The organism is Niabella terrae (genome assembly GCF_054783135.1).
In genome coordinates this window covers 173014-267106 of record NZ_BAAGRD010000042.1, presented here as the reverse complement: position 1 = coordinate 267106, position 94093 = coordinate 173014, and the positions used below count along the sequence as shown (strand labels likewise).

At 48.7% G+C, this 94093-nt stretch carries 63 protein-coding genes, 1 tRNA gene, 1 pseudogene and 1 riboswitch (1 of these 66 cut by a window edge); of the genes and pseudogenes, 12 read left to right on the top strand and 53 right to left on the bottom strand.

Annotated elements, in window-relative coordinates; all coding sequences use genetic code 11:
* Positions 1–185: 185 nt before the first annotated feature.
* From ACYVI9_RS18920 to ACYVI9_RS18900, 5 genes are all read right to left on the bottom strand, one after another.
* The gene (locus ACYVI9_RS18920) at positions 186–1514 is read right to left on the bottom strand and encodes a hypothetical protein (protein WP_460768014.1); all 1329 of its coding nucleotides are present in this window, start codon (positions 1512–1514) and stop codon (positions 186–188) included.
* A gap of 148 nt (positions 1515–1662) precedes the next feature.
* Positions 1663–4260, bottom strand: coding sequence for a DNA gyrase subunit A (gene gyrA, locus ACYVI9_RS18915; RefSeq protein WP_460768011.1), 2598 nt, complete (start codon positions 4258–4260; stop codon positions 1663–1665).
* Between the two features lie 270 nt (positions 4261–4530).
* Complete coding sequence (gene metK / locus ACYVI9_RS18910) at positions 4531–5784, bottom strand: methionine adenosyltransferase (protein ID WP_460768008.1); 1254 nt, start codon at positions 5782–5784, stop codon at positions 4531–4533.
* Positions 5785–5910: 126 nt separating this feature from the next.
* Positions 5911–7428, bottom strand: a complete 1518-nt coding sequence (locus tag ACYVI9_RS18905) for a DUF4270 family protein (RefSeq protein WP_460768005.1) — start codon at positions 7426–7428, stop codon at positions 5911–5913.
* A 38-nt stretch (positions 7429–7466) separates the two neighbouring features.
* Complete coding sequence (locus ACYVI9_RS18900) at positions 7467–8279, bottom strand: glycogen/starch synthase (protein WP_460768003.1); 813 nt, start codon at positions 8277–8279, stop codon at positions 7467–7469.
* A gap of 84 nt (positions 8280–8363) precedes the next feature.
* On the opposite strand from ACYVI9_RS18900, the gene panC reads away from it, so the two are divergent.
* Positions 8364–9203 carry a pantoate--beta-alanine ligase gene (gene panC, locus ACYVI9_RS18895; protein ID WP_460768000.1) on the top strand — a complete coding sequence of 280 codons (840 nt, stop codon included), beginning with the start codon at positions 8364–8366 and terminating at the stop codon, positions 9201–9203.
* A 164-nt stretch (positions 9204–9367) separates the two neighbouring features.
* Positions 9368–10429, top strand: coding sequence for an NAD(P)-dependent alcohol dehydrogenase (locus ACYVI9_RS18890; protein ID WP_460767998.1), 1062 nt, complete (start codon positions 9368–9370; stop codon positions 10427–10429).
* A 238-nt stretch (positions 10430–10667) separates the two neighbouring features.
* Here ACYVI9_RS18890 and ACYVI9_RS18885 read toward each other — a convergent pair whose 3' ends face one another.
* Positions 10668–11015, bottom strand: a complete 348-nt coding sequence (locus ACYVI9_RS18885; protein WP_460767995.1) for a low molecular weight phosphatase family protein — start codon at positions 11013–11015, stop codon at positions 10668–10670.
* 473 nt (positions 11016–11488) lie between these two features.
* On the opposite strand from ACYVI9_RS18885, the gene ACYVI9_RS18880 reads away from it, so the two are divergent.
* Complete coding sequence (locus ACYVI9_RS18880; protein WP_460767993.1) at positions 11489–12835, top strand: phospholipase C; 1347 nt, start codon at positions 11489–11491, stop codon at positions 12833–12835.
* A gap of 77 nt (positions 12836–12912) precedes the next feature.
* Complete coding sequence (locus ACYVI9_RS18875; RefSeq protein ID WP_460767991.1) at positions 12913–14766, top strand: cytochrome-c peroxidase; 1854 nt, start codon at positions 12913–12915, stop codon at positions 14764–14766.
* Here ACYVI9_RS18875 and ACYVI9_RS18870 read toward each other — a convergent pair.
* From ACYVI9_RS18870 to ACYVI9_RS18825, 10 genes and pseudogenes are all read right to left on the bottom strand, one after another.
* Entirely contained in the window at positions 14763–16343 is a 1581-nt protein-coding gene (locus tag ACYVI9_RS18870) for a sodium:solute symporter family protein (protein ID WP_460767988.1), read from the bottom strand. The genes ACYVI9_RS18875 and ACYVI9_RS18870 overlap by 4 nt on opposite strands.
* 96 nt (positions 16344–16439) lie before the next feature.
* The gene (locus ACYVI9_RS18865) at positions 16440–17828 is read right to left on the bottom strand and encodes a glycoside hydrolase family 28 protein (RefSeq protein WP_460767985.1); all 1389 of its coding nucleotides are present in this window, start codon (positions 17826–17828) and stop codon (positions 16440–16442) included.
* Positions 17815–18630, bottom strand: coding sequence for a rhamnogalacturonan acetylesterase (locus tag ACYVI9_RS18860; RefSeq protein WP_460767982.1), 816 nt, complete (start codon positions 18628–18630; stop codon positions 17815–17817). The genes ACYVI9_RS18865 and ACYVI9_RS18860 overlap by 14 nt, the downstream gene beginning before the upstream one ends.
* Before the next feature lie 104 nt (positions 18631–18734).
* The gene (locus ACYVI9_RS18855; protein ID WP_460767979.1) at positions 18735–20138 is read right to left on the bottom strand and encodes a glycoside hydrolase family 88/105 protein; all 1404 of its coding nucleotides are present in this window, start codon (positions 20136–20138) and stop codon (positions 18735–18737) included.
* A 135-nt stretch (positions 20139–20273) separates the two neighbouring features.
* A complete protein-coding gene (locus tag ACYVI9_RS18850) occupies positions 20274–22250 on the bottom strand; it encodes a RagB/SusD family nutrient uptake outer membrane protein (RefSeq protein WP_460767976.1) in 1977 nt (658 codons plus the stop codon).
* Between the two features lie 30 nt (positions 22251–22280).
* On the bottom strand, positions 22281–25382 hold the full coding sequence (locus tag ACYVI9_RS18845) for a SusC/RagA family TonB-linked outer membrane protein (protein ID WP_460767973.1): 3102 nt from the start codon (positions 25380–25382) through the stop codon (positions 22281–22283).
* A 653-nt stretch (positions 25383–26035) separates the two neighbouring features.
* A tRNA-Cys gene (locus tag ACYVI9_RS18840) sits at positions 26036–26106 on the bottom strand.
* Positions 26107–26124: 18 nt separating this feature from the next.
* Positions 26125–26946 (bottom strand): SDR family NAD(P)-dependent oxidoreductase, encoded by an 822-nt coding sequence (locus ACYVI9_RS18835; RefSeq protein ID WP_460767970.1) that lies wholly within the window; start codon positions 26944–26946, stop codon positions 26125–26127.
* 51 nt (positions 26947–26997) lie between these two features.
* A complete protein-coding gene (locus ACYVI9_RS18830) occupies positions 26998–27867 on the bottom strand; it encodes a phytanoyl-CoA dioxygenase family protein (RefSeq protein ID WP_460767967.1) in 870 nt (289 codons plus the stop codon).
* A gap of 571 nt (positions 27868–28438) precedes the next feature.
* Positions 28439–29631 (bottom strand): annotated as a pseudogene (locus tag ACYVI9_RS18825) (trans-sulfuration enzyme family protein).
* Between the two features lie 141 nt (positions 29632–29772).
* Positions 29773–29885: riboswitch (SAM riboswitch) on the bottom strand.
* A gap of 873 nt (positions 29886–30758) precedes the next feature.
* Between ACYVI9_RS18825 and ACYVI9_RS18820 the strand changes: the two are divergent.
* The gene (locus ACYVI9_RS18820; RefSeq protein WP_460767964.1) at positions 30759–32000 is read left to right on the top strand and encodes a sterol desaturase family protein; all 1242 of its coding nucleotides are present in this window, start codon (positions 30759–30761) and stop codon (positions 31998–32000) included.
* Positions 32001–32050: 50 nt separating this feature from the next.
* Here the strand turns inward: ACYVI9_RS18820 and ACYVI9_RS18815 are convergent, their stop codons facing one another.
* The 11 genes from ACYVI9_RS18815 to ACYVI9_RS18765 all read right to left on the bottom strand — a co-directional run bounded on the left by ACYVI9_RS18815 (position 32051) and on the right by ACYVI9_RS18765 (position 55872).
* Positions 32051–34456 (bottom strand): glycoside hydrolase family 2 TIM barrel-domain containing protein, encoded by a 2406-nt coding sequence (locus ACYVI9_RS18815; protein WP_460767961.1) that lies wholly within the window; start codon positions 34454–34456, stop codon positions 32051–32053.
* A gap of 95 nt (positions 34457–34551) precedes the next feature.
* Positions 34552–35907: a glycoside hydrolase family 28 protein gene (locus ACYVI9_RS18810; protein WP_460767958.1), complete on the bottom strand. Its 1356-nt coding sequence runs from the start codon at positions 35905–35907 to the stop codon at positions 34552–34554.
* A 35-nt stretch (positions 35908–35942) separates the two neighbouring features.
* A complete protein-coding gene (locus tag ACYVI9_RS18805; protein ID WP_460767955.1) occupies positions 35943–37274 on the bottom strand; it encodes a rhamnogalacturonan acetylesterase in 1332 nt (443 codons plus the stop codon).
* Positions 37275–37387: 113 nt separating this feature from the next.
* Positions 37388–40372 carry a sugar-binding domain-containing protein gene (locus tag ACYVI9_RS18800; RefSeq protein WP_460767952.1) on the bottom strand — a complete coding sequence of 995 codons (2985 nt, stop codon included), beginning with the start codon at positions 40370–40372 and terminating at the stop codon, positions 37388–37390.
* Positions 40373–40419: 47 nt separating this feature from the next.
* Positions 40420–42264: a RagB/SusD family nutrient uptake outer membrane protein gene (locus tag ACYVI9_RS18795; protein WP_460767949.1), complete on the bottom strand. Its 1845-nt coding sequence runs from the start codon at positions 42262–42264 to the stop codon at positions 40420–40422.
* 76 nt (positions 42265–42340) lie between these two features.
* Entirely contained in the window at positions 42341–45526 is a 3186-nt protein-coding gene (locus ACYVI9_RS18790) for a SusC/RagA family TonB-linked outer membrane protein (RefSeq protein WP_460767946.1), read from the bottom strand.
* Positions 45527–45540: 14 nt separating this feature from the next.
* On the bottom strand, positions 45541–46962 hold the full coding sequence (locus ACYVI9_RS18785; RefSeq protein WP_460767943.1) for a fasciclin domain-containing protein: 1422 nt from the start codon (positions 46960–46962) through the stop codon (positions 45541–45543).
* A 73-nt stretch (positions 46963–47035) separates the two neighbouring features.
* On the bottom strand, positions 47036–48835 hold the full coding sequence (locus ACYVI9_RS18780) for a fasciclin domain-containing protein (RefSeq protein WP_460767940.1): 1800 nt from the start codon (positions 48833–48835) through the stop codon (positions 47036–47038).
* An 86-nt stretch (positions 48836–48921) separates the two neighbouring features.
* Positions 48922–50391, bottom strand: a complete 1470-nt coding sequence (locus tag ACYVI9_RS18775; protein ID WP_460767937.1) for a RagB/SusD family nutrient uptake outer membrane protein — start codon at positions 50389–50391, stop codon at positions 48922–48924.
* Between the two features lie 12 nt (positions 50392–50403).
* Positions 50404–53655, bottom strand: coding sequence for a SusC/RagA family TonB-linked outer membrane protein (locus tag ACYVI9_RS18770; protein ID WP_460767934.1), 3252 nt, complete (start codon positions 53653–53655; stop codon positions 50404–50406).
* Positions 53656–53667: 12 nt separating this feature from the next.
* Positions 53668–55872 carry a fasciclin domain-containing protein gene (locus ACYVI9_RS18765; RefSeq protein ID WP_460767931.1) on the bottom strand — a complete coding sequence of 735 codons (2205 nt, stop codon included), beginning with the start codon at positions 55870–55872 and terminating at the stop codon, positions 53668–53670.
* A 720-nt stretch (positions 55873–56592) separates the two neighbouring features.
* On the opposite strand from ACYVI9_RS18765, the gene ACYVI9_RS18760 reads away from it, so the two are divergent.
* Positions 56593–58473: a rhamnogalacturonan lyase gene (locus tag ACYVI9_RS18760; protein ID WP_460767928.1), complete on the top strand. Its 1881-nt coding sequence runs from the start codon at positions 56593–56595 to the stop codon at positions 58471–58473.
* Between the two features lie 108 nt (positions 58474–58581).
* Positions 58582–62235, top strand: a complete 3654-nt coding sequence (locus ACYVI9_RS18755; RefSeq protein WP_460767925.1) for a hybrid sensor histidine kinase/response regulator transcription factor — start codon at positions 58582–58584, stop codon at positions 62233–62235.
* Here ACYVI9_RS18755 and ACYVI9_RS18750 read toward each other — a convergent pair.
* The 6 genes from ACYVI9_RS18750 to ACYVI9_RS18725 all read right to left on the bottom strand — a co-directional run bounded on the left by ACYVI9_RS18750 (position 62226) and on the right by ACYVI9_RS18725 (position 67304).
* A complete protein-coding gene (locus ACYVI9_RS18750) occupies positions 62226–64241 on the bottom strand; it encodes a YWFCY domain-containing protein (RefSeq protein WP_460767922.1) in 2016 nt (671 codons plus the stop codon). The two genes, ACYVI9_RS18755 and ACYVI9_RS18750, sit on opposite strands and share 10 nt — an antisense overlap.
* Before the next feature lie 22 nt (positions 64242–64263).
* On the bottom strand, positions 64264–65463 hold the full coding sequence (locus ACYVI9_RS18745) for a relaxase/mobilization nuclease domain-containing protein (protein WP_460767919.1): 1200 nt from the start codon (positions 65461–65463) through the stop codon (positions 64264–64266).
* Positions 65430–65831 carry a hypothetical protein gene (locus ACYVI9_RS18740; RefSeq protein WP_460767917.1) on the bottom strand — a complete coding sequence of 134 codons (402 nt, stop codon included), beginning with the start codon at positions 65829–65831 and terminating at the stop codon, positions 65430–65432. The genes ACYVI9_RS18745 and ACYVI9_RS18740 overlap by 34 nt, the downstream gene beginning before the upstream one ends.
* A gap of 128 nt (positions 65832–65959) precedes the next feature.
* Positions 65960–66427, bottom strand: coding sequence for a JAB domain-containing protein (locus ACYVI9_RS18735; RefSeq protein ID WP_460767914.1), 468 nt, complete (start codon positions 66425–66427; stop codon positions 65960–65962).
* Positions 66428–66540: 113 nt separating this feature from the next.
* Positions 66541–66924 carry a single-stranded DNA-binding protein gene (locus tag ACYVI9_RS18730; protein WP_460767911.1) on the bottom strand — a complete coding sequence of 128 codons (384 nt, stop codon included), beginning with the start codon at positions 66922–66924 and terminating at the stop codon, positions 66541–66543.
* 38 nt (positions 66925–66962) lie between these two features.
* The gene (locus ACYVI9_RS18725; RefSeq protein ID WP_460767908.1) at positions 66963–67304 is read right to left on the bottom strand and encodes a single-stranded DNA-binding protein; all 342 of its coding nucleotides are present in this window, start codon (positions 67302–67304) and stop codon (positions 66963–66965) included.
* A gap of 162 nt (positions 67305–67466) precedes the next feature.
* Between ACYVI9_RS18725 and ACYVI9_RS18720 the strand changes: the two genes are divergently transcribed.
* Complete coding sequence (locus tag ACYVI9_RS18720; protein WP_460767905.1) at positions 67467–67814, top strand: hypothetical protein; 348 nt, start codon at positions 67467–67469, stop codon at positions 67812–67814.
* Positions 67815–67924: 110 nt separating this feature from the next.
* Here the strand turns inward: ACYVI9_RS18720 and ACYVI9_RS18715 are convergent, their stop codons facing one another.
* From ACYVI9_RS18715 to ACYVI9_RS18695, 5 genes are all read right to left on the bottom strand, one after another.
* On the bottom strand, positions 67925–69106 hold the full coding sequence (locus ACYVI9_RS18715) for an ATP-binding protein (RefSeq protein ID WP_460767902.1): 1182 nt from the start codon (positions 69104–69106) through the stop codon (positions 67925–67927).
* A gap of 724 nt (positions 69107–69830) precedes the next feature.
* On the bottom strand, positions 69831–72980 hold the full coding sequence (locus ACYVI9_RS18710; protein ID WP_460767899.1) for an error-prone DNA polymerase: 3150 nt from the start codon (positions 72978–72980) through the stop codon (positions 69831–69833).
* Positions 72981–72982: 2 nt separating this feature from the next.
* A complete protein-coding gene (locus tag ACYVI9_RS18705) occupies positions 72983–74482 on the bottom strand; it encodes a Y-family DNA polymerase (RefSeq protein ID WP_460767895.1) in 1500 nt (499 codons plus the stop codon).
* Position 74483: 1 nt separating this feature from the next.
* The gene (locus ACYVI9_RS18700; RefSeq protein WP_460767893.1) at positions 74484–75212 is read right to left on the bottom strand and encodes an ImuA family protein; all 729 of its coding nucleotides are present in this window, start codon (positions 75210–75212) and stop codon (positions 74484–74486) included.
* A gap of 90 nt (positions 75213–75302) precedes the next feature.
* On the bottom strand, positions 75303–75692 hold the full coding sequence (locus ACYVI9_RS18695) for a MauE/DoxX family redox-associated membrane protein (RefSeq protein WP_460767890.1): 390 nt from the start codon (positions 75690–75692) through the stop codon (positions 75303–75305).
* 389 nt (positions 75693–76081) lie between these two features.
* Here ACYVI9_RS18695 and ACYVI9_RS18690 point away from each other — a divergent pair, with 389 nt between their 5' ends.
* Both ACYVI9_RS18690 and ACYVI9_RS18685 read left to right on the top strand, forming a co-directional pair.
* Positions 76082–76735: an alpha/beta fold hydrolase gene (locus tag ACYVI9_RS18690; protein ID WP_460767887.1), complete on the top strand. Its 654-nt coding sequence runs from the start codon at positions 76082–76084 to the stop codon at positions 76733–76735.
* A 4-nt stretch (positions 76736–76739) separates the two neighbouring features.
* Positions 76740–77936 (top strand): IS256 family transposase, encoded by a 1197-nt coding sequence (locus ACYVI9_RS18685; protein ID WP_460767884.1) that lies wholly within the window; start codon positions 76740–76742, stop codon positions 77934–77936.
* Between the two features lie 695 nt (positions 77937–78631).
* On the opposite strand, the gene ACYVI9_RS18680 is transcribed toward ACYVI9_RS18685, so the two are convergent.
* Genes ACYVI9_RS18680 through ACYVI9_RS18665 form a run of 4 tightly spaced genes read right to left on the bottom strand, consistent with a single transcriptional unit; the run spans position 78632 to position 81588 of the window.
* A complete protein-coding gene (locus ACYVI9_RS18680) occupies positions 78632–79423 on the bottom strand; it encodes an SOS response-associated peptidase (protein WP_460767881.1) in 792 nt (263 codons plus the stop codon).
* A 1-nt stretch (position 79424) separates the two neighbouring features.
* Complete coding sequence (locus ACYVI9_RS18675; protein ID WP_460767878.1) at positions 79425–79931, bottom strand: hypothetical protein; 507 nt, start codon at positions 79929–79931, stop codon at positions 79425–79427.
* On the bottom strand, positions 79928–81190 hold the full coding sequence (locus ACYVI9_RS18670; RefSeq protein ID WP_460767875.1) for a Y-family DNA polymerase: 1263 nt from the start codon (positions 81188–81190) through the stop codon (positions 79928–79930). Before ACYVI9_RS18670 ends, ACYVI9_RS18675 begins: the two co-directional genes overlap by 4 nt.
* On the bottom strand, positions 81178–81588 hold the full coding sequence (locus ACYVI9_RS18665; RefSeq protein WP_460767872.1) for a LexA family protein: 411 nt from the start codon (positions 81586–81588) through the stop codon (positions 81178–81180). Before ACYVI9_RS18665 ends, ACYVI9_RS18670 begins: the two co-directional genes overlap by 13 nt.
* Positions 81589–81776: 188 nt before the next feature.
* Between ACYVI9_RS18665 and ACYVI9_RS18660 the strand changes: the two genes are divergently transcribed.
* On the top strand, positions 81777–82028 hold the full coding sequence (locus ACYVI9_RS18660) for a hypothetical protein (protein ID WP_460767869.1): 252 nt from the start codon (positions 81777–81779) through the stop codon (positions 82026–82028).
* Positions 82029–82043: 15 nt separating this feature from the next.
* On the opposite strand, the gene ACYVI9_RS18655 is transcribed toward ACYVI9_RS18660, so the two are convergent.
* The 5 genes from ACYVI9_RS18655 to ACYVI9_RS18635 all read right to left on the bottom strand — a co-directional run bounded on the left by ACYVI9_RS18655 (position 82044) and on the right by ACYVI9_RS18635 (position 86110).
* Complete coding sequence (locus ACYVI9_RS18655) at positions 82044–82976, bottom strand: sugar phosphate isomerase/epimerase family protein (protein ID WP_460767866.1); 933 nt, start codon at positions 82974–82976, stop codon at positions 82044–82046.
* A 285-nt stretch (positions 82977–83261) separates the two neighbouring features.
* On the bottom strand, positions 83262–84101 hold the full coding sequence (ygiD, locus tag ACYVI9_RS18650; protein WP_460767863.1) for a 4,5-DOPA-extradiol-dioxygenase: 840 nt from the start codon (positions 84099–84101) through the stop codon (positions 83262–83264).
* Positions 84102–84150: 49 nt separating this feature from the next.
* Positions 84151–84801, bottom strand: coding sequence for an NAD(P)-dependent oxidoreductase (locus ACYVI9_RS18645; protein ID WP_460767860.1), 651 nt, complete (start codon positions 84799–84801; stop codon positions 84151–84153).
* A 31-nt stretch (positions 84802–84832) separates the two neighbouring features.
* Positions 84833–85411, bottom strand: a complete 579-nt coding sequence (locus tag ACYVI9_RS18640) for a YceI family protein (RefSeq protein ID WP_460767857.1) — start codon at positions 85409–85411, stop codon at positions 84833–84835.
* A 129-nt stretch (positions 85412–85540) separates the two neighbouring features.
* Positions 85541–86110, bottom strand: a complete 570-nt coding sequence (locus tag ACYVI9_RS18635; RefSeq protein ID WP_460767854.1) for an NAD(P)-binding domain-containing protein — start codon at positions 86108–86110, stop codon at positions 85541–85543.
* 810 nt (positions 86111–86920) lie between these two features.
* Between ACYVI9_RS18635 and ACYVI9_RS18630 the strand changes: the two genes are divergently transcribed.
* Positions 86921–87286 carry a hypothetical protein gene (locus tag ACYVI9_RS18630; RefSeq protein ID WP_460767852.1) on the top strand — a complete coding sequence of 122 codons (366 nt, stop codon included), beginning with the start codon at positions 86921–86923 and terminating at the stop codon, positions 87284–87286.
* Between the two features lie 358 nt (positions 87287–87644).
* On the opposite strand, the gene ACYVI9_RS18625 is transcribed toward ACYVI9_RS18630, so the two are convergent.
* From ACYVI9_RS18625 to ACYVI9_RS18600, 6 genes are all read right to left on the bottom strand, one after another.
* Positions 87645–88223, bottom strand: coding sequence for a Crp/Fnr family transcriptional regulator (locus ACYVI9_RS18625; RefSeq protein WP_460767849.1), 579 nt, complete (start codon positions 88221–88223; stop codon positions 87645–87647).
* 146 nt (positions 88224–88369) lie between these two features.
* Positions 88370–89215: a phosphodiester glycosidase family protein gene (locus ACYVI9_RS18620; RefSeq protein WP_460767846.1), complete on the bottom strand. Its 846-nt coding sequence runs from the start codon at positions 89213–89215 to the stop codon at positions 88370–88372.
* A 25-nt stretch (positions 89216–89240) separates the two neighbouring features.
* Positions 89241–90068: an endonuclease/exonuclease/phosphatase family protein gene (locus ACYVI9_RS18615; RefSeq protein WP_460767844.1), complete on the bottom strand. Its 828-nt coding sequence runs from the start codon at positions 90066–90068 to the stop codon at positions 89241–89243.
* Between the two features lie 75 nt (positions 90069–90143).
* Positions 90144–90917, bottom strand: a complete 774-nt coding sequence (locus tag ACYVI9_RS18610; protein WP_460767841.1) for an endonuclease/exonuclease/phosphatase family protein — start codon at positions 90915–90917, stop codon at positions 90144–90146.
* A 62-nt stretch (positions 90918–90979) separates the two neighbouring features.
* Entirely contained in the window at positions 90980–92731 is a 1752-nt protein-coding gene (locus ACYVI9_RS18605; RefSeq protein WP_460767838.1) for a RagB/SusD family nutrient uptake outer membrane protein, read from the bottom strand.
* Between the two features lie 19 nt (positions 92732–92750).
* Positions 92751–94093: the 3' portion of a SusC/RagA family TonB-linked outer membrane protein gene (locus ACYVI9_RS18600; RefSeq protein ID WP_460767835.1), read on the bottom strand. 1900 nt of this gene lie beyond the right edge of the window; 1343 of the gene's 3243 nt are visible here — the last part of the coding sequence; its start codon lies off the right edge, out of view — the gene reads right to left on this strand; its stop codon occupies positions 92751–92753.

Here is a 94093-nt window from a genome sequence, read left to right as displayed (position 1 = left end):
TGCCGTAAGCTTCCTTCAGATTCCACCTCACGATGGACACCCTTGCTCTTAGCTAGTGGTTGGCGATTACAAACCCCCACAGAGGACTTTCACCTCCTAGTAACCCGACATGCACGGCACACAACAAGAAGCCCGCAAACGTTTAATTTGCGGGCTTCTTTATGTCGTGACTTGAAAGTCCTAGATTATCTTAACTGGGTAAATAAGGTATCCCATTTCTTTTCCAGGGCAGCGAATTTATCCCGATCCGCATTGGTTTTAGATTCCTGGATCTGATAAGAATAATACTCTGCCAGATTACCGGCAATGGTGCGGTAAGCACGTTTCTGGCTGGCATCCAGGCTCGAAATCTTGGCAAACATGGCGGCTGCTTTTTCAAAATTTTCTTTGGCCTTATCATATACCGCATTATACTTTGCCTTGGCATCGGTTAATTTCTGCTTGTCAGCAGCCGTAGCCTTGGAACCTTTCTTGGTCAATTCTGTTTCGATCGGCCGCAGATCATCGCCCAATCCCTGTGCTTTATTAGAATAATGATCACTTAACAATAAAATGGGCTGCAGTTCATCAGGTTTCAGGCTATGGGCTTTGTCCAGCGCAGCCAGCATTTTAGTCTCCAGTTCAGGGGCATTTTCGGGAAGTACTGCGCCCTCTTTACGGGAGTTCAGCGTATCGAATATCACTTCAGCATATGTCAGCTGGCTTTTGTAATCGTCGGGTTTGGCTGCCAGCAATTTTTCCAGACTGGCCAGTCTTTCATTGAAATCAGTGCTCGAACCGGCGGCAAAATCCAACAGGCTATAAGTAAAAAACTCGTCATCGGGATACAGTTGTTTACCCATGGCCTTGAACTTTTCAAAATTCTCGGTATCATTTTTAGCTGCATAATACCTAACCAGTCCTTTGTACACATCCTGATAACCCGTTCCCTGGAACTCTTTGATGTTCTTATCAGCAATACGGGTATAATATTTCAAAGCTTCTTCGGGATGCTTGGTTTGCTCCGCCAATACACCGGTATAATACACGGCTGCAGTATCGAAGGGCTTATCCAGGATCTTCTTTTCGATCAGCAAATCCGAATAGTTTACCGTCTTTTGGAATTTTTCAAAAGCCGGATCGTAGTTTTTCGCGTTAATATCGTTGATCGCAGAATTATAATAACCGGCATATAACTGGAAAGGGGTATTCTTGTAAATAGGATTTTCCAGCAATTTCATTTCCGGATCCAGCTCCTTGTATTTCAGAAAAGCAGCATCAGCTTCAGTCCTGTTCTGGTCAGCAGTTGCCGCTCTGCTGCTATCAATGGCCATCGCAGAAAATAAGGCCGCCTTAACCAGATATCCTTCCGGTTTTGAAAAGAATTTCTCATTGGAAGAATGCTTGTCAAAAGATTCCTTGGCTTTATCCAGTTGATTGAGGGTCAGCAGACCGGTGATCTCATCATATTTCTGTGCAAAACCCGTAATGGTGAATAAAACTGCAAAAGACGCTAGTAAAATACTTTTTTTCATCCTTTTTCTTTTTGATTTTTAGTGGCGTAAATACTTGATTTTATTATGCTCCGAACCCTGAAAGTTCCTGTGCAAGGATCTTATTCCCTGCCGGAAACATTCATTCGTAATAGCTGCCCAACGCATTGATCACTACTGTAAAGATCGTTTAATTTTCGGAAGTCGGGGGAAGTTCCGTGACTTCACCGGAAGCATCCGAAGCATCGCCGGTGGTTCCAGTTCCGTTATCTGCCTGCGGGTCAATTTCCGATTCTTCCTCCTGGATTTCCTGTTCGTCAACTTTGGTGATGGCGGCAATTTCATCGCCTTCATCTACCCGAATCAGTTTCACGCCCTGTGTCGCCCGACCCAACTCACTGATGCCGCTAACCGGCATCCGGATGATGATACCGCTTTTACAGGTAATCATCAGGTCCTCAGTTTCCCTTACATCCAGTAATCCAACCAGATTTCCGGTTTTATCCGTGATATTCAGGGTTTTAACCCCCTTTCCACCCCGGTTGGTGATCCGGTAATCATCTACAGCCGTCCTTTTACCATAGCCTTTTTCACTCACCACCAATACTGTAGATGCAGTATCCGTTGTACTTACACAAATCATGCCTATTACCTCGTCATGCTGGCCATCTACTTCAATTCCGGAGACGCCTATGGCACCCCGACCCGTGGCCCGGACTTTTGCTTCAGGGAAACGGATGGCGCGGCCACTTTTCACCGCCAGCATCACTTCGGAATTACCATCGGTAAGCTTCGCCTCCAGCAACTGATCACCTTCGACAATCGTAATGGCATTCACTCCGGTCTGACGTGGCCGGCTGAAATCTGCCAGATGGGTTTTCTTGATCACCCCTTTCTTGGTACAGAGCAGAATGCTGTGGTTCTCTACAAATTCCTGGTCCTTGAGGTCTTTGATATCAATGATGGCCCGGATCTTATCATCGGGCGGTAATTGCATCAGATTCTGGATGGCGCGTCCCTTGCCGGTTTTCTCTCCTTCGGGGATTTCATACACATTCAACCAGTAACACCGGCCTTTTTCCGTGAAGAACAGCAGGGTATGATGGGTCGAGGCCACGAAAAGATGTTCGATATAGTCCTCGTCCCTTGTCTTGCCGCCACGAACGCCACGACCGCCCCTTCTCTGGGCGCGGAATTCATCAGCCGGCGTGCGTTTGATATAGCCCAACTGAGAAATAGTAATCACAACGTCCTCATCCTTGATCAGATCCTTGATACTGACTTCATCATTCAGGTAGGTAATCTCTGTACGGCGGTCATTGCCGAATTTATCTTTGATCTCCGTCAGTTCGTCCTTGATAATACCATAGCGGAGTTCGGAATTATTTAATATCTCATTGAGGTGGGCAATCAGTTTGACCAGCTCATCATATTCTTCCTTAATCTTATCCCGTTCCATGCCGGTCAGGCGCTGTAATCTCAGCTCCAGAATGGCTTTGGCCTGCACTTCATCCAATCCCCAGCCAGCCTGTATCAGGTTTTCCTTGGCGATATCAGGCGTCGCGGAATTCCGGATCAAACGAATGACTTCATCCAGATGATCCAGTGCAATCAGATATCCCTGGAGGATATGGGCCCTTTTCTCGGCTTCTCTTAGTTCAAAACGGGTCCTTCGAACCACGACTTCATGACGGAATTCCACAAATTCGGCAATCATGTCTTTCAGGTTCAGGATTCTGGGCCTTCCCTTAACGATGGCGACATTGTTGATACCAAAAGAAGTCTGCAGATCGGTATGCTTGTACAGCTGGTTGATCACCACATTGGCAATGGCGTCTCGTTTCAGGTCGATAACTACCCGGGTGCCCTCCTTATTATTGGATTCGTTATTGACATGGGCAATGCCTTCAATCACACGGTTATTTACCAGTTCACCGATCCGATTGGTCAGCGCATCCCGGTTCACCTGATAAGGCACTTCCGAAATCACTATCTGCTCTCTCCCACTGGGCTTGGTATCTACCCGTACCCGGCCCCTGATAACAACCCGACCCCGGCCGGTATGCATGCCGGCCTTGATGCCTTCCATACCGTAGATGATCCCTCCGGTAGGGAAATCCGGTGCTTTTACAAACTCCATCAGTTCGTCCACCGTAATCTCGTTATTATCGATATAAGCGACACAGCCATCAATGACTTCACTCAGGTTATGCGGCATGATACTGGTGGCCATACCCACGGCGATACCGCTCGAGCCATTGACCAGCAGTTGAGGAATCCGGGTGGGCAGCACCACCGGCTCCTCTCTGGAATCGTCATAGTTGGGCTGAAAATCTACGGTGTCCTTCTCGATATCCAGTAAGGTATGTTCAGCGATCTGTTGCAACCGGACTTCGGTATACCTCATGGCAGCCGGTCCGTCTCCATCCTGATTACCAAAATTACCCTGCCCATCAACCAGCAGGTACCGCATGCTCCAGGGTTGCGCCATCCGCACCATCGCGTCGTATACCGAGCTGTCTCCATGTGGGTGATACTTACCCAACACTTCCCCGACGACCAGTGCCGATTTGCGGTAAGGACGATTGGCCCGCAGGCCCAAATCGTTCATTGCATACAGTATCCGCCGGTGTACCGGTTTAAGTCCGTCCCTGACATCAGGCAGGGCCCGCCCTACGATTACACTCATGGAGTAATCGATATAAGCGGTTTTCATTTGCTCTTCTATATTGACGGGAATGATCCTGTTATTATCCTGTGTTTCCTGTGGCTCCTGATTCTCTTCCATCTAAAAATTATCTGCTTAAATTATGGATTAAAACGATAGTATTGAACTCTGGCAAATTTAATCATTTCCCGCCTGAAAACCATGCACAAAAAGGCCTGTTTTTCACAGATTATACACCCCATACGGGCACCAAATTCAGGCGCGCAATAAGCGGCCTGCGGCCTTGATCAAAACAGCCTGCTGCGGGCGCCTGCGGACCGGTTGCTATAACAAAAAAACGCCCCGATCTGACAGAACGGCGACGTTTTACAAAAGATAAGGTATGGTCGATTATTTTAATCCGAACGCTTTCCTGACTTTGGTCACATAATCCAGTTTTTCCCAGGTGAAGAGTTCTACTGATTTGGTGACTTTTTTCCCGTCAGGAGAAACAAAGGTCTTTGATACTGTCTCGGGATTACGTCCCATATGACCGTAAGCCGCCGTTTCGCTGTAAATCGGGTTACGTAACTTGAGCCTTTTTTCAATAAAGTAAGGTCGCATATCAAAAATTTCCTCGACAATTTTGCTGATTTGACCATCGGTCAGATTGACTTTAGCCGTCCCAAAACTATTCACGTTGATACTGGTTGGTTTCGCCACACCGATAGCATAGGACACCTGTACCAGCACTTCATCCGCCAATCCGGCGGCTACCAGATTTTTGGCAATATGACGGGTTGCATAGGCGGCACTCCGATCCACTTTGCTGGGATCCTTACCACTAAATGCGCCACCGCCATGGGCTCCTTTACCGCCATAGGTATCGACAATAATCTTGCGTCCCGTCAGACCGGTATCGCCATGTGGGCCACCGATCACAAATTTTCCGGTGGGATTGATATGATATTTGATCTTATCATTAAACAGTTTGCGATACTGCGGATATTTCTTGATCACACGGGGAATCAAAATCTTCTTCACATCTTCACTGATCCTGGACAACATTTTGGGCTCGGTGTCAAAATCATCATGCTGGGTAGATATAACAATCGCATCGATACGGATCGGCTTGTTATTATCATCATATTCCAGGGTCACCTGACTTTTGGAATCCGGCCGCAGGTATTTAATCTTTTTATCCTCTCTTCTGAGTGCTGCCAGTTCGATGAGCAGGGTATGCGCCAGATCCAGTGCCAATGGCATATAATTTTCTGTCTCGTTGGTCGCATAGCCAAACATCATGCCCTGATCGCCCGCACCCTGGTCTTCCTTTTTCTTCCGGTCCACGCCCTGATTGATATCAGCGGACTGTTCATGGATAGCGGATAAAACGCCGCAGGAATTGGCTTCAAACATATAGGCGCTCTTCGTGTATCCAATTTTGGATATTACTTTTCTGGCGATATCCTGTACATCCAGATATGCATTGGATCTGACTTCACCGGCAAGCACCACCTGTCCCGTGGTCACCAGGGTTTCACAGGCGACTTTGGACTGAGGATCAAAAGCCAGGAAATTATCTATCAGTGCATCAGATATCTGATCGGCTACTTTATCAGGATGGCCTTCAGAGACACTCTCGGATGTAAACAGGTAAGGCATAGTTATACTTGATTTATTTGTAATATTAAAAACGGGTGCAAAGATAAGACCTGCACCCGTTGCTACGAAATTATTATAATAATGTAAAATCCATTGAATTAGAACGGCCGATCCAGGCCTTTTTTTCTACTGCAACCTGGAATACACGACCCTTAATTTCATTTTCTGCGTCGGATGGTTGCCGCCACCAATACGCACCCTGCCGACACCTGCTACACCGAAAAAGCTGTTCTGTGGTATGGACAGTCGGGAAGTATAATAAGGGTTAAGATCACCCAGTGGCAACAATACTGCCGCCGGCGCATAGAGTCGCATACCGTATACCGGCATGTCGTCAGAAACAATATGCTGGGTATACTTGGTGATATTAAAGCGCCATTGTTTCACCCGGTTCCCCAGCGGGTCATTCTTGAAATAATAGGTGTAGGGATAAGAGCTGTTCTGCACACTATAAAAAGCCTCGTAATTGGAAAGAATATAACTGGAAGATCCGGTGGTGACTCCAAAAGCATAAGGCACGAGTTTATAGGCGCCGGCAGTTGAGTCATACACATCCAGAAATACATTTCCGGGAACATAGAACGCCGAATCCGAGGGATCATAGATATTTTCCATCTGCAGTTCTGCCAGGTGTATAATACTATTGCTCAGACCACTGAGTCCCGGTATTTTAATATTGGCAAAAGTACCCGGTGTATTCTGCAGGTAAACCACTTCGTCCGGAATATTATCATCTGCGCCCAGCGTCACCTGCGTGCCATTATAATCACGGGCAATATAGTTGGCATTCGCATTGGCGCTATTCGCAAAATTAAACTCCGCTACTGCGGTATCAATATCGGAAGGAGTATCTGTATTATTATACCGGTAATATACAGCCAGTTTAGCACTGGCAGTGCTCGAAGTCAGGTACATACCCAGCAAACAATTACCACTGGTGGCCTTCAAAGCCAGCCCCTTAAATTTCAGGCGGAACAGGGAATCTGAACTATATGCATCATTGGCACCAATGGTATCATAGGCCAGCAGGCGGTCGCCGAAACTGTCATCCAGCCGGATTCGCAGCTGATTGGCCACTTTGCTTGTGTCTTCAACGGCGATTACTTCGATGGAATCGGCCAGGCTCCTGGGGATAAAAGTTTTCGATCCCAACAAAGTAGTCGTCGGTAGTAAACTTTGAAGTTTATAGGAACTATCATAAGTAAAATCAGCAGCGGGATCAATTTCTTCCACCTGTACCGTCATCGGGCTCAGGGTATCGCCATAATAGAAGCCACTGGCATGATCAATTACCAGCACCACCGAATCCAGATACAGGGAACCAGGCTTGTTTTTGAAAGGTGTCGTTCCACCAGGCGCTACCTGGAAAAAAATCCGGCTGTCCGTGGTGCCAAAAAGCGGGTCGTTGATATTGCCCAGAATATGGGCATAGGAATATGCGGTTCTGAAAGAATCAAGAGCGGCAGGAAATATGCCATTATAGGTCTCGACTTCCAGCGTAGTATCAAAAGTATTGATATTATCAATATCAGGAATCAAATCCTGACCCAGTTCCGTAGGCAGATTGATCTTGGTACAGGAAGAAAAATAAGTTACAGCAATGACCAGGCAGACGCCAAAACCTAATACAAAATATTTTTTCACAAATGAATGTTTGAGATACCGGTCAGGGTCCGGTTAAATTATTCTGCAAGATCGTTATACAGTTGTAAATACTCTGTTAAATCGGAATCTTCCTTGAATTGCAGGGTTTTCTTGCCTCGAACTTTAGAAAATTCAGTAGACAGTTTCTTGTCGATCTTCGAAGCGCCGAAAGTAATGGCATCTGCATAAGTAGCACCACCCCGCATCATCGCCACATTGGAACCATCTTTGAAAGGCTCCAGGTCTTTTTCCTTAAGGGAGTTATGGATTAATGCCTTTTGGATAAATCCTTTACCCAGCTTCTCTTTGAAAGTAGTTTCACCGATGGTAAATACGATTTTGCTATGGGCAAAAACCGGTTCTTTTTTATACACTGTCTTCAGGTAGGCAGGGATCAGACCGGTCATCCAGCCGCTGCAATGAATTACATCCGGACTCCAGCCAAATTTCTTTACGGTTTCCAGCGCTCCCTTGCAATAAAATACAGTTCTCAGATCATTATCTGGAAACCAGTTGTTGTCTTCGTCGTGAAACAGGGTTTTGCGCTTGAACAGTTCCTCATTTTCCAGAAAATATACCTGCAGGCGGGCACTGGGCAGCGAGGCCACCTTAATTTGCAGCGGCATATCATCGTTATCCACTGTAACATTGATGCCCGATAAACGGACCACTTCATGCAAACGGTGCCGGCGTTCGTTAATGACACCGAATCGGGGCATAATACAACGAACTTCAAAACCATTATCATTTGCCTTTATAGCCAGTTTATTTACAATCTCAGAAAATTCGGTCAACTCTAAATAAGGGGACATTTCATTGGCTATAAATAAAATTCTTTTCTTTGTTGACATGCGCGGCTGTTTTATAAAGGGTGCAAAATTACGAATTTATCAGCAAATGGCCGAATGCAATGCTAAATATTATAGTTTTAACGAATGAGACTCTTTAAAAAAACTGCAGATATTCAACGGTTTTTGACCGATCAGGCCGTAGAGAATGTCGGTTTTGTACCCACCATGGGGGCCCTGCATCAGGGGCATCTGGACCTGATCCGTAAGAGCCGGGAACAGTGCGCTTACACCGTGGCCAGCATCTTTGTGAACCCGACCCAGTTCAACAACCCTGCAGATCTGGAAAAATACCCCCGAACCATCGGCGCTGATATCCGGGCATTGGAAGCCAGCAGTACGGACCTGCTTTTTTTGCCGGAAGTCTCCGAAATCTACCCTGCTGGCTATCGGTCTCCCCACTATGAACTGGGATCCCTGGAATCCCTTTTCGAAGGCGCATTCCGGCCCGGCCATTTTCAGGGCGTTTGCCAGGTCGTGGACCGGCTTTTTGAAATCGTCCGGCCAAACAGGGTATTTTTCGGACAGAAAGACTACCAGCAATGCATGGTCATTGCAAAGCTGTTAACCGCCAGACCGGCGTTTCATTCCATACAAATGCAGATCATACCCACCCGTCGGGAAGCCGACGGCCTGGCCATGAGCAGCCGTAACTTGCGACTCAGCCCTGCTGAAAGACAGCAGGCTCCGGCAATTTACCAGACGCTGCAATGGATAAAAACCGAGATTCGGCCCGGTAATCTCCTGCCCCTGATGGAGGCGGCCGAACAACAACTGCGCTCCCGGGGTTTTCGACCGGAATACATTTCGATGGCCGATGCCCAAACCCTGGAACCGGTAAATCTCTGGGACGGACAGCAGCCCCTGGTGGCACTTGTTGCTGCATTTCTCGGCGAGATCCGGTTAATTGACAATCTGGTGCTCTAAGCTCCCGCAATACCAATCTGTTAGCAGTGATATAACCACTAAAATTCATTAAATTGCCGCCCCTGTCAGGTCCTGGGAACCGCTGCCGGCCAGAATACGGCGCTCCATTTCCCGATGTGACCGATAATAGTTTGAACTTATTTCAGCCATTAAAGAAAATCAATATGCAAACAATACAAGTAAATGCTTTTGGAACCGAAGGTCCGGAAGCCGACCTGCAGCCCATGCAAATCACACGTCGCGAGGTGCAGGAAAAAGACGTTGAAATAGAAATTCTGTATTGTGGCGTCTGTCATTCGGATCTTCATACTGCCCGCAATGAATGGCATGGCACCGTCTATCCGAATGTGCCCGGACATGAAATTGTTGGCCGGATTTCCAAAACCGGTTCCGGCGTATCAAAGTTCAAAGTTGGAGATCTGGCTGCTGTCGGTTGTATGGTGGATAGTTGTCGGGAATGTCCGTCCTGCAAGTCCGGTAATGAACAGTACTGTGAACAGGGCAGCACCCTCACCTATAACAGTCCGGACAAGCACTTGCCCCAACAGACTTTCGGAGGGTATTCGGAACGTGTTGTTGTCGATGAAGATTTTGTATTGAAAGTACCAAAAAACCTGGACCTGGCAGCCACTGCTCCCCTCCTATGTGCTGGCGTAACCACCTGGTCTCCCTTGCGACACTGGCAGATTGGCCCCGGCATGCGGGTCGGCATTGTGGGCATTGGTGGTCTGGGCCATATGGGCGTTAAATTTGCCAGGGCAATGGGCGCGGAAGTCATTGTATTAACGACTTCAGACTCCAAGATTGAAGATGCCAAAAGGCTGGGTGCCGATGAAGTCATTCTGTCCACTGACCCCGCTCAGATGAAGGCAGCAGCAAACAGCCTGCATTTTATACTGGACTGTGTATCGGCCAGTCATGATATCAATGCCTACCTGAAGCTCCTTAAAACAGATGGCACACTGGTGCTGGTAGGTGCACCTGAACATCCGCTACCTGTCGCAGCCTTCAGCCTGATACCTGCCCGTAAAAGTTTTGCAGGGTCCACAATAGGTAGTATTCAGGAAACCCAGGAAATGTTGGATTTTTGCGGGACGCATCAAATCACAGCTGATATCGAATTAATCCAGATCCAGGATATTAATACGGCCTATGAGCGCCTGTTAAATGGAGATGTGAAATACCGATTCGTGATCGATATGGCTTCCCTGAAATCGACCGATTAACTTAATCACAATTCAATAGGACAAAGTGCCCACTATGATGGTTCGGCGTTACATCTGCTTCATATAGCTTTGACCGGACCAGCGAGCCTGCATTTTTCACCTTGAAAAGAAGCCGGTATATCGATCAACCAGTAGTAAACCATTTTGAAAAATCAGTCCAGTTTATAGGGGGTTAAGACAAACACTTGCATAAAACTCAATGTTGACAGTAGTTTCTTGGTCATTCAAAATCGCCCTTCTAAAATTTGAAAATACTTTTTAATAAGTCATTGATTCTGTCCGTCAACAAATGCACAAGTTCTTCGTCCATGAATTCATATTGGTCTTTAATATGTAGGACTTCAATTTTGGGAAGGTTTAAATGCCTATAAGTTCCACGAATTCTTGCCCTGTGTCCAACTTCCATAACAAAAATTAAGTTCGCCCAATTCAAATCTTGTTCAGTAATTTTTCTTTCGCTTTTTGGACTTAGTCCCACAGAACGAATTTTAAACCGGCTATCGTTCTTAAAAAGATATTCAGCTGTCCTGCTACGTTTTTTATTACGTCCGCAAACCACAAGCAAATTTGGTCTATCTGTCATCATTTGAAGAGATTCGCTTTACATTTAATATGCAACTGGGCGCAGTTTCCAAAGCAGTGGGGCTTTTGGTAAATTTAATGTAAAAGTAAAAAAGTTCAGATTTTTGGGTTAAAAAAGGGAAAAGTCTATGTAAAAGCCTGCCCCTTATTGCTATCCGAGGCAGGTATATCGAATCAAGTATAGCTAACAGATCATAATATATGTTTCCATTATTCATTGTTTTTGCTGAACAATAGAAATAATTCTATTGGGCTTCTTGGCGGTTAAGGAAAGGAAGTTTGAACCGGGCTGCTTTCGCAGCCATCAGGTCATAACATTACGATTCTTACCGAAACAGTCTAACCCAGGACCAGATGGCGTTTTTAGCTGAAAATTCATAAAATTTCTGCCACTTTCGGCATCCTGGAAATGCTTTTCTATGATTTTGATTGATTTTTAAAGTTTTTTTAAACTAATTTTAAGCCCAAAAAACTTCTATGCGTTGGAATCAAATGGGCTTTTCCCTGTTGTTTCTGCTAGTAATCAGCAGTTGCGCTACCAGTAAAAAAGCCCAAAAACAGGAGCTGTCCTTCGAACAGGGCATTCATCAGATCAACCACCTGGTGGTGGTATATATGGAGAATCACAGTTTTGATAACTTGTACGGGGAATTCAAGGGAGCCGACGGAATTAAAAATGCCCAAAAGGGTCATTTTATCCAGATAGACGAGAACGGTAAGCCCTATACCTATTTGCCGGAAATCCCACGTAATAATTCCTTTCCGACCAACTTGCCCAACGCCTTATTCAATATCGACCAGTACGTACCATCGGATAAGAAAACGCCGGATGTCACCCATCGTTTCTACCACAATCAGGTACAGATCAACGGCGGTAAAATGGATCAGTTCGCGGCCTATAATGATTCCAAAGGTCTGGCCATGGGATACTATACCACGCAAAAGCTGCCGCTGTATACTTTTGCCAAAAAATATACCCTTTGCGATCAATTCTTCCAGAGTGTGTATGGCGGCTCCTACCTCAACCACATCTATATGATTTCGGCTGCCATACCAGTATGGCCCGATGCACCCAAAAAACTGATCGCCCGCCTGGACGCCAATGGAAAAATGAAAAAAGACGGCATCGTGTCTCCGGATGGATATGCAGTGAATCATGTGCTTTCCCGGAACAGCCCCTACCCGTCCAAATCTGATACCAGCAAGTTACTACCTTCCCAAAATATGCCGACGATTGGTGACAAGCTCACCGAAAAAGGTGTTTCCTGGGCCTGGTATTCTGAAGGCTGGGACAATGCGGTGGCCGGAAAGAAAAATAATTTTGCCTATAACCATGAACCATTTCTGTATTTCGACAATTATCAGGAAGGTAAGCCAGGCCGGGCTCATATGAAGGATCAGAACGATTTTTTACAGGCAGCCAGGGCGGGCAATCTGCCGGCAGTTTCTTTTGTCAAACCCGGAGGAGGAAATGACGAACACCCCGGAAGTTCAGATGTATATTCTTCGGAACAGCTGGCGGTCGAACTGATCAATGCTGTTCTGGAAGGACCCCAGGCAAAAGATGCATTGGTGATCCTTACCTATGACGAATTTGGGGGTTATTTCGATCATGTAAAACCACCGGTAATCGACCGATGGGGACCCGGCAGCCGGATTCCGGCAATTGTCATTGGCCCTTTTGCTAAAAAAGGTCATGTCGATCATAGCCAGTATGAAACGGTGAGTATCCTTTCCTTTATTGAACATCGCTGGGGCATTGAACCCCTGGCCGAAAGGGACCGGAAAGCCAATCCATTCAGAAATGCGCTGGTGTTTAAGTAAAAGCCCAGGTTATACAGTATCCGCAGGCAGCCGGACATCATTTATCTGGTGAAAACAGGATACTGCAGGGCGCTGCAATGATGCAAAGAAAAATTATCGTGCTGGCATGGGTATTGGCAGGAATGCTAATTGCCGGATTTACCACTTTCAGGTCAGATCCGTTGCAGGGAAATGATGCGGGGTTCAGAGAAAAAAAGATCCGCCAACAGGTCCTTCGGGATCTGCAGTCCTTTCATCGTTATGTCCAGGACAGTCTTGGAAAAACCGGCGAAGAAACCGCCAGCGATACGGTAGCCTTACGGAGGATGTTTCTGGAGGCCCGCTTGAAATTCAAAAAATTTGAATGGGCCGCAGCCTATTTCGCTGCCGATCTGACACAACGGCTAAATGGACCTCCTGTTGAAGAAATTGAAAACCAGGATCTGCTGGATCCTGTAATGGCGCGGGGCATTGACCCGACTGGGCTTCAGGTAATTGAAGCTTACCTCTATCCATCATTTGAAACAGAGAATGCTGCTTCCCTGAGAGAAGAAATCGGCCGTTTACAACAGAATACAGATTACCTCAGGGCTTATTTTACGGATCTTGAACTCGCTGACTGGCGGATTTTGGACGCCGCCAAGCTGGAAATTTTCAGAATCATCACCCTGGGGATTACAGGATTTGACAACCCGATGGCACGCAACAGTATGCAGGAAGCAGCCGTCGCCCTGGGCAGTCTGCGGGAGCTACTTGTCTATTATCTTCCCCACCGCTCCAGCGCCTCCTTATTACAAAAAATCGACGGGGCCATTGACTATCTGATGATGCACCGGAATTTTGATCTATTCGACAGAGCCGCCTTCATTACCCGATACGCAAACGAAATCAGTAGCAACATTGCGCAGCTGACAGAAATCTTGCCCGGGCCAAAGATCCGCTATAACAGGATGTTGCGTCAGGATGTCCGCACCCTTTTCGACGAGGACGCTTTTAACGTAAATGCTTTTACCCCCGGTCCGGCTTTTCATATGACGGCCGCCAAAGTATCATTGGGCAGAAAGCTTTTCTATGATCCTGCTCTTTCTGGAACCGGTACCCGAAGCTGTGCGTCCTGCCACCGACCGGAGCTCGCCTTTACCGATGGTCTGCTCACGCCCAGGGATCTCCTGGACAGCAGCCGCCACCTGACGAGAAATGCACCTACGCTCCTGAATGCTGCCCTGCAGTCGAATTATTTTTACGATTTGAGGGCACTGACATTGGAAGACCAGGCCTTGGATGTAATCTGTAATCCCGAAGAGATGAACGGCTCGATGGAAAATATCATCGACTATATAAACGGTAATCCCGGCTACCGAACCCTGGTAACCCGGGCATTTCCGGAGGACACACAACAGGGTTTCAGTTCCTCCCAACTCACCAATGCCCTGGCTTCTTATGTACGTAGCCTGACCCGGCTCGACAGCCGGTTTGACGATTATATGCGTGGTAGTACTGCATCTTTAACGCAACAGGAAATCCGGGGTTTCAATTTGTTCATGGGCAAGGCCAAATGTGCTACCTGTCATTTTATGCCGCTTTTCAATGGCGTGACACCTCCCAAATATGTAAGAAGTGAATCTGAAGTGCTTGGCGTCCCGGTCTCCCGCTCGGATTCTACGTTGGATCCGGACGCCGGATATTTTGATATCATCGGAATCGATTCCTATCAACATGCCTTCAAAATTCCTACAGTGCGCAATATCAGCAAAACAGCTCCCTATATGCACAATGGCGTGTATAATAATCTGGAACAAGTAATGGAATTCTACAATAATGCAGGAGCCGTGGGATTAAAAATTTTATTGCCCAATCAGACATTGCCTGCTGACCCTCTCCAACTCACGCCGGAAGAAATAACCGCTGTTATTGCTTTCCTTAAATCGTTGGACAGCGCTCCGGTGCGTTAAGCCGTTTCCTGACCTGCAGATGGAGGCAGCTGCGAAGATTTACGGGAAAACAGCAATCCAGCCAGAAATATGACCAATGTACCGACAACAATTATCATATTGGCATGTAGTGGATTTCTCAGGAAACTGTATTGATCAGGAATCAGATAGGAAAAACTCATCCAGAGTATCACCAGGATGCCCAGAATGGTACCCGTGATCGCTGCACTGTTGCCGGCTTTCCTGGAAATAATGCCCAGTAAAAACAGACCCAGCATCCCCCCCGCAAATATTCCGGATAATTGCCACCAGATATCCAGTACACTTTTGATACCAATCATTAAGACACCGGCAAACATCCCCAATAATCCAAAGACCACCGTTCCAATATGTAGCAGCCGTAGTCCGGCCTTATTACTCAAGTCGGTTCTGATATACCGCTTGTAGATATCCTCTGCAAAAACAGTTGCCGAAGCATTCATACCGGAGCTAATGGTACTCATTCCCGCAGACAGGATCGCAGAGATAATAAGCCCGAGTAATCCCGTAGGTATCATCGTGACCATAAAATGCGGCATTACCTTATCACCGAAGTCTTCCGGCCGGAGCGCGCCCGCCAGCTGACGGATCTGTGCCGCAGTGGCGCCGCTGCCCAATTGCTCGGCCGCTGCCTGTAATCTGACAGGCTCCAGCAAGACCGGATTCTGTTGATAATAGGCATACAGGCTGGAACCGATGATAAAAAAAAGAAAGGAGGCTGGAATATAAATCCAAACACATAACCAGATCGATTTCGCTGCCTGTCGGGGTGTACGGGCCGTATGGTACCGTTGCACATAATTCTGGTCCATCCCGAAATTATTCAGATTGATAAAAAAACCGTACAGCAATACGACCCAGAATGTCGAAGAAGTAAAATCAGGCTTCAGACTCCCCAGGCTGAATTTCTGATCTGCCTGGCCAATAGCCAGGATTCCGGAAAAACCGCCATCAATATGCCGGACCACCAGATAGAGGATCAGAATGGCACCCACGGTTTTGAGGATTCCCTGGACCACTTCCGTCCAGATAACGGCTTCAATACCTCCCATTACCGTATACAGTACGATGCAAATCCCGGTCACCAGCATGATCACCTGCATATCATAACCGGTAAGAGCCTGTAAGGTCAGTGACAGCCCAAAGAAAATCGATCCCATCCGCGCAATCTGGGTAAGAATAAAGCAAATCACGGCATAGGTTCTGGCCCAGGGACCGAAACGGCGCTCCAGATTGGTATACGCAGAGATTTCACCGGTTCGACGGTAAAACGGCACAAAATACCGGGCGGCAATAATGGCTGCCAGCGGCATGGACAAACTGAAAGCAAATGCGTTCCAGTTGCTGCCAAATGCTTTTCCAGGTACCCCCAGAAAAGTATTGCTGCTGAGAAAAGTGGCATATATCGACAGGCCGATCGCCCATCCGGGGATTTTACCCGATGCCTTGGTAAACTGTTCGGCATTCTTATTCCTGGAAGAAAAATAATACCCTACATATATCATGGCCCCCAGGTATACCAGAATAACACCTATATCTATAATCGGCAATCTCGTCATAGCACTTTATCATTTATCTTTTTACCAAACTTAGCCTGCTTCCTTAATTCCTAAGACAACCTGCGACCGCCAAAGATAGGGATTACCCCATCTGGTTTACATGCCGGTACCAGCAGGTATCAGCGAAAATCCTTTCAGGTACTGATGCTGATGCGGACTTGCCAGGGCGGTATCCAGTCCCGTATTCTTCAAACTGACATGCTCCACCCATTGATCGGGATTCCCTTTGATGCGGGAAACAAACTGCCCCGTTTCTGCTTGCACCTGCTCCAGATAGATATCGGATATGGGCGTCAGTTTTTTAATCCGGGTCGGCACCAGGTAGCGCCATTGATACAGTACATCCATATCGATGCCCAGAATACCCTCTTTCAGATGGCCCGCCTCCACATTTTTGAAAAATATATTTTTAACATAGCCCCCCATCCTTTCATTTGTTTTGATAAATAGCAGGTGCATCAGTTCCCGGTTGTCTCTGGCTACTTTACAATTTTCCACATAGACATTTTCGATACCACCCGACAATTCGCTGCCAATGGCTACCAGCTGATGACCGTTCTTTACAAAACAATTCCGGATAATAATATTCCGGGAAGGCGTCTTGAGCCGCCAGCCTTCCGGATTACGACCGGATTTGATGGCAATGGCGTCGTCGCCCTGATCAAACCTGCAGTCTTCAATCAGCACCTGTTGACTCATTTCAGGATCGATTCCGTCGTTATTATGACCATGTGCATAAATATTCAATCCACGGACAATAATATCACGGCTCAGGTACAGATGCACCGTCCAGAAGGGACTGTTCTCGATCTGAAAATTTTCCAGCCGGATCCTCGAAGAGCGGTTGAACTGGATCAGTTGCGGGCGTAAATGAGCCGTGTCGTTTACCATATATCGCTGATCTGCAGGTACCCTGTCCTGGGCCTGGTTGTACAACCATTTAATACTGTTCATATGCGCAGGCGGACGACTGAACCATTGTTTCCAGACATCCATTTTCGCCTGGATCTTTCCGGATCCTGTTATAGCAATGTCCTGGCATTCGTAGGCGTAAATCAGCGGTGCATAATTATAGCATTCCAGACCTTCCCAACTGGTATGTACGGCCGGGAGATAATCGGCCGGATTTTCAGAAAAAAGCAAAACCGATCCCTCCTGCAGTTCCAGATTGACCTGAGATGCGAGTCGGATGCCCTTGGTCAGCCAGGTGCCCCGGGGGATCACTACAATACCGCCCCCTTTTTCATGAGCAGCCTGGATGGCCTGCTGTATTGCCGCGGTAGTCTTTTCCTTGTCATTGGGACGGGCACCAAAATCACGGATATCAAAGCGCGGACAAGCTTCAAACACCGGTTTGCTGATGGTGACCGTTCCAAAGGGCGTGGACACCTGCACCTGTTCAATCGGAACGGCGCCCTTTAATGAATAAGTCAGCATTACGGTCGTCAAGAGGCATAGCAACCATCGAAAGTTATTCTGCTTCATTTCTTTTTACATTAGTTTGAAGATAAGACTTCAGGTCACAGGAGGACAGCGATACCAGTCCTTCAGCGACCTTTGCTGCATTCAGGGTGGCACCCTGAAGGTTGGTATGGGTATGGTCCTTGGGAAAAAATTCACTGACCTGCTGGGGTCCCATCTCATCATAGGCATCGGCAATCAGGCTGTTCAGATCGATAAAATAAGCCCCTGTTTGTTCAGCAACCTTGCGGGCCCAACCGCCGTAGTCGCCGGTGGCACGACGGGTCTTTCCGTCCTTAAAATTATTCCGGGGTACCGGTGAACAAATAATGGGAACCGCCCCTACCGACTGTACGTCCTTTATATAGCGGCGCATATAATGTCCATAACTGTACACTGTCTCCCTGACTTTGCAGATGGGATTATAAATAACTGCGGAATCTTCGCCAATTCCGCGAATGGTGCCCCGGGCTCTGGCGGTATCATCCAGCGGGCTACCGTCGTTATGCCCAAATTGCATGATCACATAATCACCTTTCCGGAGTTCCGCCATGATCCGATCCCAACGTCCGTCTGTAATAAAAGTCCGGCTGCTGCGGCCGCCAATTGCGTGGTTCTGTATTTCAATACGATTGGTGTCAAAGAATGCGGCGAAGCAACTGCCCCAGCCCCATAACTGATCAGCGCCCCGGCCACTACCGTTCTTTACAGTCGAATCACCAATAATGTAAAGTACGGGACGGGGTTCCGGCTTTAAGCTAAAGGCATAAAGCACACCCAGGAGCAATAATAAAGGAAACCATTTGAAAAATCTGTACCTGTTCATGTATGTAATTTGTTGTTTAAAAAATAAGTAACTTTTTCAGCATCTTCTTTTCATCGGGTTCTTTTTAAAGAAGGCTAGAATATTTCACAACTTAGATGTTTCTATTAATAGGTCTTACCATCTACACCGAAAATAGGTTTCGGGCTTTTTTGCTCCTGCAAATAGTACTGAATGGCACTGTCGTTCATCCGGGGGTAGAGCTGCTTGAGCAGCGCCATCATTTCCGCACCAGCAAGCAATACCGGCCCATAACCATGAGCGGCAAAATTATTTACCGGGCGATGATAATAATAGGCCGGATCAAATGCCATTCCGGTACCGACACAAGTGCCTTCGACCTGCCCCTGTTTATTGATTTTTGTGGACAGTGCAGACCAGCCCAATTGCGCAACCGGGCCATAGGAAATGGCATCCAGCCAGCCTTTATTGATACCACGGGCAATACAGTAGGTAAAAATTGCGGTGGCTGAAGTTTCCAGAAAACTGTCGTTCCGGTCCAGGAGCTGGTGCCAGAACCCCGATCCGGATTGTCGGGAAGCTATGCCGCTGACCTGTGCCTGGTAAAGCCCGAGCAGTTCCTTCCGCCCCTGATAGCCTTCGGGTAAAACATCCAATAATTCAGTTAGGGTCAGCAGGGCCCAGCCATTGGCCCGCGCCCAGAAAAAGGCAGGATGATCAGTGGCAGCTGCTACCCAGCCATGCCGGAACAGTCCTTTTTCCTTCACAAACATTTTTTCTGCAAAAAGATTCACCTGCTGAATTGCGGTGTCAAAATAGAAACTGGAATCCGTATAAAGGCCCATCTGGGCGATGGCCGGTATGGCCATATACATATCATCCAGCCAGACGGTATTGGCCTGGGGTCGCATCCGGGCAAATGTACCGTCAGAAAGCCGGTATTCCTGATGCAGGATAAATTCCATATAGTTACGTATACAGTTTTCTGCCTTCAGTGCTGGTATTGACTGGCTGGCTTTAATCATGGCTGCACAGACGGCACCTGCGTCGTCCAATGCAGCTGGCCGTATCAGTTGACGTATCGGCCCCTCCGGCTTGTGGCCCTGGCGGGACAGGCGGGTAAAATAGGGTGCGATATCGGTAAGCAGACCCAGACGCCGGCCCACGTAATCAAGGTAACGGCCATCGCCACTTACCCGGGCAGCCGCCAGCATTCCTGAATAAGTTACGCCCCATTCATAACTGGTAAGCCTGAAATCGCCCTGCGCCAATCGCGCGTCCTGGTTGATTTTCGTAAAATCGGTAATCGGTTGTCCGGAAGCCCCATCGATGAGGCGGTAAGGGGTAACCCTGTCCAGGTAGGCCAAAATCCGATCCATCAATTCCTTAATCTCGGTGGCCTGCCATTCTTTGTAAGGCACCGGGTAGTCCGGTGTTAATAAATGCAGCGGTGTATTGGCATCAGTGGTGACCCCTTTCTGTTGTGCCTGTACAGCAACTGAAGCAAACAGACAGAAAAGCAGGGTAATGGCAAATAAACGAATATTCATCAGCGAATCGATTGTTGCTCCATCCCGATTAGGATTTCGCAGATTCAAAAATTCCAAATTGAAAGTGATTTTTATGAAATGACACCCTGCGCTTGAAAAGATTCGAAGCGCAGGGTGTCAAATATATTACTACTATTAATAACCCGGGTTCTGCTGGGCCTGTTTTTGCTCCGGTGTCAAAGCGGCACCGTTCATCTGTATTCCATCCAGATAGGTTTGCGGAATGGCTCTCAACTGGTGGTATTCCTGAATATAGGAAGTCGCCTGTGGATTAAACGCCCGTACCCGCGGAATCAGGGTCTTGGTCCTGGACAGATCCTCCCAACGGCGGTACTCGCCTACCAGTTCCCTGGAACGTTCATCCAGCACCAGGGCCAGCATCCGGCTATAGTCACCGCTCAATCCCAGTTTGCTGATCACATACTCATCACCGGAAGGCAATGCATTGATATTGTTGATCGCCAGGCTGGCAGAAGCCGCAGTTGTCTCTCCGATATTATTGGACTCGTAATAGGAATTTTCGGGCATAAAAGAACGGATATTTTCAATACCGGTGGGGTTCGCCGCATAAGGAGCGGATACCTTATAGGAACCACCCCCATCATAATATAAGGACCGGTTTTCCCCACTTATATACTGGGCACGTTCCCTGACGGCATTGATATAAGGAAGTGCTCCGGCATAGGAACCGGTACCCAGTTTGGCCTGCCTGATCTTCGCTTCTGCAGCAATCAGGTAGGTCTCCGCTGACCGGGCCAGGGGCATGTCCCGCAGCCCACGGGTATCGTTCAGCCCCGCTGCACGGGAGCCATCCGTATGTTTGCTCAGTGAAGGAAAACGCACGCCGCCATCCAGTGCCCCATCGGTCGTTCTGCCGGCAGGATAGGCAATATAGGCACTGGGAATCGTTTTTCCGGTCGCGCTGTAGGTAACCACATCGTTAAGTACGGTTCCTGGGAATCTGTTGTCACCGGGTTGATTCACGATATAGATGATGCCCAGATCACCATTGGCATAATAACCGCCTGAAGCTTTGTTCAGCCGGTACTTGGTCCGGAAACTTTTCCAGAACCTGGAGTCGTTCACCAGATCAAAGATCCGGAACATATAGTAATTCGGACGCAGCCGGCTATAGGGCCGGTCACCGGTAAGATCCCTTTGCATAAAGGGTAAATCATCATAACGCCCGGCATAATACATATGCTGGCGGTTCGCACCATTGGTGGAAACATCAGCTGTAAACTGGGCGGACAGTATCAGTTCGGACAATTGCTCATTGGCACCATCAGGGGCGGTATAATTCCACAGACCTGAAAAATTTGCCGTCAACGGATGCTGCGCGATCACTTCGTCACAAAGGGGTGTAATCGCTGCCAGATCGGCCGCCTTGGTTTCCTGATTCCAGGAATCATTGATTTCACTGGCACGGAACAGATAAGTTTTAGCCAGAAAATGCGCTGCTGCGTAACGGGTAATTTTCGCAGGAGCCCCTGCTGTAGGCAGGAGTTCATAGGCCTTTTTAAAATCATCCACAATCTGCGCATACACTTCCTGTGGTGTTGCACGGGTAAACTCCAGTTCCACCGTACTGCTGGATTTTATTTTAAGCGGCACACCTCCATATTGAGATACCAGCTTCAGGTAGCAAAAGGCCCGGAAAAAATAGCCTTCGCCCAAAGCGGTCTTCTTCACTTCATCAGCGCTGGATGTGCTGGCAGTCGCATTTTCAATAATCAGGTTGGCATTACCGATACCTATATACAGGTAATTCCATTGCGCTTCTGCGCTGGTCGTATTGGAGTTCACCACGGTAACGATGGACTTCAGACTTCCGTCATAGTTGTTCCAGGCGCTGTTGGAAGCATCGCCTCCGACGCTGAATTCATCGACACCATAACTTTCGGTACAGAAAGCCTGTTCACCGCCAAATGGCACGCAAAATACCTGATAATAGTTGCCGGTAGACAGGGACATAATCCCTTCATCCGTCTTATAGTATTCCATACCTCTTTCTGTTTCCAGTGTTTCATCCAGAAAAGCTTTTTTGCAGGATGACTGCAACAGGAGCCCTCCAATAAGAAACAGGGAGCTAAATATTTTTATCGTATTCATCATGATAGATTTTTAATTAACAGTGGATGTTTAGAATGTCGCATTCAGGCCGATGGTTACGCCTCTGTTGAAGGGCGCACTGAGCAAATCCATGTCGATCCATTTGATTTTCGAAAACACCATACCCGGATTCAGCAATTGCGCATAAACTTTGATATTCTTAACTGCATCCGTTTTCAGTATCCTGTTATCCAGTGTGTATCCCAGGGAAATGGTTCGGATCTTAAGAAATGAACCGCTCTTATAACCCAGGGCGGTATAAAACGGATCACCTGTTCCTTCCGTATATATAGGTTTCTGGTATTCGGCACCCGTATTCACTTCCGTATAATAATCAATGGCGCGCTGGGTACCCCTTCCTGTCTGAGACTCTCCACCTGTATTATACAGGTATTTCAGTCTTCCATAAAGAAATACGGAAAGTTCAAGTCCTTTATAGGAAAATGTATTGGTCATACCTACAATCCAGCGCGGCCGGGTATAACCGAGAATCATCCTGTCGTTATTGGCATCAATAGCCGTATCGCCATTCAAATCATAAGGATGGACATTTCCGGCAGAAAAGCTGTTGCCATTTGCATTATACTGTTCATAGACTGCGGCGTCTGAGGCCTGCCAGAGTCCCAGGCTTTTATAGCCGTAAATCACACTGATCGGTTCCCCGATAAACCAGCCGTTATTGATATCATCGCTTCCCGCCGCCAGTTTCACGATGCGATCCTTCTGCCAGGAAACACTGGCCGTGGTCGTCCAGTTAAAATCGGGTGTACTGATATTATGGGTGGTCAGACTCAGATCCAGCCCCTTATTGGCAGTTTCACCCACATTGGCAAATGTGGTCGTATAGCCGGTTACGGTCGGAATCGACATTTCCATCAACAAATCCGTAGTGCGGCTTTTGTATACGTCCAGGCTACCTTCGACACGGCCCTTCCACAGGGAAAAATCCAAACCGATATTATACTGGGTGGTTTTCTCCCAGCCCAGCTCCTGGTTGGCCATAATAGTAGAAGGTATGGTACCTGCTCCCAGGGTACTGCTGTAAGGGTAGAACACCGAAGTAATCGCCCCCTGGGTCGCATATATATCAATCGCAGAATTACCGGTTACACCCAGACCCAGTCTCAGTTTCAAATCATTGATCCAGGTGGCATTCCGCATGAAATTCTCGCTGTTGATTTTCCAGGCAATTGCGGCCGAAGGGAACCAGGCATATTTGTGACCTGCTGCCAGTTGGGAAGCCCCGTCCCTACGTATGGATGCGGTCAGCAAATAGCGGTCATCAAATCCATAGTTCACACGGGCCATATAAGACTGGAGCTGGCTTTTTTCCCAATCTGAAGAATAGGAACTTAAATTTTCTGCCGGTATAAAATTCTTGGACAGTGCATTCCATTTCTGACTGGCAAAAGCCACGCCGTTCGCTGCAATGGCACTGCTTTCCCGGGAATACTGCGTCTGGCTGCTCAACAAAGTAAGACCGAGGTCATGTTTATCTATCGTTTTGTTATAGTAGACCAGATGGTCCAGGGTATAGGATACGGTCTGGTTCTTCGTCAGGGAGGCGTAATTGGTCCCCCCGCTCCTTACAGACTTCTCATCAATATAGTTGCCTCCGCGGTAACTGGCGATATCCGGACCAAAATTCAGTCGGTATTTAAGGCCGTCCAAAACACCCAGAATATTTCCAAAATCAACCTGACCGTAAATACTTCCAAATGCCCGCAGTGTCGTACGTTGGTCCTGATTGAATAACCACTCATCTGCTACATTCTTAATGCCGATATCCCCGCCGGGTGTTTCAATACGGTTTCCGTCTGCATCATAGGGCATCGCATATGGAAACTGTGTTCTGGCTTGTTCATAAATCGAGCCCTGACCTGAGAGCGGGTTGCCGCCTGCAGTGGACTGTCCATATTCCTGTACACTATAGGAAACCTGTAAATTACTACCCAGTGTAAACCATTTGGTCGCATCGACGCTTACATTGGCATTGGCAGAATAACGAATATACTCTTGGCCTTTCTGGGTACCCTTATTGTTCAGATAGCCGAATGATCCATAGGCTTTTACTTTATCCGATCCGCCTGTGACGCTCAGGTTCAGGTTCTGCGTCAGACCGGGTTGGGTCACCATACCGTACCAATCGGTAGTGGCTACTTTGGAGCCATCCCAGCTGCCCGAAGCCCAGCCTTTTTCTATATTGGACCAGGCGGTAGGATCCCCGGTTGCCAGAAAGATGGCTTTATCGTTTTCAATGGTTGGTTGGTCGCCCCGTGGATATAGTTCGGGATTTCTGTAATAATAGGCCCAGCGCCGGAAGTCGATATACTCGCCTGCATTGAACATGGTCCTTTGATCCTTCAGCTTCTCAAAAGTAGTCGCCATATTCAGGTTCAGGCTGACCCTTCCAGCCTTGCCGGATTTCGTAGTGACAATGACCACACCATTGGCACCTCTGGAACCATAGATAGCCGTAGCAGATGCATCCTTGAGTACATCGATCGCTTCGATATCATTGGGATTTATATATTCGATACCGCCGGTCATCAATGGAATTCCGTCTACCACATATAGCGGGGAATTAGATGCGGTCAGTGAGCGCACGCCACGAATGTTAATACTCGCTACGGTACCCGGCCGCTGGGTACTCGAGATATCCACCCCGGCTACTTTACCCTGCATGGCTTCCAGTGCATTCTGAACGGGCCGGGCCTGAATTTCCTTCACCCCGATGCCCGTTACCGCTCCGGTCAGGTCCTTTTTCTTCACGGTACCATAACCAATCACTACCACCTGATCCAGTTCACCGTCCTCCCGGATCAGAACGACATTTACACGGGCGGTGGATGCGGTTACTTCCTGTGTCGTATATCCAACATTTGACACCACCAGTACTGCGCCCAGGGCTGCCTTGATCTGAAAGCCCCCGTCCGGGCCGGTCGCTACCGTTTCCGTGCCATCTTTCAATTGTACAGACGCACCGGATAAAGCTGTCCCTTCTTCATCGGACACTTTACCTTCAATGGTAACGGTTTTGCCATCCTGAGCATACAATTGCCCCGGAATCTGAAAACAGAGTGCTGTCATCAATAGCAGCAGCACTTTTAATAAGCGGTTTTTCTTGCTCATAAAAACATGTCTGATTTATTTGTTAAAAAATGTTCCCCTTACGAAGGAGCCAATGTGTGAAACGGCCTTGTAGCTTAGAAGTAGATTCAGGATCTCAGAATATAGCAGGCAAATGAAGACAAGCAAATTATATGTAGGGCGCTCAATCAAGTGATGTAGCCCCTTATTGTTTACTGTTTAGAAAGTACTGATGGTTTCTGCCCTATTTAATTCCTTAATGAAGTATCTTACAAGCCCCGCACGCAATCATTGTTTTTCCCGACAGGACAAATGTAACCATGCCAACAGCGTATGACCATCCTGCGCCATCCTGAAATAAACGCAAAAAATACGCAAACGATTGCGTGAATCATTCAGGATTCCATCCAGTCTCGCTGTTCAGGTTTTACTGTCAGCAACCTGATCCATTTACAAAGCAGTATTTTGGCCGGTGGATAAAATGAAAAATAGTATTATAATAGTATGATTTACAATTATTAATACCACCCTGCCATGCGCCTTGGGCGACATCGGATTTTCATATGCCTTTGCAGACAAGTCTATACGACATAAGGAAGCATACAGGTAATATGCTTCCTTCAGGTGCCAGGTTTAAAAAATGGGGCGTATCCCTATTCATGCAGCAGCTGCTGGTTTCGGATGTCCGTTGGTAGACGCCACGGAAGGATTCGAACCTTCGTAGTAGGTTTTGCAGACCATAGCCTAACCCCTCGGCCACGTGGCTGTATCAGAAGCAAACTTATCAGGGTGAGAATGCGCCCATTTGGCGGATAACTGCTTTGTACCGACGAGGCGCATACAGAAAGGCAGCTATTCTGATGGCCCAGGGTGTAGGCATAATATTCGACAAGAGGCTTAATCCCTTATTATGCCAGCCTGGTATGATGGTAGTTTTATTTTTTCTGAGACCTGCGACAGCCGCCCGGGCGATAACATGAGGCGACATCGTAAATCTTTCGATCCATTTCCAGGAATGCTCACTGCGGTCCAACCCGACATCCAGCGCTGTATTCGTGGCGCCGGGGATAAGACAGCTCACGTGTATGGATCGGTCCCGCAGTTCATATTGCAAACTTCTGCTAAATGAATGTATGAACGAATTAGAAGCAGCATATACTGCCAGATAAGGCACAGGGAAAAAACTGGTTAACCCGGCCACATTTAATAGAAAAGACCTGGAGGATCTTTCCAGCACGGGAATGAATGCATGTGCTATCTCGACCTGGGCTTTAATATTTACATCTATAATTTGAAGCTGCCGGTCAATATCCAGGTCATCAAAGGAACAATTTAGACCATAACCCGCATTATTAATAACCGTATCGATATAACTGTGATACCATTTGGTGAGTTGAAATACCCTGCCTACCGCTTCAGGCTCGGCAAGATCCTGTACGATCCGGACCACATCCACAAAGAATTTTTTCTGTATATAATCACCCAGTTCCCTGAGGTTTCTTTCATCCTTGTCAACGAGTATCAATCCCTTCCTTTCTTTGGCAAATTCAATAGCAATGGCGGCTCCGATGCCCTTCGCTCCGCCGGTTATCAACACATAAGACATTTAAACAGGGTTTAAAAGGATTAAAAAATTCGGTCAGCTACATCCTGTTATCTACAAACTCGGGTGATAGCCCTGAAGAGGTGCGGGTGCTTCAATACGCCTGCGCGTAGCCGGTATCCAGCCAAGCAGTTTCTGCAAAAGATCATTGACGGATCTTGTTCGCACTGCCAGTTCTTCCGGTAAGGCCAACTGAAAATACAGCACTTGATGTCCCGGTTGCGCGGAGGCCGCTTTTGATGCAACCAGTTTGTGCCATAGTCTGGGATCATGTATGGTAAGATCTCCCGCCTGAGGTTTTAATTGCCGTATACCTCTTGGCGATCGACCATTCGAAAATTTTTTACGCAGCCACAGGCGAAACGGATGCTGCAGGTGGGAGCCGGTAAATACCTGTAGCTGATCTTCCTCTTTAGCCTCTTCCAGATGCAGTCCCAGGGTCAGGAGTGTCCGGTATCCCGTCTCCGTCTGGTAAGCGCCGGGGTGCTGCCGGTACCCTGTCTGCCGGCTGGAATCTTCGGCCGAATTATTCCAATGCAGGTAAATGCGTAATTGATCCTTTAGTAAATCATTATCCTCCGGCTGCCCAGGCCCCAGCAATCCTGCCAGCAACTGCACCCGCTCCGTAGAAAGAAATCGCTGAAGAATATCTGTGGTTGCCTGGGCTTCAGATGGTTCAGATACCGTCCCCGGTGATCCGATCTGGTTGTCAAATCCCAGGGGAATACCCTTAGCGCGCGTGATTCCAGCTCCGGTTAAATAGTCGCGCACCAATTGGGTTTCATACAAGAGCTGTTGCACCGTATGGGAACCTACGAACTGCTTGAAATGCAGCAGGCCATAGATATCGAAATAATATTTGTGTAAGGCGGTAATCTCATGATTGAAATTAAACTGTTGAATCGCGTTGTTCATTATTGCCATAACTTTCGGTTTAAACTTGAATAATCGTATACAGCCATGTATACATTGGGGCGGTTTTCATTCAGGAAAAACTGATGCTGTTCCGTTTCTGCTTTTGCACCTTAAAACTGATTCCCAGGTTTGTATTTGAAAAAGATTTACTGAGCTCACTGGTAATCTCAGCCAGCGAAAGGTTTGATTTCCGGTAATATTGTATCCGACTCGGGGACAAGGGAATCAGGCTCCCCTTTCCGTTATTTGAGAAGAACGAAGTCGCCGGCCTGTAAAAGCGCGATTGAAGTTCGTGGTGGAGTCGGTGAAAATCACTTCCTGCTGTAGCATTCAGTAAAACCTCTACGATAAATAGCGGCATAATTGTAAGATTAATGTAAGGTTCCGGTGTCCGGAAGGATAAATAAAATAGATGAAGTAAAAGGGAAAGTACAATGATGTTAGCAGCAACAACAACAATCAACCAGTCCGTAATCCACAAACAGTGTTTGAAGAAAAAGGTGATATGGAGATGTTTTCATCATTGTAATATCAAAAATAAATTAAGTCCATTAGTCTACCAAATAAATAGACTATAATTTTAAAATAAATTTTCTGCTGCTACCAGTTGCTGTTGCTCCTTACCGCCTTGGGTAATATCCAGGGCCTGTTCCAGGTCCGCTATCAGGTCAGCTGCATCTTCCAGCCCCGCTGAAAGCCTGATCAGGCTATCCGAAATTCCTGCCTGCCGTCGCAGTTCAGACGGAATCGATTTGTGGGTCATTGAAGCAGGATGGCTGATCAGACTTTTAGGACCACCCAGACTTTCGGCAAGTTTGAAATAATGGGTTCGGGTTACCAGTTCCGTAGCGGCGGCTTCAGTGTCTTCCCAAAGCGAAAATGTAACGATACCACCAAATCCGCTGGCTTGTCTGCAGGCCACATCGTGGTTCGGATGATCGGTAAGGCCGGGATAAAAGACCCGTTTCACCCGGGGGTGATAGTTAAGAAAGGTCGCGATGGCGGCCGCATTTTTGCCGTGTTGCGCGATCCTGAGATGTAAGGTTTCTATCCCCCGGATGACCAGCCAGCTGTCGAATGGCCCGAGTACAGCGCCACTCGCATTCTGAATAAACCGGATTTGGGAGCCCAGTTCCGGATCTTTCGCAACGACCAGTCCTGCGATCAGATCAGCGTGTCCGCCAAGATATTTTGTTGCAGAATGGACAACGATGTCGGCACCCAGCGCCACGGGCTGCTGCAGGGCCGGACTGGCAAAAGTATTATCGACACAAGCAGACAATTGTGGGTGGACGCCAGCGTAGCGATAGCTTTTATATCGGAAACTTTCAGTGTTGGATTGGTAGGCGATTCCAGCCAGATCAATTTAGTTTTTTGAGAAATGGCACTGGCAAATTCCTGTAAGTTCGAACTGTCTGCATAGCGTACATGAATGCCAAATTTTTGATAGACCTGACTGAACAACCGATAGGCGCCACCGTAGATATCGTCTACAGCCAGAATTTCATCGCCGGACTGCAGGAGTTTCACAACCGCATCAATAGCTGCCAATCCACTGGAGAATGCAGCGGCACTGACACCATTTTCCAATTGCGCGATAATGGATTCGAGGGCGGCCCGGGTGGGGTTATTGCTTCGTGAATAGTCAAATCCTGCATGAACGCCAGGTGCTTCCTGGACAAAAGTCGAAGTCTGATAAATGGGAACGGAAATAGCACCTGTTAAAGGGTCTGCGGGGATACTGTGGATTAATTTCGTGATGTCGCTGCTCATGTCTGTAAATTTTTAAGGATTAAAAAATGCTTCCTTATCAATAAAACACGGCCGGAACAGCTAAAAAAAAGCTCGTCCGAAAAATCAGACGAGCTTGAACGAGTTAATAACTATATATAAGGATACTGTTACAAGTGTGCTGACTTATCTGCCTCCCCTTTCAGGGAGATGGAATTGGCACCTTTTTCATTGTGGTCAATGAGAGGTTGCCAAGACTTCATCGGGCCATTACCCTCCGTCTTTCTTGATAAGCAAGGAAAAGAACTGCTACAAATATAGGCCCGGTTATTTACTCTACCAAATTAATAGAGTTTTAGTTTTAAAACTTTTTAATTATTTTTATTCTGGCTCCTAGGTAAATAACACACTCAATGATAATATTGGCCCCACGCTATGGCTACCCGGTCTGTGCGTCAGTAACCATCCCCTCCCGTACAGAATTGATCACGGCAGGATTTTGTACTATATGCGCCTAAGGAAAATAACTGGGCCAATACATAAACCAAAGTAACAGCAGTTATTTTGTAAAACTTGTTTTGCATTAAATAACAAAATTGAGGCTACCTGCGCGAGGCAGCATGATTAACTGTAAGTATTATTGCCGGTGGAAACAGTACCGACCAGCTGAAAAATGATGTAGTAAAGGCATTTCTACCCATGTAATAACCAACCACCGATTATTGCCATCGGGATTCGAAAATGCCTTTGACTAACATCAATACCGTAGCCGAATGGATGAAACCTGGTATCGGGGCAAAAAATAAATTAGATGACTGTACAACAACGGGAAAGAGAATTACCGCAAACCGGTAACCTAAAGAATTCCACCTGGTGCCTGGAGGCATATAACTGCAGGACACCTGCATTTTCTGTATGTCTCATTTTGATCGTATTAATCGTGTCGCCGGTGGTTGACAACACTAGTCTACTTAATTAGTAGACAAATATATATAACTTTATTTAAATTCCGCAAAATGAAAAAATATTTTTTTCCCGTCCATGATCGCCGCTATTGTGTTAATCTATACAAGCGTTATTGAACTAACTTAAAATTTTAAGAAACTATTTTTATTAAATCCTATAGTTTTGTTTATCCTACCCAATTACTAGACTTTAAACTTCTGAGTATGCATTATAACCTGCTGGCATTTGCCATACCCCTTTTTTTGATTTTCATGGCGGGAGAATATTTCTATTCCAAAAGTACGGGCAAGAATTTCTTTCATTTCGCCGAATCCACCGCTAATCTGAATGTTGGCATAGCGGAAAGATTACTGGATGTATTTGCCACCGGGCTCTTTTATTTCTTCTTCGACTATATTTATACCCACTATGCCCTCTTCTCCATACAAAGCAATGTCGCAACCTGGATCCTGCTTTTTTTGCTTACGGATCTGGTATGGTACTGGTACCACCGTCTGGCGCATGAAATCAATGCTTTCTGGGCAGCACATGTAGTACACCACCAAAGTGAGGATTTTAATTATACCGTTTCCGCCCGGATCACTGTCTTCCAGGCCATCATCCGAAGCGGATTTTGGGGCATCCTGCCTTTACTGGGTTTTCCACCACTGATGATCACCAGTTTGTTGCTGATTCACGGTATGTATCCTTTTTTCATTCATACGCAAACGCTTGGCAAATGGGGCTGGCTGGAGAAAATACTGGTAACGCCTACGCATCATGGCATACACCATGCGTCAAATCCGGAATATCTGGACAAAAACTATGGTGACGTGTTGATCATATGGGATAAAATATTTGGCAGTTTTGCTGCAGAAAATAAGGATATCAAAATCACTTACGGGCTGACAAAGCCCCTGGAAAGTCACAGCTTCCTATGGCAGCATTTCCATTTTGGACTGGAGATACTGATTAATTTTTATCATGCAAGGGGCTGGAAAGCCAAATGGCGGGTACTATTCGGAAAACCGGACGACCTGGATCCCCGATACCGGGCGCTGCTGGAAAGAAAGTTATTAAAACACAGAATGCCCAAATCACCACCGACGCGATTCATGAGGATCTATGTGACGATTCAGACCACCGTTTCCCTGGTGCTTTTGTTCCTGATCCTGTTATTCATTCATCATCTGCCGGTTACACAGGTTGTTCTCGGGTCCTGCTTTATACTTTTAAGTATCGTCAACAGCGGTGCGATTCTGGATCAGCGGCGGTGGATTACGTACCTGGAAATTGCAAGGGTATACATCCTTTTACTGGCGCTCTATCTCATTTTTCCTTCACGGCTGCTATTAGCGATTTCACTTTATTCCATTCCGTTCGTTCTGGTATTCTTTGGTGAAATAAAAATGATTTTCATCCGCAGGTTGTATGGGTTCCCGGGCAGACTAACCCCGGCGCACTAATGAGGCAGTCTGGCAGTCCCGGACAAAGCCGGAAGCGATTTCTGAACAAATTATTCCGTATGCAGGGTCAGCGACGCCGGTTTCAATCCGCTGGCGGATACCCGTAATGTCTGGGAACCCTTGCTGAGGCCTGAACGGAGAATGGCCATGGCAAAGCCGCGATGCAGTTTTCTACTGTTTCCATTGAACAGTGCATCACTGTAATGATCTGCATTGTCCACCGCAATCAGCTGCCCGGCTCCGGTCAACTCGAAGTGTACGTCTACTGAATCTGCTGTAAAGACCCTTCTACCCTTCCGGTCGACGGCATAAACCTTTACATAATTGAGGTCCAGGCCATCGGCCTTCCAATGCTTATTCTCTGCCTCCAGTTCTAAGGCAACCGCTTTTCCGGTAGTCTCCAATTGATGACGGGCAACTTCCCTACCCTTATTTCGGGCGATCGCTACGATCCGCCCTTCCTGATACGGAACATTGCGCCATAGTATCATATTGCGCGTTTTGATATCATCCACCGGATTCGACTGGATACCGAAGGATTTTCCGTTAATTAATAACTCCACTTCGTCGGCGTTCGTAAATGTATACAGGTTGTATTTCTTACCCGGCTCCCGGTTCCAGTGATCTGAAATATTCATGGTCCCGATGGTCTGGTCATTCCAGTCCTGCGACTCCGCGTCCCGGTCTATGATACCGATATGAACCAGCGGACTGTCACTAAAAATACTTTTGATCAGGTAGGCCTGAGGAAAAGGTTCCAGGGCATTATTAAAAAAGGAATAATTCCATCCCTTTTTCGGCCAGCCATTCGATTCGCCCCAATATTCAATGGCGCCCCAGTAAGCCAGACCCACCATCTTCTCGCGGTTCATGCCAAAATAAGGCTGTGCCAGCTCGTTGGTAGAAGCTTCACTCTGGTAGATATTCATATCCGGTGCATGCTTCAGATAGTCCGCATAATTGTACCAGCGATAGTTAAAACTGGCCACATCGGTCACGGTTGCCAGTTCGGGCGGAACGATAAACCTGTTAAAGTCCGGGTCATTCTTGCCCATGCCGCCGGCACGGGCGGGAAACATGGCCACCGTGGTCTTGCGGGTTGAATCGTACCGACGGGCCATAACCTGTAGGATCCGGTAAGTGGTCACACCCCAGTCCCCTGTCGGATAGCCGGCCAGATCTTCACGCATCTGTAATTCATTGCCAAAAGACCAGAGAATTACCGAGGGATGGTTGCGGTCTCTTTTGATCCAGTCTTTCAGATTCTGTGGCCAGCTTTCTGTCCATGGCTTACGGCCCACCCAGTAACTCTTATTGCTCCATTTGTCATAGAGTTCATCAACAATCAAAATACCTTTTTCATCAGCCAGCCGCAGGAAGGCTCTGGAATAGGGATTATGGGATGTTCGGATATGATTGTATCCGAAGGCTTTTAACTGATCCATTTGACGGGCAATGGAACGTTCATAAGCTGCAACACCTACGGCGCCCAGATCATGGTGATTGGAAATGCCCTTTAAAAATACTTTTTTGCCATTCAATTTAAAGCCAAAGGCTTTGGAAAATTCGATGCGGCGGATTCCGAATTTTTCATTTACCTGATCTACTACCCTGTCGTTCTTCCTTACGGTAACGATTGCCTGATACAATTCAGGGGATTCGCAGGACCATAAACGAGGGGCCTGCAGCTTCATCAGGGGCAGCAGCACTTCAGCCGTTCCGGTCCTGCTTCGCCGGGGCGCCAAGGTCCGGGTACCTGCTACCAGCTGTCCGTCGGGCGACTGAATGGCTACCAGAATCTCAACGGAGTCATTCTTGTTGCGAATGCCTTCCAGTTCGACCTGTACGGCCACATGGGCCAATTGATCTGTTATCTCGGGCGTGGTTATATAGACGCCGTCTCTGGCCACAGCCACTTCATTCTTAACGACCAGATGTACATCTCGAAATAAACCGCCGCCCGTATACCACCTGGAGTTACCATCGGTAGCGGCACGCACGGCCAGCACATTCTCGCCCTCATAGCGAAGCCATTTAGAAATATCAGCTTCAAAACCCAGATACCCGTAGTCGGTTCCTCCGATTTTATGGCCGTTCAGCCAGGCATCTCCATGCAGCATAATGCCTTCGAAATCGATCAGTACCCTACGGGATTGCCAGTTCTTGTCCGCATTAAAGGTCTTACGGTACCAGCCCACTTTATTTTCCTTAAACCCCCGGGCCCCGCCCGCTGATTTGACCCAGGGCAGGTTGATCTGATAGTCATGGGGCAGATCGACCGGCAACCACTGCCCATCATCAAATCCAGGTTGCTCCGCCTGCTGCGGATCGCCCAAATAAAACTTCCATCCAAAATTGAACAACTTACTGATCCGGCCGGCACTGTCGGTTTGTGCGCTAACGGCACCCGAAAATATTAATCCGAAGGTCAGTATGAAAACAATTTTTCTAACCATTTATTCCAGTTTTCCTTATTAAATATTTAATGATTCATTCAAATTTCCGATGGCTTCACCTATAGTGCTGCGCAGGATCAGCCTGAACCTTCCTTCTATTTTGTTCGAGTGACCTGTACATTGGTACGGGTAAAATTCTTAATAAAATCATAGGAGGCGGCGCTACTGTCCCTGGTCCTGATATTTAAATGCTCCAGGTGGATATCAGCCAATGCATATTGCGGGGAAGGATGGATACTCAGAAAATGTTCACAGTCGACGGCAGCATTTCGGATGCGGATATTCCGGACCGTAGAATGCGGCGCCGGCTGCCCCTTTAAATCGAAAAACTGTTTCCAGGGGCCGATCGATAGAAAATTTCTGGCCGTTCCCTTAATATCCTCGACCAGGATATAATTGTGTTGCTGCGGTGTATCGGGCCGCATTTTCAAGCGCAATACATAGGAAGTATTCCGGACCTGGCATCGCCGCATGATCACATTGTAAGTAAATACCGACTCACTGCCTAATGTAAGGGAAGGACAGTTCTCGAAAATATTGTCTTCAATTATAATATTCTTATTCGGTCCGTTGTTGGGATCCTTGTCTGCCAGGGGGCCTTTTCCACCTTTCAAACAGACGCCGTCATCATTGACCGAAATATAACATCCCCTGATCAGCACATTCTGACAGACATCCAGATCAATCCCATCAGAACTGGGCGCCTTCACGGCACTACCGTTATTGGAACCCGCCCGAATGGTAACGCCGAGTATCTTCAGATTCTGGCATTTATAATAGTGTGATGTCCAGAAAGGTGAATTCAGCAGCTGCACGCCGGAAACCAATACGTTTTTACTGTTGGAAATGAATAAGAGGCGCGGCCGCTGCTCGTCCATATTGGTGCATTTGGGATTCCACTGGCGCCGCAGCCAGAAGGCTTTCCAATACCGCAATCCATTGCCGTTGATGGTTCCTGAACCGGTAATCGTGAATCCATCCAGGCTGTCTGCATTAATCAGGGCGGCAAAATATTTAAGGGTCTGGCCCTCGATTCTGGTTTCCACCACTTTAAAATCCGAAATATCATCACTGCCTTTTAATACCGCGCCTTTCTCCAACTGCAAATGGGTACCGGGTTTGAAAAACAGTGATCCGCTAAGGTATACACCCGGGGGAACCACAATCACACCTCCACCGCGTTCGGCTGCCTGATCAATTACCGCCTGTATGCTTGCTGTCTGAACTTTATTGCTATCCTGGCGCACACCATGCTCCGTGATCCGGTATATTTTTCCCAGTTGGCCCGGATCCGGCAGGCTGGTATCTTTAAACCAGTCTGTAATGGGGCTGCCGTCAGGGAAGGTCTGCGCCTGCAAATTCCCGATACGGCCCGCAAATCCGATGGTCAATAATTGCAGTATCAAAAAGGTGATCAGATAAGAGTAGTGTATCGCTTTTTTTTCTTTCATATCAAATCCATGAAGTTTACAGATATTGGTAATGCTTACTGCCCGTCAGGCTTTGTGGCATCTTTACCAGGGCTTTCCGGCCAGTAAAAACCTTCGTAGGCATCCGGCTTTTCCGGATCAAAGATAGGTGCGTCCGGCTTAATGAATTGATTGAGCTCCAAATGTGTCCTGCGTAATCCGGTGAGCACCAATTGGGCGATTTCGTAAGCTCCGAATGGCCTGAAATGCGTATTATCGGCTATCGGCTGATCTTTTCCCGGAAAACTTCCGGCAGGAAAATGTGCGTATACCAGCAGGGAATTTTCAGGTCCCATGGCTTCCAGCATGGTTTTACTCAGCGCATTCAGATCAATGAGGGCCACTTTCAGGTCATGCGCTGCTTTTCTGACCGCCGCAGGATAATCCCCCAGGGATTCCTCAATCCTTCCCTGGTCGTCGAAGCGCCGCCGTTGCACCGAAGTCACCAGTACCGGGATACCTCCTTTCTTACGTACCACATCCACGAAATACTTCAGGTTTTTTGAAAAGGACGTAAAGGCGCCGATCCCCGGCCCGTGTTGTTTCTGGTCGTTATGCCCGAATTCGATAAAAGCATAGTCCCCCGGCCGCATCATCGTCAATAATTTTCTCAAACGCTTTGCATAGATAAAGCCACTTAATGTGAGGCCGGACTCGGCCAGGTTGACGATGGACACTTTTCCAGGCTGAAAAAAATAGGGAAACATCTGTCCCCAGGCAGAATAAGGCTCATAAGCGCCATCGACCACGGTGGAGTTACCCGCCAGAAAAACAGACACGGCTTCCCGGTTGGGCCGGATCCGGATCGCATTCACCTTGGGTGCCGGACCGTTAAATTCCAGTGTAAGCTTATGATCCCAGTGAAGATACTTATACTCCTTGTCCTTCAGGGCCACACTGGTCTTTCCGCCGTCCAGCAGGCTGTCCCGGATATTTACGGTAAAACTCAGCTGCTGATGCTGCCCGTCCCTGGTTTGCACCCGGTTGACAAACATCCTGCGACATTCTGCCCGCACGGATACATCACTGTTGCCATAATCATCTCCCACCCAGATATCCACATCATAATTACCCTGTGGCAGATCCACCGAAAAATAGAAGGGGCGGTTATTGGTTAAAAAGCCGTCGGTTACCGGCGCTGCACCCGTCAGGGTATTGGCGATCGCAAAACTGCCCAGATCAATACCATATCCCCTGTCCGGCTGATAAATGGTTTGGGGCAGCACTTTGACAAAACCTTCCGGGGCCTGCCCTTTGCCAAAGTCAAATTTGAGTTCCTGCGCCGCACAACTGCAGCCCCACATAAACAGGACCGTTAACAGCCATCGATTACACTGTGTCGTTTTCATCAGCATATTTATTTTCATCGGTGTCGGTGGATACCCAGGCGACAGTTGTTGTTCATTACACAATCTGCCCATCAACTTTATATACCCACCCTATTTTGTTATTTATCAATAATTTATAGCAAATAATAAAACTCGGCCTCGATGATGCTAAGCTGCCCCCTGGCATTGGGATCCCTGCGGGTAACCCCCTCAGCCAGTTGCTGACCATTCACTTCCCGTTCCCGGGAAGCGTTCCCCGAATGAGGGGCACCCGTTAGCTGAATGCGTAACCGTCGCCCCTTCCCGGGTTGACACGGAATGGTACAATAGCCGAGGCTGGTAGCAGTACTGCCCTCAAACAGCAGCCGGCCGTCCATCGTGATCCGCAGCGGATAAGACCGCGAACGGAAATTGTTCAGCTTCAATACGATTTCATCTACCTGGGTCTCCGCTCCGAATTCGTATTCCACCCAGGCAGTACGCAACTGCCCGTCATTGGCCCAGTCCGACAATTCGTTATCATCATAACTGGCTTTCACCTGCTCCTGATGGGCACCCGCCTTCGCCGATCTTACATGAATCGCCCTGCGGGTAGGCCGGAATGAAACGCTGTCGGGTGTCGGTCCACGATCGAGCTGTACCGGCAGCGACTGGCCAGGTAGCTGTAAAGCCAGTCCGTCCTGCACCGGAAAAGCTGTCGTTTCCAGTCGAATTGTCGCAGGTTGCAGACCGGGCGCCTTCGCCCGAACGGTAATGATACCTGGTTGCAGGCCGGATCGGATCATAAAACGATTGACACCGCCTTCCACCGGAAATCTTTTGGCGCCAATATAATTCTGCGGGCCCATTGCCATACCACCGCGCCATTCTCCCGGTCCCTCCAATTGGTAGTCGATCATATCCAAGGCTGTCGGGCAACGACGCCCCTGTGCATCTACTACTTCTATTTCGACCAGCGAAATATCATGACCGTCCGCCCGGAAGGGTTCCGGCCGGGGTACCTGCCGTAAGCGAAGGGCTACCGGCGCACCCACCGTTTCGATCTGATCCTGACAGATTTGCTTTCCATTTTTATCAAACCCGATGGCAGCTATTGTTCCCGCCTGCCAGGCAATATCCCTGAACCGGAATATAAAACCATCCGTTGGCCGGGCAGCGCCGGAAAACCGGCCGTTAACCTGCAGCACCACGCTATCTGCAGCGGCAATGACATAGATATCCTTTACGGTACCTGGCTGATAATTCCAGTGACCCAGGATATGGGCATGAAAGCGTTCGGGTACGACCCATCCATCCCACATCACTTTATGCGCATAATAGTTCTGTTTCTTAATTCTTAAAGCATCTACTTCACCGCTCCGCCGGTAGTTTTCCTCGCCCCGGTGATGGGTATTGGTTTCAGACCAGACAATATTTACGCCACCGCTACTGACCCGCTCACCAGTTCCCGGTCGTTCCCGCCAGAACTCATACCAGCGACGAACATTCTCGAGTGCATGGCTTTCCATATTACGGTTATAACTGGCAGCGCTCTGTCCCTTATGCAGGGGCCCATCCCCGTCTTTATGAAATGGGGGTGTCCATTCATCCCAGTATTTTCTGGACCCTTCATCCCGGGAATACTCCATGGCCCACATGGGAATATGTGCACTCTTGTTGGTATACAACATCTCGCCCCCGTATTCGGCTTCTTTGCTATCGAGCATCTCCCGGCTGCCGATCGCCCTGCCTCCTGAAGGATCATATTGATCCCGGATGGCCTTCATTTCACGCATATGTGCTTCACTGATACTTTCATTGCCGCATTCATAGAAAATAATACTGGGATTATTCCGGTTGTATATGATGGCAGCGCGCATCACTTTGACCCGCTGTTCCCAGCGCGTCCCTTCCACATCTTTTTCTGCATCTCCCGCAGGCATTGCCTGCATCAGGCCGACCCGGTCGCAGCTTTCCACATCCTGTTTGGAAGGCGTGATATGCATCCAGCGTACCAGGTTTCCACCGCTTTTCACCATCAGTCCATTACTGTAATCGCTCATCCAGGCGGGTACTGAAGTACCCAGGGCCGGCCATTCATTAGAACTGCGTTGGGCATAGCCATGAATCATGATGACCCGATCGTTTAACCAGATCATGCCTTTCTTAAATTCGGTTTTCCGGAATCCGGTTCTTGTGACCACCTGATCTACACAGACACCGTCCACCAGCAGTGATGTTTTTACATCGTATAAATAGCCGTATCCCCAGCTCCAGAATTGCAGCCCCTGTACCGGGTTATCCGCTTTGCAATAGGCCGTTTCACCTGGCCGGATCCATACCGGTTTTCCCTGAAAGGATTGCAGCAGCTTTCCGTCCGGTTGGACGATATCCACCTGGTAAGTTATTTGCTGTGGTTTTGTCGTTTCATTTCTGACCTCAGAACGGGCATGAATATGGGCGGTTCGGGCCGCGATATCGAAATGGTCCGCATAAATATAAACCCCTGTCGTCTGCAAGTCTGCATACAGTGGCAGGGTCTGGTATAAGCGGGGCAGTAGATGCAGGTACACATTTCTGATGATGCCCCCGTAATTCGCATTAAAATTCCGGTCTTCCCACTGGTATTTGGTTTGGGTCGCCCTTTCCCGGTAGTCCCAGCTATTGTCAATACGGGCAGCAATCACATTCTCCCGGCCATCATCATACAGATAGTCGGTAATATCAAAGCCGAATGCGGTAACACCATCTTCATGAAACCCTGCTTTATGACCATTCACATAAAAATCTCCGGCCTGACGGATCCCTTCGAATTCAATAATCACTTTCTTGCCCCGGGCGCCTGCCGGCAATTTGAAATGCTTACGATACCAGACGATCCCCGTTGAGAGATCAACAATATCCTTTAGAAAAGCTTCGTCTTCATTCCAGGCTGCAGGCAGTGTAACCGGCTTCCATTCGCTGTCTTTAAAATCAGGTTCTTGCGCCTCCGGTAGATCACCGGTATGCAGGAGCCATTGCTGATTAAAATTATACTTACGTTGCGCTGCAGGCGGCCTGGCGGACTGTACGGCGCTGAAGACCAATAACAGTCCCAGCATAAGTGGGAGGCTTTTCAGGTTTCGTAGATTAAGAAACATATTACATCGATCTTTAAAAATAACTGCAAACTTCAGCTTGCCGGTATTTATAAACTAAAGGGCAGGTACCAGTTGGCACGGTCCATCAGCTTCGCCCGCACGGCCCCGGCTTTGGGATTGCCCGCTTTTTGCAATTTATCGTAAATTTTATCCGCCAGAAATGCATTATCATTACGTCTTCGGGCGATCCGGGTCAGGTCACTCCAGCGTTCACCCTCAAAGGCCAGTTCCAATGCATCTTCCTCGATAATCTTATCTTCCAGCAGTACCGGATCCACATTAAATGCGGTCATCACCGAACCGTTCCCATTGGTTCCCGGTCCGTATTCTATACCCGGTAGTTCCAGCCGGGGCATCATGGCCCTGCCGCGGATGCCCGCATTCCGGTACCAGGGTCCGCGGGTCAGTTTATCATTGTTCTGGGCGTCAAAATAGTAGGTGGAGTTTTCGGGAAAGGTCTGACGGGACTCCCCAAACCCTTCATAAGTAATCATCGACTCCAATTCAAAGAAGTTAGCAGGCGTCATCGTACCTCCCGATGAAAATGAACCGTAATAATAAGTACTGATCAGCCCGTTATTCAGCAGTGCATAGGCCAGCCGGCCCTTGCCCGCCCTGTTTGCAGCTTCTGCAAAACGAAGATGGGCACCCGCCGCACGGTAAATATTCCACTGACCTCCTTTATTCAGCAGGTCCAGCGGGCCGGCAGCGTTGTCCGTTAATTTGGTAATGACAGGGTCGCCATCGGCCGCAATTTCATAAGACAGCTTGCCCCGGGCATCCCAGGGTACACCGTTGGTCAGCGTCTGGGCATTCCAAAGATCCATAATTCTCTGGGATGGGCGTATCTTGTAATAGCCAGCTTTGGAAATCAGTTCCACAAAAGGGTTCCCGGGTGCAAAGTTATTGCTGTAAGGTATGGACCAGTTCCATACATAGGACCAGGACATCGTGGTATTGGGCAGGGCAAAAATGCTCCGCCAGGAACTTTCATCATCTGTAAGTGAATTTATCAGCGAGCTTCCTTCCTGGGAACGTTCAAAACTCACCCTGAAATTAAAAGAGCTGATGCGGTTTTCATTCACCTGGTATTCAATCCTGGGGGCGCCTACATCCATACCGGAAAGCAGTTTCTTGTACCAATAGGCCGCCTGATTATAATCACCCTTCCACAAATACAGTTCGCCCAGTACCTGCTGTTTATTGATAAATATTCGCTGGGTATTACTGCCATCGACCGTAAAGACCAGCGAGCTTCCGGTAGGATAAGAAAGGTATTCTGTATAGGGCAGGTCTTTTACATCTGCGATCAGCTGATCAATCAGCCCGTCAAAATTCAGGCGGGGCAAATCATTCAGACGGGCGATATCCTTAACGGTCTCAACAGGATCGGTAATATAGGGTACGGCACCATAATGGATACCCAGTTGCAGGTAAAGCCAGGTCCTGAGTACGGCAATATCCGAGAATCGCTGCGCAAATTCTTCCTGGCTCAGTTTGCTCTCCTCCGCCATAAGCTGAAAATTCTTCAATGCGTCATTACAGTTCAGAATAATACGGTAAAATGGTGTCGGATCCGCATAGGGATTGTCCGCAGCCACTTCGTGATTGGACAGCTGCTGCAGCCATGGGTCGGCATTCACCGTAACATCAACCAGGTCGGCCCGGAGTTCGTTCAGCAGGATATAGCGGTCACCCAGTGCCGCAACCTGTCCATAGATCCCCAGTACCACCGCGTCTGCATCGGCCAGGGTATTATAAACCATCTGCTGATCGAGCTTGTCTTCGGGCAGTGTCTCCAGCACTTTCTTGCAGGAAATGGCACTGAACATCAGCCCCACCAGTCCGGCACTCAGTAAGAGATGTATTTTATTCAACATACTTGTTCTCATTTTTTCTTATTTACATCCGGGAGCTCCAGCTGGTCACTCCCTGTTAAAATTATTTCCTGAACCCCTGGCGACCGTTTTAAAGGCCGATACGAAGCCCGAGTTGATAAGATCTGAACACCGGCTCCAAAGTCACATCGGCACCCTGTTGGAACACATTATTGGAAACGGCAAACTCGGGATCATAACCCAGATAAGGGCTAATGGTTATGAGATTATTTGCCGTACCGTAAACCCGGATATACTTTACCAGCTTTCCGTTAATATCAAAATCATGTTCCAGGGCCAGCTGCCGCAGTCGCAGATAGGATCCATCTTCAATCCAGCGATCAGAAAAACGGGCATTCCCCATGGGGTCACCGTAACTTACCCTGGGCACCTGGGTGGTCTGGCCTTCTGCCCGCCAGCGACCCAGCAGTAGTTCCGTCTGATTATAAAAGTTCTTTCCGGATTCCAGCTGCGCCCTGGTGTAATTATAGATTTCATTACCCTGACTGAAGGTCAATAGGGCCGATAGTTTCCAACGCTTGTAGGTCAGAGAATGGTTCATACTACCGAAAAGATCCGGTTGCGGGCTTCCCAGGATAAACCGGTCGTTTTCGTCAATAATCTTATCGCCGTTGCGGTCGGCAAATTTAGCATCACCTGCAGCGAAAGCGATCCTGTTGCCTGCAATATCCCTGATGCCCAGACCTGCCGCATCCGCTTCGGCCTGGGTCTGGTATACGCCTTCAAACCGGTATCCATAGAAGGCATTGGCGACTTCACCTTTTCGGGTAATATAAGTAGCGTCAGCATAACTGGTATAAACCGTCTCGGGAATCGACAGCATCTCATTCTTAAATTTCCCTACGGTCAGACCGGCGTCCCATTTTACGGCGCCATTGATCAGGCGGCCGAAGACACTCAGATCGATACCCGTGTTCTTCATTGAGCCGTTATTGAATAAATAGCTGCTGATCCCTGACAGGGAACTTCCGCGGTTATAGACCAGCATGTTGCGGGTCGTATGCTGGTATAAATCGATGCTGAAATTCAATCGCTCCTGAAACAGCGCCAGGTCGATACCCGCATTCAGTTTGGCGACTGTTTCCCACTGCAGGTAAGGATTGGCGGCACCTTCCCGGACAAGTCCCTGAACCCCGAGCAGGTTCTGCGAGATATAGTTTTTACGGGCATTATAATTACCGATATCATCATTACCCACCAGCCCGTAACTGAGCCGGAGTTTTAGCAGATCAATCGTAGGATTCCCTTTCAGGAAAGGTTCATTGGACAGGACCCAGCCCAGTCCCAGGGCAGGAAAGACGCCGTAGGGATGGCCACCGAGATTAACCCCTCCATCCGCCTCTGTACCAAACCGGCTGGAACCGTCGATACCCAGTGAGGCATTAATCAGGTACCGGTTCCGGAGCGTCAGGTTGACCAGCCCATAGCCTGTCAGGTTGACCCATTTGCCGATCTGGCCACCATATACCCTTGATTCAGGCGTAGAATTTCCGATGCTGACCAGTTCATCCGTTGCCGCATTATAACCCAGTGCATAATCCTGTTCAGCGTCATTGTGCTGATAACGCAATCCGGCAATGGCTTCCAGCTGGTTTTCCTGCCCGAAATCCTTGCGGTACCGGAGGCGCAGGTCATTGGAAATCGCATAATACCGCGCTACCTGGGCGCCCAGTCGGCTGAAGACTTCCATATTGTTGATGGTATCCCTGGCTACCCCTTTCTTGGGAATAAAAAAGTCTTCCTGCGATTTATCATAGGTCACCGCCAGCAGGTTGCTGATATCGATATGACTATTGAGTTCATAGTTCAGCAATACGGAACCGAGAAAGCGATAGGCTTTCTTATTATTGATTCCGTTGTACAGCAACTGCGCCGGGTTGGAATACCCGAAATAATCGGCATCCGCATAATTCGGAGAGAGGGTACCATCCGCAGCCACTTCATGGGTATGCAGTAAGGGTGACTTGATCAGCCCCAGGAATACAGGGTTGGTCAATGCCGACAGTCCCTGGTCTTTCAGGTGCTGCTGGCCATACCCGATCGAAATATTGGTCTGGGCCGACATACGGCGGGAAAGTTGCATATCGCCGTTAAAACGGGCGGTATATTTGTCCAGACCGGAATTATCAATTATCCCTTTTTCACTATTATAGCCTACTGATAAGGCGTATTTGGCAATATTGTCCCCTCCGGTTACCCGCAGAAACATGTTCTTGTCTACCGAGGGTTTAAATACCTGCTGCTGCCAGTTGGTATTATTATGGTACTTGCCATACTGGGCCGATGAAGGGTTGTCATTGTTAAACGGCATGGCAGCAATTTCTTCACCGGTATAGGGACTGGTGGCCAGTACATCATTCAGGTAACTGCGGTAAGCATAGCCGTCCAGTAACGGCAGGCTTTGGGGCGGCTGATTGTATCCGGAGGACAGTTCCAGATCGATGCGTGTCGCCAGCTGCTGTGCATGATTGGTATTGATGACCACCACGCCGTTGGCAGCACGAGCCCCATAAATCGATGTAGCAACCGCATCTTTGAGAATGGTTATATCCTGAATATCACGGATATCAATATTTTGCAGCGGGTTGTTCTCATGTCCGCTGGTGATGGAAGGACTCAAAATCTCCGCATTGTACACCACACCGTCTACAATATACAGGGGTTGATTATTGGTGTACAGGGAATTAAAATTACGGATCTGTACATTGGCCCCGATGGCCGGGGTGCCGGATTTCCGGATCACAGCGACACCCGAAAACCGACCCTGCAGATAATTATCCAGGGTTTCAGAATTCTGCTCCCAGGCATCGATATCCTGCTTGACCACCGCACCGGTGGTATGTAAAACACCATTATCCCCGAATACCGTGGCAGTGGTTTCATAATGGGAGTGATAATCGGCCGGATACAGTCGTACTTTCAAAACCTTTCCGGGACTTACCGGCACCGTTTTAGTCGTATAACCCTCCAGTGAAACGTCGAGTACGGCATCCGCACCGGGAAGCTTCAGTGTAAAAAAGCCCGTGCTGTCCGTGATGCGGGCCACGAGGTTCCGGTAACTGACTCTTGCGCCATTTACAGGCCGCCCCGTCCTGCTGTCGAATACCCGGCCTTTTACCTCCAGGGCAAAGCCGCTGGCCGGATCATTGATCCGGGAACCGGAAGTATCTGACTGACCCCGGGCATCATTTTCAACGAAGAGCAGCAGGCTGCAGACCAGAGCGATAAACCAATAATTTTTATAGAACTTCATCATTATTATTCTGGGGATTAAGGAATTTGGGGAACAAAACGCAGATATTCTAATATGATCGGGCCGGTGCCATTGGCCATTACCAGCAATCGAAGCCGACCAAATTCATCCATATGCACCTGCCCCAGGAATACTTCATCATGATTCAGTGGCTGGACATCATAAGGCATGCGGGTCATACTGGCACCCGAAGAATCCGTTACCGGAAGATTGTACAGATCAGGTTCATTGGCGGCAATGGTAGCAGGATTAAAATAATGTACATACTGGGTAAAGGCAGTCGTCTGGGGATCGCCTGTCAGGCCCATGATCGCCCTGCCGTATACATTATAGGTAAGGGCATTCATGTTCTCAGCGTTGTACTTGACGTAGAAGGCTCTTACGCCGTGATCTCTTATTTCGATATCACTATACAGGTTGCCGAGGGTATCCCTTTTGTCCCTGAAATAAATATTGCCCCGCTTGTCATCCTGTTTATAACCCCGGGGCATGGTGCCCAGCACTTTAACCTCCTTGATTCTGCTGTTCAGGGGACAATCCAGTTTGCGGACCCGGTATACCATACCATTACTGGCTTTCTGGCGGGAAAGGATATCTTCCGCAGCCACCGAAAATACCGTCCCGGACACCGAAGTCAGCGTAGCGGTTCCTGAACCGAGCTGCAGATCTCCGGCTACGGCCATATCTTTCAATAGTGCTTTTCTCGTAAAATATTCGGTCGTACTATCCCGGGTACTTTCATCATAATGGGTGAAGAACAATGGGGACAGGAGCTCATATTCTGATTCAAAATAGGCATCATCCACGACAAAATAAGTATACCGGCTTCTTTCGGTTATCATCGGCCGGCGTACTTCACTGAGCCAGCTGCTGATGGTCGTTGTATCGTATTGAAGCAGGGTCTGCGCCTGCAGGGTTTCCGGGTAGCGGCTGGTCACCAATGCGTAAATATGCTGCAGCGGTGTCAGTGCCGTTTGTACCACATGATAGATCCCGTTTCCTGCCACCTGATTTTTCTGTACGGCGGGTATGCCGTCGAATTCACCATGGGTAAATTCCACATATTTGTTGCGCAGGTTCCTGGCCCAGATAGTATCAGCGCCTTCATTCACATTGTAAACGGAGTTGATAATATGATAGCCTACAAAACTGCGGAGCACGGCAGAGTCACTGAAATCAAACTGCGCTTTTGCAGCGGCGAGGGCTTCGTTGGTAGGCACAATCAGGGTAAAGTTTTTTGAAGACTGCAACGCATCCCCATACCCGGCCTTATCCACCATATCGGCAAAACTGCTGAATTCGCTATTCGCTGACAGTATCTCATATAAAGTCTTTTGCGCGCCAGCATCGGAAAGACCGATATGGTCGTCCCATTTCCGGGTACAGGCAGTCCCCCATAACAGGATAAAAAGCAATAAACAACTAACAGAGTTTCTCATTTACTAATTTTAATGACTTTTTGAAAAGATAGAAAACACAGACCCGCAGCTGCCGGCCTCACCCCTACCTGCCCTATTGCGGCCGGTAGAACAATTCACCCGGTATCTGGTGGAACCGCGGGTAAATCTGTTCCAGGTCATCGGCAGGTATAAACTGAATCATATCCAGGTACACGGAATTACTCTGGCATTTGACGTCCTTGACTGCCTGCAGCCGAATGGTATGGCGATCGGTGGTCTCCACATTGATAATACCTGCCAGTCTTCCCACATTCAGTCTTCCATTGCCGCTTTTTTCTAATATGCCGCCACTGACACCGTTGGCATTATAATCCCCTTCAGTAGCAAAATAGCGTTTGTATCCCCGGGCCAGCATCAGGTTATCCGCGCTCGGGTCTTCAAGATCCGAGACACCAGAGCCACTGAGTGTCTGATTGAAGAAAATCACATTGGGCAATACCTGCTCGTCTGCAGCGCCCGGATTGAAAATAGCCTGCATGGAAGGTGCGTTGCCGTTCTGGGCATAACAGATCCACACTTTATAGCGGCCCTTTACCAGGTAAGGTGTTTTCAGATCGATATACTTTACACGGTTCGCATTATTGGCACAGATGGACAGCGTCAGCAGGTCGCCATTGGCATAAGGCCTTTTGGTCGATAATCCGGAATAGTAGGCATACTTATTACTTTCAATGGTGATGACATCATTCTTCTCAAAGCCTATGGAGCTGGCAATCGGAGATCCGTTGGCCACCAGAGGTTTTTCTGCATTTCTGAAAGCCGCACCCAGCGACAGTTGCAGTTCAGGTGAAGTAGCCACATCGAAGTATACCGGTACCTGAACCCGTACCTTGATCCGGAAATTGTTCAGGCTTTCATGTAATACGCCATTGATCGCAGTCACATCACTGGTGGGCCGGTTCAATTCCGCACCCGGTTCATATACACCGTTGAACTCATCATCATTCAGTAATACCTTGCCGTCCACCAGTTTGGTGCTGATGATTTCCTTGGGTGCCAGGGTATAGATGGAAGATGCCGTACCGATATCCTGCAGGTAGCTGCCACCATTGCTGATATGATAGGCAATATAGAGCCAGAGGCTGTCGCTGTGATTTTGGGGATCCCCTGTCTGGGAATAACGTTGCTTCAGTGTAGTATAACTGTCGATTCCCGCCGCATGCAAAACGGAATCAGACTCCACGATTACCGTCTGAAACCTTTTCTGGGCATCGATCTCGGTACCCCGCTCGTAATACAGGGTATCGTAAAATCCGGTCTCCTGCAGTGCCTGGGCAAAAATTGAATACCGGCTGTTGCCCGCGATTAATTCTGCCAGACTTTTTGACGGCGGTATCAGCACCTGGTTGATTTCATGTACGATCCCGTTGCCACAAAGGATATTTGCCGCGGTGACCTCGGCGGACTTATTGATGCGGAAACTGCCGCTGCTTACATCGGTATACAGGTACTCCCCAAATAAGGTAGGTGTGATAATTTTACCGTCTGTAAACCGCAGGGTACCCACTGTATCCCTGATAATATGGTAGCGAACCAGGGTATTCAGTTCTTCGACCTGAAAATCACTGATGGCCGTTTTGCCGTTTTCCTGCATCCAGCGGGTCATGGCATCATTGGCCGGTGCGAACAGGGTATAGGTACCATAAGCGCCCAGAAAGCCGGAAGCCTGAACGCTTTGCAGGGCTTCCAGAAATAAGGAATAACGATCCGGGTGTTGTTCCAGGTACCCGGTAATATTGACTTCATCACTGGTCGTCTGTCTGTAGGTTTGTTTTTTGCAGGCAATGATGCTCCAGCAGATCAGTCCTGAAAAAATGGCAATCCCGATGGCTAAATGGTAATTCTTTTTCATCCGTTTTTAATTTATGGTTGGGTCAGATGACATGTTAACAGTTTAATTCCTGAACCGTTTCCTTTTATACCGTACCCGTTACATGATTACTGCAGGTAAAAGGGATTCTGGGTCAGTGAAGGATCTTTAAATATTTCTGTCTCCAGAATCGGCAGATAGTGACTATCCGGATCCTGGATCTTATTGATGGCTGATTGCTGAACGGTGACATCCGCCGTCTTGGAGACCAGGTCCGTCAAAACATCCAGGTTGGAATAATTTTCTTTCTTTGCCAGTCTGAGCAGGTCGAACCAGCGTTTTCCCTCAAAAGCCAGTTCCCGCGCCCTTTCCTCCATGATAAACTGGGTAATGCCTTCGCTGTCACCGGGGTCAAGCTCTTTATGGGTTGCCTGCAGCGCGCCCCGTTCCGTTCGCAGGGTATTCAGCAGGGCCAGTGCCTCCGCGCCCCGCCCCTGTTCATTGGCCGCCTCGGCTTTGATCAGCATGATGTCTGAAATGCGGTAGATCTGAAAATTATAATAACTGGGATTCTCGGTACCAAATTTTTCAATGCCGCCGCCGCTATTGAATAAATATCCCTCGCCCCGACTGTCCCGGGCTTCCAGATCGCCTTCCAGATTGGGTCTGAAAATGTCGGTATTGACAAACATATTATCCACCACAAATGCCTTCCGGGTATCAGCAGCCATTACAAAAAGGGGATTGACCGCCGAATTCTTATGACTGATTTCAAAGATGGTTTCGGAACTGCCGCCATTGAAAATATTAAGATCGGCCCGGCCGATCAGCCGGTAGCGTCCGGAGTTCAGAATCTTGTCGGCTTCCGCCGCTGCACGGTCGTATTGTTCATTCCAGAGATATACATCGGCCAGCAGGGCCGTTACCGCAGGACGCGTGATCCGACCCTTGTTGATGACAGACTCGGTTTCATTGGGTTGCTGCGGTGCTTCATGATAGTCGGGCACCATCTGCTGGGCAGCTGTCAGATCGGTAATCAGTTGCTGCAGTACCTGATCGGCGCCGGATTTGGGCGTGGGCTGAATATCGGTATCCCTGTAGGAGCCGGTAAGTTTTAACGGAACATCACGGAAGGTCCGGACCAGGTAAAAATAAAGCAGACTCCGGACCGTCAATGCTTCACCCATATACGCATTGTACAGTGAATCAGAAAAAGTCGGATCCTGTGATTTGGCATTGCCCGCAAAATCAAGGAGCAGGTTGCAATCATTGATGGTGCCATACAAATCACTCCAGTCTGCCATAATATTGGTGCTGAGAATATTCATATTCTTCACAAACCGGAAATCATCGTCTGCATAGGATGTCGGCAGGATCATATCACCCCGTAATTCACCCCAAAGGAAAATATGTTCTTCCACCCCACCGTTGTTCAGCGAAGAATAAATTCCCGTCAGGGCGGCTTTTACGTCTTCCTTGGTCTTCCAGAACTCCGCTTTGGTAATCCCGTCCTGGGGCTGCAGGTCCAGCCATTTATTGCAGGCCGCCAGACCCGGCAGCAGCGCAATAATCCATATATATCTGAAAATCCTTTTCATAATACATTGTTTTTAAAATCTGATCGAAAGTCCCAGCGTCACGGTCTTCAGCGGTGGCGTCATGGAATAATCTATGGTGGTTGAAAAAGCATCTTTGATCCGCACACTTACATCGGGATCCTGCCCGGTGTACCTGGTAAAAGTCAGCAGGTTTTCCACGGTCACATAGGTACTCAGGTCAGCGATGCCGATCCGTTGCACCAGGGATTTGCTGAAATCATATTTCAGGGTAAGGGTCCGTAATCTTAAAAAGGAGGCATCCTCAACATAGCGACTGGATCCCAGGGAATTGAAGCCGGATCCGTAAATCGCTCTCGGGATATCGGTCAGGTCGCCTTCGTTCCGCCACCTTCTCAAAACAGCCGTGCTCTGGTTGTTATAGCCGAGCATATCGGTCGTATTCATTTTGGTGCCGTTGATCACATCCAGTCCCTGACGGTAGTTAAAGAAAGTGCTTAATTTCAACCGGTTTTTATAACGTACGGAAAACCCGAAACCACCGGTCAGACTGGGGTTGCTGTTGCCCAGGTAGACGATATCCTTCTGATCAATGACCCCGTCATGGTTGATATCATCATAGATGGCATCCCCGGGCTGGAACACATAATCAACCGACGGATAATTGAATCGCATGTAGATGGTCTCCCCATCCGGGCCAATGATGGGTTGTCCCTGATCATCCCGGGCCACGGTAGCCGCCTTGTCGGAATAGACACCCATGTACCGGAACCCGTAGAAGGAACCAAAAGGATTGTCCTCCTGAAAATAGGTAAAGAAGGATTTGTTCTTAAGGGAACTCCGGGCATTCTCTCTGGGATACAGTGGTGAAATCTCCCGAATCAGGTTCTCATTATGGGCAATATTAAAATTGAACTGGACATTCCATTTCTTGGTTCTTATCGGGTTCACGCTGAGACTGGCCTCCCAGCCGTTATTATCCATGGTACCGACATTCATCGTCAGAGAGCTGAAGCCGTTATAACTCGCAATCTGGATGCCGCTCATCATCAAATCCGTCGTCCGGCGTTTATAGATCTCACCGCCAAAAATCAGCAGTCCCCGGAACAGTTCTACGTCCAGACCAAAGTTTTGCTGGGTGACCGTTTCCCATTTCAGATCCGAGAGCTCGATATTCGAAGCATAGACCCCGTTTTCTCCCAGGTAGGCATAGTCATAAGTCCGGTATATATTAATATAACTGTAATCGTTCCGGGGTGTATTACCGCTCCGGCCCCAGCTGGCCCGCAGTTTTATATCATCGATGGCTTCGATATCCCGCAGGAATTTTTCCTGACCCAGCCGCCAGGCGCCGGATATGGAAGGGAACATGCCATACCGGTTTTCCGGTCCGAAACGGGAACTGCCATCCGCTCTGAGACTGGCGGCAAATATGTATCGGTTCTTCAGCATATAGTTACCCTGAATCAGTGCGCCGACAGCACGGGACTGGGTCGTCGATGAACTGGCAGACCCTGTCAAGGTCCGGGCAGGCACACTGGGATCCTGCAGGTAGGAAGATGCGGTATTGGTAGCTACCAGCCCCTGAATGGTATACCGGGTTTCATCTGTCTGAAAGGACAGGTTTGCCGTAAACAAATGATCCGGCCCCAGTCGGGGTGTAAACAGCAGGTTGGTTTTGGTACTCATGGTAAAGCGGTCATAGTCCGCATCCGATGCCCTGTTTACCTGAGATTCCGTAAAGGGACGGCCCGTCGCAATCTGCGGGAGGAAGTTTTTGGTTTTATTATTATTGATATTGAGTGCCATATCGGATCGCAGCAACAGGACCCGGGGAATCAGGTTGTACCGCAGGCTGAACCGGCTGACCACGACGTCCCCCAATTGTTTATTGATGGCATTGGTGACCATCGATAGCGGGTTATAGGTACCCGAGTAAGTCCCCTGTGCCGTACTGACCGGCGTAAACAGGTTACCAGTCAGATTTCCGTATTCATCATATTCCCAGACCGCCTGGTTGGGCATTTTCCGGTAAGCCACATCGCGGACGCTCCGGGAATACAGCATGTCGTTGGCCACATGGGTATAGGACACATCGGATTGAAAACTGATCCGCTGCGAAACAATATAATCCAGATTGACCCTGGCAGACAGGCGGTCGGTACCGGTGCCCCGGGTAACCCCCTGCTGGTTAAAATATCCCAGTGAGGCCACATACCTTGCCTTCTCCCCACCACCGCGGATTTGAAGATTATGGTCCTGAAAATAACCGGTCTGGGTAATCGCTTCGATCCAGTCGGTATTATTGCTGAAATTATAATAGGTATAGGTATTATTCGAATCGTACTGGAACTGCTGGGCATTTTCTGAAGTAGAAAACAGTCTTCCGGCATTATAATATTCCTCCAGCAACAGGGTCGTGTACTGATTCCCGTTCAGCATCGGAATCGGCTTGGGCTGCCGGGACAGGGATCCCTTAAAATTATAACTTAAGGTGGGGCGGCTGACGGTACCGCGTTTGGTATTGATCACCAGTACCCCATTGGCCGCCCTGGAGCCCCAGACGGCCGTAGCAGCCGCATCTTTCAGCACCGTGATATCCTGAATATCGGAAGGCGCAATATTCAACAGCTGCCCATAGGCATTGTCATCAGAAGTGGCAAAGTTAAAATCATCGGGAATGGTGATATCATAGGGCATCCCATCCACCACAATCAACGGATCGGAAGCACCGTTTAAGGAAGAGGTACCACGAATACGAATGGACATGCCGGCACCAGGATCCCCTGATACCGTGCTGATATCTACCCCTGCCAGACGTCCCTGCAGGGCCTGGTCGATGGAGGCTGATTGCATTTCTTCCATTTCCTTCATACTGATGGAAGCGATCGCAGAAGTATTGCGTACCTTGGAAAGGCCCATTCCGGTACCGTCATCGATTCTTTTTTCACCTATCACGATCACTTCTTCCATTGTGTTCTGACTGGATTCAAGTGCCACATTGATCGTCGTCTGCGACCGCACCGGAATCGGTTTGATTTCCTTAAAACTGGTATGCGTCACCGTCAGCCGGAGCCCGCTACCGGTATAGCGCAGAATATAACTACCCTCGACATCGCTGACCGCAGAAGACAGGGTTCTGTCTTCGCTGTCGATAAGGGTAACGGTAGCGCCGGCAATCGGTTCCCTGGTCGCCTTATCTGTCACCCGTCCTCTCAATACGGTCGATTCCTGATCCTGCGCCTGAGCGGTCATGGCCATACAAACGGTTACCACCAAATTCAGTATTACTAATAAGTTTCTCATAATTGCGTCAGATTAAAGCCCGTTTTTTAAGTAACCGTTCATAGAATGCACCAAAACCCTTTGTGCCAGATGATTGCTGTTGGCAACATCCGCACTGATCGTATTGCCCAGATTGTCCTGCACCTGTAACTGATCCGTCGTATTTGCCACTACCGTTACCGGTTGTGCATTTCCATCGATATCCTTACACAGGGATTCAAATACCCCTGTTTTTTTTCCATCGACTGCAAAGGAATTTTTCAGGATATGGTAGAGGATAAACAATTTCACCTGGTCTTTTTCTCCCTGTCCTCCCGGACTGTCTGAAGCTGGCAGATCGCCGTTCGCAATGGCCTGCGCCATGGCGGCATTATTGGGCACCAGCATGGTATAATTGGCCCCCAGTTCCACACCATTGATTTTACCGTCAGATGCGGAATAGAGATCGGTGTGAATCAGGTACTGGTAGAAAAGATAAAAAGGTGAATCGGGCGATTCTGCACCTGCATTCTTAAAATAGTCTGCAATATTTATTTTGGAAGAAGTGAGTGCACCGCTGCTGTATGCCGCCATGCCATTCAGCGGACCCGACTGCGCATCACCGATACTAATTGAATCCACCTGTACATGCTGAACCAGGGAATCCATCGTACCGCTGGAATACAATTTATTGTGATCAAACCTGATATATTCGCCCGCATAGGATTCCAGTACGCCGGACCCGCTGAGATCCGGAAGGGCGTCGCTTCCCAGGGGTACAATATGATACAGCAGGATTTCCCGCATGGCAGGACTGCCATTGCCGCCCCGGAACCGGATCGGATCGGTGGTATTATAAGCATCATATTCAAATCCCATCCGGTTGAGTTCTGCATCTGATACCAGTACCAGCAGGTACCGCAGTGTCGGAATTTTAAGGGTCAGGTTCATGCCGATCCGCTGCAGGGCGATATCCATCAGCCGGTATTTCGGATCCAGGAGGACATTCCCGTATACCGACTGGAATACATCTGCATTCTGACAGGCATCTACGCCGTAGAATGCACCATTACTCAGCAGTTTTGTCTCGCGGATATTGGCTTTGGATATTTTGGTTTTTTCTCCCGAAATATTCTGTTCGTTTTCAAACCGGGAAGGCCAGAGCTGGGTATTGTAAAAATGGGCGTTCAGGAATTCTGAAAGAATATTGCTGTTACTGTAAAACAGGTCCCTCACCGTCGTTCCGGCAGGATAATATTGAAGGAGCACCCTTTTTACGTAGCTGTTGACGGCGGCGTTCTCGGGTATGGTGACGGAGAAATTATTTACCTGGGCATCATTGGCGTCTTCCTTGGTATAATTTTCATTATTCAGGGCGAGTGCAATACCCGTATAACCTTTCGTGAAAACACTGTCAGCCGTGCCGGATAGTACCTGATAGCGATGTGAGACATCTGCATTATAGGTATAGGTGGCAAACAGGTCCAGGATATCCTTAAAGGCGCTGTAAGCATTGGCCGTACCCAAATACTGATCTATACTCTTTGCAGGGAGCAATACCCGGTCCACCACATGGATATAACCGTTCTCTGCCACGATATTGCTTCTGGACGGGTCGATAGCGGCCGGCCCGATATTGAGCCCTGTATAAGTGGCATTGGGATAAAAGGCATTATAATCTGCAGCCCCCAGACTTCTGGGCTGCATATAGCTGTCGAAGAAATAACTGAGGTGCTTATTATTGTTCTCGGTGGCGACATAGTTCTGATCAGCGCCCCGGTTGGTACTGATAATCTTTCTTGTCCTGCCGGCATTGGTTTCAGTTTCCACAAAATCGTAGTACACGCTCCTTCTCCGGAAGGCAAATCCCTCAATCCATCCTTTGGAGGAAAAATTGTCGTTGAGTTTTTCCAGTCGTTCGCCATCATATACCATCGACGCCCTTACTATTTTTTCAGCCGTCTCCTTGTCAATATCTGCAATACCGGAAAGACCCTGCTCCTGAAAATATTGCGCAAAGGCAGCATCAGTAGGTGCAAATACGGTCCAGGAACTCGCGGATCCCAGGGTATTCTTATAACCAGACAGGTCGATACAGGCCAGAAAACCAGTAAAATCACCCATCGAATCCAGCTGCTGATAAATAGGCTGTGCCAGCCAGTCCGGCCTTGCATAATATTCGTCAAAGGATTTTTTGCTGCAACCGATGACCCAAAACGCCAGGATGACCGGCAAGCCAAATAGGATTTGTCGCTTCATGAATAAATATAGATTTACAGGTTCCATTACCGGCTGGCGAAAATTCCAATCGTTTCCCGGCAAATAGAGTTTAATATGATCCGGCTTAAGAAGCGGAAGGCGTACGGGCAGATCGCTTTGATTTCAGAAGTACAATTTCAACAAGCTACCGGTTGTTCCTTTTTCATTCCCACTTTCTTTTCAGCACGATGATGGTTTATAAATAGTCACAGGTATTCTCAGTTCCCGCTCCTATTTGGTTTATGTTCGCAATCGCTTCGGAAGACCTGGACGAAACTGACGATGCAGCCTCCAGAAGCACTACAAATCTCCCCCCGTATAATTTTTCAGGACCGGCAAATCGTACCAAAAAACCCGCTGATTGATTCAAAATCCGGTATTTCCGGTCTTAGCATACCCTTTCCGGGCCTTGGTGACGACTGAAAAGACCGCACCTACCTTCCCCGCCCTACCTCATTTTTTCAGACAGATTACCTGACATATCAGATTGATTTTCTGTGCAATAATGGTTAAATATATCGCATAGCGGGCCGCAGGTATGGCAATGGGCGCGCGGACCTGTTTCAGAAAAACACCTGGCCATATAAATTCATTTATAACTGAATATCAATTACTTAACTTTATGTTTCCAGGGGCATGTATCAAATTGTCAGATTTTTGGAACAGGGGAACCTCTGTATTGCGGGGGTCTTTACTAGATTTACGGCAAACGATGTTGTCATGTCAAAATACATTTTATTACTGATCGGCCTCCATATGGCGGTGGCCCTTACCGCCCAAAGATTTATGGAAAGACTGGACCGCGGTGTGGTGGCGGTACCGGATACCCGGGGTAATATCCTGGTGAGCTGGCGCCTCCTGGGTACCGAACCTGCCGGGAAAGCCTTCGACCTCTATAAAAAGGTCAGGGGCCAGGTTCGAAAACTCAATCAGGAACCCATCCGTTCAGCGACCTGTTTTCTGGACCGCCCTGCTGATACGACGGTCCTGCCCACCTATATCGTTACCGGCGCCGGAGAAAAACCGGAACAGACTGCCGCAAACAGCTATACCCTGCAACAGCAAAAGACGCCCTACCACCGCATCGCATTGCAAATACCGGAAGGTTATACCGCCAATGACGGGTCTGTCGGTGATCTGGACGGTGACGGCCAGTATGAAATCATCCTGCACGTGGCCGGCAAGGGACATGATAACAGCCATTCAGGATTTACCGATCCGCCCCTGATCCAGGCCTATAAGCTGGACGGCACCCTGCTATGGACCATCAATCTGGGTGAGAATATCCGGGAGGGCGCACATTATACCCAGTTTATCGTTTACGACCTGGACAGCGATGGCCGGGCAGAACTGGCCCTGAAAACGGCAGACGGTACCCGGGACGGCAACGGCAGGGTTATCGGCGACAGCAGCCGGCATTGGCGCAACCCCCTGGGTCATATTCTTGCCGGTCCCGAATACCTGACCATTTTTGACGGTCGCAGCGGCGCCGCCCTGCATACCGTAAATTATATACCGCCCCGCTCCACCAGCTCACTGGAACCCGACGCCGCCGAATTGAAAAAAATCTGGGGCGATGGCCGGGGCAACCGCTCTGACCGCTACCTGGCGGCAGTCGCCTATCTGGATGGTATCCACCCCAGTCTGATCATGTGCCGGGGATATTATACCCGTACGGTGATTGCAGCCTGGGATTTCAAAGGAAAAAAACTCCGGTCCCGGTGGGTTTTTGACAGTGACCAACCCGGCAATGCTGCTTACGCGGGGCAGGGCAACCACAACCTGAGCATCGCCGATGTGGATCAGGATGGCAGGGATGAGATCGTTTATGGTTCGATGTGTATCGACGATAATGGCCGGGGGCTTTACAGTACGGGACTGGGTCATGGAGACGCCATGCATGTCTCAGATCTGGATCCTTCGATCCCGGGACTGGAAGTATTTGCCATACAGGAACGTTTTGACGACGCCGGGGCCAGTTTTCGCAGTGCCGCAACCGGAAAAATCTACTGGAAAAAACCTTCCGTAAAGGCCGGGGCCGACGGTGAGGGGCCGGGTCGGGGCTTGTCACTCGATATCGATCCCCGGTACCCGGGAAATGAGAACTGGGTGGCCGGTGCCGGTATCACCGGTCTTTTTGATGCCAAAGGACATCAGATTGCCGACCGGACGCCCGCCTGTAATATGGGTATTTACTGGGATGGCGACCTGTTGCGTGAAGTCCTGAACGGCACCCGGGTGGATAAATGGGACTATCAGAACAGCCGCAGTACACCCCTGCTGAATACCGCGGCCTATGGCTGCCTGTCCAATAATGGCAGTAAGGCGAACCCGGTCCTGGCGGCCGATATCTGGGGTGACTGGCGGGAAGAACTGATTTACCGCAGCCGGGACAACCGGGAGCTTCGGATATTCACCAGTCCCCTGCCCGATACCCATAAAATATATACCCTGATGCATGACCCCCAGTATCGATTGGGTATCGTCTGGCAGAATGTGGCCTATAACCAGCCGGCACATACTAGTTTCTTTCTGGGAGCGGGTATAAAAACTTTGCCAGTGCCCCGGATCCGGTATCCGGATACCCGGCGGCAAAACTGATGACGGGTAAAATCCAGGCCGGCGCCTGCTGTTTCGGTTCGGTCGCTCAGAAAATCAGCCTATTCCTGACAGGAATTCTATATTTGTAAGAGATAAGTTTGCTTATACATGACTGTTTATCTGAGAATATGGTTTTTATTAATGGCGGGTCTTGCCGGGGTCTGTACCAGCGTCAGCGCGCAACAGGGTAATATTGAATACCTGACCACCAAAGACGGACTTTCTCAGAATACTGTAAGGGGGATCGTCAAGGATAAATACGGATTCATGTGGTTCGGTACCATGAACGGGCTCTGTCGTTATGACGGCTATAAATTTAAAGTCTATCGCAGTATACCCGGTGATACCACTTCCTTATCCAGCAGCCGGGTGCATCACTTGTTCAAAGATGAAAAAGGCATTATCTGGGTCACGACCTTCAATAAAATTGTCTGCCGTTACAATTATGAATCAGATAATTTCACCCGCTTTGCACTGGCCGAGCTCAGTCCGGCATTAAGGGATTCCGTGAACCGGGTCCGGGATTTTGAACAGATGCAGCATGCTTCCGGCCTGCTGCAATCCTTATTCGGCCCCTATCATCTTTCCTCCACCAAAGAACATTTTGTTTTTGGCAATACGGCCCTGCATAAGGGAGGCCTGAATGATATCAACATCAATTGTTTTTATCAGGACAATATGGGGATACTCTGGTTTGGCACCGGATTCGGCGGCGTCAATAAGCTGGATTTCAGCTCGGGGAAATTCAATTCCGTGCCCCTGCATTCCGCCCAGAAACCCGAAATGGCGATGGCCGTTATGTCTGTATGTACCGGTCCCAAAGGTATCTGGCTGGGCACGGAAGAAGACGGTCTGTTCTTCCGGGACCGCAGCACGGGCGACCAGCGGCTGGTCGCTTCGAAGGGAGAAAATATCAAAGCCCTTTTCAGGGACAGCCGGGGTAATATCTGGGTAGGAAAAAGATATGGGCTGGATAAATTCAATCCTGCGACCGGAGCCCTGCGATCTTACTATACCGCACAGAGCCCGGCCAATTATACCCGGTTCCATGCCATTGCCGAAGACCCGCTCACCGGCGAAATCTGGATTGCTTATTATAAGGGCATATTAAAATACCTGCCCTCCGAAGACCGGATGGAGGATCAGTACATTAAGCCTTATACGATTTCCGGCGCCGGTGACCTGTTTTTTGATTCCAGGAACAATCTCTGGCTGGGAACAGAATACTCCGGTCTCATTCAACTGAAAAGGGATCCGGTGGATCATCACTGGACGGATACTGTGGTCTATGCGGCCCTGGGTTCCAAATCCCAGACAGGAGATGAACGGATTTACTCCATTGCCGAAGATCATGAGGGTACCATCTGGGTAGGATCGGCCAATGGGCTGTACCGCATCAATCCGCGCACCGACAGTATTACCGTCTATACCATCAACGACGGACTGGCAGATCATTATATCACCAAAGTGTTGCCGGATTTCAGGGGCTGTATCTGGCTGGCCCATAAAAGCGGCCTGTCCAAACTGGATATCAAAACCGGGGCGATACAGAATTATTCTGTCGGCAGTTCGGATGAAGAATACGAATTTATCAATGGTTCGGGTTTTTACGACCCCTACGCCGCCACCATCTATCTGGGAACGACCAAGGGTTTTGTCAATTTCAAACCCCTTGAGATCGTCAATAATCCCTACCTGCCTAAAGTGGTATTCACTTCACTGCAGGTACTGAATAAATCGGTCAATATCGGAGATACGATTAACGGCCGGCGGATCCTCGAGCATCCGCTGTACATGACGCAATCGATCACCCTGACCCACCAGGACCGGAGTTTTTCCGTCGAGTTCGCGGCCCTGCATTTTTCAGATCCCCAGAAAAATCAATTCGCCTATATACTGGAAGGACAGGATAAGGACTGGACTTATACCAATGCCTCCAGACGTTTCGCCAGTTATTCCAACCTGCCTGCGGGAAAATACTATCTGAAAGTAAAGGCCTCGAACAGTAACGGCTCCTGGAATCCAAAACCCTCGATCCTGGAAATCAGGGTACTGCCACCCTGGTGGCTGACCTGGTGGGCCTACCTGATCTATATACTGACGGGCTTACTGCTGCTGGGGTTGATCATCCGGGCGGTGCATCTGAGACAACGTTATCACCGGCAGATACTGATCGAAAGACTGAAGGCCGAAAAAGCACTGGAAATGGATCAGCTGAAATCCAATTTCTTTACCAATATTTCACATGAATTCAGGACCCCGCTGACCCTGATCATTGATCCGCTCCGGTCCCTGTTGTCCATGAAGGGCAACAGCGAAAAACAACGGTTTCATTTTGATATCATGCACCGCAATGCCCAGCGGCTGCTGGCACTGATCAACCAGTTCCTGGACTTCCGGAAAATAGAAGCCGGAAAAATGCCGCTGCATCCCCAGCGACAGGACATTGCCGCCTTTATTAAAAATACGGCGGCGGCTTTTGATTTTAAAGCCACCCAGCAGCAGATTCAATTTAACGTTGAAACCAGTCCCGAGGAAATCCAGATGGACTTCGATGCGGACCTGGTGGGCAAAATCATGTACAACCTGGTTTCCAATGCCTTTAAATATACACGAAAAGACGGACGGATTACCATATCGGTTCAGGCCGATAGCGCCCTGCCGGATCAGGTAAGGATCACCGTGAGGGACAATGGGGTCGGCATTCCGCAAAAAGACCTGCCGCATATTTTTGATCCGTTTTTTCAGTCAGGGAAAAACCAGCAGGAACCCGGCACCGGCGTAGGCCTGTCCCTGACCCGGGAACTGGTGCAGTTGCACCAGGGCATCATTGAAGTGCAGAGTGTACCTGAGCAGGAAACCGTTTTCAGTTTCACCCTGAAAAACCTGGATCAGCCATCCGTCGGCGCGCAGCATCCGGTGACGGACTGCCCCCCGGTTCCTGAAGAAGCCCTGGCGCCTGCTGCGGTAAAAACGCGCCCGACCCAGCCCATCCTGCTGGTGATTGAGGACAATGATGATATCAGAACCTATATTCACCAACAGCTCAGCGCAACATATACCATCATAGAAGCCGTTAATGGCAGGCAGGGATGGGAACGGGCCGTCACCGAAATTCCGGACCTGATTGTCACCGATGTCATGATGCCGGAAATCAGCGGTCTCAAACTCTGTGAAATGCTGAAGACAGATGAAAAGACCAGTCATATTCCGGTGATCATCCTCACGGCCCGTCAATCGGAACAGTACGAACTGGAAGGTTATCAGACGGGTGCCGATGCTTATGTGAGCAAACCCTTCAGTATGACGGTCCTATCCGCGCGGATTCAGAGTATACTGGACAACCGCCGCAAACTCAGGGAATATTTCAGTCAGCATCCGCAATCCCTGAGCCATCCGGTGGGTCTGAATGCTGCCGACCAATCCTTTCTGCAGAAACTGACGGATCTGGTCAGTTCCCATATGGCGGAGACCGAAGTCAATGTTGAATGGCTGGCTTCCAAACTTTTCATGAGCAGAACCCAGCTCTACAGGAAATTAAAAGCGCTGACCGATCAGTCTGTACATGAATTCATTACCACCATCCGGTTGCATAAAGCGGCCGGCCTGCTGGCGGAGGGACAGCTTTCAGTCACCGAAATCGCTTATATGGTGGGATATGCCGATTCGACCAGCTTCAGCAGGATCTTCCAGAAGCAGTATGGCACTACCCCTAAAAAGTACAGCCTGCAGCAACAACGTCCCGGTATTATTCATTCCTGATCCGGACCGATGCCGGTTTCCGGAACCCGGCTCCTATCCGCCGCCTGGCCAATAATCCGGGCACCTGGCGTCTGGAGGATCAGCTGTAACTGTTCGTCGACCAATTGCCGCACTTCTGTTTTGATTTGCAGAAAGGTTTCCTGGATTTTCCGGCGGTCCACTTCCCGCACGGGCAGGGGCTGATAGGCCGCTTCCCGGGCTTTGATTTTCTTAAAATCGTGCAATAGTTGCCCATGAAACATTTTCCGTTCGATGGGCTGGTCGGGATTATCGGCCACTACGCCTACCACTTCACCGGCCGAAAGACTGGCAATCGCTGATTGCGGAATGGCATATTCCAGCTGACGGGAAGTACTCACGGAACTGTCGGAACTGTTGACCGTCAGGCTCCGGCGTTCCTGCAGTATCTTACCGAACCTTTCCGACAATTGACGGGCCGCATCGCCGGTTACCTGACCGGAAATAATATTACCAGCCATCGAAAGAATTACCCGGGCCTGTTTTTCCCCGTAGTGGAGGATCAACTGGCTGGCATCCTGTATGATCAGGGTAACATTGACCAGAAAACTCCGGCAGACGGATAAAAATTTATCTGCATTATGCCAGGAAATACTGGCAAACTCTTCCAACAGGATACCGCAGGGCTGCTCCTGCTGGGGTTGCAGCAATTGCTGCAGGGTATTTAAATACAAAGAGATCACAGGACTATAAATATGGGCGACCCTTGGATTGTTGGCAATACAGATAATTTTGGGTCGCCCGGTGTCATTGATGCGCAGGTCAAACTCATTACCGGAAAGCACATAATACAGATGCGCGCTGGCCAGGGTGCCCAGACTGATCGCTGCCCCTGAAATCTGTCCGATCAACTGCCGCGCGGCATCCTGTTCATAGGCCCGGACAAAGGGCATCACCAGTACTTCCAGGCTGGGCTCGGCAGCCAGCAGCGTAAAGAGCTTATCCAGCGATGTCTGCGCCAGTTCAATCACATGCGGCAGGCTGCAGTAACGTCCGTCCTGATACAGCCGCAGGTACCAGATCAGCGCCGTCGTAAAATTAATACTGCTCTCTACCCAGAAATCGCCCTGGCGGCGCATCCAGTCCTGGTTCAACCCCAACAGGATGGACCGGGCGGCAGCGGCCGCATCGGTAATGGAATGCAGCGTATCTGGTGCCAGCGGATTGGCCCGCTCCCCCATTTCTTCGAAATTGATGACATGAAATTCCACCTGTCCTTTGAAACGGTCCCGATACCGGCGCATTTCATTATAGGCCACCAGGGTCAGGTCCGGGTATTTGAAATCATGTATGAAGAGCCCATAGCCCCGGGCGATTTGCTGCCGCAGGATTTCTTTAGCGATCAGGGTTTTTCCACTGCCGGGCAGCCCCATCAACAGGATCCCGCCCCGGAACGCGTTGATGATATTGATCCAGCCCTTTCTGATCTGGTCCCGGAGCCGGTAACGGGTCGGCAGGTTGATGGAATAGGGATTGGTCAACAGCCGCTCTTCCTGTGGAAAGGTTTCATTATCCTTATTAAACAGATCACCGCTCAGCCGGTCTTTTATCATACGAAACAAGATCGTTATACCGCTCATCACCAGCAGATAGCCCGACAGCGTGCCGCCGGTATACAGCAGGCTCAGCTGCCTGTAGTCCAAAGGCAGTAACAGCAGGGCAGCACTGGCAAAATACAGGAGCAGTCCACTCGCCGTCAGACTGATACTGGTTCGGTAATTATAGTCCGGCCCCTTTCGGGCTTTCACACCCAGTACCGATAGTAACAGAAATACCAGGGCCAGAATTTTGGCCAGATGAAAGTTCCGGAACAGACCGGTCCGGTGCAATTGCGCGAGCAAACGATCGGTGGCACTCAGGCGCCACCCCTGCGCCTGGTAAAAAATATAGCAGCTGTCATAGAGATGCAGGACTAATAATGCGACGCTGATCCAGCGTGTCATATTTATAATATTCCGCAACGCGGCTTCATGCTCATTGGTGCTCATGCCTCCGGGGTTGTTGTAAAAACTAAGGTTCAGCTGCCAGCTGCATTTCATCCGGCCGCTCCCCCCTCAAGGTCAGCGCCTGCGCCTTATCTGGCAGGGGCACCCGCTGCAGCCCAGGCCTTCTATTTTGAGCCGGATTGATTTGGCGATCAGATTCTCTATCGCGCTGGTCGGAAAAACGTTCCAGGAGACAGGCAGACCGGTAGGATGCCTCCAGGTCCCGATCCATGAATACGGTTTTATGACGATGATCTATATAAGTGAAGCCGGCGATACCACCGTCCGCAGTTCGCTGCACCAGCAGGTCAATACCCTCTCTTTTCAAACTGGCGGCATAATCCGACAGCAGCCGGGGTTGGCGCTGGAGCGTCCATTGCAGTGTTGCCTGCAATTGCAGGCGGTCACCTGCCCTGAATTGCTGGTATTGCCGGATCTTCTCTTCTATATAGTTCAGTGTGGGTTTTGCTTTCAGCTTACTGGCTTTAACCGGCAGGGTTCGCCGCTCCCCTTTCTCATTCGTGATAAAATAAACCAGGCCTCGATATTGGTACATACGGCTGTTCTCCCTCCCCCGGCTGGCCAGTACATTGAAGCGTTTTAACACGGCATTCAGCTCTTCCAGATTACTGTATCTGTAGTGATCCAGGACCTGATCCAGGGCCCGGGAAATGCTTTGGGTGGTTCCGATCTGCGCCGATGGTACAATTTCCGCTTCCTTTCCTTCTGGTTGCCTGGGTCCAGGCTCCGGTTCATTATCTGTAGCCAGCTGATACCGCTGTACCAGGTCCCTGCATATCCGTTTGGTATCCCGCCCCTGTCCAAAATCGACGAAGAGCCTCATGCCATCCTGCAGGATCAGGGTGGACAGTATATGTATATGGGGATGAAGCGCGTCCCGGTGTTCATAGACGAGATAGGGTTGATCGCCAAATCCGATACGGAACATAAATTCATCCGCGAGATGGGTCAGGAAATATGGATGTAATTTTGGTTGGTCCCGGGGGTAAAAATTCAAGGATATATGGATCACCTGGTATTTTGCCGTATGATTCAATTGCATCAGCCTTTGAAAGGGTTCCATCTTATCCAACCTGTTCAATTGCTGCGGTAGCTGGCAGAAGCCATGCGCATGTATCAACTGCGCCACTCCCCGTCTGCATTTATTTTCATGGTAGTCCACCACCGGAATCAGCCGGAGGGGGAATCGTATATTAGCAAGCATGCTGCTCGGATTTGATGTAATTGTTGACTTAGTTCATGCAGGCTGTCCTTTCCCTGTCCGGTGGCCAGTGCCACTTCCTGTAGGTCGGCAGGGCGCAGGTTTACCGACCGGAGGGTCCGGAGCTGCAGTTCATGCAGTTCAAAGGCAATGGCCGATATGCTGCGAGAAACTGAATTTATCGCCGACAATATCTGGCCGGTATTTTCGTCCTGATATTTTATCGTCACCGGTTCCTGCAATGCAACCTGGCGAATGTATTGATTTATTCTGCGACAGGTCGAAGCGGCCATTAGCTGCTGCACTTTTTCGTATTTTTCAGGCGTTAAACAGATCCGAACTTCCCGGTAAATGGTCTTCTGTTGTTTCATATGATTTGTTGCCAGTTCAGCCTCCTGGCTTGTCCTTGCAATAGCGAATATAGTAGCAGGAAGCGCCAGCAACAGAACACCCTGCCAAATAATGGCAGGGTGATTACAACGGGCTGGCGGGCACCTGTTCAGAAGGTACCCTGTTCCGCCATCGAATAATACCCGTTCCGGGTGAGTATAATATGATCGAGTAAATTAAGATTCAGGCAGGCAGCGCCCTTTCTTATTTTTTCCGTTACCAACAGGTCAGCCTGACTGGGTTGCAGGTTGCCCGAAGGATGATTATGACATATGCAAATATTGGAGGCATGCAGCCGCAGGGCGGCAATCAGTACCAGCCGGATATCGATAATGGTACCACTGGCACCGCCGGTGGAAAGCGGAAAGACGCCCAGTACTTTATTGGCCCGGTTCAGATACAGAATCTTACTTTCCTCCAGCAGTTCAATAAGATCCTCGCTCCATACATTTCTGAAAATATGGGCCATCTGACAGGCATTCCTTACCTGCAGCCGATCCTCGGCCCTGACTTTTGTTTTATATACCAGGGCGATTTCGGCCACTTCGCCCGGCAGTAAATTTTGTTTTAGATTCATAGCCTGTCTGTTTAATACCGGGATCAACCTGCAACAGATCACCGGTTACATTCCAATAAAAAATACAAAAATCGCCCCTTTGTTTTAGCTCCCGGGGCGAAAGGAGCCGATCCTTAAAAAGGCAATTGTTCCTTTTCGGTATCGCTTTCCTCTTCCTCCATTTCAGCAGTCTCTTCGGATGGGGTGCCCCTGGAAAGCAACTGGATATGCTGTACATGCAGGGTCAGTGCCGCCCGGGCTTCACCTTCCTTGTTATTCCATACTTCCATGCCCAGTCTGCCGATGACTTCTACCAATGTCCCTTTTGTGAGGAAGGGGGCGAGACCCGAACCCATCCAGTAACTGCAATTGAAAAAATTGGTCAGCTTTCTGGCTTCGGTGCTGTTTCTGGGTTTGTAATAATCGTTTTGCGCAACGGTAAACTCAATAATTTCACGGTCATCCGCTACTGTCTTCACTTGTGCATCTGTGGTGATGCGTCCGATAATCGTTTGCATAATTGATATGTTTTATAATTAGGAAAAATGATGCATTGTTATTGAAGTCCCGGTTTCATGCTACCGGGACAACTCAGGCGCCGGGCAATAATCTGGCTATAGGAACGGGACAAACCTTTTTGATCGGTATAATAGTACCGGCGCAGGGTTCCCTCTACCCGGATGCGGCTGCCTTTTACAAAATGCCGGTAAGCGTAGTGGGCCATTTCATCCCAGGCGACGACATTATACCAGGTAGTTTTTCGTTCCAGGGAACCATCCCTGGTCCGGCAGGAATGGTGAATCGCTACTGTTACCAGCGTTTTCTGTGTACGTAAAAAATCATTGAACTGTGGATCCTGACCTACAAATCCTTCCAAAATAATCTGCCTGTCTTTCATGTCATTTAATTTTAGCGTTAAGGAAAAAGCCGACACGAAGATGCAGTGGTGAAGCAGCCTTAAAAGAATAATACCCGGGTATTTGCGGGGGATACCCGTGTAAACACGGCTATGTGGCTGTTTTTTGTATCTTTGGTTATGCCTTCTGCAATTGCAATATGCTTGTCTTGCAAGAAACCTATCACCAAAGGGCGTACGGATAAAAAGTTTTGCGATTCGGGTTGTAAGGATAATTATTATAATGCGCTGAAGAGTGAAGAGCAAAAAGAAATCGGCAGGATTGATACCCTGCTGAAGAGGAACCGTCGTATTTTAAAGCGGCTTTACGATCCCAGAAAAGAGGAGAATATCGTTCACCGTGAAAAACTGATCCGTGAAGGATTTGAGTTTGACTATCATACCCATCACTGGATCACGAAGTCCCGGGGTGACACTTATTTTTTCTGTTATGATTATGCGTTCCGGCAGCTGGATCATTCACATATCAGAATCATCAAAAGCTTTAAATAATCCCCTTCAGAGCCACAAGCTGTTACACGTAATTAAAAATGTACAGAATATGCTAATGAATGATGTATAGTATGTGATAGAAGAAACTTCGTGATTTGGAATTCCTCCCGTTATTTGGTGTTACGCAATTCATCCATCAAATCAGCCAAAGGCAGAACGGTAATATCATGAGTGGTAGGAAAGCGCTCTTTACCGGGATAAACAAGGAATCGTCTGGTTGCGGCAATATCTTCACATCCCAAATGAAATCCTTTTGATACGGAAGGGGCTAGAGAGCGTTTAATCTCAATGGCATATCTTTCTTTGGGGCTTAGCTCTAGTACCAGGTCTATTTCAGCACCTGCCGATGTACGATAAAACCATGGTGTTACGCCGACAGGCAAACAGGAAAGAAGGTTCTCCACCACAAAACCTTCCCAACTGGCACCTATCACTGGATGGCCTAACAGGTCATCCAGTGTAGTCAGGCTCAACAAAGCGTGCGTTAAGCCACTGTCACGGATATATATTTTCGGTGTTCGAACCAGACGTTTTCCAACATTACCGGACCAGGGGCGTAATGACCGGATCAGTAACAAATCTTCCAGCAATTCGATGTATCGTTTAGCAGTGGTAGCATACACGCCAAGATTGGCACCCAGTTGCGCAACGTTTACGAGCCCACCCTGATTGTGCGCCAACATTGTCCAAAGTCGCCGTAAACTGTTTGCCGGGATACGTGTACCAAATTGTGGTACATCACGCTCAAGATAAGTACTTATGAAATTTACCCGCCATCGGAGGCTGGCTTCATCGCTCTTTGCTAAAAAGCTATCGGGGAAGCCTCCCCGGAGCCATAACTGATCCTGTTTGGCACCTTCTATTTGGCTGATTTCGGAAACCGTAAGGCCTGGCAATTCTTTAGAAGCAATGCGGCCAGCCAAACTTTCTGAAGATTGCTTCAGTAAATCAAGAGAAGCAGATCCCAAAATAAGGAATTGTGCCGTCTTGCGGCCTTCCCTGCGGCGACGGTCAATAACACCGCGAAGCACCTGAAACAGTTCAGGAACCCTTTGAATTTCATCCAGAATGATTAAACTATCTTTCTGTAATTCAAAGTAGGCTTCCGGGTCTTTTAGCCTCGCTTGATCTGAAGGAGTCTCCAAGTCTAAATAAACAGGCGGAGGCTGAAAAGATGCTGATATGGCTTCAGCCAAAGTAGTTTTACCTACTTGACGCGGGCCCAAAACAGCTACGGCTGGAAATTCATCCAGTAATTGTCTGACTGCGGCTTCAGATTCACGTATTATCATCCTTGCAAATATAGCACATAATACTCGATTTACAAGGTAAAATAATATTCAGATGCAATCTTCGGTGGCTGTTCGATCGACTTTGCCCTGCTAACTAATTTTATAACTATGGCTCAATATTATATGCATTTTCTCGGTAAGATTGCGGTTTTGGGGAACTAATTTCAAGATAAATAACTGATATAAGCCTGGAAAATAGCTAATACCCCGCAATTACTTGCTAATTCTAATTTACTTTAGGAATCAGGCAATCTACTATTTATGGCACCTCATATCAATTTTATCAGGCAGATTTTCGTGCAGTCGTCCGTATACTAGCATCGACGACGGCCATTTTTCTGATTTGATGCTTTAAGTATAATATTCATTTTATAAAAAGGAAATTAATGAATGAGCAATAGACATCAATAGTTTGCTGCAGTTCTGTGAAATGTAGCTTTCCCTGAATAGACTTCTCATTTTTGCCATAATATTAAACTTACTGTGACATAACTGATTTTAAATTTTTGTCCTGGCTTTTAAGGAGCTAGGACAATTCACTAAATCAACGAACGCTGATAGTTAACTTCCAATACCTGAAAATATTGCAACTCGAAAAAGGATTTTCCGTTCGAGCTAGATAAAAGCACCGTTCCCGAATCATTACCCGTCTTTTATGATTATCCCTATAAAAGCTTAGAATTCAACAGATACAGCTATTTCCCGAAAACTTTAAAATATCTATCTACTTAAAACTTCTTCCTTCGGGAAAAGGAATTTCGATCTTTTGACCGGAAGGTTGACGGGACTGATTCAGGGTACTCAACAATTGATTGCCATTATAGCAGATTTCCGCAATCACATGAATTACGGCCCCCTCCTTCTGTAATCTGCCTGATACGACCAGCAGTCTGGAGGAAAGGATTTCATTTCTGAAAATTTCATATTTCTGCGCAAAGACCACGATGTTCACGGTTCCTGTCTCATCTTCCAGGGTTATAAAACAAATACCCGAGGCGGTACCCGGTCGCTGTTTCACCAATACCAGGCCGGCTACTTTTACCGGAGCGCCATCCGGTAGCTCCTTGAGGGCAACGGCTGACAGGACCTGTTTCGCCTGGAGTCTTTTTCTGAAAAAATGCAGGGGATGCGCTTTTAGCGACAGGGAAGTACTACTGTAATCCTGTAATACATGTTCTGATAAATGCATTTCAGGAAGGGCTACCGGGGATTCAAATGCAGATGCCGAAGGCTGCCCCTTAAAGATCCCCCGGGGATGGTCCTTAAGGGCGCTGATCTGCCAGAGTGCTTTACGCCTGTCCCATCCCATAGATCGAAACACATCAGCATCCGCCAGTTTCTCCAACACAGCTACCGAGACCGGTATATCCAGCAGGGCATTCAGCGATTGAAAATGACTGCTTCTTGCGGCTACCAGGGCCCGCATCTCCCCTTCTGCCACAGTTTTAATTTGCCTGAAGCCCAGCCGCAGGGCAAAACCGCCCCCTTCCTGCTGCTCCAGCCGGTGGTCCCAGTCGGAATAATTGATATCCGCCGGCAACACGTTTACACCATGTCTTTCGGCATCTTTTACAATCTGGGCCGGCGCATAAAAACCCATGGGCTGACTGTTCAGCAGACCGGCGGCGAAAACATCCGGATAATAGTATTTCAACCAGCTGGAAATATACACCAGCAACGCAAAACTGACGGCATGGCTTTCAGGGAATCCATAACTGCCAAAACCCTCCAGCTGTCTGAATACCTGTTCGGCAAAGGAGCGCTCATAACCGTTCTGCACCATCCCTCCGATCAGCTTTTCCTTAAACTTACTCACCATTCCCTTGGCCTTGAAAGTCGCCATACTTCTTCGGAGTGCATCCGCTTCTGTGGGCGTAAAACCAGCAGCTTCAATTGCAATTTCCATTGCCTGCTCCTGAAATAAAGGCACACCGAGTGTCCGGCTCAGGATTTTCTCCAGGGCTTTGGAAGGATAGGTTATGGGCTTTTTTTCCTTACGCCGCCGCAGATAGGGATGCACCATATTGCCCTGAATCGGACCGGGCCGGACAATAGCGACTTCAATGACCAGATCATAAAAACAATTCGGCTGCAATCGGGGCAGCATCGACATCTGCGCCCGGCTCTCGATCTGAAACACCCCAATGGTATCCGCCTGGCTGATCATCTTATAGACTTCCGCATCGTCCTGTGGGATATTTGCCAGGGTCAGTTCCCGGCCATAATGTTGCCGTACAAGATCAAAACATTTACGGATACAGGTCAGCATACCCAGTGCCAGTACGTCTATTTTCAGGAGTCCCAAGGCATCAATATCATCCTTGTTCCATTCGATATTGGTACGATCTTTCATCCGGGCATTGAGTATCGGACAAATGGCAGACAGCGGCTGTTGGGAAATCACAAAGCCACCGGTATGCTGACCCAGCTGCCGCGGAAAACCCATATACTGCTGTGTTAGTTCCATCAGTTGACGTAAGGCTGGATCCCGGGGATCCAGACCGATTGCCTGCAACCGGTCCCAATGCACCCCTTCTCCATGGGTGCCACTGCATCCGGCCAATTGATCGATCATATCGGTACTCATACCCATGGCTTTGGCCACATCCCTTACGGCCCCCTTATAATGTACCTGAGTGACGGTCGCCACGATACCCGAACGGTCCCGGCCATATTTATTGTAGATATACTGCATCACTTCCTCCCTTCGTTCATGTTCAAAATCCACATCAATATCCGGTGGTTCATCCCGGGCATCTGACATAAAACGGGCAAACAATAATTTAAATTTTGAAGGATCCACGGAAGTAATGCCCAGACAATAACAAACCACGGAGTTGGCCGCAGATCCCCTTCCCTGACACAGTATATGCCTGTTTCGGGCGAACTGTACAAAATCATAAACCGTAAGAAAATAAGCCGCATAATTTTTCCGCTGTATAAAAGCAAGTTCATACTTGATGGAAGCAGCAATCTTATCCGGTATGGGGTCGCCGAATCTGGTCAGGGCACCCTGCCAGACATCATATGCCAGCTGGTCATCCGGACTCCGACCTGCTGTGGTAATTTCCCTGGGGTATTCATATTTGAGTTCATCCAGTGAGAAATTACAGCGGGACAGGATTTCCCCGGTTCTTTTGAGGGCATCCGGATACTGCCGGAACAGCCTTTGCATTTCCCTGGCTGTTTTCAGGTAACGCTCGGCGTTCTGACAAAGCAGGTAGCCTGCCGTATCAATCGTTTTCTTTTCCCTTATGCAGGTAAGGATATCCTGCAGGGGCCGGCGTTCCGGTTCATGGTAATGCACATCATTGGTCGCCACCAGTGGCATCTTAAAACGGCCGGCGAGCAGGGCCAACTGATGCAATTTTTTAAAATCATCACCCTGGTAACTGCGGACGGCCGAAAGATAAACCTGGCCTTTCAAATGTTGCTGATAATCGGCTAATGCCTGTTCAAATGCGCACTCATATTCAAAAACACTGTTGAGTGCGGGTGGCGGGATCACCGCGAATAAAAGGCCTTCCTTATGCGCATATACATCTTTTCTGTACAGCAGGCACTGCCCCTTCTCAGCACGTCGGTTCCCCAGGGTCAGTAAACCCGAAAGCCGCCCATAAGCGGGGAGATCAGTAGGATAAGCCAACAAAGAAGGTCCATCCTGGAGATCCAGACAGCAGCCTACAACTATGCGGATGCCGGCAGCCCGGGCCGCCGTATGGGCCCGGACCACGCCGGCCAGGGTATTATGATCGGTAATGGCAATAGCCGGATAGCCCAGGGCAGCCGCCTGGGTGACCAGCTCTTCAGGATGGGAACCGCCCCTTAAAAAACTGAAATTTGTGGTTACCTGTAATTCTGTGTACTGTTCCATAATTATGCAAAAAATCCATGCAGGAACCATTGCCTTGCCCGGGGGCGATTATAATGCCCCAACCGGTACAACCAGTATCGGGCCCCGGTCTGGTCCTCCACGATATAATAATCCCGATGCGGACCCGGTGCCAGCCACCAGGCAGCTTCTATACGTTCGGGGCCTTCTGCATTTCTGATATCATATAGTTGTCCCTTATAACGAAACTGCATGGGCGGATAATCCGGGATGGGCGCCGTTACCTGAATGGGTTCAGGTCTGAGCAGCAGCCGGACCGGCCTTGGTCTTTGCACCCAGGCTACAGCAGGAACTTCTTCCAAACCGGTGGCTTTTCGGTAGGAAAGCTCAGGCAGGTAATGCGCTGCCGGCAGATAACGATGTACTTTCCCCTCACCCAGTTTTGTCGTCAGCCGGTCCAGGAGACCAGCCAGCTGCTGCCGGCTAATACGTCCCTGATGCCAGAGCTTTTCCTGTCCGGATTGCAGTTTTTCCGTCACCTGCGCGCTTAGTATAAAAAGTTCAAAACCCAGTCCTGGCTGCAGACGACCGATATGGGTTTCAAAAAGTTTAAATAAATGCTGCGGGTCCCGGGAAGGCCAGTGGGTGCCAATTTTGATTTCCTGCAGGTCGTTATCGATCCGCCGGGCCCGGAACAGTAACTGGCGGGCACCCCGATCCTCTGAGGAAAGTCGCCGGTTCATTCCTTCGAGTAATTGTTTCAGGGCCATTTCAATCCCCTTTCTGGTTGTTACAGGTTCGGGACAGGGCAATTGAATCAGATAGGGAACTACCGGTTGCAGGGGTACAAACGGCGTAACAGCAAGTCCCAGAAACTGATCCAGTTTCTCCAGGATTTCGGGACCGAAACGCCGGCGCAGGACACTGCGTTGCATAAACATAAAATCACCCAGGGTCTTTAATCCCAGTTTCTCCAAACGCGCCGTAAGTGATCCCGACAAACCTAAAGCTGCCGGTCGTAAATGTTGTAAACCGGTCCGGTGCATTCCAGGATCGGTGATTTTTAAATTGGGGCTATCGTATCTGGCCATGGCCCAGGCAGCGCTCATGGTATCTGCCATGGCCAGCCGGGCCGTATATCCAAAATTTTCCAGTTTCCGGTAAATGGCCTGCAGATAATCCGATTCACCTCCCCAGAGATGGGCACATCCGCTGGCATCCAGGATCAGTCCATCGGGATGATCCAATGCGACCAGGGGCGTAAATAAATGCGCCCAGTTCCCCAAACCCCGGAGCAGTTGCAGGGCCATCGTCGGAGGTTGTTCGAACGATTCCAGTCCGGCCACCAAAGCCCGGGCATCTGCCAGTACCATACCCCTGTAAATGCCGGCAGCCGAAAGTCCCGGACTCATGGCACTGATACGCAACCGGCCATGATCGGCAACCGTCATCACAAATGGTTGCGTTTTCAGCCGGGGCTGACGGCGCATTTTCCCTTCCGCCAGTAATTGCGGAAAATATACGGCTACAAATCTCTGGCCCATATCAACTGATTTTACGCAAGGGGACCGGAGTCCGGATTGCTTCCGGGTGCAGGGGTTCAAAACGGCCCTCTTTCCAACTGAGTTTCCAGCTGCCGGTATACCCACCCCGCATTTTCAGGAGGGCCACTTCCCATCCCGGAAACCCCAGTCCGGGTATACCCGATTCAGTGTCACCGGGTATCGGTTGAATATGCCAGCGGCAGACGGCTGCAGTGGGATGGAGCTGGCGGTTACTGCGCAGTACAAAACCCGGTACCCCGCTTTTCTCCACAGCCAGTTGCAGCCGTCTGGAAACATAAAAATCCAGATCCCTGAGCTCTCCGATTACGGCCGAAAGTCCTTCCTGTTGCAAACAGGTTTCCATGGCCCAGCAGATTTCTTTTTCTTGCTGCAACTGTAGGAATATGATACGTTCGGGGTCCAATCCGAAGTTTCGGAATCCCGGAGGAAATAATTGGGGTTCAGGGCTGATCCAGATACAGATTCCCTGATCCTGCATCAGGTCTTGCAGAATCCCCGCAACAAAACCGGTAGTAGCCGCCTGGGTAGTTGCCGATCCGGTCACCCATTCATGCAGGGCCCTGGTGGGAAAAACCTGCTGGGGAAAAGCTTCCAGCACGGGGCCCAGCCGCACCAGATTGTCCTGGCAGGAACGGGCGGGTACCTGGCCCTGCATCCGGAGTATTTCCTGACGCAGGGTGCCTAGCGTATCGGTTTGCTTGCGATTCACGCCTCAAATATAATACTAATTTATTTAGCATTATAAAATAAATAAATTAGCAAAGCGAAAGCCCGCTGCAATCCCTGACCCATCTGATTGTCAGAACTTGGGCTGCTGTTGCACCAGGGGCAGGTACTTTTTCTTATTATCCAGTATGATCCATATCAGCAGTACCCAGATCAACAGTGCCATGGGCAGCCCATCTGTGGCAACGGTACTGTGGTGTAAGAGTACCCCAGCCATGACAGGAAAAACGATCAGGGCGCCCAGGGCCCGGGTTTTGGGGATCAGGATCAATAACCCGCCCAGAATCTCCGCAATTCCGATCAGCGGGATCAGCCAACCAATCTCCGCCAAAGCCTGACTATCTTTTACTACTTCGGCCGGAAGGTCTTCCGGGATGGGCATATAATGCAAAAATTTACTCAGGCCTCCGTTTATCAGCAGGAGTCCGAATAAGCTAAACAGGATGGTTTTAATCCATTTCATACGTGTATTTTTTGATTTGTGTGTTGCCGGTTTTTAAAGGGCTGGATCAATCATAGCAAGACTGCAAATCTCAGGTGGTCGCTTATTGTTGATCCACCATCGAAAGACAAACTGCTGACTGAACCTGCTTGGAAGGCATAAATCTCCGGAAAGATAAAGATATTCTGCATTTTAAAGCCGGGTAATTATTATAGACAGGATCAGGTATCATCCCCCAACGGACCTGCTTTTTTGAAACAAAAGCTTTATTTTTGGAAAGGTATTCGGGCAGCATTGTGGCCTGTTTCAGCTGGACGCCCTTCATAGAAACGGATTAATTTGCGCAATATCCACCGTAATCGAAATCACCAGGAATTTACTACCAGGCCCATCATTTTAAACCTATAGATATGTGTACCCATATTCTGTTTATTCATGGCGCCGGTGCATCGGGTTATGAAGAGGGCCAACAACTGGTAGCCGCACTGGAATCCCATTTACAAATCGAATACGAAATCCGTTTTCCCAAAATGCCGGAGATTGAAGATAATCCGGATTATGTACAGCAATGGCTGGACCAGATCGACAGGGAGGTTCGGCAACTCCCCGCCCCCATTATACTTGCCGGACATTCCTTAGGGGCTTCCCTGTTACTTAAATACTACACAGAACATACCATTGCGCAACCCATTTGCGGTATATTTCTGATCGCTACGCCTTTCTGGTCGGGCGATGAAGACTGGAAAAAGCCTTTACGGCTAAGAGAGGATTTTGCCGCGAAAATTTCAAAGAAACAGGCTTTGTTCTTTTACCATAGTACAGATGACGAGATCATACCGGTCAGTCATCTGGCAACCTATAAGAAGCAGCTGCCCTGGGCCATCTTTCGGGAAAGCCCTACCGGCAGACATCCGTATATCGAAAACATTCACTGGGTGGCCCTGGATATGGAGTTTGTAGCTCTTTTAAATCCGGGAACCCATAACCCGACACTGTTTCATAAAGTGTGTAAGTTAAAATCGGGTCTTAACAGATTCGATTTTTTAACTTTAAAAACAATATGAACAAATGGAAACAGAAGATTTTTTATCGGACGACTTTTTGAAGCAGTTCAAAACAGGCGAACAGCTCAATGATTTTTTAGCCAGCATTCAAAAACGGGCTATCGAAAAAATGCTTGAGGGCGAACTGGATGATCACCTGGGTTACGACAAGCATCAGCAAAGTGATAACCCCAATGCCCGCAATGGCCACGGTAAAAAGAAAATAAAAACCGGTTATGGGCCAATGGAGATCGAAGTGCCTCGCGACCGGGAGGCCAGTTTTAACCCCATACTGGTACCCAAACGGGAGAGCATGGTTGAAGGGTTGGAAGAAGTTATGGTATCTATGTATGCCAAAGGAATGAGTGTGTCAGACATCCAGGAGCACGTGAAAGATGTCTATAAATTTGATGTTTCTACCAGTACCATCAGCCGGATTACTTCCCGTGTGGCAGAAGATATCATCGCCTGGCAAAACCGTCCTTTGGAAACAGTATACCTGATCGTGTGGATGGATGGTATTGTCTTCAAAGTCAGGGAGAACAGTAAAGTGGTCAACAAGACCGTTTATATCGCCGTAGGGCTGCGTACAGACGGTTATAAGGAGGTATTGGGCATGTGGCTGGGCAAGAATGAGACCTCCGCTTATTGGCTGAGTGTGCTCACTGATTTAAAATCTCGTGGCCTGCAGGATATCCTGATCACTGCCACCGACAACCTCAATGGCTTTACCACCACGATCAGAACCGTATTCCCTGAGTCCTCCACGCAGATCTGCGTAGTACACCAGATCCGCAACAGTATGCGCTATGTGGTATGGAAGGACCGTAAAGAATTTACCCGGGATATGAAGGATATCTATGGTGCCCCAACCCGTGAAGCTGCCGCCGCAGCACTGAACGGTTTTGAACAAAAATGGGCTGGCAAATATGCTTATGCCATCCGCAGTTGGAGGGAAAACTGGGAAGAACTAACGGTGTTTTTTGACTTCCCTATTGATATCCGCCAGATCATTTACACCACCAATCTGATTGAGAATCTCAACGGTAAAATCAGGAAATACACAAAAAATAAGCTTTCTTTTCCCAACGATGATGCTGTTCTGAAGTCCGTTTACCTGGCACTCAGAGAAGCGTCAAAAAAATGGACAATGCCAATCAGAAATTGGGGCATTGTCCTTAACCAGTTCTTGATTATTTTTGGTGATCGATTGAAATTATAATCTACGGTATTTTTACCTCGATTTTAACTTATACACTTTTCGGGATACTCCCCTTTCTAACCTTGGACACTTTCCAATTTCAGCCATATTGTCATTAACAAAATGAATAAAAGCAGGATCTAAATCTTACTCCTGTATCAGAACCAGCCTAGACTCAATAATGGGAAATATATAATTGTCAGAATTTTTGTCTGGTCCTCATTTCCCCATTTATCAATAATCCAGATCCGACGCATATCTTCATCGATATGCACAGTAATAGCTTAAGGATCAGTTAGCGTGTTCTCTGTTTTGATCCTGATAAATACTATAAATTCTTCTTGGATATTCTTATACTCAAGTAGTCCACATTCCTCGGGTTCATGCCATTTACAGAATAGAAGTACAACTAAAATCCATTGCCTTCCTTTCATCCAGACTCTCGGGCTCATAATTAATAGATGGTTCTATTTGATTTATTGGTAATGTTTTGTCTTGAAGGTTTCAGTAATAATCATTGTCCAGTTGTATCATGTAAGGTTCGCTGGCAGAGCGATGGTTAAAAGTATCCGGTTGGCGAAGTCCTCAGCTCAAAGAGTCGGTTAGTTGAGCTTATAAGGAAATAAATTTGAGCCTATTTAATAAATAAGCTCCTGCCCCACTCGATGACATCGTTACCTAAGATCGAAAATACATCTACCCATTCCCCGTGGCCCCTATGCCTCGGGGTTCATCTGGCCCAATTCGGGTAGTTTGGGCCATTCAAAATACGCTGATTTGGATCGGCCGTCAGGCCGCATTTTAGCGGTCCGGATGGTATAGACCGGGTGAGCCTCCAGCGAGGTTGCCGGCATTTCGTAATTCAACAGTGCAGCATAACGCTCAGTACTTAGCGATTCATCCAGAAATTCCCGGGCCTCTTCCAGCGGCAGAAAAAGCGGCATCCGATGGGTATTCTCGCCACTGTTATGTATATCCCGCATCAGCGCATTGGCGCTTCGGGTGATCATACCAAAGCTCCAGAGATCTACCAGCTCGCCGGTCTCCCGGTCCGCCAGCTCCACCCTGGAATAAAGTCCTGGCAGGAAAAAGACTTCCTGCTCTCGCGGTTTTACCCAATAGGGAACTTTCTTTTTCCATCCTCTAATACCGCGGTGTTCGTAAATACCGGATACCGGAATCAGACAGCGTCGGTTGCGGATCCTATGCCAGTAACTCTGGGGATCGGCCAGGACCCTTTCAGCACGGATATTCAACATCCCGTTGCGACGGCGCCAGTCGGGCAATTCTTTGCGATAAAACTCGACGACGCCCCACTGCATCGCCCTGCAATGGAGCTGCAGGTCATCGCGGTTGACATATAGAATCGGATGCGGGGCAAAAACACTGACGCCCTGCACATGATCAAAAGCCTGGAAATCCAGATCTATCTGACCATCAAAAATCAGCTCGGGGAAATAATCCGAGAGTTGCCGCATCTTTATCTCAAAGGAAATATCATAACACATATCAAGGCTTTTCCAGTTCCTCAAATTTAAGACGTATTTGCTCACGCCCCTTCTTGAGCGTAATGAATAACTCGCCGAAACTCACATCGACTCCCGGTCGCAACACTGTGCTGCCGCGGATATCCCAATCCGTATGCGTTGCGATATATTGCCGCATGGGTTCCTTATAATCCCGGTCGATCTGTCTTTTAAAGGCCGCAGCACTGCGTACCACCGCCCAGAACAGGAGGTATTTTGAGTCGGGGCTGAGCAAAGCCTGCAGTCTGGCCAGATGTCGGTCATTTCTGAGGTCGATGATCGCCGCATAGGGGTCCTGCCGGACTGCATTATAATGCAATTTCGCCTGGCCGGCGTCCTCGTAATCGGTGAGCAGGAGGGCTGTCCGCCCCTGTCCCGCTGCCTGGGCAGTGCCCCGCCGGTAGCTTTGGGCAACCAGGTAATATTTTTTCAACTGCAACAGTCGCCGGATATAACCGGCCTTAAATATTTCAAAAGGCTGTAAACTCATATTTTAACTTTTAATACCTGATGAATATTGGTGGTGTACTGAGGCGATAAATGTGCAGCTTTCAGGTGATACCGCTGATCGAAACCCTGGATGGCCATCCGGACGCGGTTTTTACCGAAACTCCGGTTGATCTCGTCCATCGCCTTCATCACCCGGTGGTTGCGCTCAGGGTCGACCGCTTCAAAAAGACTGGCTTGGACTTCACCGGCCGGTCTGATGCGGCCGACACGAACGCCCGCCTTCATATACCGGTAGCCGTCCCGATAAATCAGCCGCAATCCCTTTAAAGCATGCGCAATAAGCAGGCCCGTATCGTTGGAGGCATGGGGCAGGTCAAGATGGATGGACCTGCGGTACTGTCGCTCCTCGGTCTTATGCGGATTGGTCTGCAATAATACCTCCAATTCTTCGCAAACGCTATGCTGCCGCCGGAGTTTGAGCGCGCAGGCCGCCGCGAAATTGGCGACGGCGGTTTCCAGATCTTCAAAGCGGGTGATCCGTCGGCCAAAGGAACGGGAGGTACAGATATTTTTTTTCGCAGGTGCTTCCGGCGTCCAGGCAATGGCCGGTTGGCCCTGTAGTTCGTGCAGCAGGCGCAGGCCGACGACGCTCATTTGGCGCCGCACCCAGTCGACCGGTGCGGCCGTAAAATCCGCCGCGGTATGAAAACCATTCCGGTGGAGCAATAAGGCCTGCTGCCGGCCGATACCCCAGATATCCTCCACCGCAGTCTGGATCAACAGCTGCCGGATTTCGGAGGGCGCTGTAGCCCGAAAGAGCCCGGGCGCTGCCACATTTTTCTTACTGAACCGATTGGCCATCTTAGCCAGGGTCTTTGTCGGTGCAATACCCACACTGACGGGGATACCGGTATGCTGCAGCACAGTATCCCGCAGGCGCTGTCCGAGCCCATTCAGGTCCTCGTAGGCCAGTTGTGACAGATCCAGGAAGGCCTCGTCGATACTATAGATTTCCATCTGCGGGACAAAGCTGGCCAGGGTATTCATCACACGGTCGCTCATATCGCCGTATAAAGTGTAGTTGGAACTAAATACAGCAACCCGGGCGGCTTTCAGCTGCGCCTCAATCATAAACACCGGTTGCGCCATATCAATGCCCAGGGCCTTGGCTTCCTCACTGCGGGCGATCGCACAGCCATCGTTATTGGAAAGAACAATAACCGGCCGCTGCTGCAGCCGCGGATTAAACACCCGTTCGCAGGAACAGTAAAAATTGTTACAGTCGACTAAGGCATACATGAAGGTAAAGGGTCAGGTTGAATAATAATAGCGGTGACCACGCCCCAGATCCGGAAATCCATACCCGGCAGGATCTCAATTGGGCGGTAGCGGGGATTGGCTGGGAGCAACCAGCACTGCTGCCCGGTGGACTTCAGGTATTTGACCGTAAACTCTCCGTCGAGCACAGCCAGCACGATCATGCCACTGGTCGCCTGCACCGCGCGGTCCACCAGCAGCCGTGCTTTCTGTGGGATAAAGGCACCGGTCATACTATCGCCTTCTGTTTCGATGATAAAGGTCGATAACGGATTACTAATTAGCACTTTGCCAATATCGATTCGTTCCTCCATATAATCCAGTGCCGGCGAAGGAAAGCCCGCCCGAACTCCGGAACCGATGATCGCTGTCACTTCCATAAAAATTACTAAATTTATTAGCAAATCTTGGTAAAAAAAATCGGCTTTGCCAAATTTTTCTGTCGGGAGCCCTGGGCGGACCCGCTCCCGCCCCTTATTCAGATGTCCCTCCTGGAAATTTCCTGCAAGAATTCTGTTAATTCTCAAGGGACTACAACCAGCCGTTGTATCTTTGCGTCCAATATCAAATGGAACATTATTTCGAACTACCTGTCACCTACAAGGGTGAACTATTACAACTGAAAGGAAGGCTGGTAACCTTTGCTTACAGCTACAAGTTTTACATCGTCGTCAGCGGCCGGGAACTCGTCTTCGAAAAAGATGATGAGGGGAAATACCGGGTCGTCAGCGATGGTCATACCAGCCAGATCGATCCCGATCTGATGGCAGCCATTATCTCCATCCTGGAAAATATTGCCACATTGGACCAACCGGTATAAGTTCCTGGCAACCGCCTATTTTTCCAGCTCCCGACGCGCATAGTCCAAGGATTTACGTACTTCCTGCACGGCATCAGAACCTTCAGGTACCGGATATTCGAGCTCAATGCTGACCGGGATGGCATAGTGCCTGTCGCGAATCAATCGCAGAATATCTCCGATCGGTGTGTCTCCCTGCCCCCAAGGCAGATTGGCCTGACCATTTTCCTTGTTTTTACGGTCTTTGAGATGCATCGAAGTAATCCGGTCATGGTGCGCTTCAATAAACGCCAGAAGGCTTTCCCTGGTATTATTGCCGCCGGCAGCAATATAATGACCGCAGTCCAGATTGATTGTATTGTAGGAAGACTGGCTGAGTGCCGTCGTCCAGGCCTGATCATTACCCTGCAGGTGGTTATGGTAGCCAATAGCCATTTTGTATTGGGCTGCCAGCCGGCCCAGCCTGGCGGTCTGTTCCGGGTCTTTCGGCAGTTCCACGGTGACTGCCCGGGCGCCCAGGATTTTACCCGCTTTTAAGGCATAGGCGATCTCCGCATCGCTATTGCGTTCTCCCAAGGCATTGGGTTTAAAGGCATAAATATGAATACCTGCCTGATCAAACATTTTTCTGACCTTCTTATAAGCTTTCATCGACAGCCCTGCCCGCCATGCCGCCACCTGTGACTTCTCTTTGGGACAACCCAGATAGGCTTCGACCGCATCACCCATAAGCTCAATCTCACTGATGCCACTGCGTTGCACATATTCCAGAATAGCGGGCAGGTCCTGGGCGGGCATGGACCGGTACGAGTAAGTGATCACACCGACCGGAACCCCGGCAATAACCGAGCTTTGCTTTCCGGCACCGGATTGGGCAGCAATCCCGCCACTTAGCAACAACAAACAGATAAGTGCCGACAGGCCATTTAAGCGGAACCTTGAGATTACAGAAACGATCGTTGCAAGCATAGATAAAATTTTAGAGGTTTTTGAAACTGCCGCATCCTTCCACGGGCACGGTAGGTGTATACCCAAAGATATTCATATCCACGAAATTATTCGGCCTTCACGCTAAATTATTACCTATTGGCGCAATGAAGCCTTCGCATCGAAAAATGGCACCTGGGCCGCGTGGATAAAAAAAGGACGGCCGCGGTAAACCGTTGCCGTCCTGATTCGAAACACCATCCTCGCTGCCACAAAAATCTTGCGTTCCGAATTTTCTTTAATCGCCTGCTATCTTCATCCTCCAAACTAATTTGTCTCGAATTTTACCGAGGTCATTGTCAGTGAACCTGCCACTGCCTTGTCGTTGAAAAACGATACTTCATCCCGAGCGCCCCTTACACCCATCGTATATAATAAGGGCAGGTAATGTTCGGGCGTGGGTATGGCCAGTCTTGCTTCCGAACCCAACCGTTCATAATGTATTAGCGCGTCCTTGTCTCCCCTGCTGATTAGATCTTTGAAACGGTCGTTCATCTCCAGGGCCCAGTCATAGCCATAACCCGGCTCGTCCATTTTATCCCAGGCCACCATGCCCAGGTTATGCACCATATTGCCACTGCCAATAATCAGCACGCCTTTTTTTCGCAGGTGAAATAATTCGCGGGCCAGTTCATAATGGTAGGCGGGGCCTTTTGTATAATCGATGCTGAGTTGCAGGACCGGAATATCGGCGTCCGGATACATATGCCTGACGACCGTCCAGGCACCATGATCCAGGCCCCAGTCATGGTCCGGCTCCACTTGGGTCATCTTGATCAGCCTGGCCGTTTCTTCCGCAAGGGCCGGATTTCCGGGTGCCGGATACTGAACACCGTACAGCGCATCGGGGAACCCACCGAAATCATGAATGGTTTTGGGAAAATCCATTGCCGTAATGCGGGTACCTGCACTCATCCAGTGGGCAGACACCACCAGCACTGCCGCCGGCCGGGGAATCTCCCGGGCCATGGCCGTCCAGCGCCGGCTGAATGCATTGTCTTCAATACCATTCATAGGAGAACCATGCCCGATAAAAAGCACCGGCATCAGCTGCTCCTGTTCCTTTAATGCTGCTGTAAATTTTTTAAATCCTGATAATTCTGACATAACTCCTCCTTTTTTCCAGTCCCGGTTCCGGGCCCGAAATTGGTGGCGCCTAATACGCCACGGTAAACCGTTGGCGGATATGTTGGGGCTGTTCCAGTTCATCCACGATTGCCATCGCCAGATCCTCGACAGAAATGATGCTTTTATGCGCCGCATCAAATACTGGTTGATCGCCGCCCGTCCGGTAGGCGCCTTTCCGGGTACCCGAGGTTCCCTGATGCATTTCTATTGCCGGTGACAGAAAAGTCCAGTCCAGCGACTGCTCCTCTTGTAAGATGCTGAGATAATCCCTTGCGGCGCTGGCACCGGCTCTCCATTCTGCAGGAAAATTTTCGCTATCCACCAACTGAAGCTCCGGCGCGATATACAGGCTCCCGGCCCCTCCGATGACGATCAGTCGTTTCAGTCCGGCCTGCTTTACCGCTTCCTGAATGGCCCGGGAACCCCGGATAAATTCCTGATAGAGATCGGGATGGGTCCAACCCGCATTGTAAGCGCTGATCACTGCATCCTGCCCGCTGAGTGCCGGCACCAGGGCGGCCTGATCCGTTACATCACAGGCCACGACCTTGAGATTTGACGCTGACTGAATTTTCTCCGGATGCCGGACAATCGCCGTTACTTCGTGGCCCCGGTCCAATAGTTCCCGCAATACGGCGGTTCCCACAAATCCGGAAGCTCCTATTAATGCTATTTTCATGTTCTTGAGTTTTTCTTTTCTAATTACATGCTTATTTTTCTAAATGAAATTCGCCATCGGCCTTGATCCGTACTTCATCACTGATCATGGCTGCAGGAAATTTCGGGCCGACATTAAAGTCAGAACGCTTAATGGTGCCTGTCAGTTGGAAACCTGCGGTTGGTACTTTCGCCTGCGGTTGGTCGATGGTACCCCGATACAGTAAATCCATGGTTACGGGGCGGGTAATATCACGGATCGTCAGATCACCTGACAACTTGTATTTGTTTTTACCAGCTTTCTTGATCGAGGTACTTTTAAAATGCAGTGTTGGATATTTTTCTACCTCGAAAAAATCAGCACTTTTCAGGTGATCGTTTCTTTGTTGTATCCTGGTGTCTATGGAAGCGACATCCGCCGTCAGTTCAAAAACTGCGTCGCTGAAATCTTTATTGGCACCTTTTACGTTTACGTCGAAATTATTGAACGTACCGGACACATCTGAGATCCCCAGGTGGGTGACCGAAAATGCCAGCTGGGAATGCGCCTTGTCATTCTTCCAGTTACTGATGGCTGTTGTAAAAGCCGTCAATACAAAAAATGCTGAAACTAAAATTGCTAATTTTTTCATGTGTGTAATTTTTTATTTTAAAAGTTTAATTATGTGCTACTTGCTGTGGTTATCACAGGTATTACCTGTATTTGCTATGTTTTATATGGGGTAGTGTTCTTTGTCGGCGGACCACACCCCGTCATCATCCTATATTGCTGAGCGCAATGGCAATACCGGCCTGAATCCAACGGTTTCGATTAAATCCACTACTTCCTGCAATGCCTCATCATCGCTGCCCTTGAGATAGGCCGTTGCTTTCTGCCCGGCCATCAGGAAAGCAGATACTTCATCGGCAAACTCGGTATTATATACCTTGATCAGTTTTGAATTGGGCAATACATCCTGCAATTCCAGAACCTCCGGACTCTCCGGAATCCTCAATTGTTCGTATCCCTGCTCCGTTGTGATTTCTGAAAAACTGACGACAATTTTCTGATTGACCCAGTCCCGAATCTCTTCTGCAATTGCCTTTTTGGCATCTTCCGGCATTACCAGCAGGACTATGTCCCCCTCCCAACTGGACTGCACCCGGCATCCTATGGCTTCGATATCAGCGTCCGGGTGTTCTGCTTTGATCTCTGTCGCAATATCAGCCGCCTGCTGCGGATTACGATCACAAAGCAGTAACCGGTAATTGCCCTTGATAATCCCCCTGGCAATATTTCGGGTTTTATGATCGGCTTCACTAATCAAGGTTATTGTTTGCTTTGTCTTCATAACTTATTGTCTTTATAAATGCAAAGCTAGCCCACCATCAACCGGCCACCATTGTCTTAACGCAGGAAAAAGCATTGACTTTGATCAATGGATCCTGGCAAATGCCGTGATATAAAACTGGATAGCGGGTTTAAATATATCATGGCGATAAACACCTGACGTTGTTTCAACTGGGGCAATTTTTCACAGCAAACCTTTTTCTCTAGTGGATAGAGACACCAACTGTAATCTGATGCTCGATTACAAAATATCTTGACCGCCATCCGGGGCTTCGAACGCGCATACAAACTTACCTGTTTCGAATTGTTATCTACCAAAGTGCATATTCCGTCAAGAATGTCTGTCAGGATGTGTCGGTTAGTATATCGCCCAACGAGCAGGTATTGCCGATGGTGGGGAATTTTATATCCGTCCGCCCGAAATCGGTGCCCGGCTTTTTTGAAAAGTTACATATTAAGAACTAAAGCTGGGCTTTATTCGTCGAGCCCCGAACCATGTATGCAATCTCGCCATTATTACTTAAGTCAAAATTAAATACTCCTGTCGAACCATTATAGCCACCGCCCTTTGTCCACAAATTTGGTTCAACACTAAATCGAAGCTTTTTCGCTTCGATTTCTTGAAGATGCCGTATTGCTTCTTGGTCATCGTCTTTTAATAATGATGTATTTCTGAAAATGTCAACTTATTGAGCAAACAAATCGTTTTGCTTTTTTATAGTGTCATTTTGAGCTTTCAAATTTGTGGCGATACCCGTAAGGCTGTCTATTTGAGCTTGCTTGTCTTTGTCACGACGAAAAAGAAATACAAATGCACCAAAGATTGTCAATGAACCAATGGAAGCAACAATTTGAAATACTATTCTTAGAGTGTCATTCATTTAAAACCGTGGCTTGTCTCAACCTGAGTAACAAGCAGGGCTTGGCGATGGGCTGGTATTCTATGAACGCCTCGCCCGGACATCAGCCGATTGAAAAACTACAGCCGAAGGTAAATACAAAAGCCGATATTTGTTCTTCTGCTGGAACTATTGCTGATAGTGAACTACAGCCGATTGTTATTCCTTCCGACGGCCTATTGTCACACCTTTTGTTGGACGATGGCTTATTTAATCAATTGAAACTTTACGTTAAAACTGTCTTCTATAAATTCAATTGTAGTAGGTTGGTTTTCTAATGAACATTGCGTCCGACGAGACGCATACAATCCAAATTTTTTTTCCAAAAAGCATCTGGTCTTTCTACAACTTTTACCCATTCAACCCGAATTCCATATTCATTATTTAATTGTCTGTTTTTATTATCGGTGGTAAAATGTTTTTTAACGACATAGGGGTATAGTACTTCGTGAAATAACACCAATACCCGTATTACGTAAAAATTACTGATAATATAATCTATTTAACTGCAAATTAGCTGATTGTCAATGAAATAATTGTGGGTAGCGAAGTTTTTTTGGTTATAATATTTATAAGCGATCATTGATGGCGAACCCGAATCCCTAGCTAAATTTCCTAAATCGTCACAAATAAAAGCTAGCGGGAAGACATCCGGCGGCGTACCCGGCTCAGGGTTTCCGGTTGGAGTCCCAGATAAGAAGCAATCATATGCTGGGGAACCCTTTGTACAATATTGGGATATCGATTGATAAATTGCGTGTATTGATCTTCTACACTACTGCCGATAATTGCATTCAGCCTTCTTTGCATGGCGATATAGGCACCGGTTACCTGCAGCCTCGTATGGGTCTCATATTTAGGAAGCAGCTGTAACAATTCTTCGTGGGAGGATTTGCTGATCAGCACAAGTTCACAATCTTCGAGTGCCTCAATATTATAGGTAGCGGTTTCGCCGGTCAGGAAGCTGTATAAATCGGAAATCATCCAGCCTTCTAGTGCAAACTGGACAATACGTTCATTACCGTTAAGATCAACCGAATATTGGCGTAGCGCCCCCTTCTCTACAAAAGCGATAAATCGGCAAACATCCCCTTCCTGTAACAAATACTGTTTCTTTCTGAGTTTCTTGGGCTTTAGATATTTTTTTATCAGCTCCTGGTCCTCAGGAGTCAATGGCACTTTCTTATTAAATTCCTGAAAATATACTTCGTACATAATCCTCTCGGCTACTGATTTTATACGAATATACTTTAAGAATTCAAGAATTGATCACCACCCATCTGGAATTTTTGGATCTGAATAACCCCATTCCGGTCCCGGATTCCGGTGTTGAAACACCGGTCAGCCGGTAGCCGATTTTTCTACCGCACCAGCAGGATATTGGCTACCCGGCGTTGCCCATTATGGTCAAACTTTTTATTATCCGAAGGATAATTTACGACGCCGTTAGGTGTCATATCCCTGATATACAAGGTACTGCTGCCGCCGCCGTCTAAATTCATGGCGTCTGTCGCTCCCAGCCAGCGGAAAACCCGCGAAAGCTCAGGGAGTGACATCCCCTGGGCCTGGGCATTTCTGCCGTCCACAACCAGCAGGATCAGTGTATGCTTTCCTTTGAGCGCGACTGCTGTCCTTGGGTGTCGGTTTTCATTAAATGCATTCTTTTTTCCGGCAATCATATCGGCGCCTGACTGAACCAACAGTGGTCCGGAGCACAGGATATTGGGGTAGTCCCGTTGCGCCTGCCGGCGTTCCAGCTGCTCAACACCCTTAATTTTCACTGATTTACGTGAAAACAATAGCAGTGCGTTGGCCCGACTGGTCTTCTCTCGCTGTTCATTTATTACTGCGCCGTTCACCTGGATAAAGTCTACGGCACCGCCGTTTTTGATATCAAAAAATCCTCCGTTAACTGCTACAAGGGCCTGATTTGACCGGGCAAAATCGGACGTTTTTTTAAGCACGCGGGCATCAGCCGCCAGCCGCAGCCTTTTACGGTATTTTCTCAGGTTGACTTCTACAAAATTTATTTCCTGGACACTGCCAAATAACTGGTCAAAATGACCCTGCTTCCATATCAGCCCTTTGGCGATCCGGGTCGTTTTCCATTCCTTTTGTACAACGGCCATTGAATCGGCTTCATGCTGCCCCCAGCAAAACCCTGTAGAAAACACCAGGAAAAACGATAGAAAATACACAGGTTTCATAAATATTCTTTTAAGTTTTAGTGTGCTACCAGGCCAGTTCTGCAATAACAGGACGATGATCCGAGGCTTCCGGTTCATTGACCACTTCATGCCGCCGCACTTGTATGTCCTTGTCTTTCGAATAGAAAATAAAATCAATGGCTTTTGTCGGTGCCTTGGCCGGGAAACTCGACGGGCAGGTTCCCTGGCAAGTACTGGTAAAATGCTGATTCAGATAGCCGAAAGTGGCACTGTTGGACACAACATTAAAATCTCCGGTAATAAATACAGGTTCTTTTTTGTCCTTTAACCTGGCCACAATCAGTTCTGCCTGCGCCAGTGCATTGGCATCCGAACTATAGTCCAGGTGGGTATTGGCAAACCATATTTTGGGACCCTCCGGCAGGGTAACCTGCACCAGGGAGAGGGTCCGCTGTTCCGTTCCTTCGGCCTTGGGCAGGGCAATCGTTTGCTTTTCCGAAATCGGATACCTGGATAAAAGCGCGGTGCCGTAGGCCCCACCACCATAATCGATCCCTTTCGAAAAATAAAAATACATATCGGTCAGCTCCCCGAGACGGGCTGCCTGATCCAGATTCATCCCCGACCGGCTGTTGTTCACGTCAATTTCCTGCAGGCCTACCAGATCGGCGCCTGAATTTTTAATAACCCCGGCAATGGCCGCTACGTCAATGAGTGCGGGATTGTCCGGTGGACTGCAGTGGTGCACATTGTAGGTCATGACCAGCAGGTTATTTTTGGAACTATCCGTCTGATCTGTATCTTCGGGTTGCTTGTCAACAGCGTCACCGGTGCTGCATTGTGCCATGAAGACGAGTACTAATAAAAATCCGAAAAGTTTTACAAATTTCATTCGCTGCTATTTATCGCGTCTATATTTATGATTGTTGAAGGCTGCCGGTACTGCCATTCCTGAAGCTGGTGCGGCTCATTGCCAATACAGGGTGGTGCCCAATGGCAGGTGATCGGAATACAGTGCTTCTTTCCAGGTATAAGCCTGTTTCCGGCTTTCCATTATTTCGGGCGAACCCAGAATATAGTCGATGGTCTTGACGGGTCCACCCGCTGGAAATGTCAACAGATCGGCGGTATCTGCGGAAGGCAACTTCGCTTTGATCAACTCTAATTCGGGTGTGTCCGGCAGGGCATTGAAGTCTCCGGTGATGATGACCGGCCCAGCCCCTTTCAGATAATCCATGACCTCCCCGGTCTGCACCATTCGTGTCGGTTGATCAAGCGCCAGATGCACTGTCGCAAAACGAAGCTTTCTTTCACCCAGCTGCACCTGGACCGAAAGAAATGCCAGCGATCCCCGCTTGCCTTTTTTGACTGAACTGATGCGCTGGTTCCATTGTTGTTTGATGGGAAACTTCGACAGGATGCCCAGACCATAGGCGCCTCCATCGTATTCAAAATGACGGTAAAACGCATAATGCATTCCTGTGATCCGCGCCAGTTCTTTCATCTGATCCACCCGACCTGACCGGTTACACATACTGTCAACCTCCTGCAGTCCCACCAGGTCGGCACCGGTCTTTTTGATAAAAGCACCCATGGCTTGCAAAGTTGGCTGCTCTGCCGCATCGGCCCCGTGGTGGATATTATAACTGATCAGTTTCAGGGTTTGTGCCTGGGCCTGCATGGGAGCAGGCCCTATCAGCCACAAACAACTAAAAAGGGTAAAACAAAAGTATCGTCTCATCGTTGAGCTTCTAATCTATAGTTCATTTTCTATTTGATCCAGGCCGTGTTACCGGTCCGATCTTATTCCTCCCAGCCCGGATTCTGCTCCAGTTGGGGGTTCAGTACCCGATCGGCGTTCGAAATGGGATGGAGGTATTTTTTATCCTCAAAACTACGCTCTTCATTGGCGCCCCAAATCAGATGGCCGGAAGTACCATTGGTGAGTTTGGAAATCTTATTGTCGATAACAAAATAGGTCACCCCGGATTGCGGATTGGAAGGTGTGGCCGTCACAAAAGAAACATCCGGGGTACCGTTTCCGTCCAGATCCATGGGCAGGTTCATAGCCGGCACATAAATCCCCTCCCAGTCCATTTCAATGAGTTTGCCTTTTTTCCACCGCATCAGGTCCTGGTACCGCTGGTTCTCATAACAGAGTTCAATACCGCGTTCCCTGCGAACCTCCAGCAAAAATTTATCGGAAATTTCCGGAAAATATACGTCCTGCAGATAGGGATCAGCAGCTGCCGGCATCGCCGTAGCAACACCGGCCCTGGCGCGTAACAGCCCAATGGTTTGATTCCAGACCGTGGCATCGAACTGCCCCAGCTCCGCCTTCGCCTCTGCATAGTTTAGCAATACTTCCGCATACCGCATCAGGGGTATGGTATTATAGGATTCCCCTACCCCATCGAGGGTTTTATTATCCAGACTCCACTTCAGTATATGGTAGCCCGTAAAGGTATACCCAAAATTAGGTGGTGCGGGCGAGCCGTCACTTCGTTTATATCCCAGTGAACGAACAGTCTGTGCCAGCCGGTTATCCCGACCCGCCATTTCATTTACAAACAGCATCTCATCGTATCCGGGCTTATCAGTGAAGCGGCTGCCATCCGTCATCAGGTAGGTATTGACAAATTGCTTGTTCAGACTCCAGCGCGACCCGTAGGTTGCAGAATTAAATTTCCAGGTCAGTGCATGCCACCGTTTGAGCTCATTGTTGAATACCAGTGCAAACATCACTTCCTGGCTTACAGGATTCTCAGAAATGAACAGGGTGCGGTAATCGCTTGCAGGTTTACCGGTATTGTACAGTGAATACTTGCCCCCATCCATTACTTTTTTGGCCGCGTCTGCCGCTGCATTGAGCCATTGATCCGCCGTGGCAGCCAGGCCGAGCTCCGTGTGGTATCTCCGATAAGTACCTTCAAACAGCGCGATCCGGGATTTATAAGCCAATGCCACCTGCCGGGTCACCATCGAAGAAGTATTGTCCTTGGTATCACGAATATTTTCTGCTGCGAAATTCAGGTCTTCCAGGACATGGTCCATTACCACTTCCCGCGGATCCTGTGGTTTGTAAAGCCCCTCCTCATCATCAGTGGCCAGCGGCGCATCATACCAGGGGACATCGCCGTAACGCTGGACTTTCTCGATATAAAACCAGGCCCTGAAGAACCGGGCGATACCCGCATAATGATTGCGGGCTTCTTCCGGAATGGCTTCATTGTTATAATGGGCCAGGAAATAATTGATATTGCGCAGATCTGACCAGCTCCAGGATCCTTCATCGATCGAGGAATAATTTCCCGAGATAAAATTAGAGCTCTGGGTTATTGAAGAATAATCGGCCGAGGCATCCCCCTGCGTAGCGGCGTCAGCGGAAGGCAGCGCCTGCTGATAAAAAGAATTCGAATAAAGTTCCAGGTCCTTTTCTGTAGCGAAAAAGGTACCCGGCACCAGCTTGTCAAAAGGTTCGGTTTCCAGGAAACGCTTGCAGGAAGGCAGCGTTATGACCAAAACCATGGCTATAAAAAGAATTGATTTTTTCATGATCGATAGTTCTGAAGGGTTAAAAACTTAAATTGATTCCCAGGGTATAGGTTTTGAGCATGGGATATGCATCGCCCTCACCATGGCTATTGGTCATATCGCCAATCGGCGGCTCAATCACCTCAGGGTCAAAATTGTCGGTATGTTTATACAGCCCTGAGAAAGTCAGGATGTTCTGACCACTCAGATAAATCAAGGCTTTTTTGACGCCCAGCCGGGCCAGCCAGTCTTGCGGAAGGGTATAATCAATTGAGACATTCTTTAGTCGCAGGTAACTGGCACTTTGCAGGTAACGGGTCTGCGGGGCGCCCAGGGAGCGGTTGGTACCCAGCGCCGTATACCCCCGGTACCGGGGCCAGTAAGCATTCGGATTATCTTCCGTCCAGTAATCATCCATCATGACAACAGGCTGGAATCCATAAGGCCGGTTATAGGGACCATAAAAAAGATCGGCCTCCGGTGCAAAATACCAGTCCCGTTTTCCGATGCCCTGCACAAAGGCAGAAATACCGACACCCTTCCAGTTGACGGACAGGTTCGCGCCATACTGGTAACGGGGGCTGTTATTACCAATGATCATCCGGTCCCCCGGATTGTCCAGGGTATTTTCACCCTGGTTGATTACGCCGTCGCCATTCCGGTCGGCAAATTTCAGGTCACCCGCCAGGTATTCGTTGGTATTGGAATTGCGCAGGAAGGTCTGATCCGCCCAGTTGGCGGCTTCTTCATCTGAGCTGAAAAAGCCCAGGGTTTCATAGCCCCAGATATCTCCTACCGTCATGCCTTCATAGTAGGAAGAAAGTAGTTTGTTGGGATTGTTGAATTTCAGGATGGTGGATTTATTATCCCAGAGCGAACCGGAAATGCTGTAGTGCAGAGGACTGCCGCCTACATCGAACTGATCTTTCCAGCCAAGCGTCAGCTCCCAGCCGACAGTCTTCAGGTCGGCATAGTTGCCATAGGGTACCGATGCACCAAAAACATTGGGCAGCGGCTGCCCGCTGGTAAACATATCCGTGGTTATCCGGTTGTACCAGTCAAAAGTAACATTGAATTTCCCTTTCAGCATATTGGCATCCATCCCGAAATCCAGCGTGGTGGCCTTTTCCCAGGTAAGTCCATTCGGTATTACCCCGGGTATTGAGGTATAGGGTTTTTGTACCCCGTCCAGTATCACGCTGGTCTTCGATACGGACATGGTTTCCATATATCGGTACGGCGCTACATTCCCATTACCCAGCGAGCCATAGGAAGCCCGGAGTTTCAGGTTATCCAGCCAGCCGCGGGTAGATGCCATAAATTCTTCCCTGGAAATATTCCAGCCGGCAGAGGCAGAGGGAAAGAACCCATAACGCTGGTTTT

Coding starts and splice junctions, on each gene's coding strand:
- ACYVI9_RS18685 (WP_460767884.1), top strand. CDS start 76,740: ATGGAAACAGAAGATTTTTTATCGGACGACTTTTTGAAGCAGTTCAAA.
- ACYVI9_RS18785 (WP_460767943.1), bottom strand. CDS start 46,962: ATGAGAAACTCTGTTAGTTGTTTATTGCTTTTTATCCTGTTATGGGGG.
- ACYVI9_RS18775 (WP_460767937.1), bottom strand. CDS start 50,391: ATGAAAAGGATTTTCAGATATATATGGATTATTGCGCTGCTGCCGGGT.
- ACYVI9_RS18805 (WP_460767955.1), bottom strand. CDS start 37,274: ATGAAAACGACACAGTGTAATCGATGGCTGTTAACGGTCCTGTTTATG.
- ACYVI9_RS18620 (WP_460767846.1), bottom strand. CDS start 89,215: ATGAAACCTGTGTATTTTCTATCGTTTTTCCTGGTGTTTTCTACAGGG.
- ygiD (WP_460767863.1), bottom strand. CDS start 84,101: ATGTCAGAATTATCAGGATTTAAAAAATTTACAGCAGCATTAAAGGAA.
- ACYVI9_RS18850 (WP_460767976.1), bottom strand. CDS start 22,250: ATGAATACGATAAAAATATTTAGCTCCCTGTTTCTTATTGGAGGGCTC.
- ACYVI9_RS18870 (WP_460767988.1), bottom strand. CDS start 16,343: ATGACGAGATTGCCGATTATAGATATAGGTGTTATTCTGGTATACCTG.
- ACYVI9_RS18750 (WP_460767922.1), bottom strand. CDS start 64,241: ATGAGCACCAATGAGCATGAAGCCGCGTTGCGGAATATTATAAATATG.
- ACYVI9_RS18695 (WP_460767890.1), bottom strand. CDS start 75,692: ATGAAATGGATTAAAACCATCCTGTTTAGCTTATTCGGACTCCTGCTG.
- ACYVI9_RS18790 (WP_460767946.1), bottom strand. CDS start 45,526: ATGATGAAGTTCTATAAAAATTATTGGTTTATCGCTCTGGTCTGCAGC.
- ACYVI9_RS18730 (WP_460767911.1), bottom strand. CDS start 66,924: ATGCAAACGATTATCGGACGCATCACCACAGATGCACAAGTGAAGACA.
- ACYVI9_RS18735 (WP_460767914.1), bottom strand. CDS start 66,427: ATGAATCTAAAACAAAATTTACTGCCGGGCGAAGTGGCCGAAATCGCC.
- ACYVI9_RS18760 (WP_460767928.1), top strand. CDS start 56,593: ATGTCAAAATACATTTTATTACTGATCGGCCTCCATATGGCGGTGGCC.
- ACYVI9_RS18780 (WP_460767940.1), bottom strand. CDS start 48,835: ATGAAAAAGAATTACCATTTAGCCATCGGGATTGCCATTTTTTCAGGA.
- ACYVI9_RS18885 (WP_460767995.1), bottom strand. CDS start 11,015: ATGATGACAGATAGACCAAATTTGCTTGTGGTTTGCGGACGTAATAAA.
- panC (WP_460768000.1), top strand. CDS start 8,364: ATGAGACTCTTTAAAAAAACTGCAGATATTCAACGGTTTTTGACCGAT.
- ACYVI9_RS18795 (WP_460767949.1), bottom strand. CDS start 42,264: ATGAGAACAAGTATGTTGAATAAAATACATCTCTTACTGAGTGCCGGA.
- ACYVI9_RS18605 (WP_460767838.1), bottom strand. CDS start 92,731: ATGAAAAAATCAATTCTTTTTATAGCCATGGTTTTGGTCATAACGCTG.
- ACYVI9_RS18855 (WP_460767979.1), bottom strand. CDS start 20,138: ATGAATATTCGTTTATTTGCCATTACCCTGCTTTTCTGTCTGTTTGCT.
- gyrA (WP_460768011.1), bottom strand. CDS start 4,260: ATGGAAGAGAATCAGGAGCCACAGGAAACACAGGATAATAACAGGATC.
- ACYVI9_RS18655 (WP_460767866.1), bottom strand. CDS start 82,976: ATGCTTGCAACGATCGTTTCTGTAATCTCAAGGTTCCGCTTAAATGGC.
- ACYVI9_RS18610 (WP_460767841.1), bottom strand. CDS start 90,917: ATGAGACGATACTTTTGTTTTACCCTTTTTAGTTGTTTGTGGCTGATA.
- ACYVI9_RS18640 (WP_460767857.1), bottom strand. CDS start 85,411: ATGAAAAAATTAGCAATTTTAGTTTCAGCATTTTTTGTATTGACGGCT.
- ACYVI9_RS18920 (WP_460768014.1), bottom strand. CDS start 1,514: ATGAAAAAAAGTATTTTACTAGCGTCTTTTGCAGTTTTATTCACCATT.
- ACYVI9_RS18890 (WP_460767998.1), top strand. CDS start 9,368: ATGCAAACAATACAAGTAAATGCTTTTGGAACCGAAGGTCCGGAAGCC.
- ACYVI9_RS18675 (WP_460767878.1), bottom strand. CDS start 79,931: ATGAGTTTACAGCCTTTTGAAATATTTAAGGCCGGTTATATCCGGCGA.
- ACYVI9_RS18845 (WP_460767973.1), bottom strand. CDS start 25,382: ATGAGCAAGAAAAACCGCTTATTAAAAGTGCTGCTGCTATTGATGACA.
- ACYVI9_RS18770 (WP_460767934.1), bottom strand. CDS start 53,655: ATGAGAAACTTATTAGTAATACTGAATTTGGTGGTAACCGTTTGTATG.
- ACYVI9_RS18810 (WP_460767958.1), bottom strand. CDS start 35,907: ATGAAAGAAAAAAAAGCGATACACTACTCTTATCTGATCACCTTTTTG.
- ACYVI9_RS18710 (WP_460767899.1), bottom strand. CDS start 72,980: ATGGAACAGTACACAGAATTACAGGTAACCACAAATTTCAGTTTTTTA.
- ACYVI9_RS18765 (WP_460767931.1), bottom strand. CDS start 55,872: ATGAAGCGACAAATCCTATTTGGCTTGCCGGTCATCCTGGCGTTTTGG.
- ACYVI9_RS18820 (WP_460767964.1), top strand. CDS start 30,759: ATGCATTATAACCTGCTGGCATTTGCCATACCCCTTTTTTTGATTTTC.
- ACYVI9_RS18680 (WP_460767881.1), bottom strand. CDS start 79,423: ATGTGTTATGATATTTCCTTTGAGATAAAGATGCGGCAACTCTCGGAT.
- ACYVI9_RS18725 (WP_460767908.1), bottom strand. CDS start 67,304: ATGAAAGACAGGCAGATTATTTTGGAAGGATTTGTAGGTCAGGATCCA.
- ACYVI9_RS18875 (WP_460767991.1), top strand. CDS start 12,913: ATGATGCAAAGAAAAATTATCGTGCTGGCATGGGTATTGGCAGGAATG.
- ACYVI9_RS18860 (WP_460767982.1), bottom strand. CDS start 18,630: ATGAACAGGTACAGATTTTTCAAATGGTTTCCTTTATTATTGCTCCTG.
- metK (WP_460768008.1), bottom strand. CDS start 5,784: ATGCCTTACCTGTTTACATCCGAGAGTGTCTCTGAAGGCCATCCTGAT.
- ACYVI9_RS18665 (WP_460767872.1), bottom strand. CDS start 81,588: ATGGAAGTGACAGCGATCATCGGTTCCGGAGTTCGGGCGGGCTTTCCT.
- ACYVI9_RS18740 (WP_460767917.1), bottom strand. CDS start 65,831: ATGAAACAACAGAAGACCATTTACCGGGAAGTTCGGATCTGTTTAACG.
- ACYVI9_RS18755 (WP_460767925.1), top strand. CDS start 58,582: ATGACTGTTTATCTGAGAATATGGTTTTTATTAATGGCGGGTCTTGCC.
- ACYVI9_RS18880 (WP_460767993.1), top strand. CDS start 11,489: ATGCGTTGGAATCAAATGGGCTTTTCCCTGTTGTTTCTGCTAGTAATC.
- ACYVI9_RS18615 (WP_460767844.1), bottom strand. CDS start 90,068: ATGAAATTTGTAAAACTTTTCGGATTTTTATTAGTACTCGTCTTCATG.
- ACYVI9_RS18645 (WP_460767860.1), bottom strand. CDS start 84,801: ATGAAAATAGCATTAATAGGAGCTTCCGGATTTGTGGGAACCGCCGTA.
- ACYVI9_RS18865 (WP_460767985.1), bottom strand. CDS start 17,828: ATGAAGCAGAATAACTTTCGATGGTTGCTATGCCTCTTGACGACCGTA.
- ACYVI9_RS18625 (WP_460767849.1), bottom strand. CDS start 88,223: ATGTACGAAGTATATTTTCAGGAATTTAATAAGAAAGTGCCATTGACT.
- ACYVI9_RS18690 (WP_460767887.1), top strand. CDS start 76,082: ATGTGTACCCATATTCTGTTTATTCATGGCGCCGGTGCATCGGGTTAT.
- ACYVI9_RS18630 (WP_460767852.1), top strand. CDS start 86,921: ATGCACCAAAGATTGTCAATGAACCAATGGAAGCAACAATTTGAAATA.
- ACYVI9_RS18715 (WP_460767902.1), bottom strand. CDS start 69,106: ATGATAATACGTGAATCTGAAGCCGCAGTCAGACAATTACTGGATGAA.
- ACYVI9_RS18670 (WP_460767875.1), bottom strand. CDS start 81,190: ATGTATGCCTTAGTCGACTGTAACAATTTTTACTGTTCCTGCGAACGG.
- ACYVI9_RS18660 (WP_460767869.1), top strand. CDS start 81,777: ATGGAACATTATTTCGAACTACCTGTCACCTACAAGGGTGAACTATTA.
- ACYVI9_RS18830 (WP_460767967.1), bottom strand. CDS start 27,867: ATGGCAATAATGAACAACGCGATTCAACAGTTTAATTTCAATCATGAG.
- ACYVI9_RS18635 (WP_460767854.1), bottom strand. CDS start 86,110: ATGAAGACAAAGCAAACAATAACCTTGATTAGTGAAGCCGATCATAAA.
- ACYVI9_RS18705 (WP_460767895.1), bottom strand. CDS start 74,482: ATGGGCCAGAGATTTGTAGCCGTATATTTTCCGCAATTACTGGCGGAA.
- ACYVI9_RS18800 (WP_460767952.1), bottom strand. CDS start 40,372: ATGTTTCTTAATCTACGAAACCTGAAAAGCCTCCCACTTATGCTGGGA.
- ACYVI9_RS18900 (WP_460768003.1), bottom strand. CDS start 8,279: ATGTCAACAAAGAAAAGAATTTTATTTATAGCCAATGAAATGTCCCCT.
- ACYVI9_RS18745 (WP_460767919.1), bottom strand. CDS start 65,463: ATGCTTGCTAATATACGATTCCCCCTCCGGCTGATTCCGGTGGTGGAC.
- ACYVI9_RS18815 (WP_460767961.1), bottom strand. CDS start 34,456: ATGGTTAGAAAAATTGTTTTCATACTGACCTTCGGATTAATATTTTCG.
- ACYVI9_RS18835 (WP_460767970.1), bottom strand. CDS start 26,946: ATGTCTTATGTGTTGATAACCGGCGGAGCGAAGGGCATCGGAGCCGCC.